The organism is Phyllobacterium sp. A18/5-2 (genome assembly GCF_025452215.1).
In the GTDB taxonomy this organism is placed as follows: domain Bacteria; phylum Pseudomonadota; class Alphaproteobacteria; order Rhizobiales; family Rhizobiaceae; genus Phyllobacterium; species Phyllobacterium sophorae.
This window is the reverse complement of the sequence record NZ_CP104966.1, coordinates 3,117,678-3,233,020: the sequence shown is the minus strand read 5'-3', so window position 1 is coordinate 3,233,020 and position 115,343 is coordinate 3,117,678. Positions and strand designations below refer to the sequence as shown.

Sequence of the window (115,343 nt, the reverse complement as noted above, 5' to 3'; positions counted from 1 at the left end):
ATGGCCATGGTCCTGTTCAGAACGATCGTCCGCTCCTCGAATTGGCCTGCCGCGCGATCGCCTTCAAGCCGTAGAGCATCCAACGGCAAGAGATTGATTTCGCCGAGAAACTCGGCAACGAAACGGCTTTCGGGGCGCTCGTAGACGTCCTGCGGCTTGCCCACCTGCAACAGTTCGCCATGGTTGAAGATGGCGACGCGCGAGGAAAGGGCAAGCGCTTCGGACTGGTCGTGGGTAACGAAGACGAAGGTCGTTCCGGTCTCTTCATGCAGCCGCTTGACTTCCTGCTGCATCATTTCACGCAGGTTCTTGTCCAGTGCAGAGAAAGGCTCGTCGAGCAGCAGAACCGAGGGTTCGAAGACGAGGGCGCGGGCCAGGGCCACCCGCTGCTGCTGGCCACCGGAGAGCTTGGCCGGAAGCTTCGTCTCATGGCCGGTGAGGCCGACGCGCTGCACCATCTCACCGACCTTGCGCTTGATATCGGCTGAGGAGCGCCCCCGGACTTTCAACGGAAAGGCGATGTTCTGTTCGACCGTCAGATGCGGAAAGAGCGCATAACCCTGAAACACCATGCCGTAGGAGCGATCTTCGGCAGGCACATTGGTGATATCCTTGCCGTCCATCATCAGTCGCCCAGTGGTCGGCGCGGTGAAGCCGGCAAGGATCATCAAGAAGGTCGTCTTGCCCGATCCGGATGGTCCAAGGAGGGTCAAAAATTCGCCGCGACCGATGTCGAGCGAGAGATTCCTCAGCGCATGAAAAGCGCCAAATGTCTTGCCAATCGATACAGCCTTGATCTCGGCGGCTTTCGCATCGCCCAGTTGAATGCTTTGAGGCATTGATTGACCTCTTTCCCCTTATTTTGACAGGAGCCTAGGCACAATCTGCGGTTCCGACAATTGAATTATATTACCGCGATACGTGAATGAAATTCACGCCAACCTTCTTCCTGGCTCATGGCGCGGACTTCAGGCATTGCGGGTCTGCGAAAGGCGCGATTTCAACCATTCCGTGAAAGCAAGCTGGGCCGCATTGTCAATCCTGGCATAATCCGTCACCAGAAAATAGGATTTTGGCGACTTGATGCTGAGGTCGAACGGCCGGATGAGTTGACCGGCCCTCATGGCTTTGCGGCAGGTGAGTTCGTCCCCCATGGCGATGCCCTGGGCGGTGATAGCGGCGGAATAGACGAGATTCATGTCGGAGAACACAATGCCCCGCTCCGAATCCGGATTATCGACGTTGGCCAGTGCCAACCAGCGGGTCCAATCCTCGAAATCGCCAAGGTGCAACAATGGCGCGCGCAAGATATCTTTCGGTTCGGCGATACCGCCCAGATTGTTTAGGAGCACCGGGCTGCAGAGTGGCGTGAATTCCACCTCGCACAGCAGTTCGACCGAACGGTTGGGCCAATTGCCATCACCAAAAGCGATAAAGAGATCGACGCTTGCATCCGTGACGTCGTCGAGTTTGCGCGGGGTTATGATGCGTAGTGCCACTTCCGGATATTTCTCCTGAAACTCAGCGATATGGGTGCACAACCAGAGAGATGCGAACCCTGCGGTGCAGCTTACGCACAATGATCCGCCGGTACCTGCAGGGTTTTGCCGGCCGCCAGCATCGTCAATGACAATCAGCGCCTTGCGAACATCGTTGGCATATTTGCGCCCGCGCGGCGTCAGCGTGATACCCTTGCCATCCCGCTGCAGGAGTTCAAAGCCGAGGTCCCTCTCGAGCAGGCGCAATTGATGGCTGACAGCGCTGCGGGTCAGATGCAACTCTTCGGCTGCCCGCCAGACGCTGCCATGTCTGGCAAAACTTTCCAGAGCACGCAGCGCCTGAGTGGATGGTATGCGCATATTTGTGTCCTTGGGGATGAAGAGGTGAATAGAATTTGCACGTTTTGAAAAAACATATCACTTTTTGTCCCGCCTTCCAGATGATTATCTCCCGGCAGCGGGAGGCGGAATGTGGTTACGGCAACAGCAACATCGGCACTGAATTTTGTTGACGATCACAAAGCCGATCTGTCGACCTGGACCCGAACGATTTTCGATTTCGGTGAAACCGCATGGCGCGAATATCAGTCGGCTGATTGGTATGTGACCCGGCTGCGTCAAGAGGGGTTTGACGTCGAGGCCGGCTCCGGCGGCATGCCGACTGCCTTCTGCGCGCACTGGACCAACAAGGCCGGCACCAACGGCAAGGCACCGACAATTGGTATGTATGCCGAATATGACGCGGTGCCGGGCAACTGTCAGGACGCATCCACGGTCAAGCGGCCACGACCCGGCCTGAACGAACATGCGGGCGGCCACACCGATCCGCATTCCGGTCTCGGCATTTCCAGTCTCGGCGGTTTGCTAGCAACAAAGGCGGCGATGGAAAAACATGGCATCACCGGAACTTTGAGATTTACGGGTGAGCCTGCGGAAAAGGTCCGTGGCTCAAAGCCGATTCATGCCGCCAAGGGCTATTATGACGGGTTGGATGGCATGATCTCCTTCCACCCGTTCTATATGCTTCCGCTATGCAACACGGTGCGCTGGGATACGCATTGCGGTGCTGCTTATTCGATGGTCTATCGCTTCATCTGCGACCAGCCGGAGCGCTGGGGCATCAGTGATGGTGCCCCGATCCCTCAATCGCATTCCGCGGTGCGGGCGCCTGGCGCCAATGACGCACTGATGATGATGTATATGGCCTCGAAGGCGCTGCGCGATTCCATGCTGCCACATCAGGGCGGCTGGTCGATCAGCGAAGCGATCCTGACGGCGGGGCAGGCGACGGCTGACAATCTTCCGGCAGGCCTGGCTGAAATCCAATACATGATGCGCGTACCGACCATTGCCATGGCCGAGCAGATCACAGCAGTGCTTGATCGTAATGCGGATCATGCGGCCGCGATGACGGGATGCCGAGTCGAGCGGCATTGGGTTTGCAAGTCCCGGCCGGGCCTTGCCAATCATGCGATGGCCGGGATCACCTGGGATGCGCTCAATATTGTCGGCGCGCCGCGCTGGAACGAGGCGGCAAAGGCCATAGCACGTGAGATTCAGGTGAATACCGGGGTGGAAGCGATGGATGAGCCGTTCATCGATGCATGTGAATCGCTGATTTCGCCTCAGGAAGCCGAGACGATCCTGCGCCACGATTTGCCGCCATCGCAGATCAACTCCACATCCGACGATTACACGGACATGACCTGGCATGCGCCGACGGTCCGCTTTTACGTAGCGCGCCCGGCATTGAAGGCGCCGAAGGGATTTTCCTATCCGGGCTGGGTGATGAATGCGCTCGGCGGCATTTCCGAAACCATCGAACCAATGGTGATTTGCGCGTCGAAGACAGTGGCGCTGACGGCACTGCGCCTGCTTGAGGACGAAGGCGCGCGGAGACGAGCAAAAGGCGAATTTATCGAGCGCACCGGTGGCGGCGTTGGCGGTTCAAAATGGATCGCACCGCTTTGCGATTATGAGCCCCCGGTCCATTTCCGCTGGCCGGAATATGTAACAACCGCGCGCGGACGCGAGTGGTGGATACCCACTGGCGGCGTGCAATGAGGAGACAGTCCATGACACGTCACGAAAAGGGCTTCGCGGCCGATGCGTTCACGCTGAAGCGGCGCAATCCGAATGGCGGCACCAAGCCTCTCAATGGCTGGGGTTTCCGTAATGAAACCGATCCACTGACCGATGTGCTTCTTGGTTCGCCCGCCTTCCTCAGGCATTTGGCGACGAGCTCCCTGTCTCGCAAGCACCTGCGCGAGGCGCCATGCAACATTCAGGCTGCGCAGGCACAGCACAAGGAACTTGTTGCTGCGTATGAGCATTTCGGCGTCAAGATTCATTGGCACGATCCGGAACCCGAATTGCCGATGCAGGTCTATTCGCGCGATTCCAGCATAATGACGCCCTATGGCGCGATCATCACCGCCATGGCCAACTGGTGGCGGCGCGGCGAGAACTATGCAGCCATCCGTACTTACGAGCGACTGGGCATCCCGATTTATGACATGGTCACCGCCGGAACATTCGAGGGCGGCGATTTCAACGTCATCGAGGAGGGCTGCGTGTTGATCGGTTGCGGCGGCGCGCGCACACAGGAGGAGGGCGCCCGTCAGATAGAGGAATGGTTCCGCAAGGAAGGCTGGGAAACGCGGCTTGCCTTCATCGACGAATATTATGTCCATATCGATTTGATGGTGGTGCCGATCGCGCCGAAACTGACTGCGGTCTGTCTCGCTTGCACGGAGCCCGCTATCGTTGACTGGCTGAAAGGAAAAGGTCACGAAATCATCGATGTGCCATTCCAGGATACTATGAATCTTGGCTGCAATTTCATGTCGCTTGGCAACGACCGGATCATCGCGCCGACGTCGAGCAAGACTTTGATTGAAAAGTTGAGGGCGAGGGGGTTCGAGGTAGCGGCGGTTGATATGAGCGAGATCTCCAAGACCGGCGGCGGCATTCATTGCATGGCGCAGGCGCTCTTGCGCTCACCTGATTGAAGTTACGACTGACAGGTGTCGTCAGTTGCAATTCGCTAGTAAATAATTTCTACTTCGACGGGAAACATTGGAATATTCATCTGCGAACTTGCCATCTGAGATTGCTAGCATGCGAATTCGACAACGAAACCAGTAGGATCGAATTAAATCCTACAGTAGCTTGCAGGGAAAATCATGATCTTGAAAAGTGTCGCCTCAATCGGGCTGGGCGTGTTGGTGGCTTTGACGGCGGCAACGACCGGCTTCGCCCAGACGGTGAAGATTGGCAGCAAAAACTTTACCGAGCAGTTTGTAGTCGCCGAAATTTACGCTCAGGCGCTTGAGAAGGCCGGAATTACGGTTGAGCGCCGGCTTAATCTCGGTGCGACGCTGATTGCCCATTCTGCGCTGACCAATGGCGAAATCGATCTTTACCCGGAGTATACGGGGACGGCACTTGCCGCTGTCGTCAAGGGCGATTTGTCGGGCTCGGCAGAGAAAATCTACAAGGACGTCAAGGATTACTACGAGAAGAACCTGCAACTGACGCTGCTCGAGCCGACACAGATCAACAATGGCTATGCGATTATCACGCTTCCGGAAACAGCCGAAAAATACAAGCTGAAGACCCTGACGGATCTTGGTCCAGCGTCGAAGGAACTTTCGTTCGGTGCGGAAGGCGGCTTTGGCGAGCGCAAGGACGGGCTGCCGGGCTTGAAGAAAACTTATGGTATCGAGTTCAAGGATTTCCGCATCTTCGCCAAGCTCGGCATCCGCTACAGCGCACTAACGAGCAAGGACATCGATGTGTCCTACGGATTTAGTACCGATTGGCAGATTGCCGACAGCAACCTGGTCGTGCTTGACGATGACAAGCATCTGTTCCCGCCTTACTACCTCGTCCCGGTTGTTCGCCAGGATGCTCTGGCCAAGAACCCGAAGATTGCGGAAGTCCTCAACAAGATCAGCCCGCTTCTCAACAATGAAAACATGCGCGCGCTCAATGCCGCCGTGGAGCGGGACAAGAAGGAACCGAAGGAAGTTGCCGAAGAGTTCCTGAAGGAAAAGGGCATTTGATCGGATTGCGGCGGAGCTAGCCGGTTTCGCCAATGATTTGAACGCGGAGCGGCGGAGATGGTCTCATCTCCGCTGTTTCGTTGCTGATTTGACCATGCAGGCAGGGCGGCACTCTTGAACTGGGCTCCAAAAACATTCCGGAAATTCTCACCGCGACCTGGCAGCATCTGGTCCTTTCGGTATCATCGGTGCTGATCGGGCTGATAATTGCGCTGATACTCGGGATCATCTGCGCACGCCGGCCAAAGGTCTACGCCGTCGTACTGACGATCACCGGCATCATCTTTGTCATACCGAGCCTTGCGCTGTTCGCGCTGCTGATTCCGTGGCTTGGCCTTGGGACAAAACCGGCGCTTGTCGGGCTATCCTCCTACTGTCTGCTGATCCTGTTGCGCAATGTCGTGACCGGCCTGCGCGGTGTTCCGGCGGATGTGCTCGATGCGGCCGACGGCATGGGCTACAGTGGCTGGCAACGACTGCTCCGTATCGAGCTGCCCCTGGCACTGCCGCTCATTGTCTCGGGCATTCGCATCGCGCTCGTCACCGTCATCGGCATCGCCACTGTTGCAGCTTTCATCGATGGGGGCGGATTGGGCACGATCATACTCATGGGGATCGACCAGAGCTACACGGAGAAAATCCTGGTCGGCGGAATTCTAACGGCACTCATGGCGACGTTCTTCGATGTGCTTCTAAGCCAGGCCGAAAAACTACTGGTCCGGGGGCGGTGACGAAATGTTGAGCACTGCATTCGTCTGGATTATCAACCACCAGCCGGAGTTTTATCAGGCACTCGCCCGGCATCTGGTGATGTCGGGCGTTTCACTGGCCTTTGCGCTGGCTATTGGGCTGCCGCTGGCGATCCTGATTATCAATCGCGGGGGTCTTGCTTTTGCGGTAATCAACACGATCAACGCCTTGCGCACGATACCAAGTCTCGCGATCCTCGCAATCATGATGCCGCTGCTCGGCATCGGGCTGTGGCCATCCATCGTTGCGCTGACCATTCTCGCTCTGCCGCCGATCCTGCTCAATGCGTTCGTCGGCCTGCGGGATGTCGATCCCGACGCGGTGGAAGCCGCGATTGGGATGGGCATGAGCCGTGGCCAGGTCCTGCGCAAGATCCGTATCCCGCTGGCGGCGCCGGCGATGTTTGCTGGAGCGCGTACCGCAGCTGTGCAAGTGCTGGCCGGTGCGACGCTGGCACCATTCATCGGCGGTGGCGGGCTTGGCGATTTCATTGCCGTGGGCATCAGCATGATGGATATGTCCCGCTTGCTCGTTGGCGCCATTCCGATTGCCTTGTTGGCGCTAGGGACCGAATTCATTCTCGGCCTTGCCGAAAAGTTCTTTTTTGCAGAAAGATCGACCGCATGATCACGATGGAACATGTCACCAAACGTTACGTAGAGGGCGGCGTTGCCTCAGTTGATGATCTGTCGCTGGTGGTGCCCGAGGGTACGACCACTGCGCTGATCGGCCCGTCCGGCTGCGGCAAGACCACCACGATGCGGATGATTAACCGACTGATCGACCCTACTGACGGCAAGATCGTCGTCAATGGTGAAGACGTCACCAAGGTTGATCCGGTGAACCTGCGCCGCCATATCGGCTATGTGATCCAGCAGGTCGGGTTGTTTCCGCACATGACCATTGCCCAGAACATTGCCGCCGTTCCCAAACTGTTGGGCTGGGCGGAGGCGAAAATCAAAAGCCGAACGGAAGAGCTCTTGCATCTTGTCGCGCTCGATCCGCGGGAAATGCTCACACGGTATCCGCGGCAGCTTTCAGGCGGCCAGCGCCAGCGCATCGGCGTCGCGCGCGCGTTGGCAGCGGATCCGCCGGTGCTGCTTATGGATGAGCCTTTCGGCGCTATCGATCCGATTGCGCGGACACGACTGCAGGACGAGTTTCGCCAGATCCTGCAGCGTGTCCGCAAAACCGTTGTGCTTGTCACCCACGATCTGGACGAAGCCATTCGGCTTGGTGATCGCATCGCTATCATGAAAAACGGGAAGATCGTCCAATATGATACGCCTGATACGGTGCTGTCGCATCCTGCCGACGCGTTTGTCGAAAATTTCGTCGGCATCGATCGCGCGATCAAACGGCTCAGCCTCTTTACCGTGAATGATGCGATGAGCGGCAGTACGCCGCGCGAAGGCGCCAGCAAAGTTGCTCCGACGAGTAGTTTGCGCGATGCACTGGCGTTGATGGTTGCCGCCAACAGTGACGTTCTCGCCGTAGTGGACGAGAGGGGCGCCATAAAGGGGCAACTGACGCGGGATGCCATCTTCTCAGTTTGATTTATGCTCACTTTGGAGGAGTCAAGAAATGTCTGTCGCCTATCGTTCCTCGGAAATACCTGCTGTTTTGATTGAACCGACCAGCCGGCGTGTTCGCCTGAAGCTCGGGGATCAATTCATCGCCGACTCGACTGAAGCCGTAGTCATCTACGAAAATGGCGTGCGCCCAACGTATTACTTGCCGAAGACTGATTTTGTTGGCGGCACACTGACAGCCACGGAAAAAACCGAACCGGCGCCACTGTTCGGTACGAAGGCATTTTGGTCGCTGCAGTCGCGGGGCGTATCGTTGCCCGACAAGGCATGGAGCTATGACGGAGCGAAGCTTGGACTTCCGGAACTAGCCGACTATGTGACAGTCGATTGGCGCTCTGTGCGCTGGTTCGAGGAGGATCACGAAATCTTCGGGCACCCGCGCAGTGCCTATCATCGCATAGATACCATACCGAGTTCACGTCTTGTCGAGGTTGTCGTCGACGGAAAGCCGGTAGCGCGTACCAGGCGGGCGATCTTCCTGTTCGAAACCGGAATGATTGCCCGTTATTATTTTCCAGTCGATGATCTGGTTGCGGGGACGCTCGTACCAAGCGATTACACGACATACTGTCCCTACAAGGGTCCGGCAGCCTACTATCATTTCGAACTCGGCGGCCAACGCCATGAGAACATCGTCTGGTACTATTCCGAGCCCTTTCCGGAAAGCGCCGAGATCAAGGGGCTGATCTCGTTCTATAACGAGAAAATCAATGAAATCCGTATCAGCAATGGCGAGGCATAATGCACATCGGCATTTCCATCACGCCGTTCGGCCATCATCCCGCCGCATGGCGAGAGAACGGGTCACCGGATACGATGGACTTCAAGCACCTGGCGGCGCAGGTCAAGAAAGCCGAGGACGGAGCGCTCGATTTCGCCTTTTTTGCGGACCGGCTGGGCCGACGGCCAATCGATGATCTGTCTCCGCAGGCAGTGCCTTTCGAACCGACGACTCTGGTCGCGGCGCTTGCCACCGTCGCGCGCAAAATCGGCCTTATCGCGACTGCTGCAACCAGCCAGCACGAGCCGTACAATCTCGCTCGTCGCTTTGCTTCGCTTGATACGATCAGCAAAGGCAGAGCAGGCTGGAATCTGGTGATCTCGCCGGAAACAGTCGCGCGCGAAGAGGAATATATCGACGTTGTCAGCGGGCTCTGGGACAGCTGGGAAGATGACGCCTTCGTATATGACAAGGCGTCGGGGCGATTTTTCGTACCTGGGAAGATGCACGTACTTAATCACGCGGGTGCGCATTTCAAAGTGCGCGGTCCGCTCAACGTCAATCGTTCGCCGCAGGGCAAACCGCTCATCTCGCAACTGCTAACCGGGGATACGCTGGATATCGCAGCGCGGTCGGCGGAATTGATTTTTATCGGCGCGCGATCGCCGGATGAGGCGAGGGCACTCGTGGCGGACATAACGCAGCGACTGGGGAGACATGCGCGCATGCGATCCGATGTCAGAATCCTCGCAAACGTGGTTCCGTATATCGCAGGGACCGCGGGCGAGGCACGGGAAATCCGTGACAGGCTCGATGCGTTGCCCGCCGCTGGGGAAAAGCCCGCCGGGCTTGAAGTCTTTGGCTCGCCCATTGGAACAGCGGATCGACTGCAGGACTGGTCTGAGACGTTCGGGATTGACGGGTTCATGATCCTGCCACCGCTTGTTACGGAAAGTACCCATGCGTTTATCGACGGCGTTATTCCGGAGCTCAGCAAGCGTGGTATGTTTCGCAATGCTTATATGGGAAGCACGTTGCGCGAGCACCTTGGTCTTCGGAGGCCGCCGCATCCGGCGAGCCGTTCAGCGGGAGCTGTCGCGATGAGCCGAGCGAACTCTCGACAGATGAAACTCGGTGCGTTTCTGATGGCCGGCGGGCACCATATCGGAGCCTGGCGTCATCCGGACGCCGTTGCCGAAGCTGGCGTCGATATCGATCATTTCATTGGGCTGGCGCAGATGGCGGAGGCTGCCAAGTTAGACATGATTTTTGTCGAGGACGCTGCGGCAATCCGCGAGCGCAATGTCAACATTGCCAGCCAGGCCGCGCGCTCGACGGGTTTTGAACCGCTCAGCCTTCTGGCGGCACTTGCGGTCAACACTTCGCATATCGGATTGGTCGCTACCGCCTCCACAACCTATAACGACCCTTATGGGCTGGCGCGAACATTCGCCTCAATCGATCAGTTGAGCGGCGGGCGTGCAGGCTGGAATCTGGTGACGTCAGCGAGCGAACTCGAGGCGGAAAATTTTGTCTCGAGCGGCCTGCGACCGCATGCACAACGCTATGAGCGCGCGGAGGAATTTGCGGCAGCAGCAACCGCGGTTTGGGACAGTGTCGATGCGGGCGCTTATGTGGTCGACGGGAATGTCTACGTCGATCCCGGCAAGCTTCACCCGGTTGACCATCGAGGCACACATTTCACTGCCGCAGGGCTTCTCGACAGTCCACGCTCACAGCAGGGGCGCCCGGTGATGGTGCAGGCCGGCGCATCGGATGCTGGAAAAAATCTCGCGGCGCGTACTGCCGATGTCGTTTTCACCGCGGCACAGACACTTGAGGAGGGGCAGGAATACTACGCTGATCTCAAGGCGCGCATGCCTTCCTTCGACCGCGAGCCTGATGATCTCAAAATCCTGCCCGGTGTATCACCCATTGTCGGGCGCACCGAGAGCGAGGCGCGGGCAAAATATGATGCCTTGCAGGAACTCATACCCGACGAGGTCGGTGTTGCGCTGCTTGCCAGCTATCTCAGTGTCAAGGATCTGTCGCAGTATCCGCTGGAAGGACCTTTGCCGGAGATGCCGCAGACTGATGGTATCCAAAGCCGGCAACAATTGATTATCGATATGGGGCGGCGCGAGAACCTGTCGATCCGGCAATTGGCCAGGCATTTCGCTGGAGCACGCGGACACTGGCAGCTGATCGGAACCCCGGCGCAGATTGCCGACGAACTCGAAGAGCGCTTCTACGCCAAGGCGGCCGATGGCTTTAATATCATGGGGGCGCTTTTTCCGGCAGGGCTAGAGGATTTCATAATCCTGGTCATTCCTGAACTGCGCCGCCGCGGTCTCTTTCGCGAAGAATACGAAGGGCGCACACTGCGCGAAAATCTCGGAACCCGAATACCCGCGCGCGGCGCTTGAGCAGAAAGAACAGCATGCAACCCATTTACATTGATTATCTGAATGCCCTGGATATCGACGCCCTTGCGCTGACCGATGCAGAAATTCTGGCCGCGATTGAAATCTCGCTTGCGGCGCAGGGCAATGGCGAGACGGTGATCGAACCTCGGGTTCATCTTGAGCCGGATGCATCTTTTCACGGGCATTTCAATGTGTTGCGTGGATATGTTGCACCTCTGAATTTGGCAGGCGTGAAAGTCGTCGGCGATTTCGTCGACAACTACAAACTGAACTATCCGTCGGAATTCGGTGTACTCAACCTGTTTGACCCGCGCACCGGCGCTCCCCGTGCCATTCTTGACGCGACCGTTATCACCGACATGCGAACAGGCGCGATTACCGCGCTTGGTGCGAAATATCTGGCGCGCAAGAGCTCGAAAATTCTGGGTCATATCGGCGCGCGCGGCACGGCCTACTGGAATGTGCGGCTGCTCGATCATCTCTACGATTTCGATGAGATCTCGCGTGCATTCGCGCCGTCCTGAAAGTCGCGATGCTTTTGCGGAAAAGCTGTCGAACGATCTGGGCAAGGAGATCGTGGTCACCGATAATTGGCGCTCCTGTGTCGAGGGGGCTGATATCGTCGTCGAGGCTTCGCGCCTGCCAGAGCCGCAGCCGATGCTGAAGACAGAATGGATCAAGCCCGGAGCGTTTGTCGTGCCTTACGGAACGATGAGCGCAGTGGAATTGTCGCTGACCGACATCATGGACAAGCTGGTGGTCGATGACTGGGGCCAGTGCAAGAGCGGCAAGTTCGGCTCGCTTCGTGCACATGTCGAGGCCGGCAAGCTATCCGAGCAAACCCTGCACGCCGAACTCGGCCAGATCGTTGCGGGGCAAAAGACCGGACGCGAGAATGACGTCGAGACCATCCTTTTTTGGCACCGCGGCCTTTCGCTGAGCGATATTGCGCTTGGCCATGCCATGCTGGAAAAGGCCAAGGCTACCAATATCGGTCAGAGGTTGCGTTTCGCATGAACGCGATCGTTTTCAAAGGCTCGGGCACGACAGCTCATGATATTGCGGCAATCGCCCGGAAGGACGCAGCCGTCGCAATCGGGGCCCATGTTCATGACCGATTGGTGCGTGCGCGTGCGATGCTCGATCAAGCTGCCGCCATGGGTCAACAGATATATGGCCTGAATACCGGGCTCGGGGCCAACCTCAAGACGCCAGTAACCGAGGGTATCAACACGTTTCAGCAACAGCTGGTGCGCGGGCGAGGCATGGGCGTTGGCCCGTCATTGCCGCGCGATGAAACCCGCGCCGTCATGGCGGCGCGACTTTCAATGCTCGCTGTTGGTGGTTCCGGTATATCGCCTTCTGTTTTCAACGACTTGCTTGCTCTTTTGAACAAACATGTTCATCCGGTCTTGCCGTCGATTGGCTCTATTGGAGCAGGCGATCTCGTGCTTCTTTCAGCAATTGCCAGAAGCCTGATCGGCGAGGGCAATGCGGAGTATCAGGGGCAAGTCTATCCGTCTGGACAAGCTCTGGAATTGTCCGGACTTGCGCGATCCGCGCTTGGCCCCAAAGATGGATTGTCTCTGCTCAATGCCTCTGCCGTCTCGGTTGGCTGCGGCGCGTTGGTTGTCGTGGATACAGCGTCCCTTCTTGATTTTCAGCGTCAGGCTGCGGCCTTGAGTTTTGAGGCACTTGGCGGCAATCCACTTGTTCTCGCGCCCGCCATCCAACGCGCCCGGCAGGCTGCCGGGCAGGCCGAAGAGGCGGAAAAACTTCTGGCTCTGCTTGAAGGTTCCTCGCTTTTCGGAGCCCAGGCGGCCATCCAGGATCCGCTGAGCCTGCGTTGCGTTGCCTCTATCCAAGGCGCGCTTGCCCAGGCAGTGAAATCCGCGACAGAGGCAGTCGAGATTGAACTCAACGCGGCCGCGGACAATCCACTGGTGATCGTCGATGAAGGCCGCGTGTTGTCGACAGGTAATTTTCACACTCCGTCCTTGGCTCTGGCTTTCGAGACCCTGGGCCTCGCTATCGCGCAGGCAGCGCTGGCAAGTGCCGCACGGTTCATTCAGCTGACGGGATCAGGACGCAACGGCCTACCGCGCTATCTTACGCCTCTTGGCGGCGCCTCGGCCGGATTTGTGCCGCTGCAGAAGACGGTGGCGGCGCTCGCCGGCCGGATACGGCACCAGGCAAACCCGGTGCTGCTGGACTTCCTGCCGGTCTCCGAAGGTGTCGAAGATCACGCGACGCAGACGCCGCTTGCCGTGGCGAAGTGCGCAGAAATTATTGGTTTGTGGAGCCACGTCATTGCATGCGAGATGCTGGCTGCTGCGCAGGGGATTGATTTCAAACCCGGCCATCGATGCGGTGATGGCACGTCGGAAGTCTATGGTTTTGTGCGTGCAACAGCTTCGCGGCTCAAGGACGACAGAGCGCTCGGGGATGACGTTTCCGCTCTTGCAAACCTTATGTTGCCGCGCGCATGATCAATCACACCAATCGTTACGCTTTCAGGAATTGTGGAAATGCCGGAACTGAAGATCAGAACTCGCTCTGTTGGCGCAAGGGCCGTGCTTAAGGGCAGGGATTTACCGGTCGTCACATCCGAAACGGGCGGCGAAATCAACATCGTCACTTCCGTGTCGCAACCGGGTTTCAACCCGCTCGACCTGCTCTATGCCTCATTGTCGGCCTGTATCGTGCTTAGCGCGCGGATTGCGGCCAGCCGCTTGGGCGTGGCAGATAAACTTGAGGAAGTGCGGGTACATGTGACGGGCGAAAAAGCCCATGACGAGCCCTCACGCGTTGCCCGTTTTGAAATCAATATCGAAATCGATGGCGATCTGGATCCAGCAACGCGGCACCACATCGTTGAGATTGCCGAGGAAATCTGCACCGTCAGCAATACGCTGCGCGGGAATGCGGAATTTGTCACCAAGCTGGCTGACTGATCAGTCCAGCTCAGCTGCCTCCCGCCTTCTTGTAGGAATTGAGTTCGGGGTCGAGTTCGACGTCGACAACATTGGTGAATATGGTGGTGGCTGCCATAATGCCGGCGAATGCCACAAGGTTGACGAGGGTAGCCTCGTCATAACGTGCCTCGAGCTGCTGCCAGAGAGCATCGGACACGGCGTTGGAATCAACAATAATGGCTCTGCCGAACTCCATCAGCAATGCTTCGTTCACGTCGGGAGTGATGGTTTCCGGTTGGAATCCTGAATCGATCAGGGCGCGGCGGAAGAAGGTCGAGGGCACGAGCGCATGGTTCGCCTCGGATATGGCGAGGGAAAAAAGCCAAATAGCCCGATCCGGGATCGCGGGACGCAGCAGATCACGCAGCGTGAACCACTCGGCATAGATCCGGTGCGCGACCGGGGAGTGAAGCATTATACGCTTCATGTTTGTCATTCGACCGCGCCGCCTCAGTTCTTCATCGTGTTCGGCTCTAATTTCGGGCGAGGCCTCACTGTAGACAATCTGCGATATGCGACTCATTGGGTCCCTGCGAGCGATGTATTTCGCGCACTATAGGCGTTGTTAAGGGGCTATCAACCTATCAGTGGCACTTATAGGGTTGGTGCCACCTCAATGATGGGCGTCGGGGTTGCACCAGCCTTCTGATCCGTTTATCGATACATCTGATGTAAAATTCCTGGGGACGGCCTGTCTGGCCGGTGGTTTGCATTGTCAAAAGCCAAAGCTTTTCGAGTTGTGGGGGTTGTTGCCATGGGCGCCTTGATGGCTGCCTGCGCTTCGCCCAAGGCAAAAGTCGCCAAACGAACCCATGGCAAGGAATATTTCGCTGAATCAGAATACGGCGTGAAAGCAAGTCCGCGGGTTGTCAGTGATCTCAGGAACATCCCCCGCGGCGGCGGCCGCAACCAAATCGGGCGGCCTTATCAAGTAGCCGGAAAATGGTACTACCCCAAAGAAGAGCCGGGTTATATCCGCAAGGGCAGGGCATCGTGGTACGGCTCCGCTTTCCATGGCCGTCTGACCGCCAATGGTGAGATTTACGATACGACCCGCTTGACTGCCGCACATCCGACAATGCCGCTGCCGAGCTATGCGCGCGTGACCAATCTCTCCAATGGAAGTTCGGTGATCGTGCGCGTCAACGATCGCGGACCCTACCACAGTGACCGTGTGATCGATCTTTCGCAAAAGGCGGCGACCGTGCTCGATTATCAGCATACCGGTACGGCCGATGTGAAGGTTGAATATGTGGGCCGGGCGCCACTCGAAGGTAGCGACGATTCCTTCCTGATGGCCTCCTATCGTGGCCCGGGTGCCGCAGATCCATGGGGTCAGCCCGCATCTGGCGTCATGATCGCCATGAATGGCGCAACCCCGACACAGCGCGCACGGGTTGCGATTCCTGGAATGCAGCCACAGCAGTCCGCCGGCATCCAGGTTGCCAGTCTCGACGGCCAACCGGTATCGTTGAGCGACCAGGCGGCGCGCCTCGCCACACCGGCGCCACAGCCGGCCATGGTACCCACCGGCAATAGTGCACTGAGCTTTGATGCCGACATCGTTCCGGTTCTGCCCTTGATTGGTCCCTATATCGACGACAAGCCGACCATTCTGCTCGGTTCGCTCAAGGGTGGTAAACCAGCGGTATCTCCCTTCATCAGTTCCTATGCGAGCGAGCGGGTCGCAGACGCCAACAGCACATTACAGGCCACTACCGAGCTTCTGTCGCCGGAGACGGTTTCCACTGCATGGAAAGCCATGAACAAATTGCCGGGCGGCGTTGCACCGACGGCCGAATATGTCGATGTCGGCCTCTTTGCCGACAAGGCCGAGGCTGGCCGTGTGATGAGGGTGCTTTCGCGTCTGGGTAGAGTGGAATTGTCTGAGGTCGCCAGCCCGGATGGGCCTCGCATTGCTCTGGTAGCCCGGGCAAACACGGCAAAGAATACCGACGCGCTGCTTCTGGCTGCGTGGAACGCCGGAGCCGGCGATGCATTTGTCGTTCGCGATGACGGCAACTGATCTCCATTTATCAAAATGCCTTCCGACCCGGCCATTCCGTATCGCTGCCCTTGGCGTCGCAATAGTGCTTGCATCTATTGCCGTAGCAGGTGCGCAAGATGCGCTGTTCGACACCAAGGCAAAGCAAGCCCTGATGATCGAGGATCAGACAGGCACGATCCTTTATGCAAAATCGCCCGATACCCTGATCGAACCCGCGGCGCTTGCCAAGCTGATGACCATGGAAGTCGTGTTTCATGAGCTCAAGTCCGGCAAGATCACGCTCGCGACGCAATATACTGTCAGCGAAAATGCCTGGCGTACCGGCGGCGCGCCATCGGGTGGCTCCACCATGTTCGCCAAGCTCAAATCGTCGATCAGTGTCGGCGATCTGATCCAGGGTGTTATCGTGCAATCTGCCAATGATGGCTGCATAATCCTTGCGGAAGGCCTTGCCGGGTCGGAACCAAAATTTGCCGAAATGATGAACGCAAGGGCAAAAGAAATCGGCCTGAAGAATTCGACCTTTGTCAATTCGACCGGATTGCCCGACCCGCAGCAACGCGTTTCATTGACCGACCTCGTGGCCCTGGCGCGGCATATCTACAAGGAATATCCGGCATACTACCGCACCTATGCGCAAGACAGTTTTACCTGGAACAACATCTTCCAGCGCAACCGCAATCCGCTGTTGCGGCTCGATATCGGCGCGGATGGCATGGGCACCGGTTACACCGAGCAGTCAGGCTATGGCATCGTCGGAGCGGCGACAAGGAACGGCAGGCGCTATATCGTTGCGCTGAGCGGCCTCGCCAGCGACAAGGAACGGGCCGAGGAAGCCAGGCGGATCTTCGAGTGGGCGTATCAAGCATTCGAGGAGATCGATATCTTCGCCGAAGGTGAAGCGATCGGAGAAGCGAGCGTATTTGGCGGCGTCAAATCAGGCGTTCCGCTCAAGGCACATGAAAAGGTCAGCCTTCTCGTGCCTGTTGCCAATCGAGATCGTCTTAAGGCGCATATCATCTATCAAGGCCCTCTTGTTGCTCCGCTGAAGGCCGATGAGCAGGTCGGTACCCTGCGCATCTGGATCGGAGACGTCCTGGCACAGGAGACACCAGTCTTCACGGCGGAAGCGGTCGAGACCGGCGATCTGAAGAAGCGCTCGTTCGACGCTGTCTTCGAATTGGCCACGGGCTGGGTCCGGCAACTCAAGTTCTAAGTATTACTGCCTCGACCTTTTCAAACGTGGACGCTAGAACCATCTCAAATAGACTGAGACTCTGCATCGAAAGACGGCGACGAGCGTGCAAGGACTATTCATCACATTTGAAGGCGGCGAAGGCGCGGGTAAATCGACACAGATTGCGCGCCTGGCCGAATATCTGCGCGGGCAGGGCGATGATGTGCTGGTGACGCGTGAGCCGGGCGGTTCGCCCGGCGCCGAAGCTGTGCGCCACGTCATCCTGAGCGGTGCTGCCGAACCTTTCGGTCCTGCCATGGAGGCCCTGTTGTTTGCGGCAGCACGCAATGACCATGTCGAACAGGTACTCCGGCAGGCCGTGAAATCTGGCCGTATGGTGCTTTGCGACCGCTATATCGATTCAAGCCGGGTTTATCAGGGCGTTACAGGCGACCTTGACCCGGGCTTGATGCGTGCCATCGAACAGGCAGCCATTAACGGCCTCATGCCTGATCTGACAATCATCCTCGATCTGCCAGCTGAGGTCGGTCTACAGCGCGCCAACGCCCGGCGCGGAGCGGAAGCGGCTGACCGTTTTGAAAAGGAAACCATCGATCTGCATCGCAAGCGGCGCGATTCTTATCTTGCGATTGCAGCCGAGGAACCGGACCGGTGCAAGGTCGTCGCTGCAGACCGGCCCGCCGGCGAGATTGCCAAGGAGATTGCGACGGTTGTTGACCAATTGAAGGCAAACCGTGGGATTAAAACGAAGCGGACCGTCGAGGTGGCAAAATGAGCGATGCGGTTCTCGACGTACCGGCAACCCACGATGCGATCGACGGCGTACCTGCGCCTTCCGCCAATCCGGTATTGTTCGGTCATGCCGGGATAAGATCGTTCCTTGCGCAAGCGTATCAGTCGGGTCACATGCACCACGCCCTCCTGCTGGAAGGGCCGCAGGGCGTTGGCAAGGCGACCCTGGCGTTTCATATGACCGGGCACATGCTGAGGTATCCGGCAGAACGTGAAGCGCCATTGGAGCTTGCCGAGCCGGATTATGGCATAGCGCCTTACCGGCAGATTGCCAGCGGAACACATCTGGCTGTGTTGCACATCAGCCGGCCGGTCGATGCGAAGACTGGCAAGTTCAAAACCGCCATCACTGTCGATGAAGTACGCCGCGTCACGCATTTCCTCAATCGCACATCGCATGATGGATCATGGCGCATTGTTATTGTCGATCCCGCTGATGACATGAATCGCAATGCGGCCAATGCTTTACTGAAGACTCTTGAAGAACCGCCGCATCGAACGCTGTTCATCTTGATTTCCCATTCCTCGGGCAGGCTGCTGCCCACGATCCGTTCTCGTTGCCAATCGATCCGTTTCGAGCCGCTGGACAAGAAGGATTTGCTTGCAGCATTGTTGGCCATCAATCTCGATGCCCAACAGATGGCCGACGTGGATTCCCTAGTCGCCCATGCCGAGGGCAGTGTGCGCAAGGCAGCCTTGCTGCTGGCGTTCGGCGGGCTTGAGATTTCCGGAACGGTCGATGCCATCCTCGGCAAATCCACCTTCGACGTCCCAAAAGCGCATGCGCTTGCGACAGCCCTTTCAGGCCGCGACGCCGAAATCCAGTATGACCTTTTCCTTGAAGACCTGTTGGCGCGCATTGCCGGGAAAGCGCGACTCGGCGCGGAGCAGGGCGATGTAGTGCTGGCCAACCGCTGGTCCGGCCTTTGGAGTGACATGCAGAATGAGGCGAGGGACGCTGCTGCCTTCAATCTCGATCGCAAGCAGACAGTCCTCATTTTTCTGGGACGAATGCATCGCGCCCTGTCAGGTGCTCGATAGAGCTTGCCGGTATGGCAATCGGGCTGGACATGGGTTATGTCAGGCCACCCAAGATGCCGCAACAAAGACAAATCAGGTCACGCATGAGCCGCGAAACATTTTACATCACAACTGCCATTTCCTACCCGAACGGAAGCCCGCACATCGGCCATGCTTATGAGTTGATCGCGACGGACGCGATTGCGCGGTTCAACCGCCATGACGGTAAGGATGTCCTTTTCCTGAGCGGAACGGACGAGCACGGCATCAAGATGTTGCAGACAGCGAGAAAGGAGGGCATTTCACCGCGGGAGCTTGCGGACAGAAATGCCAAACTTTTCCGTGACATGGGGCATCTGTTGAACGCGTCATATGATGATTTCATTCGCACGACGGAAGAGAGGCATTACAAGGCTTCCCAAGCGATATGGCAGAAAATGGTCGAAGCAGGCGACATCTACAAGGGTGGCTATGCCGGCTGGTACTCCGTGCGCGACGAAGCCTATTACCAGGAAGAAGAGACGGAACTGCGGGCCGACAATGTGCGCTACGGCCCGCAAGGAACGCCTGTGGAATGGCTCGAGGAAGAGAGCTATTTCTTCCGTCTGTCGGCCTATCAGGATCGCTTGCTGAAACTCTACGCCGATAATCCGGGGTTTATCGGTCCGGACGAGCGCCGCAATGAGGTAGTCTCCTTCGTCAAATCCGGTCTCAAGGATCTTTCGGTCTCGCGGACGACATTTGACTGGGGCATTCCAGTTCCCGGTGACGAAAAGCATGTCATGTATGTCTGGGTCGACGCGCTGACCAACTACATTACCGCAGCGGGCTATCCGGACGAAAAAGGCGGAGCGCTGGCGCTATTGGCCCGCCGACGTCCACATAATCGGCAAGGACATCATTCGTTTCCATGCGGTCTACTGGCCCGCGTTCCTGCTGTCTGCAGGCATCGAATTGCCAAAGCGCGTCTATGGCCATGGTTTCGTGTTCAACCGCGGCGAGAAAATGTCGAAATCAGTCGGCAATGTCATCGATCCGGTCTCGCTGGTCGAACACTATGGCCTCGATCAGCTGCGCTATTTCCTGTTGCGAGAAATACCGTTCGGCCAAGATGGCAATTACAGCCATGAATCCATTGTCAACCGCACCAACGCAGACCTCGCCAATGATCTCGGCAATCTGGCGCAACGTTCGCTGTCGATGATCGCCAAGAATTGCGGGGCCAAGGTCCCGCAGCCGGGCGCATTGATTGATGTGGACAAGGCAATCCTGGATCAGGCAACGGCGGCACTGGAGACGGCACGCGGGGCCGTTGGCACGCAAGCCCTGCACCTGGCGCTTGCGGCGATTTTTGGCGTTGTGGCCGAGGCCAATCGCTATTTCGCTTCACAGGAGCCCTGGGCGCTGAAAAAGACCGATCCAGCGCGCATGGACACGGTCCTCTATGTGACCGCGGAGGTCATCCGGCGTATCGGAATACTTTGCCAGCCCTTCATTCCGGGTTCGGCGGCGAAACTGCTAGATATCCTGGCCATTCCGGCGGACAGGCGGAACTTCTCTGATCTTGTGGGTGGTGAACTTGTGCCCGGAGCCGATCTGCCGGCCCCGCAAGCGATTTTCCCGCGTTACGTCGAAGCTGACAGAGAAGCCTAACATACGATGCTTGTCGACAGCCATTGCCATCTGGATTTTGCTGATTTTGCCGAGGAACGGGACGCCATCGTTCAGCGGGCGCTGGATCACGATATCAGGCGGATGGTGACGATTTGCACGCGCGTCCGGCGATTTGGCGATATCATCAAGATCGCCGAGCAGTACGAGAGCGTCTATGCTTCGGTTGGAACGCACCCGAACAACGCGCATGAAGAGCTGGATATAGCGGCCGACGATCTGATCCGGCTTTCGGAGCACCCGAAGGTGGTGGCGATCGGCGAAGCCGGGCTCGACTATCACTATGATTATGCGCCGCCGGAAGCCCAGATGCAGGGATTCCGCACGCATATCGCCGCGTCACGCGCCACGCAGCTGCCACTGGTCATTCATGCACGCAGCGCCGATGAGGACATGATTTCGACGTTGAGGGAAGAAACAGGGAAGGGCGCGTTCCCTTTTATTCTGCACTGTTTTTCCTCGGGTGCGGAACTGGCGCGGGTCGGGGTCGCACTTGGCGGCTATGTCTCCTTTTCCGGCATTCTGACCTTCAAGAATTCACCCGAAATCCGTGAAATTGCCCGCAACGTGCCGCGTGACCGGCTCCTGGTCGAAACTGATGCGCCTTATCTCGCGCCAGCGCCGCACCGTGGCAAACGCAATGAGCCGAGCTTCGTCCTTCATACGGCGGCGGTGCTGGCAGAGACGATTGGTGTCAGCGAAGACGAGATCGGCAAAATAACGACCGACAACGTTTCCCGCCTGTTCACCAAAATACCAAGGCCAGCAGATGCCTGACCGCTTGCGCTTCACCATTCTTGGCTGTGGCTCGTCTCCAGGCGTGCCGCGTATCAATGGTGACTGGGGCAAATGCGATCCAGCCAACCCGAAGAACCGCAGACGCCGTGCCTCCATGCTGGTCGAGCGCATCGCCGAGACCGGCGATGTAACGACTGTCATCATCGACACAGGGCCGGATTTCCGCTCCCAGATGATCGATTTCGGCGCGGGAAAGCTCGATGCCGTCATATATACGCACGCCCATGCCGACCATATTCACGGCCTTGACGACCTTCGAACCTTTGTCATCGACCGCCGGGATCTTGTTGATATCTACGCGGACGTAACAACCCAAAAGCGCTTGTACGAAGGTTTTGCCTATTGCTTCAAGACCCCGGAAGGTTCGAGTTACCCACCAATTTTGCGGCCGCATGAGATCGTCCATCACGAACCTTTCCAAATCAACGGGTCGGGTGGTGCCATTCGCTTCTTGCCACTGCCACAGGTGCATGGCGATATCCTCTCCCTGGGCTTCCGTATTGCCGATGTCGCTTATTGTTCCGACGTCAGCGCTTTCCCCGACACGACAGCTGCGCAGTTGTTCGACCTTGACACATTGATTATCGACGCGTTGCAATACAGGCCCCATCCGAGCCATTTTTCCCTTGAAGAATCAATGGATTGGATCAATAAGCTCAAGCCACGTCGAGCAATCCTGACGCATATGCACGTGCCATTGGATTATGAAACCGTGCTGCGTGACACGCCAGACAATGTCGAACCGGCCTTTGACGGGCTGTCATTCGAGGTTGAACTATGAGCAAAAGCGTCGAACGTGTTCGCCGGGCAGCCCATGCTGCCGGACTCGACATCGAAATCCGCCAGATGGCCGATTCAACCCATACGGCCGAAGACGCGGCAATCCAGTGCGGCGTTACCGTCGCGCAAATCGTTAAATCGCTGATCTTTCAAGGCGCTGATACCGATGAGCTCTATCTGTTTCTGGTGTCCGGTCCACGCAAACTGGATCTCGACAAAGCGTCCAGGTTAACGGGCGAGAAATTGCATCGTGCCGATCCAAAACACGTCCGCAAGCAAACCGGCTTTGCCATTGGCGGCGTCTCACCATTGGGACATCTCATCGACATCAAGGCTTATGCTGATGAAAGCCTGATGCAGTTTGATGTTGTCTGGGCAGCAGCAGGTGGCACTAACTTCGTTTTTCCAAGTGAGCCTATGGTTCTGGTAGAAGCTGCGAAGGCGCAAATTGCGGATATTACCGGCTGATTGGCCTGTTCAGCCATATGAAATGGTTCCATAATCTATCTTATGCGATTTTTGTATGGATGTTGTGGACAAGTCTGCAGCCGCTTCCCTCCATCATATTCGCCACTGCTGACCTGGCCTAGTATTCGCTCATGAAACCCTCACGCGACATTACCCGTCTACTTGATATCATGACCGCACTCCGGACCCCGGTTACCGGCTGTCCGTGGGACCTGGAGCAGGATTTCAAATCCATCGCGCCGTACACGCTCGAGGAAGCGTTTGAGGTTATTGATGCGATCGAGCGTAACGATATCGATGATCTGCGCGAAGAACTTGGCGATCTGTTGTTGCAGGTCGTATTTCACGCGCGCATGGCCGAGGAGCTCAAGGCTTTCGATTTCGGCGATGTGGTACAGGCCATCACCCATAAGATGATCCGCCGGCATCCCCACGTCTTTGGCGAGCAAGCCGCACGCGGCGCTGGCATGGCCAAGGGCATGTGGGACAAGATCAAGGCAGAGGAAAAAGCTGAACGCCGTGAGCGCCGGGCGGCACTCAATCTCGGCCTGGCTGAAGCAGATGGCTTCCTCGATGATATACCGCACGGCTTTCCCGCTTTGATGCGCGCCTTGAAGCTGCAGCAGAAAGCAGCGAAAGTCGGTTTCGACTGGTCGGAGGCCGGACCGATCCTCGACAAGATCGAGGAGGAAATCGGAGAGTTGAAAGAAGCAATCGCCAGCGGCAATCAGCAAGACACTGAAGAAGAATATGGCGATCTGCTATTCGCCCTGGTCAATCTCGGCAGGCATCTGAAGCTCGAACCGGAAAGCGCCCTGCGCGGCACGAACGAGAAGTTCCGCAAACGCTTTCACTATATCGAGCGCAAATTGGCCGAACAGGAACAATCGCTGGATGCGGCAACGCTCGACGAAATGGAAGCTTTATGGCAGGAAGCCAAGAAAACGAAATAGAGGCCGTCGAAATAGGTGGCTTACCTATTGCTTTTGCTCACTATTTTCTCATCGAGCATTGCTTGCGAACTGACTGTCATGTCCATGGACAGCGTTATCGAACCATCGTCGAGGTCTTTGCGCTTTACGTTGCTCGAATGCTGATAGATCCAATCCATCAGGCGCATTTGATTATGCTGCAGCGTGATCTTGACCTTCGTCAGCTTGCCGGCAATCCGGTCTTCAATCTCCTTGAGGAGGGCGTCGATGCCCTCGCCCGTCATGGCTGAAACCGGAAGGGGATGTTCGTCGCCAGTGGCGGCCGCGCTAAGGCGCTGCGCCGCCTCGCGGCCGGCAGCATCGAGCAAGTCAATCTTGTTCCAGACTTCGATAATGCGTTTCGCATCGCCGCGTTCAATCCCGAGGCTGTTCATGATCGCGTGTACGTCTTCGGCCTGTGCGGCGGTATCGGGGTCGGAAATATCGCGTACATGCAGGATGAGATCGGCCTCGACGACCTCTTCCAGCGTTGCCCGGAACGCGGCGACCAAATGCGTTGGCAGATTGGAAATGAAACCAACCGTATCGGAAAGGATGATCGTTTCGCCGTGTTCAAGCTTGATGCGCCGCAAGGTTGGGTCCAGCGCCGCGAAGAGCATATCTTCGGCAACGACCCCTGCTCCGGTCAAACGGTTGAAGAGCGTGGATTTACCGGCATTCGTGTAGCCGACGAGTGCGACGACCGGATGCGGCACTTTCTTGCGCTTGGCTCTGTGCAGCGTACGTGTTCGCACCACCGTTTCGAGTTCGCGTTTGATGCGCAGTATCTTTTCCTGCAAAGCGCGCCTGTCTGCCTCGATCTGGGTTTCACCGGGACCGCCAAGGAAGCCGCCACCGCCACGCTGGCGTTCCAGGTGGGTCCAACTGCGGACCAGACGGCCCTTCTGATAGGTCAGATGCGCCAGTTCGACCTGGAGAGCACCCTCCTTCGTCTGGGCGCGCCGTCCGAATATTTCAAGAATGAGCCCGGTCCTGTCGAGAACCTTCGCATTCCATTCCTTTTCAAGATTGCGCTGCTGCACCGGCGTCAGCGAATGATCGACGATCACCAATTCTGCGTGCGAAGCCTCAATAATCTCGGCAATGGATCTCGACTTTGCCTGTCCCCAGCAATGTTGCGGGCCGCGGCGCGGAGACCTGTACGATGTCCGAATGAACGATATCGAGGTCGATGGCTCGTGCAAGACCCTCGGCCTCTTCAAGCCTGGCTTCGTCACTGCGCTGGAACTCATGCTGGTATTTGGGGCGGTTATTTTCGTCGGTCTTGCCGCCGTCATTGAAGCGTTGCGGCAAGATCGGCACGATGACAAGAGCGCGCGTCGGTTCCCTGGCGGTTTCGCCATTTTCGGCAATTGCGCCAGTTTTTTGTGCGTTACGCCTCGGTTCTCTTGTCAAATTTTGTCTCAGTCGCTCTCTTCAACTTCGAACATCTGCACGGGTTGGCTCGGCATGATGGTCGAAATAGCATGTTTATAGACGAGCTGTGAATGGCCGTCACGGCGCAAAAGCACACAGAAATTGTCGAAAGACGTGACAATTCCGGTCAATTTCACACCATTAATGAGGAAAATTGTCAGAGAAATCTTCTGTTTTCTGACTGAATTCAGAAAAAGGTCCTGAAGATTCTGCGATCGTTCAGCCATTGTTTTTGTCCTTTTATGCGATCAGCAAACGTGTCTCATACAAAATTCTGCGGCGGAAGCAAATCTTCTCTGCTCCAGCAGGAGGTGAAAAATACCGCTCTGTTAGTCCCCTCACTCTCCGGTTAACAGGATGGCGTTTTTTCCGCAATGTCAAAAAACGCTTCTCGCAAGGAAAGTGTAGTTGTTCCAGGGTGGCCATTTGCTACCGATTCGCCGTCAATCGCAACGATTGGCATTACGACCGTGGTCGCTGCCGTCATGAAAACCTCTTTCGCTTGTCTGGCCTCGTCCACTGAAAATCCCCGTTCCTCGATCTTCAATCCCAAATTTTTTGCCACGTCGAAAATAGTCGTGCGTGTGATGCCGCGCAAGATTCCGCTCTCCGCGGGTCTTGTGACAAGAACACCGTCCTTGGTGACAATCCACGCATTGGTGGCCGCACCTTCCTTGACCGTGCCGTCGGGATCGATAAACCAGGCTTCCTGCGCCCCCTCCTCCTTCGCTTGCTGGCGGGCAAGCACATTAGGCAAGAGACCGATCGACTTGATGTCGACGCGTTCCCACCGGTTTTCCGGCACGGTAATCACTTTAATGCCTGTTGCCGCCCTGGCCGCCGAAGCAGCCGGGTCGGTACGCTTCGCAGTGATGACGATGGATGGGGGCGTGTCCGCCGATGGAAAGATGTGATCGCGTTTGGCGACGCCGCGAGTAACCTGAAGGTAGACCAGACCGTTGCGTACCCTATTCCTGCGCACGACTTCCCGGATCACCGCTTGCAGGGCCTTGCGCTCCATCGGCCAGGCGATTCTCAATTCGGAAAGCGAACGGCCGAGACGATCGAGATGGCGCGTCATGTCCATGATATTACCGCGGGCGATCTCGCAAACCTCATAGACGCCATCTGCGAACTGATAGCCGCGATCTTCGATGTGGATGCCGGCTTCGGAGTGCGGGACGTACCGGCCGTTTACATAGGCGATGCGGGACATTGCCTTCACTCCTACTCGAACGTTCCGAAAACGATGCGCATCGGCGATTGAAGCGCAATGCGCTTGCCAGAGTCCTCAAGCGTTCCGGTCTCGATATCGCGTTTGAAGATGGCAATGCCGCCGCCCTTCTGATTGGCGACCAGCATGAACCTGCCAGATGGGTCAATGGTAAAATTGCGCGGGCCCAGGCCCTGGGAGGACGTCCAGCCCATCAATGAAATCGCTCCGGTCTCTGCAATCGCGTAACTGACGATACTGTTGTGGCCGCGATTGGAGCCATAGAGAAAGCGGCCATCAGCACTGACGGCAATCTCTGCACAGGTATTTGTGCCCGTGAAACCATCCGGCAGGGTTGGCAGTGTCTGGGAGATCGTTAACGCGGCGGTTGCCGAATTGTAAAGCAAAACTGAAACGGTGCTGTTCAACTCATTGATGACATAGGCAATTTTTCCGTTTGGATGGAATATCATATGGCGCGGGCCGGCACCATCGGGCAATTGAGTAAACGGCGTTGCGGCAAGAGCAAGACTTTCGCCCTTGGCCGGCTGTTTATAGGCCATGATCCGGTCGAGACCGAGATCGCAGACGAAAACATAGCGATTGTCGGGGCTCACAACGGCGCAATGACCGTGTTGGCGCCTCTCTGTTGGCAGGATGGCGTTCTTGCCTTCATGAGCTGCAGTGGCGAAAGCTGGATCAAGTCCGCCATCAGAACGGATGGCAAATGCGGCGACCGCGTTACCCGGACGTGCACCCAATTCCGCTACGGTGTAGTTGGATGCAAATATCAACGTGCCAGTCTGGTCGAAACCGAGATGGCACGTGGTATTGCCCAAGGTCGGCTGCATGTTGATGTAGGACAATGTCCCGGTCGCAGGATCGATGTCGAAGGCAACCGCCAGATTTTCATTCCATGCAGGAATTTCAACGGCGGCGTAGAGACGCCGACGCTTCTCGTCAATCGCGAGATACCCCGGATTGTCGATTGGGAGATATTCACTTGCGAGCGTCAGATCGCCAGTCTGATCATTAAAATGAAAGACGCTGATGCCCTTTCCCTCACCGGGCAAGGCGTTGCGATTCTGGTTGCCGACAAAAGCGAATGTTTTTGACATGGGTGATCTCATGAATTCGGAGCTGTGAGATGGAGAGTCTCTCCATCGTGGGGAATGATGAGTCTATGCTTAGCGATCTTGAGTGTGTTCGCATAGGTCTGGAGATCGTTGCGTGTGACCGTCGCATGGTCCAGCGCCTCCATATGCGTTGCGATGATTTTTGTTTTCTCCGGAGCAATGCGGCAAACCTCGACGGTCTGTTCGGCGTCCATGACGATCAGGATGTCATCCCATTTGGCGCCGCAGGAATGGGTGACGATGATATCCGGACTTACGGCTTCGATTGTCTGCGTTACCGGAGGATAAAGTATCGTGTCCCCGGCCCAATAGATTGAGGGTTCGCCATCGGCTTCGATCGTGAAGCCCATGACCTGCCCCATCTTGTCAAGGACAGCTCCTGAACCGTGGTTGCCTTCACGGCGTTTCAGTCGGATGCCGTTGACCGTCAGTTCATCGATCAGCGGGCTCACACCGGTGAATCCAAACGATCTGATTTTCTCCTCATCCCCCGGCTGGCAAATGAGCGGCAGGTGCTTGGGAACAAGGTCCTGCGCAACTTTATCGAAATGATCCGCATGGAGATGGGAAACGATCACGATCTCGACACCGGCAAGAATGTCGCCGGTAGCAACCGGCAGTTCCGTCATGGGATTGGGCGACCGGCCCGTAAAGGACGGCCGGCTGTGCTTTGGTCCAAAATCCGGGTCGATCAGGATCATAGATCCTGCATAGTCGAGTTTCAGCGTTGCATTGCGAAGGAGTTGCAATTTCATAGTCGGATCTCGCTATTGATCAGAAAAATTCGAGGCTGACGCGGAACATCTGTTCCACCTGCTTGACGGTTTCGGACGTGGCGAAAAGTACCACACGATCCTTCGGCTTAATACGCACATTGCCGTCCGGTTTGATAACTTCGCCGCTGCGGTAGATCGCTCCAATTCGCAATCCGGGAGGTAAATCGAGGTCGCGCAGTGACGCACCGACCATTGGTGACGTCTCCAATGCCTCAGCTTCAATAATCTCCGCCCTGCCCTTCTGCACACTGTGAACGGCGCGAATGCGTCCACGGCGCACATGCTGGAGCACGCGCGAAATTGTCACGGCGCGTGGACTGATATGCGCGTCTATGCCGAGCGACTTGCTCAAATCCAGATAGTCCGGATTGTTGATGAGCACGAGGTTGGCCTGGCAACCGAGACGCTTGGCCATAACTGCGGCGAGCAGGTTGACCTGATCGTCATTGGTTAATGCCACCAACAGGTCCGCATCTTGAATTTCGGCCTCGATCAGCAGCTTTTGGTCGAGTGCGCTGCCGTGCAACACCAGAGAATTGCGAAGCTCGTCCGCGATCACGTTGGCGCGCTTGAGACTTGACTCGATGACCTTGACTTTGGTTCTTGGCTGCCTTGCCTCGATTGTCTGTGCAACGTAGAAGCCAATATTGCCGCCCCCAGCGATAATGATGCGCTTTGCCTCCGGCTCCTCATGGCCAAAGAGTGCAAGAGTGCGCTGAACCTGCAGTTTGGTCGTGGCGACATAGGCAATATCGCCTGCCCTCATCTGGTTGCTGGAACCGGGTATAAGCAATTCGTCGTTGCGAACGATTGCCATGACTGTAGCCGGCAGGTCTGGAAATAGTTCAGTCAGCTGAAGCAGTGGCGTGTTGATCAATGGACAATCGTCCAGGCATTCCACCCCAAGTACGACGATCTCATCATTGGCGAAGCGCACCACGTCGCTGGCACCTGGAAGGGCTATGCGGCGCAACACCATTTCACCAACTTCAAGCTCTGGCGAAATGATGACGTCGATCGGCATGTGATCTCGCGAGAACAAATCCTGATAGTGCGAATGCAGGTAGGCTTGAGCGCGGATGCGGGCAATCTTGGTAGGAACGTTGAACAATGCGTGTGCAACTTCGCAGGCAACGATGTTGACCTCATCATACAGTGTGGCGGCGATGATCATGTCGGCTTGATCGGCGCCTGCCGCCGCCAGCACATCCGGATGGGCCCCGTGGCCGACGAAGCCGCGTACGTCCAGTGTATCGCGCACAGCCTGGATGAGTTCCGGCGATGTATCTATCACGGAAATATCGTTATCTTCCGCGGCGAGACGCTCCGCTATGCCGTAGCCGACCTGTCCTGCGCCGCAGATGATCACCCGCATATTGTAATTATACCCCGAGGGATTTCAGCTTCCGGTGTAGTGCTGAACGTTCCATACCAACGAATTCGGCGGTACGCGAGATGTTTCCGCCGAAACGATTGATCTGGGCAATCAGATACTCCTTCTCGAAGCGTTCACGCGCCTCACGCAATGGCAACGCCATGATGTGCTGATCGGATTCCGTGGGCGCTTTCGGCAACGTATCGCCAATTTCCGCAGGCAGGAGATCAGCCGTAATCACAGCCTCGGGATCATCGCCGCGAGCCAGAATGATCAGCCGTTCGATATTGTTGCGCAATTGACGGATATTACCCGGCCATGAATGTGATTGCAGCACCGCCATGGCATCGGGACCGATCTTGCGCGGTTTGATGCCTGCCTGGTCAGCGATCTGGCCCATGAAAAACTCGACAAGGGCGGGGATATCATCACGGCGATCCGCCAATGGCGGTACAATCACCGGAACGACCGCGAGGCGGTGGAACAAATCTTCGCGGAATCGGCCTTCGGCAATCATTGCTTCAAGGTTTTGGGCTGTGGAGGAGATGATACGGACGTCCACCTTCACGCGTTTGGTGCCACCCACCCGTTCAAACTGCTGATCCACCAACACACGCAAGATCTTGTTTTGCGTCTCCCGCGGCATATCAGCAATTTCGTTGAGGTAAAGAATGCCGCCATGGGCCTCTTCCAGCGCACCGACCTTGCGCTCGCCGCCATCCGACTCCGTACCGAACAGCTCGACTTCCATGCGTTCAGGCGTGATCGTCGCGGCGTTCAAATTGACGAACGGGCCCTTGGCACGACCCGACAGCGCATGAATGGCCCGCGCGGTTAGCTCCTTGCCTGCTCCAGACGGCCCGGTAATCATGATGCGGCTGTTGGTCGGTGCCACGCGTTCAATGGTCTGGCGAAGGTGATTCATCGAAAGCGACGTCCCTAGAAGCTCGAAGCTTTCGCTGGACCGTTTGCGCAAATCAGACACTTCGCGCCGGAGTTTCGAGGTCTCCAGAGCGCGCTCGGCGATCAGAATCAACCGGTCGGCCTTGAAAGGCTTTTCAATGAAATCATAGGCGCCACGGCGGATCGCCGAAACCGCGGTTTCGATGTTGCCATGACCGGAAATCATGACAACCGGAACTTCGGGATGGCGAAGTTTGATCTCATCGAGCAGTGCCAGGCCGTCGAGACGGCTGCCCTGCATCCAGATATCGAGGAAGATCAGCCGGGGAATGCGGTCGTCGATCGCCGCAAGGGCGCTGTCTGCGTCCGATGCAACCCGAGTCTCGTAACCTTCGTCACTCAGAATTCCTGCAACAAGCTCGCGGATGTCGACTTCATCGTCGACGACAAGAATGTCAGATGCCATTTAGTTCACCTGTTTTGCCGAGTTATCGGTATTTTCGCTGACCTCTGAGGAGGTGTGTGTGGTCGGAAAAGTCATGCGGATCATTGCGCCCCGTCCTCCATAAAAGTCGTCAGGCGCATCATGCAATTCGAGGTTTCCAGCGTGGTCCTCGACAATCTTCTTGACGATAGCAAGGCCGAGACCCGTCCCTTTGTCCCGCGTTGTCATATAGGGTTCCAGCAGACGCTGCCTGTGTTCGCGCGGCAATCCCTTGCCGTTGTCGAGAATCTCTACAATGAGCGTGTCAGCATCTCGTCTGGAACGGACGAGAATATGCCCGTCGGTGTGACCCTCTTTTACAATGGAATCAACAGATTCAGCGGCATTCTTGATAACGTTTCCAAATGCCTGTCCCAATAGTCGGCTGTCAAACTGGCCGATCAACGGTGCGTCGCCGAAGTCCCGTTCAAAACGGATATCGCTTCGGCTTACTTCGACCAGAAAAGAGGCCTCCCGCAGGGCTTCACGCAAATCCACCGGTTTGATTTCCGGCTTTGGCATACGCGCGAATGATGAGAACTCGTCAACCATGCGGCCAATATCTCCGACCTGGCGAATTATGGTATCCGTGCACTGTTCAAAAACTTCGCGGTCCTCGGTGATGACTTTGCCATACCGCCGGCGCAAACGTTCAGCGGATAGCTGAATGGGGGTCAACGGATTCTTGATCTCATGAGCAATGCGCCGGGCCACGTCGGCCCATGCCGACGAGCGCTGCGCTTCAACCAGATCGGTAATGTCATCCACGGTCACGACATAGGAATGCTCAATCGAATCAGCGTCTTCCAAGGTGATCTGTACATTGAAAGTGCGGGCACTGCCACGTCGTGACATGGTGACCTGCTCGCGATAGACAGACCTCCCCGTGGCGTGCGCGACCTCGAAGACAAGTCCGATTTCGGGCACAAGGGCGGTGAGGTTCTTGCCCACCACCGCTGCGGGATCGAGCGAGAGCATTGTCTCAGCGGAGCGGTTGATGATGCCAATCGCTCCATCGCCATTCACACTGATGACGCCAGCAGTCACACCCGACAGCACCGCTTCGGAAAACCGCCTCCGCTCGTCGATCTGATCCTTGGCCGCGACGAGGTCACTGCGTTGCGTGCTCAGTTGCCGAACCATGGTGTTGAAGGTTTGCGACAGTGAGCCAACGTCACCATCGGAGCGGCGGACGGGGACCGAGACATCAAGGTTGCCCGTCGCCACATTGTCCGCTGCACCAATCAGCAACCGGATGGGGCGGACAAGGCGGTCGGCGACCGCAATGCCGGTCCAGATAGCCGACAACAGCAACGTCAGGGTAAGGCCAAAATAGAGCAGCGCAAAAAGGATCTGGGTTGTAATCCCGTTACCATCGGCCTTCTGCGCCTCCTCTGCCCGCCTTTCCATTACACGGCTGGAACTGAGGATGTCGGCATCCACGGGTCTCACTGCATAGAGAAAAAGCCCTGGAATTTCTCGCAACTTGATTACCGCACTGAGCAGATTTGTTCTCTCCGGCGGGATAAGTACGGGTTTGCCATCAGCGGCCGTATCGAGCACAGACTTCGCCACGGTCGGTATCTTGATATCGGTTTTGATATCTGCCCGTACCGCGGTTTCTCCGTTCGGCCTGATAAGGGCGGCGCTGATAAGACCCCGGCCGATCGCCTGTTGTGTCACCAGCCGGGTGAAGCCGCTGCGATCGAGATTATATAGTGTTCGTTGTCCATCGAGGTCATTGACCATCTCAAGCGTCGTGCCCTGCAGGTTGCGGGCACTTTCCTGGATATATGAATTGGCGAGGTTGATGGATGAATTGACGATCGTCGTTGTCCGCATCTCGAACCATCGATCGAGACCAAGATCAAGAGTAATCGAAGCAACGATGGCGACGATCAATGCCGGAACAGCGGCAACCAGCGAAAAAAGAACAACAAGACGTACATGCAGACGCGACGCTGCCTTACCCCTACTTCGAGCTTGGGCAATGCGGAAAATCTCCCGGGCAATCAGGGCAATCAACGCTATGATCAAGACCGCATTGATGCTTGTCAGCAGCAGGGTAATCCGGCTATCGGGGACGATTGGCGTCATCCCAGTCAGGATGAAAAAAGTGACGCCGGTGGTCAGCAATGCCAGAACAACGGTTGCAATACCTATCCGCGAATAAAACCTCTGGTTGCTGCCGCCACCAGCGCCAGACCCTGAAGTCCCAAACAGATTGACCGAGTTTGATAAGAGCATCGCTTGTGTGATTCCAGCCACGTGGCACTCATGCAACACATTGTGGCGGAAATGCAACGTTTTGTCGTTGCGCTAGGCGAATGTTCAACAATTTAGATGGGCCGTGGCGACCGCCACAGAATTCTTTCGGCGTGAGTGAGAAGGGTTCGCCTAAACCGGCAATCGGTGTAGTCTATGCGCGAAATCACAGGCAATGCCGATGTGTTGAATTAGGGATCATTTGCAAGCCTTGGATTATCATTTGTCAGTATCGTCTGGAGGAAGCGATTATGCCTTATGTTGACGGTTTCGTGCTCGCAGTGCCCAAGAACAAGATTGATGCCTATAAGGAGCTGGCGCGCAAAGCTGGGGATGTTTGGAAAGAGTATGGTGCGCTATCGTACGTTGAATGTATTGGTGATGACGTACCCTACGGTGAACTAACTTCCTTCCCGCGCGCCGTCCAGGCCAAGGACGATGAGATCGTGATATTCTCATGGATCACTTATGAATCGCGTGAGCAGCGCGATGCGATAAATGCAAAGGTCATGGAAGATCCGCGCCTGAAGGGTGGCGTGTCGGACATGCCCTTCGACGGCAAACGCATGATCTACGGCGGCTTCAACGCATTCCTGGAACTGTAGGGTCAGCAATTCCGGCAAACATAGCAACCATAAGAAATCACTCCGGCCACGGAGCGATTTCTTCCCGGCCGTCCATGTGATGCGAATAACATTTCCACACGCCCCTTGAAAAAGCGGAGCGGCGGCGTATTTGCGCAGGACGACAAACAGCGGTCGGAGCGCCTAGTCAGGTTGCTATTTCAGAAACCCGCCAAATGCTTTAGTGGAGCCTTCTATGTCACTTTCCATGCACAAAATTTCAGTCCCGGCGTTTATCCGCGGCTTTTCGGTTCTCTCAACATTGATTGATAAGGCAGAGGCGTTCACAGCGGAGAAAAAGATCAGTCCCGCGGTTCTATTCAGCGCCCGCCTTGCGCCGGATATGCTGCCGTTTTCCGGTCAGATTCAGCGCGCCAGCGACACGTCGAAAGCGACGATCGGGCGTCTCACGACGATCGAAGTGCCCAAATTTCCCGATGAGGAGGCAAGTTTTTCCGAACTGCGGCAACGTATTGCCAACACTGTCGCATTTCTTGAAAGTGTTGAACAATCGGCCCTCGACGGCAGCGATACCAAGGAGGTTACGCTGAGTGCCGGCCAGCTAAAAGTGACTTTGAGCGGTGAAGAATATGTTCTGAAATTCGCTCTGCCGAACTTCTATTTCCACGTGACAACGGCTCAAAATATCTTGCGTCACAATGGCATTCAGGTCGGTAAGCTCGACTACATCGGTTCGCTTGGCTAACCTATAACCGCAGTGCGACCGCGGTCGACGACCAACCGCGGTCAATTTGCCGATCGTTACCGGGCTAAGCAACCAGATGTTCAATCTGATCCGCAGACAGCTCGTTCTTTCTCCCCATTTCATTCCAACGCTTCAGCATCGTGCGGTACTTTTCCAACTGCAGCTCCGGCCGATTGTCGGCGCGGTTGGAAATATCCTGCGGAAACTTGAGGATGTTGCTGAGAAAGTCAGCATAAGCGAAGTGCTTGTTAGGCTGGCTCGGGCCAAAGCCGACGAACTGTGTGTTACGGGTGCTGTTGCTGCTTGACCCGGGACTGCTGGAAGCTTTGATCGCCCGGAATAATGCAAGGATGTCATCCATTTCCTGCGCAGCCGCTTTGCTTAGCGTGGTCGCCGAAATCCCAAGGTCCTCGTAGAGACTCTCGAAACCCTTCTCTACGACTTCCTGGTGCCGCTCGTATAGGTCGGTCTTGTCAGGATCAAGTTTCTTCAAGATTTCGTATTGGTTAAACAATACTAAACGTTCCGCAAAGCTAAACACTGTTCACCTCCGTATGATATGGTTGCGACAGACGCCATGTCTCTTGCAATAATTCACGGGATTTCTGGTGTTACTTTACACACATTCGTCTTAAGAAGATTGTATTGCGCTTGTTACAATTTTACCTTTTGCAAACAGCGAAATAGCAGGCTCCGAGAAATGGTTGCTTGCGGTTCCTCCAATTATCGCTCGCTTTTGGTGCTCTTGTAGATATTGACACCCAGCTCGCGGATTTTCTTTCGAAGCGTGTTGCGATTAAGCCCCAGCAGTTCGGCGGCCTTGATCTGATTGCCGTGCGTTGCCGTCAGGCATGAAAGGATCAACGGATATTCAACCTCCTCAAGCACACGCTGATAGAGGCCGGCCGGTGGGAGCTCCTCCCCATAGGACAGGAAGTAGCGCTGCATGTTCAGTTCGACAGATTGAGCAATCGTCACATCTTCATTGGTCATCGAGCTTGATGATGGCTCGTTTGGTCGCAGGTCGGCTTTCAGTTCAGCTTCGATCACCTCAGCGTTGATTTCTTCTTGCGGATAAAGCGCAGCCAACCGACGGACAAGATTTTCCAGCTCGCGCACATTGCCGGCCCATGGATAGCGGCGCATGAGATCGAGGCCGTCGGCAGTGATGCGCTTTTCAGGCAGGCCATCCTTTGCCGCCATCTTGAAGAAGTGCCGGACGAGATCCGGAATATCCTCGCCGCGCTCACGCAGCGGCGGCAGACGCAGTGGCACCACATTCAGGCGGTAATAGAGATCTTCGCGAAACAGCCCCTGATTGATCAGTGTACGCAAATCCTTGTTCGTCGCAGCAACGATGCGAACATCGGTCTTGATTGGCGTACGGCCTCCAACGGTCATGTATTCGCCCTGCTGCAGCACGCGCAGCAGCCGGGTCTGTGCCTCCATCGGCATATCACCGATTTCATCGAGGAACAGCGTTCCACCGTCCGCCTGTTCAAAGCGTCCGCTCGAACGGTTCTGCGCGCCGGTGAAGGCACCCCGTTCATGGCCGAACAATTCGGATTCGATCAGATCGCGCGGGATTGCGGCCATGTTGATGGCGACGAACGGGCCTTTGCGCCGGCGCCCGTATTCATGCAGCGCCCGCGCCACGAGTTCCTTGCCGGTACCGGATTCGCCGGAGATCATCACCGTGAGGTCCGTCTGCATCATGCGGGCAAGAACACGATAGATGTCTTGCATTGCCGGTGAACGTCCAACGAGTGGCATGGTGTCCGGCTGTTCGTCAGCGGCCCACTTTTCCGGCTTCTTCTTGGGTTCCGATAGTGCGCGACCGACAATACTGACGAGTTCCGTCAGGTCGAATGGCTTCGGAAGATACTCATAGGCCCCTGCTTCCGATGCACGGATGGCGGTCATGAAGGTATTTTGCGCACTCATGACAATCACTGGAAGGTCGGGGCGGGATTTCTTGATGCGTGGCAAAAGATCAAAGGCGTTTTCATCGGGCATCACCACATCGGTGATCACCAGATCGCCATCTCCGGCCGATATCCAACGCCAAAGGGTGGCTGCATTCGAAGTAATCCGCACGTCATAGCCAGCACGGGAAAGCGCCTGATTAAGAACTGTTCTGATTGCCGCGTCGTCATCCGCGACGAGTATGCTGCCCAAACTCATGATCAGGATCCTGCTTTCTTGGAATATGGATTTTCGTCTGCATGAGCATCATCAAGCGGACCACTCTGCCAGGCAGGCATGAGAATTCTGAATGTCGTCTTGCGCGGTACTGAATCGCATTCGATGACGCCGCCGTGGTCTCCGACAATCTTGGCAACGAGCGCAAGACCAAGCCCTGAACCATTTGGCTTGGTCGTCACGAAGGGATCAAACAGATGCGGCATGATATCGGGCGACACGCCAGCGCCCGTATCCTGGACAGTAAACTCCAGCGGCAGCGAGACGCGATTGCGCATGCCCGGAATCGAAAGGCGGATGCCCGGGCGGAACGCGGTCGATAGCGTGATTTCACCTGGCTCATTTGAGCCGATGGACTCGGCGGCATTCTTTACCAGATTGAGGAAGATCTGCACCAGCTGGTCACGATTTGCGAAGACATATGGCAGCGACGGGTCATAATCCTCATGAAATTTGATATGACTCGCAAAGCCGTTCTTGGCGATTGCTTTGACGTGGTCGAGCACCACGTGGATATTTACCGCTTCGCGTTCGATCGGTCGTTCGTCGGAAAAGACTTCCATCCGATCCACGAGCGAAACAATCCGATCCGTTTCATCGGTAATCAGCCGCGTCAGGGCCCGGTCGTCGTCATTCAAGCCGGTTTCGAGCAACTGCGCGGCGCCACGAATGCCGGATAACGGGTTCTTGATTTCATGCGCCAACATGGAAGCAAGACCTGTGACGGAACGCGCGGCACCGCGATGCGTCATCTGCCGGTCCAGCTTTTCAGCCATGGACCGTTCCTTGAAAAGAATGACAATCGATCCGGGAGATCTCGTTGACCGGAGTTACATAGAGATCAACGATCCGGTCCTGACCGAGCCGCGGCGACGAAACATCGACGCGGTATTCGTTGACTGGAGACGGGTTTTCACGCACCTGCTTCACGAGCGCCAGCAACGGGCTGCCGAATGGCAGCAGCATGTCGAGTGTATTTCGGCTCAAAATGCTGGCGCTCGACCGGAAAAAAGCCTCGGCATCGGCGTTGGCATAGGAGATATACCCTGCATCATCAAGCATGATGACGGGATGCCGTATAGAATTCAGGACAATGCCTGCCAACCGGTCTTCCAGTATGGGATTGTCTGGAGCTGTCATTACGCTACCTTCCTGATGTCATCGGCATGCGCTCTGGATAGCGCAGCGTGGAGACGCCTTGCCACCTGACGCGGATTGATTTCGGTCATGATCGAACCGCGCTCGGCAGGGCCGATATCGACACCATGCATTTCCAGATACCAGCCGAGGTGCTTGCGGGCATGACGAATTCCAGTGGACTCGCCATAATGCGCGAGCATCGCTTCGTAGTGCGCGACCGCATAGTCGGCGATCACGCCGTTGGTTCCCTCCCCGATGCCGCGGGCGATCGTTCCTGGCAGCCAAGGCTGGCCATAGGAGCCACGCCCGACCATCACTGCATCGGCGCCCGACGCCTCGAGAATCGAAATTGCATCCTCCCGGTCCAACACGTCGCCGTTTGCAACAAGCGGTATGGAGATTGCGTTCTTGACAGCGCGAATGGCATTCCAATCGGCCTTGCCCTCGTAAAACTGGCACCGTGTCCGGCCGTGAACCGTGACCATCCGTGCACCCGCCTGCTCCGCCCGGGCGGCAAGTTCCGGCGCGTTGATTGTGGCATCATCCCAGCCAAGCCGCATTTTCAGCGTCACCGGGACCTTTACGGCCCCAATTGTCGCCTCGATCAGCGTCAGCGCGTGATCGAGATCGCGCATCAGCGCCGAGCCTGACAGGCCACCAGTGACCTTCTTGGCGGGGCAACCCATGTTGATATCGATGATATGCGCGCCTTCGCCTTCGGAAATGCGCGCGGCTTCCGCCATCCAACGGGCTTCGCGTCCGGCAATTTGCACGACATGAGTGCCGAGCCCATTGCCTTTCAGGCGCAACAGATTTCCACGTTCACGCGTACAGAGTTCGGCGCTCGCAACCATTTCAGAGACGACCATGCCGGCACCTGCCTGCCAAGCCAATTGCCGGAATGGCAGGTCGGAAACGCCCGACATCGGCGCCAGAAATACCCGGTTGCGCAACAGCACACCGCCTACTTCCAATGGTTGGTCAAGTTCTATCACGCTCGATCTGCCTGTTTCGTATGCAATTTTACAATAGCCTATCCTTTAGACAGGATCGTGCCTCTTCGCAAGGCAGAGAGCGTCGTTGATTGACCAGATTTCGACCTCCGGCTGTCTTAAACCTCTGGTCTTTCGGCTTGGCAAAGGGTAACGCAGTTCGATGTGACGGAGAGAATTGTGCCGGGTAAGACTAGTGACAAACAAATGCGGGTAGCCGCCGTCATTGTGGCGGCCGGACGTGGAGAACGCGCGGGCCAAAGCGTTGAAGGACCAAAGCAATATCGCAAGATCGGTGGGGAAGCCGTTCTGGCGCATACGCTCCGCGCATTTCTTGATTGTCCGCTGATAGATCATGTCGTTGTCGTCATCCACAAGGAAGACGAGGCATTGTTTGTCCAAGCTGCCGAAGGCTGCTTATCCAGCGTTATTTCTGTAACGGGTGGCCCTACTCGCCAGGAATCGACCCGCCTGGGACTTTTGGCGCTCAAGGAAATCGCGCCGGACCACGTGTTGATTCACGATGGGGTCCGCCCCTTTATTTCGGCTGACCTTCTGGAACGGGTTATTTTCAATCTTACGCCGCATATTGGCGTCCTGCCCGTGCTTGCTGTTTCGGATACTCTAAAAGCGGCGGGCCATGATGCGATGGTTAGCGCCACCGTCCCGCGCGCCGGGCTCTATGCTGCACAGACGCCCCAGGCATTTCCATTTGTGCCGATCCTTGCTGCGCATGATGCCGCGTTCGCCGCAGGCCGCTCCGATTTCACCGACGATTCAGCTATCGCAGAATGGCATGGCCTGCCGGTCCGGATCGTCGAAGGATCGGCCGACAACACGAAACTGACCTGGGCAAAGGATATCGATATGGCCGATGATCGTCTGTCACAGAAGCTTTCCGCCTACCCGGATGTGCGAACCGGAAACGGCTATGACGTGCATGCATTCGAACCGGGCAAGGGCGTGATGCTTGCCGGTGTCTTCATCGAACATGATTGCAAGCTGGCCGGACATTCCGATGCTGACGTCGCGCTGCATGCATTGACCGATGCCCTGCTGGCGACGCGCGGCGCTGGCGACATCGGCACACATTTTCCGCCATCCGACCCGCAATGGAAAGGTGCCGCGTCGCATATATTCGTTGAACATGCGGTGAAGATCGTCAAGGAAGCTGGCGGGCGGATCGCCAATGCCGATATCACGCTGATCTGCGAAGCGCCAAGAGTTGGGCCGCACCGCGAAGCGATGACGGCGGCGCTGTCGAAGATGCTGGGTATTTCCCCCGACCGCATTTCCATCAAGGCAACAACGAACGAAAAACTCGGCTTTATTGGACGCAAGGAAGGCATCGCGGCGATCGCAACGGCTTCCGTAATCTATCCGGGAGGCCTGCCGGAATGAGTGGTCTTATTGCAGAAACCAAGGCAATAGCTGTGCTTGAGGCTTGCCGGCACAAAGGTATTCTGCTCGCTACGGCGGAGTCCTGCACCGGAGGTTTGATTGCAGCTTCCCTGACAGATATTGGCGGCTCGTCCGACGTCGTTGATCGCGGTTTCGTCACCTATTCCAACGATGCCAAGCACGAAATGCTCGGTGTCCCGCCAGAATTGATTGCAGCACACGGCGCAGTATCGCAGGAGGTTGCGCTTGCCATGGCTGCAGGCGCCCTCGCCCATTCGCGCGCCAGCGTCGCTGTCTCTGCCACCGGTATCGCAGGGCCCGGCGGTGGCACGGAAACAAAACCCGTCGGGCTCGTCTGGTTTGGGCTGGCGCTCAAGGGAAAGCCCCCAGTAGCGATATGCCATATCTTCGACGACCACGGCCGCGCTTCGATCCGCAATGCCGCGGTCAATGCGGCACTGGATATGATTCTGAAAGCGTTGTCAGATGATCAGGAACGTTGAATGCGAAGTGCCATGCCAATCGATTCAGGCGAGACAGGCTCGAAACCAAACTTCGCGTAAAGATATCTTGCAGGGCCGTCGGCAATCAGGCTGACATAAGCACCATCTGGCGCTTCCGCCTGTACAAAATCAACCAGACTCGCAACAACGATCTTTCCAAGTCCCTTGCCTTGATGGGCGGGATCAACGGCGATATCGACAATCTGGTAGAAACAGCCATCATCCCCGACAATTCGCCCCATCGCTACCGTTTCCGCGTGATAGATAATCGTTGCGGCGAAGATCGTGTTGGGTAGGCCTTTTTCCGCGGCATGCTGGCTTTTTGGGCTCAATCCGGAAACTTCACGCAAACGTCGATAGTCTTCGACGGAAGGTGTTCCGATGTGAAGCAGATAATCTGGATTCTCGTGTTTCATCGCCAGGTCGTCCTTCAGGCCGGTGATTTCTCGCCCTTGCCATAGATTGTGTCGGCGCGTTTTTCAAATGCCTCGGTGAACTTTCGAAAAGCGATATCAAACATCGAACCCATAAGAAATCCGAGGGTTCGGCTCTTGAACTCATAGTCGATGTAGAATTTCACCGTGGAATGATCCGGATTGACATCTGGTACAAATTGCCAGCGGTTATCGAGGTAGCGGAATGGTCCATCGATATACTTGGTCAAAATGACTTTTTCTTCCGGCTTCAGCAGCACCTGGCTGGTGAATGTCTCGCGGATCAGTTTGTAGCCCACGGTCATGTCGGCAACCAATAGGGTCTTTCCGTGGCTTTCCTTACGGGATCGGACCTTCAGGCTCTCACACATCGGCAGGAATTGCGGATAGCTTTCGACGTCTGCGACCAGATCGAACATCTGCTCGGCCCGGTGCACCACAGGACGGCTCGTTTCAAATTTCGGCATTGGTCAGGCGCGGCCAGCGTGCAGCGCCTCGCGTGCCGCCTTCAACTTAGCGAAATCCTCGCCGGCATGATGTGACGAACGCGTCAACGGGCTCGAAGCGACAACGAGGAAGCCCTTCGTCTTGGCAATCGTCGCGTAGGACTTAAACTCGTCGGGCGTCACATAATTGAGGACTGGATGGTGTTTGCGCGTCGGCTGCAAGTACTGGCCGATGGTCATGAAATCCACGTCTGCCGACCGCAAATCGTCCATCAGTTGCAGAACTTCGTTTCGCTCTTCGCCAAGCCCGACCATAATGCCCGACTTCGTAAAAATCGTCGGATCGATCTCCTTTACGCGCTGTAACAGGCGAATGGAATGGAAGTAGCGTGCACCCGGACGAACCTTCAGGTAGTTGGACGGAACGGTCTCAAGATTGTGATTGAAAACGTCGGGGCGAGCAGCCACAACAATTTCCAACGCGCCTTCCTTGCGCAGGAAGTCGGGCGTCAGGATCTCAATGGTTGTTCCGGGCGAAATCCGGCGGATCGCGTGGATAACATCGGCAAAATGCTGCGCGCCGCCATCGCCAAGATCGTCACGATCGACTGAGGTGATGACCACATGCGACAGGCCCATCTTCTTTACAGCCTTGCCAACGTTTTCGGGCTCGTTGGGATCAAGTGCTGTGGGCAGACCAGTAGCAACATTGCAGAATGCACAAGCGCGCGTGCAAATCTCGCCCATAATCATGAATGTCGCGTGCTTCTTGTCCCAGCACTCGCCAATATTGGGGCAGCCGGCCTCTTCACAGACGGTAACGAGATTGTGAGACCGCACGATTTCGCGTGTCTCCGAATACCCTTTTGACACGGGCGCCTTGACGCAGAATCCAGTCCGGCTTTTTCAGAATCTCCAGATCGGGTCGGTGTGCTTTCTCCGGATGACGGAGGCGGCGCTTTTGATCGATCGTGTCGAGTACCGTTACCATAACTAAACTATCCTAGCTTGCAGCTCTGGACTTGCCAAAGATCCAAAGAATGAGGATTGCGCCCGCCGTCGCAACAATCAGATTTCCAAGAAATCCGTAGAAATTAAAATTCAGCAGATCAGCTAGCGTACCACCGACAAAAGAGCCAGCAATGCCGACGATAATGTTGGTGAGGAGGCCATGGTCACGCTTCATTGCTTTCTCTGCGATATAGCCGGCAATAAAGCCAACGAGCAGCATTCCAAAGAAACCGACGCCTGGCATACCCATGATGCCGACTGACTGATCCATCATTTTCTCCCCTCGCTAGCGCCCTGATGCAATCGCTATGGCGCGCAGCACCAGAGCCCATATAGCACCGAAAAGAAAACCACCCAACCCGCAGGCAACAGTCACAATCCAGACACCGGTCCAACCAACGATCGCAATTCCATTGACGGATATGGTGTTACCCGAAAGCAGACTCAAGGCGGAAGGCACGAACCCGACCAAGAGGCCGACGATTGTCGACCATTTGAGGATTAGCCAGGAAAGGCTGATCCAGGGTCTGCTATCCTTGATGGTGAACAATGAGTCTGCGTTCCTTTCGGGATCAGGCGTTCAGCACGCGGCCATAAGCATCCAGCACACTTTCCTTCATCATTTCCGACAAGGTGGGGTGCGGGAAGACCGTATGCATGAGTTCTTCTTCAGTGGTTTCGAGGTTCATGGCCACGACAAACCCCTGAATAAGTTCGGTGACTTCGGCTCCAACCATATGCGCACCGATCAGCTGGCCAGTCTTCTTGTCGAAGATTGTCTTGACAAGACCCTGATCTTCACCGAGCGCGATCGCCTTGCCATTCGCTGCGCACTGGAAACGACCGACGCGGATTTCACGGCCATTTTCCTTAGCCTTTGCTTCTGTAAGTCCGACCGAAGCAACCTGCGGATGGCAATAGGTGCAGCCTGGGATCTTGTCCTTTTCCATCGGATGGACGCCCGGCAGGTTGGCGATCTTCTCGACGCAGATAACGCCTTCATGCTCGGCCTTGTGCGCCAGCATGGGTGGGCCAGCGACATCGCCGATCGCGTAGATACCCGGCACGTTGGTTTTTCCGTAACCATCGATGACGATGCATCCGCGATCAGTCTTTACCCCCAGCACCTCAAGTCCGAGATTCTCGATGTTACCCTGAACGCCAACCGCGGAAATCAGCCGGTCGGCGGTGATCTTCTCGACCTTACCGTCTTTGGTCTCGATATGAGCAGTAATCGAATTGGCGGCTTTCTCGACTTTTGTCACCTTGGCATCGGTGATGATCTTCATACCCTGCTTTTCGAATTGCTTGCGGGCGATCGCAGATATTTCAGCGTCTTCAACCGGCATGACGGTCGGCAGCAACTCGACAACCGTTACTTCGGCACCCATTGTGCGGTAGAACGAGGCAAATTCAATGCCGATCGCCCCCGATCCCATCACAACCAGGGATTTTGGCATTTCCGGCGGCACCATGGCCTCGAAATAAGTCCAGATGAGCTTGCCATCCGGCTCAATGCCGGGCAGAGCACGCGGTCGGGCACCGGTCGCAACGATAATATGCTTAGCCGAATAAGTACCCTCACCCAACGCATTCTTGGGCAGTGGATTTTGCGGCTCCATGGGCTTCTTTGACGTCTTGGCGACAATGATCTCGCCTGGCTTGGACAGTTTGGCCTCACCCCAGATCACATCGACCTTGTTCTTCTTCATCAGGAAGCCAATGCCGGCATTGAGACGGGCGGACACGCCACGCGAACGTTGCACGACAGCTTTGACATCGGCAGAGATCTTGCCTTCGATGGTCAGCCCATAATCCTTCGCGTGCTGGCCATAATGGAGTATTTCCGCAGAGCGCAACAGCGCTTTCGTCGGAATGCAGCCCCAATTGAGGCAAATGCCGCCAAGGTGTTCGCGCTCGACTATCGCTGTCTTGAACCCAAGTTGGGCGGAGCGAATGGCGGTAACGTAGCCACCAGGGCCCGAACCAATGATGATCACGTCGTAATTATTGGCCAAGACCTGGGTCCTCCTAATTAAAGATCAAGTATGTCTCGAACGATGGGTGCAATCGCTTTGCCGATTGCCCGTGTATTTTCTGCATCAAGATGTACGCCATCAATGGATGACGTTGTAGCGACGGCACCCGCGTCAAAAAACGCGCATCCCGCAAGCAAAGCTGCATTGTTATAGAAGCCGGCTAATAAGTGGGACTGTTCAATGCCGCCTTCAAAAATCAACTTGAATTCTTCGCCACCATCCCCGCCCAGAGGTGGTGGCGACATGATCAGTACTGCCGGTGCCTTGGCGCCGAACTGATAAGGCACCGTGCGAACGATTTCGATCAACCGTTGCATACCCCGCTTGGAACCAAAAGCATTGCCGCAGAGCACATGTTTCATGTCGTTGGTGCCAAGCATGATAATGACCAGGTCAAGCGGGAAATGCGTGCCAAGTGCCGTCGTCAGCGTCTTGGCCGCATTGCGTTCAAATCCTGACAAATGATCGTCATAGGCAGTCGTTCGACCATTCAGACCGTCGGCGATGACATGAACGCCGTCACCGAGCTCCGCTTGAAGCACCTGCGGCCAACGATCCCTGAATGCATGGCGACCCGATCCATCAGGGATATAACCCCAAGTCAGCGAGTCGCCATAACAAAGGACGGTTTTCATGTCGCTTCTTAGACCAGCATGCCCATCGGGTTTTCGATATGCCGTTTGAAGGCCTGTGCGAGTTCTGCGCCCAGCGCACCATCAACCGCACGGTGATCTGTCGAAAGCGTCACGGACATGACGGTCGCAACCTTGATTTCACCCTTCTTGACGACTGCCCGCTCCTCTCCCGCACCGACCGCAAGGATCGTTGCATGTGGCGGGTTGATGATCGCAGCGAAGTCCTTGACGCCGAACATGCCGAGATTGGAGACCGCCGTGGTGCCGCCCTGATATTCCTCGGGCTTCAACTTGCGATCACGGGCGCGCTTGGCAAGGTCCTTCATTTCATTGGAAATGGTGGAAAGTGTCTTCTGCTCGGCTTTGCGGATGATCGGCGTGATAAGTCCACCTGGAATCGACACGGCTACACCCACATCGGAATGTTTGTGCTTGACCATATTGGCATCTGTCCAGGAAACGTTCGCTTCCGGAACATCGCGTAACGCCAGCGCCATGGCTTTGATGATCATATCGTTGACGGAAAGTTTATAGGCTGGAACGTCGCCCTTTTCGGTCTTGCGCATCGGTGAGGCGGCGTTGATCTGTGCCCTCAATTCCAGCAATGCATCAAGCTCGCAATCAAGCGTCAGATAGAAATGCGGAACAGTCGATTTGGCCTCGAGCAAGCGCTTTGCGATAGTCTTGCGCATGCCATCGTGCGGCACGAGTTCGTACGAGCCATCCTCGAACAGCTTCAGCACGGCGTCATCGGACATGGGTTTTGGTGCCGAAGGTGTGGCCGCTGGAGCAGAGGCGGCTGCAGCCGGTGCTGCTTTAGCGCCACCGCCGGCAATCGCGGCTTCAACGTCCTTCTTGATGACGCGGCCATGCGGCCCAGAACCTGCAACAGCGGCAAGATCAATTCCAGCATCCTTGGCGATACGACGCGCCAAAGGTGAAGAGAACGGGCGATCGCCCGCCTTGGCGGGTGCAGAAGATGCTACCGGTGCCGGAGTTGTTTCTGACTTTGGCGTTTCAGGCTTTGGTGCAGCGGGAGCGGCATCGGCCTTCGCTTCTTCCTTTGGTGCTGCGGCTTTGGCCGGAGCCGCATCGGCGCCGCCCTTGGCAGCGGCTGCCGCATCTTCGCCCTCGCCCGCCAGAATAGCGATCAGTGCGTTGACCTTGACACCTTCGGTACCCGCGGGGACCACGATTTTGGCAACGGTACCTTCATCGACCGCTTCGACCTCCATCGTTGCCTTGTCGGTTTCGATCTCGGCGATGACATCGCCGGGCCCAACCTTATCGCCTTCCTTGACGAGCCATTTGGCAAGATTGCCTTCTTCCATCGTGGGAGAAAGCGCCGGCATGGTGATATTAATCGGCATATCGGTTTCCTCCCTTACGCTGTGTAGGTCACAGCTTTGACAGCGTCTACAATTTCCTTGACGTTTGGCAGAGCGAGCTTTTCGAGATCTCGCTGCGTAAGGCATCGGCACGTCCTTGCCCGCAACTGTCAGGACAGGCGCATCGAGATAGTCGAAGGCTTGTTGCATGACGCGTGTGGCGATTTCAGTACCGACTGACGATTGCGGATAACCTTCCTCGATCGTGACGCAGCGGCCGGTCTTCTTCACCGATTCAATCACGGTTGGAATATCCATCGGGCGGATCGTGCGCAAATCGATGATTTCCGCATCGATGCCGAGCTTGGCGAGTTCCTCGGCGGCTTTAACCGTGTAATTCATGCCAATGCCGAATGATACGAGCGTGACGTCTGTGCCGGTCTTGTGAATGCGGGCTTTGCCGATAGGCAGCACGAAATCGTCAAGCTTCGGCACATCGAATGAATGGCCGTAGAGGATTTCGTTTTCGAGGAAGATAACCGGGTTCGGATCCCGGATGGCTGCCTTGAGCAGGCCTTTCGCGTCCGCAGCCGTATAGGGCATGACGACCTTCAGGCCAGGAATGTGGCTGTACCAGGCGGCGTAACATTGGGAATGCTGCGCTGCGACACGCGATGCCGCACCGCTAGGTCCGCGGAAAACCATCGGAGCCCCCATCTGACCACCGGACATGTAGAGTGTCTTGGCGGCAGAGTTGAGAATTTGGTCGATTGCCTGCATGGCGAAGTTGAAAGTCATGAACTCGACGATGGGCCGCAACCCCGTCATCGCCGCACCAACACCAACGCCGGCAAAACCGTGTTCGGTAATCGGCGTGTCAACGACCCGCCGCGGGCCGAATTCATCAAGCAAACCTTGCGTGATCTTGTAGGCGCCCTGGTATTCGGCGACTTCTTCACCCATGATGAAGACATCGGGATCGCGGCGCATTTCTTCCGCCATGGCGTCGCGCAGGGCTTCACGGACCGTGGTCGAAACCATTTCAGTGCCGGCCGGAATATCGGGATCCGCAGCGACTTCGGTCTTCGGCGCGGCAGGAACGGAACCAGCAGACTTCTCAGGCGCAGCTTCCTGCTTCGGCGTTTCTTCGACCTTGGCAGGCGCTTCGGCAGCTTTCGGCGCGCTAACAGCATCGGCGCTTTCGCCTTCGCCAAGCAGAACGGCAATGATGGTGTTTACCTTTACCCCGTCCGTGCCTTCGGCAACAAGAATTTTGCCGATTGTGCCTTCATCGACAGCTTCGACTTCCATTGTTGCCTTGTCGGTTTCGATTTCCGCGAGAATGTCACCCGAAGTGACCTTATCGCCCTCCTTTTTCAGCCATTTCGACAGTTTGCCCTCTTCCATAGTCGGCGAGAGCGCTGGCATTAGAATATCTACAGGCATTTGGTACGCCTCCCTTAGAGCAGAATGTCGGTGTAAAGCTCGGATGCATCCGGCTCCGGATCGGACTGGGCAAAATCAGCAGCATCAGCCACGATATCGCGAACGTCCTTATCGATCTTCTTCAGGTCGTCCTCAGTGGACCAACCCTTCTCGATCAACCGGTTCTTCACCTGCTCAATGGGATCATGATCGGAGCGCATCTTCTGCACTTCGTCCTTCGAACGGTACTTGGCCGGATCCGACATGGAATGGCCGCGATACCGGTATGTCTGCATTTCGAGGATCATCGGCCCCTTGCCTGAGCGTGCCCAAGCCGCAGCTTCGTCGCCGGCTGCGTTGACAGCGCGCACATCCATGCCGTCGACCTGGATGCCGGGAATGTTGAACGAAATCCCGCGCTTGGAAAAATCGGTCTCGGCAGATGCACGGGATACCGAGGTACCCATGGCATAGCGGTTGTTCTCGATAATGTAGATGACTGGCAGCTTCCACAGGGAAGCCATATTGAAGCTTTCGTAGACCTGGCCCTGGTTGGCAGCACCGTCGCCGAAATAGGCCAGCGACACATTACCATTGTCACGGTAGCGGTTGGCGAAAGCGAGGCCAGTTCCAAGCGATACCTGCGCACCGACAATGCCATGACCGCCGTAGAAATGCTTCTCCTTGGAGAACATGTGCATCGAGCCGCCCTTGCCCTTGGAAAGGCCGCCCCGGCGACCGGTCAGTTCGGCCATGACGCCGCGCGGGCTCATACCGCAGGCCAGCATGTGACCGTGATCACGGTAGCCGGTGATAACCTGGTCACCTTCCTTCAACGACATCTGCATGCCGGTGACGACGGCTTCCTGACCGATGTAGAGATGGCAGAAACCACCGATGAAGCCCATACCATAGAGCTGACCGGCCTTTTCTTCAAAACGGCGTATCAGCAACATCTGCCGGTATGCTTCGAGCTCTTGCTCTTTCGTGAACTGGATTGGTTTTGGTGCTTTAGCAGCAGAGGTCTGCGCAGATCGCGCAGGGCTTTTTTTTGCCCTCGTGGCCATATCTCACTCCCTGTGACTTGGTCGCACGAGAATAGCAGCAGGGACGGAACTTACAATATGCAGAATCGAATAAGTGCTATGCAAATAAGATGTTCAAAATACAAAGGAAAAACGCCATTAACCAGAATTCAGTTAATAGCAAGATCACCGGAGCCACGCATTATCGTGACTTCGTCCGGACGGGAAACATTCAATGCTTTACGAGCCTGTTCGTCCAGCATGTCCTTCTCAATTGTGCCATCATGCATAAGTTGCACCTGCCGTTCAAGCTCCGTGCGTGATGCCGTGACAGCATCGAGTTGAGCCTGAAGCAATTTCGTCTGCTCCTGCAGTTTGATGGTTGAATAGAGGCCATACTCGCCGTGATAGGCGTGGAAACCAAAATATGCGAAGAACAGGGTTGCCATCAGCGGAACGATCAACCGCCCACGTTTGGTTTTTCGTCTCTGTTTTGTCCACATGGCAGATGACCCGGAAGCTTCGTGAATCAGGTCACGATGGCCTGATTTGTTACCCGTCAATAAGACTATGTTTTGCTTAACAGGGGATTACCGCCGCCCCACACAAAACAAAATGGCGGGCACAGGGGCCCGCCATTCATCTTTGAGAAGCGCTCTGGATCAAGCGTTACGGAAAATTCCGCGTCCGGCATAGCGAGCCTGAGGTCCAAGCTCTTCCTCAATGCGGATGAGCTGGTTGTACTTCGCGACCCGGTCAGAACGAGCCAGCGAGCCGGTCTTGATCTGACCGCAATTGGTGGCAACAGCAAGATCAGCAATCGTTGAATCTTCTGTTTCGCCCGAACGATGCGACATCACGGCGGTGTATGCGGCGCGATGCGCGGTATCCACGGCGTCAAACGTTTCAGAGAGAGTCCCGATCTGATTGACCTTGACCAGAATCGAATTGGCGACCCCCATCTTGATACCATCACGCAAACGGGCCGAGTTGGTGACGAACAGATCGTCACCTACGAGCTGGCATTTATTTCCGACGAGTTCAGTCAGATATTTCCAGCCATCCCAGTCATCTTCGGCCATGCCGTCTTCGATCGTAATGATTGGATAGTCACCGACCAGCTTGGCAAGGTATTTTGCCTGCGTCTTCGGATCACGCGACTTTTTCTCGCCCTCGTAGACGTAGTTGCCGTCCTTGAAAAATTCAGTCGAGGCGCAATCAAGGCCGATGGCGATTTCTTCGCCGGGCTTGAAGCCCGCCTTTTCGATCGACTCGACAATAAAATCCAATGCAGCCTGGGCGGTCTTTAGGTTGGGCGCAAATCCACCCTCGTCGCCGACATTGGTGTTGTGACCGGCATCCTTCAGACGTTTCTTCAGCGTATGGAAAACTTCGGAACCATAACGAACCGCTTCGGCGATTGACGATGCGCCAACCGGCAGAATCATGAACTCCTGGAAATCGATCGGATTGTCGGCATGCGCACCGCCGTTGATGATGTTCATCATCGGCACGGGCAGCACGTGGGCGCTTGGGCCACCAAGGTAGCGATAAAGCGGCAAGCCAGAAGCCTCAGCAGCCGCCTTTGCAACGGCGAGAGAGACGCCGAGGATGGCATTGGCTCCAAGACGGCTCTTGTTGGGTGTGCCATCAAGGTCGATCATCGTCTGGTCGATGTGAATCTGATTCTCGGCTTCCATGCCGCCAATGGCATCGAACAATTCGCCGTTGACCGCATCGACAGCCTTCTGGACGCCCTTTCCGAGATAACGCGGCCCACCATCACGAAGTTCGACTGCTTCATGCGCACCTGTGGATGCGCCCGAGGGAACCGCTGCACGGCCCTGGGAGCCATCTTCGAGAATGACATCGACCTCAACAGTCGGATTCCCACGACTATCCAGAATTTCACGGCCAATAATATCGACAATCGCAGTCATGGGGCATTTCCCTTTCAATTAGCATTGTGCAGCTAGCATCGCGTAGCGTTGGGCTGGCCACTGAATAGCGAATGAAGATGACAAGGAAAATCCCCACAAAGACGAATTATGGATCAAAACAGAAAAAAGGCCGTCAGAGACGGCCTTGCTGCAATCAGTAGTGAGTTTGGGCCGGCGTATCGACCTTGTAATACGAAAATGACATGTCGCGAACCTGACGGCCGTCATTCTCCGTCAATTCGGTGATACCGTGCGCGGGAGCCTGTTCCAGCTGGTCGCGTGTAAACGGTACAACGTAACCGCCGGTGCTTTCATCGTAATCGAGCAGTTTCCATGGAATAGCGTGATATTTCTCGCCGATGCCTAGGAAGCCGCCGAAGCCGACAACTGCAAACATGATGTTGTCCGCGGTCTTGTCCAGCATCACATCCTCGATCTCACCTATCTTATCTCCGGCGTTATTGTAGACACTGGTACCAATGACGCGGGAAGCCCGGATGGCTGTCGTATGTCCTGAATTGGTTGGCATATTGCTCACTCCTTTTCTGGTTTAGAGACAAGGGTAATGAGCAAGGCAGGGTCAGAGTTGCATAAAAACTTAATTTTATGTGGAAGAACGATTGTACCGGATTTTCACACGGCTTTGGCGATCCGGTCGAATTCCAGGAGCCTTTCCAGTAGACGTGGCATCTGGTCGAGCGGGACCATATTGGGACCGTCAGATGGTGCATTGTCCGGATCTTGATGGGTTTCGATGAAGAGGCCGGCAACGCCGACGGCCACTGCCGCGCGGGACAGGGTTTCCACGAACTCGCGTTGGCCGCCCGTTGAGCCGCCCTGCCCGCCGGGCTGCTGGACCGAATGGGTTGCGTCAAAGATGACCGGTGCACCAATGCTCGCCATGATGGGCAAAGAGCGCATATCGGAGACGAGCGTATTGTAGCCGAAGGATGCGCCGCGTTCGGTCACCATGACATTCGGATTGCCACTTTCCGTAACTTTCGCCACTACGTTTTTCATGTCCCATGGAGCGAGAAACTGCCCCTTCTTGATATTGACGATCTTGCCAGTCTTGGCAGCGGCGATCAGCAAGTCAGTCTGGCGGCAAAGGAAAGCCGGGATTTGCAGCACATCGACCACTTCACCAAGAATGGCGCATTGTTCTTCTGTGTGTACGTCAGTCAGGGTCGGCAGGCCGAGTTCCTTGCGGATATCAGCGAAGACGGGCAAAGAGTTTTCCAACCCGAAACCGCGCTTCCCCGTCAATGAAGTGCGATTGGCCTTGTCAAAACTGGACTTGTAAACGAGACCGAAACCGAGCTTGCCGGTCAGTTCCTTCAGCGCACCCGCCATATCAAACGCGTGCTGACGACTTTCCATTTGGCATGGACCGGCAATCAGCGACAATCGTCCGGTGTTGGAGAATGCAACATTGCCGGCGGAAACGGTGGAATTCAGGGACATTACAGGGCCTCAAATGCGATGGCGGCGCCCTGCCCCGGTGCCTTGTGCACAATCAGACGGGAGCCACGCTTTTCGAAGGGAATATTGTTCTTGGCCAGCAAGGATTCAACGCTAGCGAGATCACGAACTGCAAGCACCAAGGCCTGCAAGCGCAAACCGCGCTCATTTTCTGAACTTTCGATGTTGAAAAATGAGCGCAAGCCCTGCGGCGTCAGCACCGTGACATTGGCATTGGCGGCGCGCAAGTCCATACCAAAGGAATGGGCGTTGACATCGCGCTGGTTGATGACTTCCTGCAGCAGATATTGGAAATCCGTTGGATTGACTTCGGAAAGGACTATCTCGCGCAGAGCAACGGCACCATTCTCGTGTGCGTGAAATGCTGTGCGGTCGACTTTCGGCGTATTGACCCGCTGACAGGTAAAGAAAAACGCATCAGGTGCGCGCAGATCGGCAGCGAAAGCCAAACGAAAACCCGCAATATCTTCCTTGCCGTCGGGAGTTCTGAAAGCCCGGAAGAAATTCAATACCTGGCCGGCAGATATGCCAGCTTGCACGAAAGCATTGTGGTTCGCCTCGGCGTCCTTCGTACCCATCACAAGGGCCGAGAAACCTTCATTGCCGTTGCGGAACCGAAAGGCCTGATCCCGCGCAACAAAGACATTGCCGTTTCTCGCCTCGACCTCGCAGGTTTCCCGCTGGCCCACCGCCAACAATTCCAGAAAACTGTCGTCACCGAAGTAGACGCAAATGTTCTCCGTACCGAAGGGATGTTTCCCAACCGGAGCAACGAGAAAACCGAGCTGTTTCAGTCGTGCTCTTGCGACATCTAGGTCTGCTGTCGGCAGGACCAGATGATCGACGGGATGCGCTGTACGGGGTGAAGAAGCGTTCATGGTCAAAGGGTGTGCCTCAATGCGCCGTGCAATTCAAGTCACACCCGTTGATCAAACCAGTCTGCTTTGCGCCATTGCTGCGTTGATGAACGAAGCAAATAGCGGATGTGGCTCGAACGGCCGTGATTTCAACTCGGGATGATACTGAACGCCGATGAACCAGGGATGGTCGGGATACTCGATGGTTTCCGGCAAAACGCCATCCGGCGACATGCCAGAAAACACGAGACCGCAGTCTTCCAGACGATCCTTGTAGTCGATGTTGACTTCGTAGCGATGGCGATGGCGTTCCGAGATATCGGTCGTTCCGTAGATATCAGCGATACGCGTCCCGGATTTGAGAAGAGCCTCATAAGCGCCAAGACGCATGGTTCCACCGAGGTCGCCCGATTGTGCGCGCTTCTCCAGCATGTTTCCCTTGAGCCATTCCGTCATCAAACCGACAACGGGTTCGCTCGTCGGACCGAACTCGCTTCGAGGATGCCTTGTCAACGCCGGCAAGTGATCGCGCCGCTTCAAGCACGGCCATTTGCATGCCAAAGCAGATGCCGAAATACGGAACCTTCTTCTCTCGTGCGAATTTGGCAGCCAGAATCTTCCCCTCCGAACCGCGCTCGCCAAAGCCGCCCGGCACGAGAATTCCGTGCACCTTCTGCAGATAAGGCGCAGGATCCTCCTGTTCGAAGATTTCCGATTCGATCCAGTCAAGGTTGACTTTCACCTTGTTGGCCATGCCGCCATGGTGAAGGGCTTCTATCAGCGATTTGTAGGCGTCCTTGAGACCGGTATATTTGCCGACGATCGCAATCGTGACCTCACCTTCCGGATTGTGGATGCGTTGGCTGACCTCGTCCCAGCGCTCCATGCGTGGCTTGGGCGCGGGATCGATGCCGAACGCGGCAAGCACTTCCAGATCGAGGCCCTCCTTGTGGTAGGCCATGGGCACGTCATAGATTGTGTCGACGTCGAGCGCCTGAATGACCGCCGACGCGCGCACATTGCAGAAAAGCGAAAGCTTGCGCCGCTCGGATTCCGGAATCTCGCGATCGGCACGTATGAGCAGTATATCGGGCGCAATGCCGATCGAGCGGAGTTCCTTGACGGAATGCTGCGTTGGCTTGGTCTTGAGCTCGCCAGCCGCCGGGATGTAAGGCATCAGCGTCAAGTGAATATAAACGGCGCTGCCGCGCGGCAAATCATTGCCGAGCTGGCGAATTGCCTCCAGAAACGGCATGGCTTCAATATCGCCGACCGTGCCACCGATTTCACAAAGAACGAAATCATACTCCTCATTACCTTCGACAATGAAGTTCTTGATCTCGTCCGTGACGTGCGGAATCACCTGAACAGTCGCGCCGAGATAATCTCCCCTGCGTTCCTTTTCGATGATATTCCGGTAGATACGTCCGGTCGTAATATTGTCCTGCTTGTTGGCAGGACGTCCTGTAAAGCGCTCATAGTGACCAAGATCAAGGTCAGTTTCAGCGCCATCGTCGGTCACAAAGACCTCGCCGTGCTGATACGGCGACATCGTGCCAGGATCGACGTTGAGATAGGGGTCGAGCTTGCGGATCCGCACGCGGTATCCACGAGCCTGCAGGAGTGCCGCCAAAGCGGCTGCAGCGATGCCTTTTCCGAGGGAAGAAACCACGCCGCCAGTGATGAAAACATATCGGGCCATGGGCTTATCTCGTTAGTCCTTTGCGAGTGATTTGGCCACAAAAAAATCGGCGTCAGCGCCGTTTTTCCCGTCCCAAATATTTTCAGTTCAAACAAAACGGCCAGACGCGAGGTCTGGCCGTTCGGATCAGTTCAACGATAAATCTTACAGAACAACCACTTCCGTGCCGACGCTGACACGATTATACAGATCGATCACATGATCATTGACCATGCGGAAACAGCCGTTCGATGCAGAACTTCCGATGGTCCATGGCTGGATCGTGCCGTGAATGCGCACATACGTATCCTTGTTTCCTTGCGACAGGTAGAGGGCGCGCGCACCGAGAGGATTACCCGGACCACCGTCCATGCCGTTTTCGTATTTGGCATAGTGTGCAGGCTCGCGTTCGATCATTTCCTTGGTCGGGATCCAGCGCGGCCATTCGCGTTTGGTCTGGATTTTCGCAGTTCCCTTGAATTCCAGCCCTTCCTTGCCGACTGCAATGCCGTAGCGGCGTGCACTGAAAGGCGATTCAACGAGATAGAGGAACTTTGCTTTCGGGTCGATAACGATCGTCCCCGGCTTGTAACCAGAGAATGCCACGTCCTGAGGCATATATTTCGGATCTATCCCGTACTTCGTTTTGGCTTTGCCAGGCTTCGCCGGCTTGCGTACCTCTGCCACTTCAATAGGCTTGACTTCAGCATCCGGTTTTGCAGCAGCCGGCTCGGACGCGTTACCGCCAAATGGGTTCATGATTTTTTTGAGGATCGGTTCTGCCGATGCCGGGCCGGATAGCGCCAGGACTGACATTCCTACAAGCAGAGAGCGACGTGACAGCATAGTTTAAATTTCCCGCATAGAGTGCACAACGCCCTCACGGCGTTTGCCCGGCCCCCAAGGCCAACCTGATATCGCGTTATCTGAAGACCAAATTCTTCTCAATGCAAATCGCTGTGAAGGACAAACCCCAATGATCCTTCGTTGTAAAAGGTTGCGGATACGCAACACATTCACCGCATTCTGTATAGTCGCAAACGGCTCTATTGTGAATTTGGAACCGGATTTGCTGGCGCAGGTGTAACCGGAGCCGTCGGCGCAGGTAGGGTTGATTCGGGCGCCGCAGGCGCGGCAGCGCCGGGTGCAACCGACCCAGAAGCCGGCGGAGCAGCAGGCGTATCAGACGGCGGGGTCGCACTATTCGAGGAGGGACCACCAAGCTGGTTCAGAATGCCGCCACTTGCTGGAGGCTGCTGACCTGCGGGCTGATTGCCCGTGGTTGTCGGAATCCGGTTGAGAATATCGGTTGGGCTCTCGCCATAGCGAGCCATAATGCCGAGGGCCAGAGAGGTAATAAAAAATCCCGTTGCAAGAATGGCAGTCGCACGCGTCAACACATTGGCTGCGCCGCGGGCCGTCATGAAGCCAGAGCCGCCGCCAATTCCGAGACCGCCACCTTCAGAGCGCTGCATAAGCACGACGCCAACGAGAGCAAGTACAATCAGAAGATGAATGACGATTACGACGGTTTGCATGGGATATTTTCTGCTTTCTAGGTGTCGGACGCGGCTCTTTACACCGGATTGGTCAATAAACCAAGCCCGTCAGACCACAGTTTTCTTGTCGCAATTGCGGTTCTCTGCCCGTTAAAGCGAATGGTACGCCTCACAGATGGCAAGGAAGTCGACTGCTTTCAAGCTGGCGCCTCCGACGAGCGCACCATCGACGTTCTCGATCCCCAGGAGTTCGATTGCATTGGCCGGCTTGACCGACCCGCCATAAAGGATCCGCATCTTCGCGCCGTCGGCGCCGAAACGGCCGGTGAGCGCCGCGCGGATTGAAGCATGCACTTCTCTTACGTCGTCTGAAGTAGGCGTCAATCCGGTTCCAATGGCCCAAACCGGTTCATAGGCAACTATGGTATTATTCGCATTCGCACCGTCGGGGATCGATCCAGCAAGCTGTTCGGCAATAATATCGAGTGTGGAACCTGCCTTACGCTGTGCCTCTGTTTCACCAATACAGATGATCGCGACGAGGCCTGCACCCCAGCCCGCCCTTGCCTTGGCACGGACCACGTCGTTCGTTTCGGCATGATCTGTCCGGCGCTCGGAATGACCAACTATCACATGCGAGGCGCCGGCATCTTTCAACATATCCCCAGAGATGTCGCCGGTATGGGCGCCGGACTTCTTGGTATGGCAATCCTGTCCGCCAATGCTCAGGGCCTCACCCTCAACGGATTGGGCCGCCCTGAAAACAAGGGTTGCGGGGACGCAAATGAGTGCATCGATTTTCTCACCGATGGCGGAATTGGGCCGGTTGACGATTATACGCAACTCATCGAGTGACTCTCCAGTGCCATTCATTTTCCAGTTACCGGCGACGAGCGGACGAACATCAGGGGTCATTGGGCGTTCCTTAGATATCGGTTTTGGTGACTTTCTCAGTCATTTGATTGCCTGACTAGCAAATTCACTTGATAAAGCAATCGACACAAGCGTTGCATGACGCTATTCCCCTATGCATTCAATTAAGCCTCTTGACTGATACGGTGACTTTTAATGCTCGACTCTCTCCGCAACGTTGCACAGACCTGGGTAGTCAAAGTGCTCATGGGCCTTCTCGTGATCAGCTTTGCCGGATGGGGTGTCTCCCATACCATACTTGGTGCCATTGGCGGTAATGCCGCCATACGCGCCGGCCATTCAGAAGTTTCCCCGGTAGATTATCGCTTGGCCTATGATCGCCAGCTTGCGGCTCTTTCGCAACGTTTCGGGCAGCGACTGACCCGTGAACAGGCGGATGCCATCGGGATTGGTCATCAGGTACAGGCGCAGCTGGTCGCAGGTGTCGTTCTGGACGAACAGGCCCGAACCATGTCGCTCGGACTTTCGAAGGACCGCCTGGCACAACTGGCGGCGGAAGATCCAGCCTTCCAAGGATCCGACGGCCGGTTCAATCCTGCGCAATTTGACGCTGTATTGCGCAACGCCGGTATGACCGCGCAAAGCTATCTCGACAATCGGGCGCAGGTGGCGCGCCGTCAGCAGATCGTTGAAGCTGTTGCTGAAGGTATCAAAGTGCCGGACATTCTCCTGAAAGCCGTTGCCTTGTACAAGGGCGAGTCGCGAACGGTGGATTATGTCGCGATGCCCAAGGACTTCGTAAAGGATGTTGCTGATCCCAGCGATACGGAACTGAAGACATATTTCGAAGCTAACAAGGAAGCCTACGGCGCTCCGCAATACCGCAAGGTCAGCTATGTCAAACTTGAACCCAAGGATATTGCCAACCCGGCGACTGTGACCCCGGAAGAAATCAAGGCGGAATACGACAAGAACATTGCGCGCTATTCAACCCCCGAAACACGAACTGTCGAACAGTTGACTTTTGCAACCGATGATGCGGCAAAGGCCGCTCACGACAAGATCGTGGCGGGAACGAGCTTCGATGACATCGTCAAGGCTGAAGGCAAGACCATGGATGATGTTCGTCTGGGGACGTTTCCAAAGACCGGCCTGCCCGATCAATCTATCGCAGATGCCATTTTCGGTATTAATGCCAACGGCGTCAGCGATGTTCTGAAGGGCTCGTTTGGCCCCGTCATCGTTCGTGTGACCGCAATAGCGCCAGAGGTGGTGAAACCACTATCCGAGGTAGAAAACGACATTCGCGAAACCATCGCGCTGACGCAGGCGGCTTCGTCAATCGCCGATGTTCATGACGCTTATGAAAATGCCCGTGCCGATGGCGCCAGCATGGCGGAAGCCGCACAGAAGCAAAACCTCAAGATGGTAACGATTGACGCTGTTGATCAAGCCGGGCGCGGTCCCGATGAAAAGGAAATACATAACCTTCCCTTCGACGAAAACCAGCTTGCCGCTGTTTTTCAGGCCGACGTTGGTTTCGACAACGAACCTTTCAACCTCGGAACGAACAGCTACCTTTGGTACGACGTCGACAGTGTAACGCCTGCACGCGAACGGCCGCTCGATGAGGTGAAGTCGCGTGTGATCGAAAACTGGAAGAAGGCTGAAATTGAAAAGCGTCTCAATGAAAAGGCCGAAGAGGTACGCAAGCGTGTTGCTGGCGGTACGTCGCTGGATGACATTGCAGCTGAGTTCAAGTTCACCAAGGATACGAAGCGCGGCATTACCCGGGAGAGCAAAGACGCCGATCTGGGTGAAGGCGGCGTTGCGTCGGTTTTCGACGGACCCGAAGGTGTCGTCGGTGTGACAGAATCAGCATCCGACGGTTCGAAACTGATTTTCAAGGTTGCCGAATCGATCGAACCGGCCAACGTCGGGCCGGAGTCACTGACAACCGCGGAACGGGAAGCTTTCTCATCCCGCCTCGCGGATGACCTGCTGGACCAGCTGGTGGCGCAACTGCAGACGGTTTACCCAGTGACGATCAATCAGACCGTCATTAACCAGGCACTTGCCCGTTAGGTCGAGAGACAGAGAATGGCTGAATTAAAGCGTTTCATCGGCATTGCGGCAGCGGGAAAAGCGCTTTCGCGCGAAGAAGCCGTCGAGGCTTTCGACATCATGATGTCGGGACAGGCGACGCCGGCTCAAATTGGCGCGTTATTGATGGCATTGCGCGTGCGCGGTGAAAATATCGACGAGATTGCCGGCGCGGTCTCCTCCATGCGCTCCAAGATGCTGAAGGTCACTGCACCTTCCAACGCCATCGATATTGTTGGAACCGGCGGGGATCAATCGGGCTCCTACAACGTCTCCACATGCGCTGCGTTTGTGGTGGCAGGCGCTGGCGTCCCTGTTGCAAAGCATGGCAACCGCGCCCTGTCCTCACGTTCGGGCGCTGCCGACACCCTTGCGGCACTCGGTATCAATATTGAAATCGGTCCTGAGCTGATTGCGGCCTGTATTGAACGGGCAGGCATCGGCTTCATGTTCGCACCGATGCATCACCCGGCGATGAAACATGTGGGCCCGGCACGCGTCGAACTCGGCACACGCACGATATTCAACTTGCTTGGCCCCCTCACCAATCCGGCAGGGGTGAAACGCCAGCTTGTCGGTGTTTTTGCCCCGGAATGGGTCGAACCAGTTGCGCATGTCCTGAAGAACCTCGGTTCCGAGGCCGTTTGGGTCGTTCATGGCGACGGACTGGATGAGATCACCACGGCCGGCATTACCAAGGTTGCGGCGCTGGAGAATGGTACGATCTCGCACATTCGAGATTGATCCGGAGTCGTTTGGTCTCCGGCGGGTGGATCCACTCGACCTGAAGGGCGGTACCGCGGATGAGAACGCTGTTTCGCTGCTGTCGGTCCTTGATGGTGCGCATGGCGCCTATCGTGACATTACCCTGTTCAATGCCGGCGCCGGACTTCTCATTGCCGGTGTCGCATCCGATCTTAAAACGGGGATCGATATGGCTGCCCATTCGATCGACAGCGGTGCGGCCAGAAATGTGCTAAAGAAACTCGTCCACGTGTCGAATAGCGGGGCTGGCTGAGAATGGTTGATATCCTTCGCAAGATTGAAGCCTACAAGCGCGACGAGATCGCGGCTGCCAAGGCACGCATATCCGTGGACGAGTTGAAGGCGCAAGCGAGAGATCAGGAGTCTCCGCGTGGTTTTTTGAACGCCTTGCAGAAGAAGCGCGCTCAGGGACAATTTGCGCTTATTGCGGAGATCAAAAAGGCGAGCCCGTCGAAAGGCTTGATACGACCCGACTTCGACCCGCCCGCCCTGGCGAAAGCCTATGAGCTCGGCGGAGCCGCCTGCCTTTCAGTCCTGACCGATGCCCCATCATTTCAAGGCGCGCCCGAATTCCTGAAGGCCGCACGCGCGGCGACCAGTCTCCCTGCCCTCCGCAAGGATTTCCTGTTTGACACCTATCAGGTTTATGAGGCACGCAGCTGGGGCGCTGATTGTATTCTCATCATCATGGCAAGCGTAACAGACGATGTCGCCGCGTCGCTCCAGGATACGGCAATGTCGCTCGGCATGGACGTGCTTGTTGAAGTGCATGACGAGGCGGAACTGCACCGCGCGTTAAGGCTTTCATCGCCGCTGCTGGGCATTAACAATCGCAATCTGCGCACTTTTGAAGTCGATCTGGCGGTATCGGAACGGCTTGCACAAATAGTGCCGCAGAGCAAGTTTCTGGTCAGCGAAAGCGGCGTCTTCACGCATGCGGATTGCCAGCGCCTCACCAAGTCCAACATTGGGACCTTTCTCGTTGGGGAAAGCTTGATGCGGCAGGATGATGTGGCTGCTGCAACAAAGGCGCTCCTGTCAGGTATAGCAGAAAAAGAGACAAGCGCGGCATGACCGGGAGGCTTACCCATCTCGACGAAACGGGCGCCGCCCACATGGTGGATGTTGGCGGCAAAGCTGAAACGGAACGGGTAGCAGTCGCCGCAGGCTCCGTGAAAATGCAATCGCAAACGCTCGAGCTCATTAAATCGGGCAATGCTGCCAAGGGCGACGTCATAGGAACAGCGCGGATTGCCGGCATCATGGCGGCAAAAAGGACTCATGAGCTGATACCCCTCTGCCACCCGCTGCTGTTGAGCAAAATCGCGGTCGATATTGAAGCCGACGAAGGATTGCCGGGCCTGCACGTCGTTGCATCGGTGAGGTTAACCGGCAAGACCGGTGTCGAGATGGAGGCGCTGACAGCCGTTTCTGTCGCATGCCTGACGATCTACGACATGGCAAAAGCTGCCGATAAGGGCATGATTATTCAGAACATTCGGCTTTTACGAAAGACAGGCGGCAAATCAGGCAATTGGTCAGCCGACGCGACTGGCGGGAAATGATATGTCTGGACTCCTTCCCGTCGATGAAGCCCTGAGGCGAATTCTCGCTGGTGCTTCAAAGCTCGAAACCGAGGCCGCTTTCCTGGGTGAAGCCGGTGGCCGCGTTCTCGCCGCGGACTTGCACGCCAAGCGACAGCAACCGCCTTTTGCCGCTTCAGCCATGGATGGTTATGCGCTTCGGGCCGCTGATGTGGCAAATGTGCCTGCCACTTTGAAACTGATTGGCCAATCTGCAGCCGGGCATGCGTTTTTAGGTGTGGTAAGCGCCGGCGAGACCGTCCGCATTTTCACAGGTGCACCGGTTCCAAAAGGCGCCGACAGTGTTGTAATTCAGGAGAATGCGGTTGCGCGAGATCAGACTGTCGAAATCGTAGAGACAATTGCCTTGGGCAGAAATATCCGCAAGGCTGGTTTGGATTTCAGTCAAGGTGATGTGCTGCTGCAGGCGGGGCGGGTTCTCGATCCGGCGGCTCTCTCTCTTGCCGCATCTGCCGATCATCCCACGGTTCAAGTCGTGCGCCGCCCTCGCGTGGCCATTCTTGCGACGGGCGATGAGCTGGTCAGCCCAGGCGAACCCTGCCGGCCAGACCAGATCATTGCTTCGAATAGCTTTGGTCTGGCCGAAATCGTCCGTCAGGCAGGCGGCGTCGCAATCGACCTTGGAATAGCCGAGGACCGCATGGAGGCCTTGGACAAGGCACTCGATCGGGCCATCGCTGCCAAGGCGGATATTCTTGTTACGCTTGGCGGCGCTTCGGTGGGTGATCACGACCTCGTCCAGCCCGCACTGGCCGCGCGGGGCATGGAACTTGATTTCTGGAAGATCGCCCTTCGTCCTGGCAAGCCATTGATGTTCGGACACTTGGATAGGATGAAGATCCTTGGTTTGCCCGGCAATCCGGTCTCCAGCCTGATCTGCGCCCATGTTTTTTTGACACCGCTGATCCATGCCCTAACCGGGCGATCCCATGAACCAAATCTCCGAGTCGCCAAACTTGGAAGCGACATGGCAATGAATGATCAGCGACAAGACTACGTTCGCGCTCGCGTTGTGATCGGCGCCGACGGTCAACTTACCGCGACGCCATTTGCTCTCCAGGATTCATCGATGCTGAAATTCCTTGCGGACGCCAACGGTCTGATTATCCGCCAGCCCCATGCTTCTGCGGTTAAAGCCGGAACGGATTGCACTGTGCTGATGCTGCGGTAGGCAGTTTACGCGCTGATAGTCGCCCCACTGCATTCCTATTTGCTCGAAATGCAGTCAGTTCATCCGATGTACACCACATATTAAGCCTTGTAGAACACAACTGGAACAGATAGTGTTTGTTCTGGTTTTGTTTTTTCGATTCCACCTTGAAGGATCGCCGATGCTCACGCGTAAACAACACGAACTTCTGCTCTTTATTCATGAGCGCCTGAAGGAGACCGGCATCCCGCCATCATTCGACGAGATGAAGGATGCATTGGATCTTGCATCCAAATCGGGTATCCATAGGTTGATAACCGCATTGGAAGAACGCGGATTCATTCGCCGGCTTGCAAACCGCGCAAGAGCGCTGGAAGTTCTTCGCCTGCCCGACTCAATTGCCCCAGGCCTCAACGCACAAAGGAAGTTTTCGCCGAGTGTCATTGAGGGCAGCCTCGGCCGCAACGCCCCTCCTCAGCGACCTCAGGCACGCGCGTCTGATGAGACAAACGCCTCCACCATCGTCAGTATACCGGTCATGGGCCGCATCGCTGCCGGTGTACCGATTTCAGCAATCCAGAACCAGACTCACATGATTGGCCTGCCGCCTGACATGATCGGCAACGGTGAACATTATGCCCTGGAGGTCAAAGGTGACTCGATGATCGAAGCTGGAATCTTCGACGGTGACACGGTTGTGATCAAGCGCAGCGATACGGCGAGATCCGGGAGAGATCGTTGTCGCGCTGGTTGACGACGAGGAAGCAACGCTCAAACGCTTCCGGCGCAAGGGTGCCTCAATTGCACTTGAGGCCGCAGATCCCGCTTATGAGACCCGCATTTTCGGACCCGATCGCGTTCGTGTGCAGGGAAAATTGGTTGGCCTGATCCGGCGCTACTAAGCAGCCGATCTGCTGTCTGCTCACTTCAGTCGGCATTTGCCTTTGTGGCGCGACCGGGAGAAGTGTATTCCGCGAGATTTCTCGCGGCGCGTGAGTATGTCCTGTAGAAGTTCCACGGGCGAGCCGGCGGCCCCACGGCGTAGGTAACATCTGCGGTCCGAATGCGCGGAATGTCTCCGGTATTTGCCTCTGCAACGTTCTGTTGAGTTAAGTCACCGCTTATATTGACTTTGGTGCCAATCTGTTTGCGTTGAGCGGTGTGCAAAGCGATTTCCGCCGTTCCACTCAATGCGAGATCTCGCTGAGTAATCACCAACACATTCTTATCGCTGCACGCTGCCTCCCCAGTTGCAAAGGCCAGGATGGCGATATCCCCTTCCGAACAAGCTGCCAACTTCTGTCCAGGATCGTCGGTATAGGCAACAACCATGCCGCCCTGCTCGCGTGCGATACAAAGCTTTCCTTTACATTCAAACTGTGTTTCTTCAGGTCGCGTGCCGGCATTGAACGGCTTAACGAGTCCGCTTGTCCCGTATCCCTGTTGCCAGTTATTGAGAGTAAATGCACTTCCGGACGGCCGATTAATCGCCAGTCTATTGTCCGGCGTTCGCAGCGCAACCAGTTTTCCTCCTTCTGCAATGATGATGTCGGGTTCCTGTGCACGCGCCATGAATATGGCAGCTGCTAGCAACACGGGCATGCCGCACAGACGCAGTCGCGTTGACAGGACAAATATCATCGCCAATCCGATGCTCACAAGAAGCAGAGTTGCCGGGGGCATCATGCCAAGATTGCCACTTGGAGAGTGTGAGGCAACAGCCTTGGCGATGGCGATCACAGCTTCGATACCATGCCCCATGACAGTGAACGGCAACCAATCGAGATCGAACGGCATGGCAAGCAAACCAAGCACGGCGAACGGCATCACGAACACTGAGATGACTGGAAGGGCAAGAGCGTTACCGATCAGCCCGAATGGCGCGGTATTGTTGAAATGATAGGCCGCGAAGATGGAACTGGCTGTGCCGGCGACGAGCGATGTCATGGCAATCGCACTGATATGGTTCACCGCTTTCATCACGATCGCCAACCACAGATAGTTATGAATTTTTTTGGCGTTGGTCTTTGCCGCGCCGTTTTGACCACCAGCCGTAGAAGCAGATTAAGGCGGCAGTTGCAGAATAAGACATCTGGAAACTTGGCCCGAGAATTTCATGCGGCGAGATCGCAATGGTTATGAGTGCCGCAATGGCCAGATTACGCATCGAGATCGCCGCCCGATCGACGGTTATGGCCAAAAGCATGACACCCAGCATGACAAAGCTGCGTTGGGCAGCGATGTCGGATCCTGAAAGCAGCAAATAGAAAGCAGATCCGATCAATGCGATCACAGCGGCGAACTTTTTAACCGGATAACGTGCCGAGAATCCCGGAAACAGTGCCAAGACAGCGCGCAACGACCCGATGATCGTTGCCGCAACGAGCGCCATGTGAAAGCCGGAAATCGACAGGATGTGCGACAGCCCGCTCAATCGCATGGCGTTGTTGGTATCATCGCTGATACCATCACGTTGGCCAGTGATCAGCGATGCCGCGATGTCTCCCGGCTCACCTTTAATGTTGCGCAAAATTCGCTGGGTGAGCTGGGCCTAATATTGGCAATCGTCATCAATAGGGCCGCAGTTGGTCCGGAATCCGCTGATACGCTTACCATTTCGGCCTTTCCGAGCAGAAATCCATTTGCGCCGATGCCGCGATAAAAGTTGTAAAATGCGAAATCATAATTGCCTGGGCGCATGGGCCCCGATTGCGGGCGCAGACGGACGAGACCGGCGAGACCGTCTCCTATCTTGAGGGCGCGCGGCAGCGCCCTGGCGGATATCACAATGCGATCGGGTCCGTAGTGCAGTTCTGGTCGCGTTGTTGACATCACATCCATGGTGAGACGCCACCCTCCCGTGGCATCCTTCGTCAATGCTGTGACCCGCCCCACAATACGCGTCGTGACTTCCGACCCAAGCATGCGCGTGTTGACCCGGACTGTTTCCAGCTTCGCAAACAGCATGCCGGCAACAACTGCGATTGCCAGAAGCAGGACGAGCCTGATCATGGGCCGCGCGGCCGCCCATGCGCGACAACCGATGATGACGGTCAGACCGGACAATATGGCGCTGAGTTGGGGTTCAGCGGGCAAGCTGAAATAGAAAATAGCACCGGTTCCGGCGAAGACGGGTAAGAGCATGAACAGTGTGCCACGGCTGATTTCGTCGCTGAACGCCGTCGGGACCGCTAGTAGCGTGGCTCGAACCTGCGATCGTGCTGACCGTGCGCGTTCGCGTAGCGTGACGGCGGAGCGATCCTCATTGCTGATGCCACGTTCGTCGCTAACCGTTTGAGTCGCAATCTCTTTACCGGCTTTTCCAGGGAGGAAGAAGAGCCGTTCACTCGTCCTCGTTTTGGTACCAGGACCTTCCATTTGTCTCGCAGTTCTGCCAACACCCTTGCACACCAGCGTTGCTATGCTACATGAACGCCAGATCAATTCGATTGGACGTTCGACTAATGGCCGAACATCCCTGGAGTATCCATGTCATCCTCTGTCGTTACCCGTTTCGCCCCTTCCCCAACCGGTTTCCTGCATATTGGCGGAGCAAGGACCGCCTTGTTCAACTGGCTGTATGCAAAGCATACCGGTGGTAAAATGCTGCTTCGTATCGAGGACACGGATCGCGAACGCTCGTCGGAAGCCGCAGTCACGGCCATTCTTGATGGGTTGAAATGGCTGGGATTGGACTGGGACGGCGATGCCGTGTCGCAATATGAGCGCGCCCCGCGTCATCGCGAAGTGGCGGAGGAACTCGTTGCCAAGGGCAAGGCCTATTATTGCTATGCTTCGCAGGCTGAACTCGAGGAAATGCGCGAGAAGGCCCGCGCCGAGGGGCGTCCGCCTCGTTATGACGGCCGCTGGCGCGATCGCGACCCCAGGGAGGCCCCGGCTGGCGTCAAGCCGGTTATCCGTATCAAGGCACCGCAGGAGGGCGAAACCCTCGTACGTGATCAGGTTCAGGGCGATGTGCGGTTCCCCAACAAGGACCTCGACGATTTCATCATCCTGCGTTCCGATGGCAACCCGACCTATATGCATGCGGTCGTCGTCGATGATCACGATATGGGCGTCACCCACATCATCCGCGGTGATGACCATCTGACCAATGCGGCACGCCAGACGGTGATCTACAATGCCATGGATTGGGACGTACCTGTCATGGGACATATACCCCTCATTCACGGCGCAGACGGCGCCAAGCTCTCGAAGCGCCATGGCGCGCTCGGTGTCGAAGCCTATCGTGCCATGGGTTACTTGCCGGCGGCGCTGCGCAATTACCTCGTCCGCCTCGGCTGGAGCCACGGTGACGATGAAATCATGTCAGATGAGCAGATGATCCAGTGGTTCGAAATCTCCGATATAAATCGCGGTGCCTCGCGTTTCGACTTTCAGAAACTCGAGGCAATCAATGGCCATTATATGCGTTTCTCCGACAATGCCGATCTGGTAAAAGCCATGATTGACATTCTTCCGGATATCGAAGGCGGCAACGATATTCTGGCCAGATTGAACGACCGGTCGAAGGCGCAGTTATTGACGGCTATGCCGGGCCTGAAGGAGCGGGCAAAGACACTTGTCGAGCTCGCAGACAGCGCCAAGTACCTATTTGCGCAGCGCCCGCTTTCACTCGATGAAAAAGCATCCGGTCTGCTCAATGAGGAGGGATTGGGTGTGCTTTCGGGTGTGATTCCTGTGCTATCTGCCGTCCATGAATGGACCGCCGAAGCACTTGATGCTGCGGTGCGGGTGCATGCCGAAAGTACTGGTCTGAAGCTTGGTAAGATCGCACAACCATTGCGTGCCGCTCTAACCGGAAGAGCAACGTCTCCGGGTGTTTTTGACGTCCTGGCGGTGCTTGGAAGAGAAGAATCTTTGGGGCGCATCGAGGACCAGATAAAAGGTTAAAGGTATGCAGATTTGAGTGCATTTTTGCATTGCAACATCGTACCTTTCGAGTACGGTGTCGTGCCTGACAAGATCACGGTCAGAACCTCGCTTGAGGTAAATGCTTTTGCGCTGGTAAAGCGCAAGTCGAAGCAAGAAAGGAACGGCAATGTCTGAAAACAGCGTCAACATCGATCTGAATGGTCACCAGTTCTCGTTACCCATTAAAAAGGGGACCATCGGACCGGATGTCGTGGACATTGGGACACTCTACAAGAACACGGGCGCATTCACGTACGATCCGGGTTTCACATCCACGGCGTCCTGTGAGTCGCAGATCACCTATATCGATGGTGATGAAGGCATTTTGCTGCACCGCGGTTATCCAATCGAACAATTGGCCGAACATGGCGATTTTCTTGAAGCCTGCTATCTCTTGCTCTACGGCGATCTGCCGACAAAGAGCCAGAAGGCGGATTTTGACTTCCGCGTAACGCGCCACACCATGGTGCATGAGCAAATGTCGCGGTTTTTCACCGGTTTCCGCCGCGATGCGCATCCAATGGCGGTCATGGTTGGTTGTGTCGGCGCCCTTTCGGCCTTCTACCACGACTCAACGGACATTTCCGACCCGCATCAGCGCATGGTCGCTTCGATCCGAATGATCGCGAAAATTCCCACACTCGCCGCGATGGCCTATAAATACCACATCGGTCAGCCGTTCGTTTATCCGCGCAACAATCTCGATTTTGCGACGAACTTCCTGCACATGTGCTTTGCAGTTCCGTGTGAGGAATATGTTCCGAACCCTGTGCTTGCACGCGCAATGGACCGGATCTTCATTCTGCACGCGGATCACGAGCAGAACGCTTCCACGTCCACGGTTCGCCTTGCCGGTTCCTCTGGCGCTAATCCATTTGCTTGTATCGCTGCAGGCATCGCCTGCCTTTGGGGCCCTGCCCACGGCGGAGCAAATGAAGCGGCTCTCACCATGCTCGGCGAAATCGGCACCGTTGACCGCATTCCGGAATACATTGCCCGCGCCAAGGACAAGAACGATCCGTTCCGCCTGATGGGCTTCGGTCACCGCGTTTACAAGAACTACGACCCTCGCGCCAAGATCATGCAGCAGACCACCCGTGAAGTGCTTGCCGAACTCGGCATCAAGGATGATCCGCTGCTTGACGTTGCGATGGAACTTGAGCGCATTGCACTAACCGATGAATATTTCATCGAAAAGAAACTGTACCCGAATGTCGATTTCTATTCGGGTATCACCCTCAAGGCACTCGGTTTCCCGACCACGATGTTCACCGTGCTGTTTGCCGTAGCCCGCACAGTTGGCTGGATTGCACAGTGGAAGGAAATGATCGAGGACCCGCATCAGAAGATCGGCCGTCCGCGTCAGCTTTATACAGGCGCCACGCAGCGCGATTATGTGAACGTCGAAGATCGCAAGTGATCGCCGTCCCAAACCACAAAACAGGCGCCCACAGGGCGCCTTTTTTGTTGGTAGATCAACGCCGCTTCGATTGCACCAGCTCAAGCACTTTTTCTGCTGCGATTGCACCAGCCGGCCGCTCGGTCTGCATCACCCTGGCAATTTTATCGAAGCTTTCAAGCTGTGCACTGCGTCGATGGCCTGGAACGAACAGTTGCTCGATCTGCCGGGCGAGCGACCCGGCGCGCACGAATATGTTGAAATATTCTGGAACGACCGGTTCATCAGCAATGATGTTGGGAAGCGCAGCACTCCAGATCGTAATGCGCGGTGCCAAGAAGGTCCGGGCCAGCCAATCTGGCTTGTAGGATAGGACTGTGGGAATGCGGGCAAGAGCCAACTCCAGCGATACAGTTCCGGAGGCCGCGAGCGCAGCATCCGCTTCGGCAAAAGCATGCAGTCGTTCCGCTTCGCCGACAACAATACGAGGCTGCACTTTCCAGCCGGCGGTCAATTGTCTGACAAGCGGTTCAACCTTTGGCAATGTTGGCAAGGTGACATTGAACCGGTTACCACGGCTTGCAAGAAGATCGATCGTCTCGCCGAATGGCTCAGCAAGGCTAGTGATTTCCGATTGGCGTGACCCAGGCAAAACCACGAGGTTTTTGACTTCGCGATTGCCCAAGCTGGCATCGCGAGCGCGGTTTATCTTCGCTGCCTCGAGAAGTGGTGCGTGCGAAACAAGCCTGTGCCCGACATAGGTGGCGGATGGCCCGTCCAGATCTTTCAGCGCTTGCACTTCGAAGGGCAGTATCGCCAGCACATGGTCGATATAGGCGCGCATGGCCTTGGCACGTTCCGGCCTCCATGCCCATACGGAGGGGCTGATATAGTTGATGATCGGGATCGAAGGGTCGGCCACCCTCACCTTGCGGGCCACACGGTGCGTGAAATCCGGGCTATCGATTATCACCAGACAATCAGGCTTTGCCGCGACGATGGCACTGGAGAGCTCTGAAATACGGCGAATGAGGCGGGGCAGTTTGCGAACGACAGCGCTCAAACCGACGAGAGCGATTTCATGCTGGTCGAACGGACTATCGAGCCCGAGCGCCGCAAGATGCTCGCCTCCCAGGCCCGTGAGAGTGACATCACCCGCATATTGCCGTCGAAGTGATTGAACCAGATCTGCGCCGAGCAGATCTCCTGACTCTTCGCCGGTGACAATCGCAAGCCGCAATGGCATTTTAGCAGCCATTTGATGCCTCTTGCTCAAACGTCTCGATAAACAGCCCCGCCTCGTTAGCTGCGGCAACGGTTTCTGCGTAGCCGAGGATCAACGTACGGTCAGATCTCGATGGCAATACCTTTCAACCCCGCGGCAACGGCGTTCTCAACTGTGCTGACGCCTATAGCAGGCAAGTCGGCACGTACCTCCTGTTGTGGCTTGGCGCATTTCACAAGGACCCCGCCCTTGCGATTGATGCGTTTGGTCGACCGCAATTCCGCCACACGCTGCAGCATCGCGTCAGTGCCTTCAACGCCTTCCAGCGCCACAACGCGCCCACCCACTGCAATCGCCGCTTGACCAATGTCGAGGGAACCGATCATGACAGCGGCTTCTCGTGCGGCCCGCATATTTGCGACACTGTCCGGATCGGCGCGTTTGCGCGTTATGGTGCCAGGCGCGGGCGCAAGAATATCAGGAACAACCTCGTGTGCACCCAGCACCCGGAAACCATAGGATCTCGATTGTTGAGATTACCGCGCGCAAGAGTCCGTCATCTCCAAGTCGAAAAGCGCGCAGGAAGCGGTAAAGCGCGACCAGATTGCCATTACCGGGCCTAAGTGCTGCACGGAATTCTGGCCGATGACGAATACCGCCGGCCAGCACAACATTCGAAATGCCTTCTGCCTTCAGTATTTTGACAAGACCGCCAAGCTCCACGATGGAAATCTCGGCATGTTCGCCCGCATAGAGCGCTGGCTCAGCTTCACCCTTGATCGCAACGATTAGCGGATTGCCACCCTTTTGCCGCAAGCTTTCGGCGACAGCCACGGGTAGTAGTCCATTGCCTGCGACAATTGCCGTGCGGCCCGCAATGGCAGGATGCGGATCTGTTACCTTGGCTGGCTTAGCTCTTGTCGTCACTGTCACTGATCTCGATGGCTGAATCGAGTGGCGGCGTGCAATATGCCCGCTTTGTATCAGTGGTAATAAACCCGATCAGATCCGCCACCGCCGCGGATTCTACGTACGAAATACGAACATCTTCCGCTCGAACCTTAATCGGCTTTGTGCGATCGAACAGCATGCGAACAGCGTGGCGGAGATTGTGGATTTCCGGCCGCGCCATGCCCGAACGTTTCATGCCTACGATGTTCAGGCCACCAAGATAGGCATGATTTCCGATGGCCATGCCATACGGAATGAGATCGTGCGCAAGGGCAGCAAGTCCACCGATAAAGGCATGATGGCCAACCCGCGTAAACTGGTGAATGGCTGCTCCACCGCCGATGATAACATTATTGCCGACGGTGACATGGCCGCCAATCATCACATTGTTAGAGAAGGTGACGTTATCTCCAATCACGCAATCATGAGCCACATGCGCATAAGCAAGGAACATGCAATTGTCACCAACCGTTGTTTCGCCCCGGCTGCCATCAGTGCCGCGATGCATGGTGACGCCCTCGCGGATCATGCAATTCTTGCCAATGACCAGGGTCGTATGACCACCCTTGTGCTTGGTGTTCTGTGGATCACCGCCGAGGACGGCATTCGGATAGACCTTCGAGCCGCTGCCAAGAGTGGTCGGGCCCATGATAACCACGTGGCTGATCAGAACAACATCGTCACCAATGACGGCTTCCGAACCCACATGGCAAAACGGGCCGATGCTGACTCCATTCCCGATTTTCGCGCCCTGTTCGACAATGGACGTTGGGTGAACGCTGGTAACGGACATCAGGCCCCAGTCTCATCTTCATCGGGAAAGCTAACCATTGCAGCGACTTCGGCTTCTGCGACTTTGACGCCATCAACTTCGGCAATACAGCCATATTTATGAATGTTGCCGCGTTGCTTCAGTTTCGTCACCCGCAGTTTGAGCTGATCGCCCGGCACGACAGGCTTTCTGAACTTGGCATTATCGATGGTCATGAAAAAAACTTTGCCCGGCTTGCCGCTGCCATTGTGGAAGAGAACGATCGCGCCAGCTGTCTGCGCCATCGCCTCGATGATCAGCACGCCCGGCATGATCGGCAGTTCCGGGAAATGACCGGCGAAATGCGGCTCATTGATCGAAACATTCTTGATGCCTGTCGCTGAGACATCGCGATCAATATCCACGATACGGTCGATCAGAAGGAAAGGATAACGATGTGGCAGATCTCGCCAGAATTTTCTGGATATCCGCGACGCCAAGGGTGTCGGCTTGCACATTGTCACTCATCTGTACTGCTCTCCTTCTTGGTTCGGGTCATCGCGCGCACGCTCGCGATCTCACGGAACCATTGCTTGAATGGCTGCGCAGGCGCACCGGCCCATCTTTCACCATCCGGAATATCGTTCATTACGCCACTCGCCGCCGCGATTTCGACGCGTGATCCGATGTTGACATGATCCTTGATGCCGACACTTCCTCCAAGCATCGTCATATCACCCAGAACAACGCTGCCCGAAATGCCACACTGAGCAGCAATAACGCAATGCCGGCCAATCCTTACATTGTGGGCAATTTGCACAAGATTGTCGATTTTCGTGCCTTCGCCGATGATAGTATCGGCCAAGGCACCGCGATCGACTGTGGTGTTGGCGCCGATTTCGACGTTGTCCTGAATAATCACGCGACCAAGTTGGGGCATCTTATCCAACCCGGCCTTGCCAGGCACATAACCAAAACCGTCCTGGCCAATCCGCACACCTGGATGCAACAGCACGCGATTGCCGAGGAACGCATATTGTATCGACGAGTTGGGCGCCACGTAGCAATCGCGGCCAATCTTGCAGCCATTGCCGATGACAACATTGGCTGCAATTACAGTGCCCGATCCAATGGACACATTGCTTCCGATGATCGCGCCTGGCTCAATCGTTACGCCATCTTCGATCTCGGCCGATGCGTGCACAATTGCGTGGTTTGAGATGCCGGTCTGACCACTCCACAAATGCGCATTGACCGCATTGGGATAGAGTGCACGGCCGATGGCAGCAAAATCCTGCTGCGGGTGCCTGGTGATGATGATAGCTACACTTTTCGGGATGTTCGACTTGACCTCATCGGTACAAAGAACACCAGCCGCCTTTAAGCTGCCAAGGTCCTGCGCGTGTTTCTTGCCTTCAATAAAGACAAGCGCATCGGGACCCGCGTCCGAGAGTGAGGCTAATCGCACTACTGGCCGATTTGCCAGGGAACTGTCCACAAGGACGCCATTGGTCAGATCGGCGATCTGACCAATAGTCACATTAAGCAGTGGCTCATAGAAGATCGGATCGGCCATCGACTAACTTTCTCCCCCGGGGAAACTTGCTCCCCCCGGGAGGTCAGCAATCTATCAGAATTTGCTCGATATACCGAAGTTGAAATTCTGGACCTGGTCACCGTCTTCTTTCACGACTGGCTGAGCATAGTCGAAGCGCAGGGGTCCGAACGGTGATGCCCACATGATACTTGCGCCGACCGACATGCGCCACTCCATATCTGTGTTGGACGCTTCCGGTAGATCGTTTCCAAACAGGCTCGCGGCGTCCGCAAAAAATGCCCCGCGAATGCCAAGACTTTCAGGAATTACAGGCATCGGGAATTGCGCTTCTGTCGAGGCACTGAAGTAGGTCGTACCGCCGAGGAAGCTTCCCTTGCTATCTTCAACGCTAAGATCGCGAGGACCGATACCGGCATACCTGAAGCCGCGGATCATTTCCGTATTGTTCTTGAACAAGTCAAATACGCGCAGATCTTCGTCGCCGAAACCGGTGATATGACCAGCACCAACGCCGATCAAACCAACAATGTCCATCTCTTCGGACAATGTCTTGTAATACTGGCCCTTGAAGGTCGTCTTCAAGAAGTTGGCATCACCGCCGATACCAGCATATTCCTGGAAAAACTTGCCAAAGAGACCATCGTGCGGGTTCTTTGTGTCATCGATCGTATTGTAGGTCAGACCCCAACTGACCGATGACTTGATCCACGGGCTCTCCTCGGCAGCATCAATATACGCTTGTGAGATTTCGGCAGGATCCGGTTCGCCATTCGGAAGCTTTGCTTCGTCATCGATGTCATACTCTTCCTGCGTGAGGTTGTATGCGATGCTTGCAGTCAACGCTTCGGTGATTGGCAGCCCGAAACGAATCGTTCCACCTGTCAAATCAGTCTCGTATTTGTCGCTAACACCTGACTGACGCTTGTAAATGTCGAAGCCGGCGGAGATACGCTGACCAAGGAAATAAGGCTCGGTGAACGAGAGCGAGTAGGAACGGTTGTTATCGAGGCCACCACCCGCCGCAAGGCGCACATATTGACCACGGCCAAGGAAGTTGCGCTCGGTAATCGACCCTTCAACGGTTGGTCCCGGAGTTTCGCCGCCGGTCGTATAACCACCGCCGATCGAGAATTCACCAGTCGACTTCTCGATAACGTCCACGACGAGGACGACCTGGTCCGGCTGAGAACCCGGCGCAGTTGAAATATTGACGGTCTGGAAGAAATCCAGCCGTTCGAGGCGGCGCTTGGCACGCTGGATCAACACCTGATTGAAGGCGTCACCCTCGCTCACATCGAATTCACGGCGGATAACGAAATCACGGGTCTTTTCGTTACCGCGAATTTCAATTCGCTCAACATAGGCGCGTGGCCCCTGATCAATCGCATAGACGACCGAAATAGTATGATTCTCGAAATTGCGGTCGCCGCGCGGCTCTACCTTCGCAAAAGCATAGCCTTGACCGGCAACTTTCTCAGAAACCTTGATAATTGAATCTTCGACTTCCTTGGCGCTGTAGGTCGCGCCTTCCCTGGTCTCGACAAGACCATTCAGCTGGGAAGTATCAACACCCTCAACAGAGCTTTCGATCTGAACGCCGCCGAACGTATACTTTTCACCCTCTTCAACGGTGATGGTGATCGTATAATCGTTTGTTGCGGGATCGAGATCAGCAGTCGACGACACGACCCTGAAATCCGCATAGCCCCTGTTGTAGTAGAACCGACGCAGCGCCTCTTCATCAGCGCGCAAGCGATCTTCGCTGTAGACGTCGTTACGGGTCAGCCAGGAAAGAGGATTGGAACGCTTGGTCGAAATAACATCACTCAATCGGCGATTGCCGAAGGCCTGATTTCCGACGAAATTAATCTTGGCAATCTTGGTGCGGTCGCCTTCATTGATATCGAAGACGACGTTAACGCGCCCCTCGCCCAGATCCATGGTGCGACCGGTCACTGTTGCATCGCTGCGACCGATATTGCCGTAAGCCGCACGGACGGCCTCAACATCGGAATCAAGCGTGGCTTGATCAAAAGCAGCGCGCGGCTTCAACTGCACGGCGTTCTGAAGCGCGGGATCCTTGATCTTCTTATTGCCCTGGAAGATCACCTGATTGACAACCTGGTGCTCAGAAACCTGAACGATCAACGTACCGCCGGACTGGCTGATGCGCACATCACCAAACAGGCCGGTGTTGAACAAGCGTTTGGTGGCTGCATCGATATCCGCATTGGAAAAGGGCTTTCCTGGCGTAATCCCGAGGTTGTCGCGGACCGTCTGGGCATCCACGCGTGTGTTACCACGCACTTCAATGCGGCTTACTGTTGCTGCCTGCGCTGCTGTCACCCCTGCTACCGTTGTTACGATTGCACCGGAACTCACAAGAGCCGCTGATATGGCGAGCGCCGACGCTGCACCAACGAATTTTGAACTTGCCGCCATAGGCCTTCTGAACCTTCGTTTCTCGTTGTCCCCGGGCGAGATCCCGGACTAAGCATTACTCGCACACCGTCATAGCCGGTTTTTACATACACGCAAGGCTTACGGTTAAAAACTGTTTACTTCACACGAAAGCGTGGCATCCCTGCCACGCCATTCAAAGCTTATAGTAAACAGATCATATCGCTTTGCCAGCCCACGCCTCTAATTTTCACTAATGTTTAATATTCTCGCTACCGCGTACGTCCGCCCGATTGAGCATGCATCGAACGCGGTAACATTTTGAATCAGTGCAGATTTCTGCCCGAAGAACCGGTTCCGGCTTGGAACTGAGCGCTAGCAGGCGAAGAGGTCGTTGAATACGACAAATCCCATGAAGCCCAACACCAGCAGGAACCCGAAACGGAAGAAGATCTCCTGCACCGCAGGTTTGACAGGTCTGCCGATGACAGCTTCCGCCGCATAGAAAATGAGATGGCCGCCATCAAGCGGCGGTAACGGGAAAAGATTGAGCAAACCAATGCCGATGGACAGCATTGCAGTCAGTTGAATCAACCAATCGATCCCCTGACTTGCCGCCTGGCCTGCCATCGTCGCAATCTTGACCGGACCACCCAATTGGCATTTGTCTTCGCGACCCGCGAAAAACCGGCCGAAAAACTGCCCCGTGCGGGCGATAATAAATCCGCTTTCACGTACGGCTTGAACAACTGATTCGACAGGGCCGTATTCAATGCGGCGAAAATTTCCGAGTTCTTGATTGTTCACAACACCGATGACGGCGATCTTTACCGTGTTGCCCAGCGGATCTTTTTGTTCGATGAGCTCGGGAGTTGCGGACAGCTTGATTTCCTGTCCGTTGCGCTGAACGACGAAATTCAGCGAATCGCCGGCTCTCGAAGAAACGATACGCTGGACATCAGAGAACGTTTCAACCTTGTCGCCATCGACACTGACAAAGCGATCACCTGGCTGGAATCCGGCGACCGCCGCTGGCCCGCCGGGTCGAACTTCAGCCACCATCGGATCAGCGACCATTTTGCCGTAGAGAGCAAAAAACACTGAGAAAATAGCTATTGTCAGAAGTATGTTGAACGCTGGTCCTGCAAAGACCGTTGCTGCGCGTTTCCAGACAGGTTGCGTATGGAAGGCAACCGCACGCTCTTCCGCACTCATAGCCTCGGTTGGCGAAGATGTGGAACTTGTCACACCCTCGTCGCCGGCGAATTTCACGTACCCCCCGAGCGGGATCGCCGAAAGCTTCCAGCGCGTGCCCCTCCGGTCGTTAAACCCGATGAGCTCCGGACCAAATCCGACCGAAAACGCTTTAACCCCGATTCCGCACCAGCGACCCACCAGGTAGTGTCCCATCTCATGGACAAAAACCACGACGGTCAGAACGATAAGAAATGGCAAAACCGTGCCGATCAACACGCTTTGCGAACCGAACAGGGTGTGCAGCATATCCGTCAAATTATCCTCCGGGCCTAACACCATCGAACGACCCATAGGGGCCCCGGAAGCTCAGCCGTCTAGAAAAGAATGTCGTAGGGCGCTTCTGGTGTCATCAGAATGGCTCCGATGACGTATAGCAATGCCGCAGCAGCTACAAGCCCGTCGACCCGGTCCATCACGCCACCGTGACCAGGAATAAGTTGGCTTGAGTCTTTTACGTGAAATTTCCGTTTAACCCAGGATCTCGCCGAGATCACCAACCTGCGCGATGACTGACAGCAAAAGTGCGACAAGCGGAATGGGTACGCCACCGGCCGGGGTAATGAATGCCGCACAAGCCACCCCGGCTGCTACACCTGCGGCCGCGCCGCCGATTGCTCCAGACCAAGTCTTGTTGGGCGAAAAGCGCGGCGCGAGTTTCGGCCCGCCAAGTGCGCGCCCATTGAAGTAGGCAAATATGTCGGTGGCCCATACGACCGCGAAGAGAAAGAGAATCGCGGCGAAGCCATCCCCGTATCTCCGCGCAACAGCGTTAGCGCGATGGATGGGAAGCCGGAATAAATCAGACCGAACGCTGGCCAGTAGCCGGATTCACGTCCGCCCAGCCCTGCCACCAGAGCGGCGCCGGCGAACAGAATGCCGATCATCAGAAGTATGTGTTGCGTGAAGAGGAGCACGGCCAAAACAACGATGAGGCACGACCAGGACAACCCGCGGGTCAAGGGCGTTGAACGGGCGGTGGTGATCAGCTGCCACTCATAGAACACACTGACGCCTATGGCCGACGCCAGCAGCCCAAAGGCGAAGCCCCCAATCCACGTGAGGGCGACAGCTACGGCAATGAGAACAATCGCGCTGAGAATGCGTGTCTGCAGATTGGAAAGACCGCTTCCAGGTTGGATCACAGAGCAATATCCTGCGCTGTCACTCCGCCGAACCGACGCTCACGCAACTGAAATGTCTCGATCGCCTCGGCCAAATGCGATGGCCGGAAATCGGGCCAATAGCATGGCAGGAACATGAATTCCGAATATGCGGCTTGCCAAAGAAGAAAATTGGAAAGGCGCATTTCGCCGCTTGTGCGGATTATCATGTCCGGATCCGGAATATCGGCCGTATCAAGTCGCGAGGTGATTGCCTCAGGGGTGATATTCTCGGGTGCGATAGTGCCTGACGTTACGTCGGCCATCAAACGCTGTACCGCCCGGGTGATCTCGTTGCGTGAGCCGTAGTTGAAGGCAATGACCAGGGTGAGACCAGTATTCGTCCTCGTCAGCGTCTCGGCTTCGTTCAGAAGACCGCGAATGTCTTTTGCCAGCCCTTCACGCTCACCGATAATCCGAACGCGGACATTTTCCCGATGCAGGTCCGCCAGGTCGCGCCGGATAAACAGCTTCAGCAGCCCCATCAGATCCGAAACCTCTGAGCGCGGCCGCGACCAGTTCTCGGATGAAAATGCGAAGAGGGTTAGAAACGGGATACCCATTTTGCCCGCCGCCCGAATTGTCTCGCGCAGGGATTCAACGCCGGCCTTGTGACCGGCGGTACGCGGCAGTCCCCGCGCCTTTGCCCAACGGCCATTTCCATCCATGATGATGGCAATGTGGCGCGGAATGGACATGGAATTCAACCTCCAGTGATATGGGACGGGCCAGTATCTGGCTTTAGACCTGCATGATTTCCGCTTCTTTGACGGCAACAACTTTGTCCATTTCAGCGATGGTGTCGTCGGTCAGTTTCTGGACTTTGTCAGACAGGATACGGTTATCGTCCTGGCTTATGTCGCCATCCTTCTCGAGCTTCTTCAACTCATCCATGCCGTCGCGGCGAACATGGCGTGCTGCCACTTTTGCATGTTCAACGTACTGATGCGCGATCTTTACCAGTTCCTTGCGGCGTTGCTCGTTTAGCTCCGGCAATGGGATGCGCAAATTATTGCCATCCGTAATCGGATTGAGACCCAGACCGGATTCCCGAATTGCGCGCTCTACTTTGCCAACCATGGACTTGTCCCAGACCGAGACTGCAAGCATGCGCGATTCCGGCACGGTGATATTAGCGACCTGATTGAGCGGCATTTGCGAACCATAGGCTTCAACCGTAATCGGCTCCAGCAGGCTTGCGGACGCGCGGCCGGTGCGCAATCCATTAAGTTCGTGCCTCAGAGCCTGTATGGCGCCGTCCATGCGGCGCTTCAGATCGTTCAGGTCGAGTGCGTCACTCATACTCAATGCTCCTATATTCAAGGCGGGTTGACTGGCAAGGATAGATCAGCTGTCAGAAACGACTGTCGCGCGTCCTTTACCCTGCAAAACTTCCGCAAACCCACCTTTTTCGTGGATCGAATAGACGATTATTGGGATATTGTTCTCACGTGCAAGAGCAACTGCTGTTGTATCCATCACGGCGAGCCCGCGATCAAGCACATCTTTATGGGTCAGGTGATCAAACCGCACCGCATTGGGGTCTTTCTTCGGATCGGCGGAATAAATTCCGTCTACCTGGGTGCCTTTGAAAAGCGCGTCAGCACCGATTTCCGCTGCGCGTAGCGCCGCTGCCGAGTCCGTGGTGAAGAATGGGTTCCCGGTACCACCAGCAAAAATCACGACCTTACCAATGTCCATGTAAGCGGTTGCCTGACGTTGCGAGAAAGTTTCACATAGTTCAGGCATGGCAACGGCCGACAGAACCACGGTGTCGATGCCAATTTTCACCAGCGACGTGCGCAGAGCAAGAGAATTGATCACCGTCGCAAGCATGCCCATGTGATCGCCCGTCACCCGGTCACCACCCTTGGACGCCACGGCAACTCCACGGAAGATATTACCACCGCCGATGACGACGCCCACCTGGACGCCGAGCGCACGTGCTTCGGCAATATCACTGGCGATACGATCGGCAACCGCTACGTCAATACCGAAACCCTGATCGCCCATGAGAGCTTCGCCGGAGGCCTTAAGCAGAACGCGTTTATAGACAGCCGTACCAGCCATGGGACCTTCCTCAGAGTCGTTTCAAATTCCGGATACACGAAGGGCATCGCGTTGTCACGCGATGCCCTTTGATTTCAGTCGTATAAGATTACTTCTTCACAGCCGCAGCAACTTCGGCGGCAAAGTCACTTTCTTCCCGCTCGATCCCCTCGCCCAGAGCAAAACGAACAAAAGCAGTGATCTTGGCCGGTGCGCCGATCGTCTTTTCTGCTTCCTTGAGCGCAGCTTCCACTGTCAAGTCAGGATTGATGACGAATGCCTGTGAGAGAAGCACCACCTCTTCATAGAACTTGCGCATGCGGCCATCGACCATCTTCTCGATGATGTTTTCTGGCTTACCGGACTGACGTGCCTGATCGGCAAAGATCGACTTTTCACGCTCAACCGCGACCGGGTCAACTTCGGCCGAAGTCAATGCGAGTGGGTTCGTCGCAGCAACATGCATCGCCACCTGACGGCCGAACGCCTGTGCGGCGTCCGCGTTACCCGTCGTTTCGATTGCAACCAGCACGCCGAGCTTCCCCAGACCATCGGAAACGCCGTTGTGGATGTAAGTCGCAACAACTCCCTGGCCCACAGTCAAAGCAGCCGAGCGGCGGAATGATAGGTTCTCACCAATCGTACCAACGGCGTCCTTGATAGTGTCAACAACGGACTTGCCTGAAGAAGGATAGATCGCAGCGGCAACAGCCGAAGTGGAACCATCGGTGGTCAATGCTACGTTGGCGACATTGCGAACGATATCCTGGAACGCGTCGTTGCGGGCAACGAAATCGGTTTCCGAATTGACTTCAACCACAACGGATTTTGTGCCATTGGAAGCAACACCGACAAGTCCTTCAGCAGCCGTACGGCCAGCCTTCTTGTCAGCCTTGGAGATACCCTTCTTGCGCAGCCAATCGACAGCAGCTTCCATGTCGCCATTGGTTTCTGTGAGGGCTGCCTTGCAGTCCATCATGCCAGCGCCGCTAATTTCGCGAAGTTCTTTTACCTGTGATGCAGAAATGCTCATTGTGTCGCCTCTTCTCAAAGCGAAGGCATACTGGGGAAACCAGCATGCCAACTTTGCGGCGCGTCATGCGCCAATCATTGTGTTTTTAATCACCCGATAAGACGGGTGTATGAAGCCTCAAGCAGAGGCTTCACCTTCCTGTGCAGGAGCCTCTGCCGGGGCTTCGAGTGCCGGCTCGGCAGGAGCTTCTTCCTGGGCACCGACATCGACGCCGAGCGAGCCCTGCTGACGCAGAATGCCATCCAGCGCTGCCTTGGCAACGAGATCGCAATAAAGCGAAATGGCACGGGACGCGTCGTCATTGCCCGGGATCGGGAAATCGATCTGGTCAGGATCGCAATTGCTGTCGATAACGGCCACAACCGGAATACCAAGACGCTTGGCTTCCTGAATTGCGATCGCTTCCTTATTGGTGTCGATGATGAAGATGAGATCCGGAATCGAACCCATGTTCTTGATGCCGCCAAGGGCACGGTTGAGCTTCTCGCGTTCGCGATCGAGGTTCAAACGTTCCTTCTTCGTGAAGCCCTGTGCTTCGCCGGAAAGAAGCTCGTCCAGCTTGCGCAGACGCTGAATGGAATTCGAAATCGTCTTCCAGTTGGTCATCATGCCGCCGAGCCAGCGCGCATTGACGTAGTACTGGGCCGAGCGGGTTGCAGCATCGGCAATGATGTCAGAAGCCTGACGCTTGGTTCCAACGAACAGAACGCGGCCGCCCCGGGCAACGGTGTCCGAAACCTTCTTCAACGCAGTGTGAAGCAGGGGAACGGTCTGGGCAAGATCGAGAATGTGAATGTTGTTGCGGTCACCATAAATGTACGGTGCCATTTTCGGGTTCCAGCGATGTGTCTGGTGGCCGAAGTGAACGCCAGCTTCAAGGAGCTGACGCATGCTGAAATCAGGCAATGCCATCTCTTATTTTCCTTTTCCGGTTTAACCTCCACGGAGAAGAGGCGGGAAACCCGCCACCGGAGGCCATATCGGATTTCTCCCGATATCAACCCAAACCCCGTGTGTGGAATGCTGCGGCTGTTAACGGATAATCATGACAAACGCAAGTGCACAGGCGATAAAAGGCAGTCTTCGCGCGCCTGGCCCTTGGGTACACACCTATTTCTTACATTTGGGCATGTCGAACAGCTGCAAGTTGACGAGCTTTCCGGTCATCGAGAAATCGCCATAGTCCATTTTCAAATCGCGGGTAACACCGTTACGATACATCTTGAAATTGATCCGGTAACTCGGAAGCCCTTCGGACTTCTCGCTTTCATCGAAATAGGCAATCGAGACCGGCCAGGTGCTCTCCTTTGCCAGTGGGCCCATATTCCTAATTTCTTCGTCTGAATCGGAAACCGCAGATTTGCCGATAACAACCGTCGTCGCCATTATTTTATCGGCATCTTCCGAACCATCGAACAATTTCGTCTGATAGAAGACTTCGCCGGCGAGAGCTTTCTCGATCAATTGCTGCATGTGCCGCGTCGGGAATTGAGACAACTCAAGGTTTTCCTTGGTTGCTTCGGGTTTCGTCAATGAAATTTCCGTCTTGTCATTTAACAATGCGGCATCGCCACGAACTTCCTTGGTCAGGCTCTGATCAACGAATGTCTTGTTGACGAAGCGGAACTTCCCGCCGTCGCCCGATCTCGAATGTCGTCGTTTGCTGATCTGTTACTCGCTGGGGTTGCTCTTCCATGTCAACGCGGGTCACGAAGCGGAAATTCGTCGTATATCCTTCGCAATCAGATCCGTTAAATTCATAGACCATCCGGCCCGTCAGGCCCGTGATACCGCTGCTATCCTGTGCGTTGTCCAGCTTTAGATCATAGATTGCGCGGTGCGGAACAAGCTGTCGCCGTTCCAGCGGCGTGTGCCATATTTGAACCAGTCAGACCCAAGGCACCGAGACTGAAAACGAGGGCAGGTAAAACGCGCATAGACAGGATTCTCCAATATTCGAATGCGCATATTAAAAAAACTCTTGGCGGAAGCGAGGCAAAAATCGCAACTTCTTTCACAATCGCTTGCGATTCCGAAACATAAGGAAAATGATCCCATGAGCAGCTCCATAGAAACCCGTCTCCAGGAACTCGGCATTACGCTTCCCGTTGCAGCTGCGCCGGCCGCGAACTACGTCCCATTCACCCGGACCGGGTCACTGCTCCTGACATCCGGACAATTGCCGCTGGCCGACGGAAAACTCGTCCACAACGGGCTCCTGGGCGCTGAACTCAACGTTGCACAGGGTAAGGAAGCGGCAAAAGCCTGTGCGATCAATATACTGGCGCAGGCAAAGGCAGCACTGGGGGACCTCGAGAAAATCACGCGTATCGTAAAAATTACCGTGTTTGTCGCATCGACACCGGATTTTACCGAACAGCATCTGGTTGCCAACGGCGCTTCGGATCTACTTGTTGCCGTCTTGGGGGATGCGGGCCGTCACGCGCGCTCTGCAGTCGGCTCCGCCGCCCTGCCCCTCAATGCGCCGGTTGAAATCGAAGCGATCATCGAGGTTCGTTGAATATGGCCAAGATTGACTGGTTAAAGAAAGTTCCGATCGCGCATCGCGGTTTGCATGATCTCAACAGGGCACGCTGGGAAAACACGCTCTCGGCTTTCGAAGCCGCCGCCAGTGCTGGCTTTGCAATTGAATGCGACGTGCATCTCTCAGCCGACGGCAAAGCGGTTGTGTTTCACGACGGCACTTTGGACCGCGTCACTGGCACCCAGGGGAATATTGATGCGTTGACGGCGGAACAGGCTGGCAGGTTGCGCGTCGGTGGAACGAATGATCATGTCCCGACGCTGGCCGAATCCCTTGAACTCATCGCCGGCCGCGTCCCGATTGTTGTCGAGCTGAAAGGCATTCCCGGCCGGGACGACGGGCTAGTCAGCGCTGTTGCCAATGATCTCAAAGAGTACGCCGGTTTAGCTGCCATCATGTCCTTTGACCATCATTTGATCCGGCTTTTTGGCAAGGACGCGCCCGGCATACCAGCAGGCTTGACGGCCGAGGGCCTGCTCGATCGGGAGCTTGAGGCGCATTTCTCGATGCTCGCCCACAATATCGATTTTGTCTCCTACAATGTGCATCATCTCGAAAACCGTTTTGTCGAATTTGTGCGTGCGAGGCTCGGACTGCCTGTCATCTCGTGGACCGTGAGAAATCTGGCCGACAAGACAGCAAGCGATGCTCTTGTCGATCAGATTACCTTTGAGGGCTTTGATCCGCGGAACGCCTAATGCCTGAGACCCTGCCAAGCTGCCTCTTGTATCGCCGGGCGGAATGCCTAGCTTAAACACAAGGCAGCGAGGCTGATCTTCATCCTGCCGACACAGCCAGGAAGTCAATTTCAAACATGGAAAATCTTCATCGCGGCGATTTCACCTTGCGTGTTTGCGACGGCATTGGTGCATTCACTCAAGAGGAATGGGCGGGCCTCTCCGGGGCGTCTCGCGACGCCGCCGATTACAACCCCTTCCTGTCGCACGCCTTTTTGTCGTCGCTTGAAGACTCTGGCTGTGTCGCTCGCAATGCCGGCTGGCTCCCGCAATTTCTGCGGCTTGAAGATGACAGTGGCACTTTGATTGGAGCTATACCGTGCTATCTGAAAAGTCACAGTCAGGGCGAATATGTCTTCGACCATGGCTGGGCTGATGCATACGAGCGCGCTGGCGGGCGCTACTACCCGAAATTGCAGGCCAGCATTCCCTTCACTCCCGCTACCGGGCCCCGCCTGCTGGTGGACCGGAACTGGAACTCCGGCGCCGTCCGTGTTGCACTTGCCAATGGATTGCGGCAATTGACCGATCAAACCGGAGTCTCGTCGGCACACTCAACCTTTGTAAATGAAGACGACCTACCGGCCTTCACCGGGTCAGGATTTCTCCACCGCATTGATCAGCAGTTTCATTTCTTCAATGAGGGATATGGAAGCTACGACGATTTTCTTGAGACGCTCGCTTCACGCAAACGCAAGGCACTCCGACGTGAGCGGCGGGAAGCGGTTGCTGATGACATCAGCATCGACCGGCTGACGGGCAGTCAAATCACTCAACGGATCTGGGACGACTTCTTTACCTTCTATATGGATACGGGTAGCCGTAAATGGGGCCGGCCATATCTCAACCGCAAGTTTTACGCTTTGATCGGTGAACGTATGCCTGACGACATCATGCTGGTAATGGCGCGGCGTGGCGGGCGCTACATCGCAGGAGCAATCAACTTTATTGGTTCCGACCGGCTCTTCGGCAGACACTGGGGGTGTATCGAGGATCACCGCTTTCTGCATTTCGAGGTCTGCTATCATCAGGCGATCGATTTCGCCATCGAGCGAAAACTGCATATTGTCGAGGCCGGGGCCCAGGGCGAACACAAGTTGGCCCGAGGCTATCTGCCGGTTACAACCCATTCGGTCCACTATATCGCCCATGAGGGCCTGCGGCGCGCGATCAATGACTTTCTGATCCACGAGCGCCGCGACGTGGCGCTGATGAGTGATGTACTGGGCGAACACACTCCATTCAGGAAGTCGGATCACTAGCCGGTCATTTAAGATGGCGATCTTGACTGCCAAGCCCGCTGTGACGAACATTGTATTCATTTCCGGAAAGCCACAGGTGCCATATGAGCCAGCCCTACGACGACAACAATGTATTCGCGAAGATTCTGCGCGGAGAGATCCCTCGCACAAGCTCTATGAGGACGCGGATACTTTTGCATTCATGGATGTCATGCCACAAGGAAAAGGTCATTGCCTTGCAATAACCAAAACTCCATTCCGCAACATCCTCGATGTCGCGCCAGACAGCCTCGCGGCCGTGATTGCCACGACCCAGAAGCTCGCGCGCGCAGTCAAGACGGCTTTCGACGCCGATGGGGTTACAGTTATGCAATATAACGAGCCCGCTGCCGGACAGACGGTTTTCCACCTGCATTTTCACATTATTCCGCGTTTTGACGGTGTCGCACTCAAGCCCCATACCGGACAGATGGAAGATCAAGGCGTGCTTGCCGCCAATGCCGAAAAAATCAGGCAGGTCCTACTCAAAACCTGAACTACGGCACCCGAACTGTGGCTTCCTGTTCCAGGCGTGAAGTGGAAACAGGTAACATTCTGGTCGCCATGAGAGCTAAGCCAAAAACAATAAATCCGGCAAAAACATCAACTAGATGGTGCCCGCCATGCACAAGAATGGCGGGCAGCATCAGGATGTTGACGATGAGAAACAGTGGAAAAACGCGCTTTGTTTGAGCCATGAACCAAACCGCCATACATGCCATTACTGTGTGAAACGACGGAAACGCGATCAACCCGAGTGCATCCTTCGGCGAAAGAAACGACGGGCCATCCAGGGCAAGACGATTGAGTTCGGTCCCATATGCCGCGCCGACGACAAATGAACGAGCAACCTCTGCAGGGAGAATTTCGAAGGCCGAGGGACCCGAGCTTGGGAAGACAGCCCAGAACGCAATGGCCATTAAAGCTCCGAAAACGCCGGTTAATAGAAACTGGTGCAGACGCTCCCGTTGGCCCAAAAACCCGAGAATGATAAGAATGACAATGAGTTGCGGCAATGAACTCATATAGATGAAGCGCAGGAGGCTTGCGAGCCACGGCAGGGACGCCACGTAGACAACCGCCTCCGGCCACGAATAGTGAAGCATGGCGTCTAATTTGATCAAAAACGGATCAATCCGGCGATCGCCAACGGGCAAAAGCAGATAGTTGAAGATCGAGCAGGAGATTGTGAAGAGAATGAACAGCCCGGACGCTGTTGTCGCCAGCGCAATTTTTTCTTCCAGACGCATTGTGCGGTAGAGCTGGCCAATCGCAATGGCGCCAATCCCGATTGCGCACGTTACCCCATAGCCTGTCCAATCGACGCCCACCCCCTTGATCTGGATCAGGATCGCATCGAGCAAGAAGAGCACCACAATGACAGTGGCACAGATTTTTTCTGCGGGGTGGAGGATCATCGTTCAAACCCTAGTTTGGCTCGAACATACCTTGCGTCCGCTTAAAGATGCCTGAATCGGGACTACCGAAATTCACGACAGCAACAGTCCCATAATTAGTATGATTTCGGCGACGATGACACTGACAATAATGCGCCTGCCGAGATAGAGGTAGGCCGCGAAGCCCGCCGCTGCGGCGCCAACTCGCAGGAAAACTGATGATTCCGCCAAGGAGCCGCTTGGGTAGAGGATCAATTGGGCGATGACACCGGCGACAAGCGCGGTAGCGACAGCCCGCACAATAACGAGCGCCTCAGGAATCTTCGCGTACGCGGCCGCCAATCAATACACCTATGAATCGCCAGATGTCTGTTGGCAGCCAGCCCGCCAGCAGAATAAACAGGTAGGGCCACCACCAATCGGTCAGGCTGGCCCAGGTCATCGTCCCTCGCTCTTTTTCGGGAGCCACCGCACATACCCCATGGTGACTGCCCCTCCGGCAAGGCCGGTCAACAGCAAATCATAGGCAGGTGCAAAAAGATGGATCAGTGGAAAGAGAAGCAACCCTGAGATCATGGCAACATGGATCGAGTGATCACGCGCCGAACCCCAGAGCGAAGCCAGAAAGTACATTGGCGTGAGAAAAAACAGTGCAGCAAAGACGATGGGCGGGAAATCGGCGGAAAGAAAATACACAATTGCCACAACGAGCGTATTTGTGATCGTCAACGTCATGCCTAAACCGGCAAAATAGCTCGTACGCATGTTGCGCGGAACATGTTGCAGGCGTTCCATGCCGATCACCCATGCCGTCACGGCAATAAAATGCGAAAGAAACAGCAGTGTGAGTTTTCGTGTTCTTGATCCGCGCATTTCTGGCACAAAGGCCGCAACCATCGGCATTAGACGTATCGAAGACAGAGCCACGGCAATTGCCGCACCAAGCAAGGAATAGCCGCCCGAAATCGCGCCAATCAACACGATATTGGCAGGCAGAGCCCAGATCGCGGCGACCATGAAGGTTGCCTGAAAGAGCGACACGCCGTTTTCACTGGCAAACCCGGCAAACCCTACATGTGCCGTCATGAGGATTAAGGCCGGAACGCTGAAGACCAGTGATGCACCCGACAAGAACCACGAAAAACCTGTCCTCGGGTCTTCGACTTCCGCCTGGTGAGAGGGCAATTCAGAATCGGTCATGCATCCAGCGATAAACATAAGAATTGATGCCAGCAAGAAAAAGGCCGCCCAAATGGCGGCCTTTTGTGACTATTTCTTGCGCGGCACTTTGGGCACGGAAGCCTTGCGCGATGGCTGCGCTACCGTTCCGCTTATCGCAAATCCGGCTCCCGCCTTTTCGAGGGCCGGCTTCTTTGGCGCTGGCTTTTTTCTCACGACCGGCTTTTTGTCGACCGGAATTTCCTTTTTCGGCTTCACCACCACTTCGTCGGCAATGTAGTCCAGAACGAGGCCCTGCGATCCATCCGGCTTAGGCGCAACCGATACACGCACGGTCCCGCCCTTCTTCAGCTTGCCGAACAGCACCTCATCGGCCAACGGCTTCTTGATATGCTCCTGAATAACGCGAGCCAGCGGACGAGCGCCCATCCGGTCGTCATAACCCTTTTCAGCCAACCATGCGATCGCATCCTGCTGCAGGTCGAACGTCACGCCGCGATCGGCAAGCTGTGCCTCCAGCTGGATAACGAATTTCTGCACCACCTGATGGATAACCGGAACCGGCAGTGCGCCGAAGGGAATGATCGCGTCGAGCCGGTTGCGGAATTCGGGTGTGAACAACCGGTTGATCGCCTCCATGTCATCGCCTTCACGCCTGGACGAGCCGAAACCGATTGCAGCCCTTGCCATGTCCGAAGCACCGGCATTGGTTGTCATGATCAGTATGACATTGCGGAAGTCGATCTGCTTGCCGTTGTGATCCGTCAGCTTGCCATGATCCATGACCTGCAGAAGGATGTTGAACAGGTCCGGATGTGCCTTCTCGATTTCATCCAGCAGCAATACGCAATGCGGATGCTGATCGACGCCATCGGTCAACAAACCGCCCTGATCGAATCCGACGTAGCCAGGAGGCGCACCAAGCAAACGCGAAACCGTATGGCGTTCCATATATTCCGACATGTCGAAACGCAGGAGTTCCACGCCGAGCGACAAAGCCAGTTGCTTGGCGACTTCTGTCTTTCCGACACCGGTCGGACCGGAGAACAGATAGGAACCGATCGGCTTTTCCGGTTCCCGCAAGCCAGCCCGCGCCAGCTTTATCGATGAAGACAGTGCTTCGATGGCAAGATCCTGACCGTAGACGACGCGCTTCAGTTCTGCCTCGAGATTGGACAGCACCGCTTCGTCATCTTTCGACACACTCTTGGGCGGAATGCGGGCCATCGTCGCGATCGTCGCCTCGATTTCCTTCACCCCGATTGACTTCTTGCGTTTCGACTCCGGCAGCAACATCTGGCTGGCACCGGTCTCGTCGATCACATCGATTGCCTTATCGGGCAATTTGCGATCATTGATGTAACGGGCCGATAGCTCCACCGCCGATTTAATCGCTTCCACCGTGTATTTGACCTTGTGGAAGTCTTCGAAATACGGCCGCAGTCCTTTCATGATCTCAATTGCATCCGGGATCGACGGTTCATTGACATCGATCTTCTGGAAGCGGCGTACAAGCGCCCTGTCCTTTTCAAAGAACTGCCGGAACTCTTTGTAAGTTGTTGATCCAATGCACCGAATTGCCCCTGAAGAAAGAGCAGGCTTCAGGAGGTTCGATGCGTCCATCGCGCCGCCGGACGTGGCGCCTGCGCCGATGATCGTGTGAATCTCGTCAATGAACAGGATTGCACCGGGAAACTCCTCGAGCTCCTTGATGACCTGCTTCAGTCTTTCCTCGAAGTCACCGCGATAGCGGGTTCCGGCAAGTAACGTACCCATGTCCAGCGAGAATACCGTGGCGTCGCTGAGAACATTCGGAACCTTGCCCTCGACAATGCGCTTTGCAAGACCTTCAGCGATGGCAGTTTTGCCGACGCCCGGATCGCCAACATAAAGCGGATTGTTCTTCGAACGGCGACAAAGGATCTGGATCGTGCGGTTAATCTCCTGATCGCGACCGATCAATGGATCGATTTTTCCTGCCTTGGCCCGATCATTGAGATTATTGCAATAGGCTGTGAGCGCGTCCTGTTTCTTCTTGGTGCCCTCTTCAGCCTCCGGAGCGTGGCCCTCCTCATTATTGCTCTCGGTACCAAGCGGTGTGCGCGGCTCGGATGCACCGGGGCGTTTCGAGATGCCATGCGAAATATAATTGACCGCATCGTAACGGGTCATCTGCTGTTCCTGGAGAAAGAAAGCCGCATGGCTCTCCCGCTCGGCAAAAATAGCCACGAGGACGTTAGCCCCGGTTACCTCTTCGCGGTTGGATGACTGAACATGAATTACCGCACGCTGAATGACCCGCTGGAATGCTGCGGTAGGTTTCGAATCCTCATCATAGCCTGTAACGAGGTTATCCAGTTCATGATCGACATAATCGGTCACGGTGCGGGTCAATTGCGCGAGATCCACATTGCAGGCGCGCATGACACTGCTTGCGTCCTGATCATCGATCAATGCAAGAAGCAAATGCTCAAGCGTTGCATATTCGTGATGATGCTCGTTCGCAATTGTCAGCGCCTGATGGAGGGCCCGCTCCAGACTAGGTGAGAAAGATGGCATGAAACCTCACTTTTTCTCCATCACGCATTGCAGCGGATGTTGGTTTTGCCGCGCATAGTCCATGACTTGTGTCATCTTGGACTCCGCGACCTCATAGGTAAAGACACCACATTCTCCGACCCCATGATTATGCACATGAAGCATGATGCGTGTAGCATCTTCTCTGTTCTTCTGGAAAAACCGCTCCAGAACGTGAATGACGAATTCCATAGGTGTGTAATCGTCATTGAGAAGCAACACGCGATAAAGGCTCGGCTTTTTGAGTTTGGGTTTGGTCCGGGTTATCACGGCCGTACCCCGGCCGGGCCCGTTGCCGCTCCCCTTGTCCTCGTCTTGCATGATGGGTGACAACCGCTTCATCTCATCCGATACCCGCATCCTGATCGTTATGTCGCTCACTGCATTCTATGTAGGTCGCTACGGGCTAATTTTAAGCCCTCTCATAAAGCTTGCAATATCAAGTTGCAGTTGCACAGTCAGAATTGACGTCCCGGAACAAAAAAAGTCCGGTTGCGCGGGCAACCGGACTTTTAAATGCGCTCATAGAAACGTTGCGCTTACTTCGCAACCTTCGCTACGACGGCTTCATAGGGCTTGTATGCCTCTTTTGCCAAGTCGGCATAGAGCTCGCCAAACTTGGTTGCCTGAGCGATAAAGTTTTCATAAGCCTTCTTGGAAAACACGCTGTGGGTTTCGAATGCCTGTTCGGGCGACTTCGTGGAAGCAAGCTTCTCGATCAACGCGGTACCCTCCTCAAAAGACTTCTTGGAGTAGTCTGCCGCTTCGTTTGCGATGGTCTGCAGCCCTTGCGAAAGAGCTGAAACGCTCTTCATCGCGCTGTTGACGAATTCCTTGCTGGAATCATTCAGGGTTTCGAATGGAGTTGCCATGGTGGATCCTTCCACGTGTTTAATTTTCTGGTGGGGCTGATGTAGTGTGCACTGCACAAAATGTCAAATTTATTGTGCACTGCAATATTTTCATAAAAATTAATCCAATAGCCACGGAAAACGTGAACGGCCCGGTTACCATAAACAGTTTGGTAACGCTGATACGGATAAAGTCCAGAAATTCGCTCTGGTGCTTCAGATCGTCAATTCAGTTCCCTACACGCATATCGAGCAGGTGTTGATTGTGCTTTACCCGGCCCGCCAAAGTTACACGTTAATCAAGAAAATGGCTCACGCATTCGTTGCTTTGGCGATGGTCTCGGGAATAAGCCTCTCCGCTACTGCCGAGGCAGTGGCCGAGACAAGGGCTGCCGCCATTGTGGTCGATGCCAATACCGGCAAGACGCTCTATTCGTCTAATGCAGACGCACAGCGCTTTCCTGCATCGCTGACGAAAATGATGACGCTGTATATGCTGTTTGATGCAATGGCGGCGGGTAAGGTTTCCAAGTCCACACCCATTCCAGTTTCCGCATACGCAGCAAGCCAGCCGCCGACGAAGATCGGATTTCGCCCGGGGCAATCCATCAGCGCGGAGGCTGCAATCCTCTCGCTGATTACCAAATCGGCGAACGACTCAGCAACCGCGATTGCCGAATATCTTGGCGGATCGGAACAGCGGTTCGCGGTCATGATGACCAACAAGGCCCGGCAGCTTGGAATGCGCAACACCCAGTTCCGCAATGCCAATGGGTTGCCAGACCCGCAGCAGCGGTCCTCAGCGCGCGACCTGGCGATGCTCGGCATCGCACTTCGCGAGCATTTTCCGCAGTATTATGACTATTTCTCGACCCGCAGTTTCAGCTATCGCGGTCGCCGTATTGTTGGTCACAATCGCCTCCTCGGCAAGGTGCGCGGCGTTGACGGCATCAAGACAGGTTATACTCGCGCCTCGGGCTTCAACCTGGTGAGTTCAGTTAGTGTGGACGGCAAGAAACTTGTTGCAGTCGTGATGGGCGGAACAAGCGGTGGCTCGCGCGACGCGCAAATGGCGAGGCTGATCGAACAATATCTCCCGGCGGCGTCACGTCGCGATGGCGGCAATCTCATTGCCTCGCGTAAGAATAGCAAGGTCAACGTAGCAGCGCTCGAACTGCCAGAGAGTGCAGACATTCCTGTTCCAGTTCAACGCGAGCGGGTTGTGGCTCAACCTGCAGATGTAATTACGGCTTATGCAGAACCCGCTCCGGCACCCTCGCCGGTTGCGCAAGTTCTCGCCGTTCCTGCACCCTCGCCCAAGGAAGCTGAAGGCGACACAGCGGATGTCGATCCCGTAACAACCGCATCCGCTTCAGCCGGTGGCTGGATGGTGCAAATTGCCTCTGTCGGCAGCTCTGAAGAAGCCAAGGCGATGCTCGCCAAGGCCGCTGCGCAGACAGGTGATCCAATCGCCGCGCTGTCGCCTTATACGGAAAAATTTCAGAAAGGATCGACTACTTACCACCGCGCGCGTTTTGCCGGAATCTCGTCTGCCAAAGCCGCCAACGACGCATGCACTGCACTGAAGCGCCAGAAATTCAACTGCTTTGCGATTGCGCCGCAATCGTAAGACACGATCAGAAAGACCCCGATTGTATAGCGTAAAGGGTTTTGCGAATGTCCAGTATAACCGATATGCATGGCCCAACGGGCCACATGAACAGAGAAACAAAGCCGCTATTCGGTGGTATGCAAGTATTGCAGCAGGCTGCTTTGCGCCTGGCTGATTTGCGCCACGGCAATGCAGCTTTCAAGACTATGGATATTGTGAATGTACTGCTTTGCCAGGCCGCAAGGACACGGCGTGCTGCCATGCCGCCGGCCCGGCTGCGCATACGCTCCGAAAGCCGCAACGGCGTTTCGGCGGTGAGACTGCGAATTTCCTGATTGCTGCCCCTAAAGCAGGCCCAAGGATGCGAGTTCGTTGCGCAGTTCTGGCGGTAGTTTTGCTCGCCCCGCCTTGCCCTGCCCTTCATCGATCGGAGCATCGTCGCTTGTCAGGTAGCGCCATCCCTGAAATGCCCGACGCGGCTGCCACTCTGTTGGAATGATCCGCGGCTCGAGCACCAGATGGCACCGCGAAATCCCTTCATCGTCAGTAAAGGTCCTGATATCGGTCAATCGCTGCCGGCATTGGATGTTGCCCTTGATGACCCAATACAACGATCCGCCATCAAGTAGTTCCTCAACGCGCTTCGGTACCATGCGCGTCGTATGAAACTGTTCGGCCGACAGGCCGGCCCTTCTACGCTCTTCAAGGCGAAAATCGATCCATGCCGCCAAATCTTCAATTGCGGTGCAGCCGACACAGAGTTTTACCAGATTGAGAGCCATTCCAAAGCATTTACGCTTTCGGGTTGAGACGTCAACCATAACCCGCGACTTCTCCACAAAGCCATTGGGAGCGGCACTCCGCCGCCGCTCCTGACGGCAGCCTTTCAGCCAGTTAACTTGTCGTGGCCGGGAGTGCTGTTTCCCCCAAGTGGCGTTTGGTCACCACCGAATGGAATTCCGGCGCGACAATCGGCACTTCAACGCCATTCTTGTCATAAAGCTTCCCGTTGAGGAAATAGTCTCCGTCATGTAGCAAGGCAACGTCTTGATACCGCAGGGTACGCTCCGTGCCGGCAACAAAAACCGACTGTTGATCGGAGTTGCCTGCAGTCAGGTGGTTGAACACCAGGTTGAGCGCAATTGCCATAATGGCCGCCGAGCTGATGCCGGAATGGAAGATCGTCGCAAACCACGTGGGGAACTGATCGTAGAAGCTGGGTGATGCGATCGGTATCATGCCGAACCCGATAGAGGTTGCTACGATAATCAGGTTCATGTTGTTTCGGTAGTCCACCTTCGACAACGTCCGTATGCCGCTCGCAGCGACCGTGCCAAACAGAACAATACCAGCACCACCCAAAACAGCGCTCGGGACCGCGGCAACGATCCTGCCCATGACTGGCAACAGACCCAGCGTCACCAGAACTAGACCGCCAGTTGCCACCACATACCGGCTCTTTATCCCCGTTACAGCAACCAGGCCGACATTCTGGGCAAATGCACTTTGGGTGAAGGAGCCGAAGATTGGTGCAATCAGACTTGAAAGCATATCCGCGCGCAAACCATCGCCGAGCCGGCGCGAGTCCACCTTGGTTTCGATGATTTCACCCACCGCTAAAATATCCGCTGACGTTTCCACCAAGGTCACCATGATCACGATGAACATTGAGACAATTGCTGCGATTTGAAACGAGGGATAGCCAAAATGAAATAATGACGGCAGCGCCAGAAATGCCCCTTCACCCACCTTCGAGAAATCTGTCATCCCAAGGCAAAGGGCAAGGACTGTTCCGATTATCATCGCCAAGAGAATTGAGAGCCTCGAAACAGTCGCGCTCCCGACCTTGCTCAGCAAGAGCACGATGACAAGAGTCGTAGCAGCCAGGCCGATATTAGCCATGCTGCCAAAGCCGGGTGCATTGCTGTTTCCACCCATGGCCCAGCGGGCAGCAACCGGCATCAAGGTCAAGCCGATCGTGGTGATCACGATTCCTGTGACCAGTGGTGGAAAAAATCTCGTGATCCGGGAAAATACCGGAGTAATCAGCAGCCCTATGAGCGAGGCAGCCATAACGGCTCCCAGCACCGACTCCATCCCTCCGTTCCCGGAAATAGCCACCATCGTCGCCACTCCGGAGAATGAAACGCCTTGAACCAGCGGCAATTGACAGCCAAAGAAGGGCAAACCGATCGTTTGCAGGATTGTGGCCAAGCCGCCAGCAAAAAGAGACGCGGTGATCAACAAGCCGATTTCGCTCGATGACAAGCCCGCAGCCTGACCGAGGATGAGCGGAACTGCTATGATCCCCCCATACATCGTCAACACGTGTTGCAGTCCATAAGCCAGGTTGGCTCCGATGCCTAGATTTTCGTCTTCCGGTCGCTGTTGTAACGATTTCGCAATTGAGTTTGATGCCAAGGTAGTGTCCTCCCAATACCTTTATGCAGCCCAACCAGATTTTGCTGATCAGGCGGGAGGAAACTATGGCAGCTTTTTGGGCGCTGACTGTATTTGATTTATTGAAACTGTTTCCGGCAGGACGCAGGTATTGGCCGGCATACGGGAATATTTTTCAGCATTCCACCACGTTCACAGCCAAACCCCCAAGACTGGTCTCTTTGTAGCGTTCGTTCATATCCACACCGGTCTGGCGCATCGTTTCAATACAGGCATCCAGCGGAACGAAATGCGTGCCGTCGCCTTTGACCGCCAGCGATGCTGCCGTAACGGCCTTCACTGCCCCGAGCGCATTGCGTTCGATACACGGCACCTGGACCAGTCCAGCGACCGGGTCGCAGGTCATGCCGAGGTGATGTTCGAGCGCGATTTCGGCGGCATTCTCGATCTGCTCTGGGGTTCCACCAAGTACCGCTGCAAGGCCCGCGGCAGCCATGGCCGAGGCGGAGCCTACTTCGCCCTGACAGCCGACCTCTGCCCCGGATATCGACGCGTTATGCTTGATCACGCCGCCGATTGCGGCGGACGTCAGCAGGAAGTCGCGAATGCCATTCTCGTCGGCATCGTCGTGGAAATGCAAGTAATAGCGTAGAACCGCGGGGACAACGCCGGCGGCGCCGTTGGTCGGTGCAGTCACAACCCGTCCACCCGCCGCATTCTCTTCATTGACCGCCATCGCGTAGACCGACAGCCAGTCATTGGCGAGCAGCGGGTTGACGCGATTCTGGCGCCATTCCTCCTGCAGGCGGTCGTGCAGGTAACGGGCGCGTCGCTTGACCTTGAGTCCGCCGGGCATAATGCCTTCCTGTTCCAAACCGCGATCGATACACGAACGCATGGCCGACCATATGCGGTCCAAACCCGCGTTCAGTTCGTCACGACTCATGAAGACTTCTTCATTTTGCCGCTTCATCTCGGCGATCGACAAGCCGCTATCCTTGGCCATGCGCATCATCTGAGCGGCATTGATAAAGGGAAATGGAACTGGAACTTCCGCTTTGGGCGCCGTGCGCGTTTTTGCCGACTCGAGCTCTTCCTCCGTCACGACAAACCCGCCGCCAATCGAATAGAAGATACGGCGCAGCAGCAGCCGGTCGTCGACATCATAGGCTTCAAATGCCATACCGTTCGCATGCCCCGGCAAAGGCGTACGCCGATCCATGATAAGGTCTGTTGCGGGGTCGAACCGATAGGAGGGGTGGCCTGCAGGCGAGATGCGCTTATTCTGCTTGACCGTCTCGAGTAATGCATCCATCTCGTTTGGATCGACGGTCGCGGGCAACAGTCCGCAGAGGCCGAGAATGACGGCACGGTCCGTCGCATGACCGATGCCAGTGAAGGCGAGTGAGCCATGCAAATGAACGCGTAACCTATCGACCTTGACGCCGGTCGGCCTCGGCCATTGGCCGTTCTTGAGTTCTTCGAGGAACTGGCCGCCAGCAGTCATTGGCCCCATGGTGTGGGAACTTGAAGGACCAATGCCGATTTTATACAGATCAAAAACCGACAGAAACATCCGGCTACCTTACTCGAGTGAAATCGATCGCAATCATAATGGCTGGTTGCCGGCAATTGCCGCAGCCCGCCACCGACCTTGGCTTGCGTTTCTACGACATAGGCCGGTAAAGCAAAAGCCAAAAGAATTGCGCATAAAAACCCTGCTCACTTCCAAACGGATTGACGGCTTACGACATTTGCGAACCGGGCGAATTGACGTACATTCGCCATCAACAGTTGCGCATCATTGAGAGAAGAAATGGAAGCTGCCCCAACTACATCCTATTGGCTCGATGTCCTGGCTCTGGTCTATTTCTTCATCGTCTGGGCACTCTACTCTCATACCACAGCCAACGGCTTCGCCGGCAGAAAATCGCTGACTTACGAAATGAACCAGGCAAGGCACCAGTGGATGGCGACGATGTCGACGCGCGAACTACGCATGATCGACACCAGCATTATGATCGGTTTGCAGCAAGGCACCGGCTTTTTTGCATCGACATCGATTCTGGCCATTGGCGGCTGCTTCGGACTGCTCAACTCGTCGGGCCGTGTTCTCACCTTGTTTCATGATCTGCCGTTGTTGGGCGAGACGACCCAACAATTGTTTGAAACGAAGATTCTCGGACTACTCGTGCTTTTTGCCTATGCCTTCTTCAAATTCGCCTGGTCCTACCGGCTCTTCAATTATTGCTCGATACTGATCGGCGGCGTGCCTATGGCGCGTGACAAAGGGCCGGACGACCCAATCGTCATTGCCAGCATCAATCGCGCTGCGGGAATCAATATTCAGGCTGGCCAGCATTTCAACAGCGGCCTGCGCGGTATTTTCTTTTCCATCGGCTATCTCGGCTGGTTTCTGCACCCTTTGGTCTTCATGATCACGACGACACTGGTTGCTATCGTTCTCTTACGCCGGCAGTTCTTTTCAACTGCACGCGATGTGCTGATGCGAAACGGTGTAACTTCCGATTACAGTCCTCGAGGCAAATAGCGCCACACAAAGATCGCCGTGAAGACCATCAGGCCGGCGAGCGCAATGAAGATCGCACCAAGCTGGAAAAACGTCAGAATGAATGAATAGAAGAAAGCGGGCAATATCTCGGAAAAATCGAGATATGTTCGGTAGACGGCTGTCATCTGCGCCCGTTCGTGCGGGTGGACCGCGCGTATGAACGTCGTAGATCCGAGTGTATCGAGCGCGACACAGAAAAACGCCCCGGCAAGAAGCATTATCGCCGCCAACATCGGGAAGCTTTCGCCAGCGAGCCCTGCTCCAATCAAAGCCACCGCGAGCAATACGAAGACGCCGGATATCGTGCGGGTCAGACCTTTGGCCATGCCAACCTTCCCCCAAAGAATGGAGCCGAGCAGGAAGAGATTACCAAGTGAAACCAGAAGCCCGCCAGCGAGGGTTCCCTGCCCCGTCGCCACCATCAAAATGGGACCGTAGACGAAGAAAGTACTCCAATAGCAGGAACGCGAAAACGCAATCAGCCAAGCCAGCCGGAGCCGCGGCTGCACAACGAAGCGGCGCACATTGGCTATCGGATTGGCTGGACGGCTTGGCCCCTTCTGCAACGCCGGATTGTCGCTGAGTCGGAAATACCAGAACAGCGTCAGCAACAGCAGCGAAAATCCGATCGACAGAAGGAACGGCGCGACCATTCCAACCCGTGTGTAGAGGAGAACGCCGAGAAACGGCCCGCCGGTCCACGCGAGGGTAGCCGTTGCCATCCGCACGGACTCAGCGCGGACCAGCTCGCCCTTCTTGATGTGATCCATGATGTAGAGGCTGAGTGTAATCGATAGAGTTCCGGCGCCAAACGTACGCAGAAACAGCCCTGCCGCCTGCCCAGGCAACGTGTCGAGCGCAAATGCGCAGCAACCCAGCATCAGCGCTGTCGCACCGGCAGTATAGACCCATCTACGCGGGATGCGCACGATCAACAGCGGAATCGACAACGTTGAGATCAATCCGAGAAGAGACATACACGTATAGAGAATGCTGACCCCGCGCTCGCTCTGCATCAAATCGTATGTCTGGATCGGAACGACACTGGTAATGATCGCCCGGGCCATCGATTCAATGCCGAAAAGGATTGCGAACACCCGCGCAGTGGGACGCTTGGCTGTGGTAATCCAAATGGGGTGGCGGACCTGATTGATCACTGAGATGACTTTGGGGGCACTGATTCTGAACGGCGCCAAGAGTTTCGGACGCGAGCTTGTGGATAGCAGTCAATCAAGCGACATAATATGTCCGTTTCATAGAAACCGTTGAAATATGTGCGGAAAGTGTTCCGTTGCTTTTAGGGGAAAGACCATGGATTTTGCCTGCCATGTCGCCTAGCTTGCCGCAAAAGCCGTAGCGACCGGGATTCTGCCACATGCGCCAAGCCGAGACCTTAAATCCACCCGCGAAAGCGCGCCTCGGCAAGCTCGACGCGTTGCGCGGTATCGCCCTCATCGCAATGGCGACATACCACACGGCTTGGGATTTCGAGTTTTTCGGATATTTGGAGCCCGGGACCACCGGGCAAGGCGTCTGGAAACTCTACGCTCGCATCATTGCCTCTACGTTTCTTGCGTTGGTTGGCTTCAGCATTGTCCTGGCGCATGGCCGGCAGATACGCTGGCGGGCTTTTGGCATCCGCCTTGCTCAAATCATCGTTGCGGCGCTGGCGATCACACTCGTCACCGCGTACATCACGCCTGACAATTTCGTGTTTTTTGGCATTCTGCATCAGATCGCTGCGGCGAGTGTGCTCGGGCTGCTGTTCCTAAGATTACCGGCATTGATCGTTGCTATCGCTGCTGCAGCGGTCATTGCCGCTCCGCACTATCTGATCTCCTCCTTCTTCGATCCGCCAATCTTCTGGTGGCTTGGATTGTCGGAAATACTCATCCGATCAAATGATTATGTGCCGATCTTCCCATGGTTCGGCGCCGTTTTGGCCGGCATGACGGTCGCCAAAATCATGCAGCACTTCAACGCTTTGAAGCTGCTTGCCGGTAATGTAGCACCGGCTTGGCTCGACCGATTGCTGCGCTTCATCGGTCAGCACAGCCTCGCGTTTTACCTTATCCATCAACCAATTCTCATCAGCTGCGTATTTCTGATTTCGCAGCTGTTTCCGCCTGCGGTTGCAACGCCGCAGGAGGTTTTTGGAAAGGCCTGCATTCAGAGCTGCCAAAATGACAACGACAAGGTGTTTTGCCAGAAGTTCTGCAATTGCGTGATTGGCCAGACCGAGACTCAGGGCATTTTCGACGATGTTTTCGCTGGTCGGCGCGATCAGAGCGATCCGCAAATGCAGGAAATCGCTGGCATTTGTACGCAGCAAAACTTGCCGCAATAGGGCTCAGGTATTGACGCCAAGCTCTGCCAGACGTTCGATACAGGCTTCTTCGACTTGGTCGAGCTCCGTCAAGGTTTCTTCGATATCACGCCGCTTCTGACGCAAATCCGCGCGCTTCTCTTCGACGCGTTTCATCAAGAGATGCAGTTGGCCCATTTCACCCGGCGGTTCGTTATACATCTGGACGATCTCGTGTATTTCCGCAATGGAGAAACCGAGACGCTTGCCGCGCAGGATCTGCTTGAGCAGATGACGATCTGAAGGCCGGAACAGACGGGTCCGGCCGCGACGAACCGGATGGATCAGGCCCTCGTCTTCATAGAGATCTCAACGTGCGCGTCGATACTCCAAACTCTCGCGTCAGTTCGGTAATGGAATAATATTCGCGCATGACAGACACTGCTCTACATTCCCACATTGTATCGATTGGATGTTTTGGTCACGCAATTACGTAAAAGTCAATTGCACGATTGTGTCTGGTTGCGAACTTTAGTCCATACCCAGCAATAAGCTATTGTTACTTAAAGCCAAACCACCATGTGGCGAGGCCAAGAAACGAGGAAAAACCAACCACATCGGTGACAGTAGTTACAAATACGGCAGATGCGATGGCGGGATCTGCACCAAAACGATGCAGCAATAGCGGAATCAATATTCCGCCTAGCGCCGCTGCAAGCATATTGATAATCATCGCCGCCGCGATGATTCCCCCGAGATTAACATTTGCAAACCACATGCCGGCGACCAGACCGATCATGATCGCAAAGATAACGCCGTTGATAAGGCCCACGAAGGCTTCACGGCGGATAATACGACCAGCGTTGTAAATATCCATGTCCCGCGTCGCCAAGGCTCGCACGGTCACAGTCATCGTCTGGGTACCGGCATTGCCGCCCATGGACGCCACGATCGGCATCAAAACGGCCAAGGCAACCATCTGCTGGATTGTGGCATCGAACAGTCCAATCACTGATGCGGACAAGAAGGCCGTAAAGAGATTTATCACTAGCCAGGGCGTGCGTGACCGGGAAGTCGATAACACGGAGTCGGAGAGTTCTTCGTCACCGACGCCACCAAGGCGCATGATGTCCTCTTCGGCTTCTTCCTGAATGACGTCAACGATGTTTTCAATGGTCAGGACACCAACAAGCCGTTCGTTCTCATCGACCACCGCGGCTGACAAAAGGTCATACTGTTCGAAGATTTGTGCAGCTTCTTCCTGGTCCATCGTAGCGGGGATCGCATGACGTGTCTCATGCATGATCTCCTCGATCTTGGTATCGCGACGTGTGCGCAGGATGCGGTCGAGGTCGATAGCGCCCAACAGGCGGAACATCGGGTCGATAACAAAAATCTGCGAGAACGACTCCGGCAGATCATCATTGTCGCGCATGTAGTCGATGGTTTGCCCGACAGTCCAGAACGGCGGAACAGCGACGAACTCCGTCTGCATGCGGCGGCCGGCGGTTTCTTCCGGGTAGCCAAGAGAGCGCCGCAGTCGCACGCGCTCCGTGAAGGGCAGTTGTGCCAGAATTTCGTCACGATCTTCCTGATCGAGATCCTCGAGAATATAGACCGCATCATCAGAGTCGAGGTCCTGAACGGCCTCGGCGATCTGCTGATTTGGCATCGCATCGACGATTTCAAGACGAACGGCTTCGTCCACTTCGGTGAGTGATGCAAAATCAAACTCATCACCGAGAAGTTCGACAAGCGCCGAACGCTGATCGGAATGCAGCGCTTCCAGCACGTGGCCAAGTTCCGACTGGTGCAGCTTGCCGACATGTGATCGAAGAAACAGAACGTCCCGATCCGCAATAGCGGCACCGACCCGCGCTAGAAAGGACGTCTTGACCGCACCATCCTCACCATAGATGTCGGCATCCTCCTCGTCCGGGGCGGATTCTGGTAGGGTCTCTGTATCATCCATTGTGTCCGCACCCGCCTTCCCGACAAATGTTGCGCATTGTCAGTTAGAGCAAAGGACGTCGAAATGGAACCGGCGACATCCCTTGCTTTCATTTTTTGGCAGTTCAGGCGGCGCTATCTTCCCAACCGCTGATAGCCTTTACTTCAAGGAAGTCTTCGAGGCCCCAATGTCCGCCCTCGCGCCCGATTCCGGACTGTTTATAGCCGCCAAACGGAGCATCGGCAGCGTGAGAAGCACCGTTGATGCGCACCATGCCTGCGCGAAGTTGTTTCGATACGCGCTTGATCTCGCTCCCGGTCGCCTGACTGGATATAGGCGGCGAGCCCGTAAGGTGTATCGTTGGCGATCTCGACGGCTTCTTCCTCCGTATCAAACGGAATCATGGCAAGGACAGGACCGAATATTTCTTCTCGGGCGATAGTCATTTCATTGTTGACATCCGCGAACACTGTCGGACGGACATAATAGCCGCGATTGAAGCCCTCGGGACGTCCGGTGCCGCCGGCGACGAGCCGGGCACCTTCCTTGATGCCCTGTTCGATCAAGCCTTGCACCTTGTTGAACTGCATTTCCGAGACCAGCGGCCCCATGTGATCGCCATCCTGCGATGGATCGCCCACTTTGGTCGCCTTCGCGGTTGCGGCGGCGATTTCAGTGGCCTTATCATAGACAGAACGCTCTACAAGCATTCGCGTCGGGGCGTTGCACGACTGGCCGGTGTTGTTGAATACATGCGAGACGCCGCGCTTGATTGCAGCTTCCAGATCCGCATCCGCGAACACAATGTTCGGCGACTTGCCACCAAGTTCGAGCGAAACGCGCTTGACTGTTTCGGCTGCGGCTTTGGTGACGGCAACGCCTGCGCGGGTCGAGCCCGTGAACGACATCATGTCAATGCCGGGGTGTCGCGACATTGCCTCGCCGACCGTTGGACCATCGCCATTGATCAGATTGAAGACGCCCGCAGGAAGGCCCGAGGCATCGATCATTTCGGCAAAGATGACGGAAGAAATTGGAGCAATTTCCGAAGGTTTGAGGATAACGGTGCAACCCGCGGCGATCGCCGGTACAACTTTCAGAACGACCTGGTTCATCGGCCAGTTCCATGGCGTGATCAAGCCGCAGACACCGATCGGCTCGTAGGCGATGCGGACTGTCTTGTTGTGCGTATCAAGCGGACGTTCGAATTCGAAATTCTTCAGTGCCCGGATGAATGCCTTTATATGGCCAGTTCCCGAAGCCGCCTGTTCGTCCAGAGCCATCGTGATCGGTGCCCCCATCTCGGATGATATGGCCGTGGCCATGTCGGCGAGACGCGATTCATAGACGACGAGCAGCCGCTCGAGCCATGCCAGCCGCTCTTCCCGGCGCGTAATGCTCCATGTGGCAAAAGCCTTGCGCGCGGCAGAGACAGCCTTGTCGACATCGGCGGCAGAACCAAGCGAAATTACCGCAAAAGCCTGCTCGTCAGCCGGATTGATGACGTCGAGCTCTTTGGCCACCGCTGGAGCTATCCACTTACCGTTAATATAGAAATCGGTCTTGCGAAGCATGGTCAGTCTCCTGCTTGTTACTTTATGGAATGTCCGTTGATTGAGCGCCGGATGATATCCGGTGTCAGCAGTGTGTGTAGCGGATGTCTTAAGGTCCGGCCAATAGGATTACCGAACAAAGAGGCGAAAATAGCGGCAGCTGGTCACGACAATTTTTGCTTGCGATTGAATTGGCGGGCGAGACGCAGGAAATTGCCGAGCATCGCATGACCATACTCCGTCAGCACCGATTCTGGATGAAACTGCACCCCATAGGTTGGATGCCTCACATGGGTCAGGCCCATAACCTCCCCAATGTCGGATTGTGCAGTTACTTTCAAATCGCCGTCATCCTTGATGGATCTCGACAATCAGCGAGTGATATCGCCCTGCCCGGAATGGACTGGGCAGACCCTTGAAGACTCCGCTTCCATCGTGATTGATCGCCGAAGAACGGCCGTGCATCGGCTCCTGTGCGCGAACAACCTCGCCGCCAAAGACCTCTCCGATGCACTGATGTCCAAGGCAGATGCCAAGCATGGGGATCTTCCCGCTCAACCCTTCGATGATGTTCATTGACTGGCCGGCCTCATGCGGCCCGCAAGGGCCTGGCGAGAGCACTATCGCTTCCGGCGCCAATCGTTGGACCTCGGCAGCAGAGATCGCGTCATTGCGGACGACCTGGGTTTCGACGCCGAGTTCAGCAAAGTAGCGGGCGACGGTGAAAACGAAGGAGTCGTAATTGTCGATGATCAGGATCATGGCCCGTTCCCCTGATCGAAGACGGCAAAGATGCGAGCCGCCTTGTCGAGCGTTTCCTGATATTCCGCCGCGGGATCTGACAAGGCGGTGATGCCGCCGCCCGCCTGAAATACCGCTTTTCCGCCTTGAAAAAGCACCGTGCGGATACCGATATTGCCATCGAAATTGCCGTTGAACCCAATGAAGCCGATGGAACCGCAGTAGACGCCGCGTGCTTCACGCTCGATTTCGGTGATGATTTCCATTGCCCGAAGTTTTGGTGCGCCGGTGATCGATCCGCCCGGAAAGGCCGCCCTAATCAAATCCGCCAGGCAATTGCCTTCCGCCAGCCGCCCGGTAACGACAGAAACCAGATGATGGACGCTCGCATAGGTTTCGAGCCCGCAAAGCACGGGTGTCAATACAGAGTGCGGACGACAGACGCGGGAAAGATCGTTGCGCATCAAATCGACGATCATCAGATTTTCCGCGCGATCCTTCTCTGATTTGAGAAGGATATCGGCTAAACGCTTGTCTTCGTTCGGGTCTTGCGATCTGGGCATCGTGCCTTTGATCGGACGTGTCTCGACTTGATCGCCCTTCACCGAAATAAACCGTTCCGGCGAGCTCGAAGCAACGATGATGTCTCCATGATCAAGATAAGCTGCAAAAGTCGCGGCGTTTTGCTTTCGCAACGCCTTGTAGAAGCGCCACGGCGCGAAGTTTTTCGGCAAGTCAGCTATGAAACGCTGGGCGATATTGGCCTGAAAGATGTCGCCGTCGAGGATGTATTCCACGACTTTGGCAACGGCCTGCATGTAATCATCGCGCTCAAAGTTGGACCGCCACGAAGCTCTTGGAATCCTCAAATCATGTTGCGGTTCAGGGGCCATCTGTCCCGAATCCCGCTGGATCGCTCCCAGGAATAATTCGGACCGCTCGATGCGTCGCGCTACCCGCGCCGCCTCGCTCTCTTCCGGCAACCCGGAAGATATCAGCCAGACCCGTCTGGATTGATGATCAAAGGCCAGCACAACATCGTAGAAATACCAGGTCGCGTCCGGCATTGAACCTTGGATAGGAACATCCGGCTGCGGCAGACGCTCCAGCAGGCGGCCGAACTCGTACGAAAAATAGCCGATAGCCCCGCCTTGGAATGGCGGCAGTTCCGGCTGGTCGTCCAGACGATAAACATCCAGATAATACGAGAGAGCCTCCAAGGGCCGCATGTCGATCGCGACGCCGTTCCAGCCTGCAACGCCGTTCTGCACCATCAGTTTGCCAAAAGGATCCGCCGCCACATAGGAATAACGCGCGAGGTTCTCGTGACGCATGGCGCTGTCAAGAAAGCTTAGCCCCCCGAGCGGCCGCAATCGCTCGGCCGCATCGACGGGCTCCAGCCATGGAATCTCACGAACGTGCAAGCGCCAACCTCCCTTTCAGCCGCTGAGATTATCCGCTCTTGCGGGTTGATAGAAGGATACTTGTCTCGGTCGAGGTGATTCCGTCAATATGACGGATATCGCGCAGCGTGCGGTCAAAAGCTTCCAATGTCTCCACCTCGATCTCAGCGACGATGTCCCAACGCCCGTTCGTCGTGTGCATGGCGCGGATTTCCGGAAAGCCCTGCAGCCGCCGGATAACTTTTTCTGCGCCCTGTCCGGCAACTTCGATCATGGCAATTGCCCGCACACCGTATACGCCGGCTCCAGCTTTCAACGTGACTGTGAAGCCCTGTATCGTTCCATCCGTGGTCAGCTTGTCGATACGCGTTCTTACCGTTGCGCGAGAAATGCCGAGAATTGTCGCCATGGAAGAAACCGGCAAACGGCAATCATCCCGCAGCAAAGACAGCAATTTACGGTCTACATCATCCATTGTCTTTCAATCTGATAAATCCAATTGGGCAAAGTGCGCATATATATGCGCATTTCTATCAGGATGCTGTCTTTTTGTCACCGCCTCGAAGTGCCAGTATCGCGGTGAAACATGATATTATTTTTCCATATCCTGGACCATTCAAACGCGAAAGTGGCGGTTGTTGATGAACATGCAAGGCAATTTCGAAGACGCTCACAAGCAGAAGCTTACCATCATCGGTGCGCCGATCGAGGAAGGTGCGGGCCGGCTCGGCGCACTGATGGGGCCCGCAGCCCTGCGCACAGCGGGCCTGGTCCGCACGCTCGAAGAGCTTGGTCACCCGGTGGAGGATCGCGGCGATCTGCGCTTGCCGGAGGTATTGCCAATTGTTCCGCCGGTCGCGGGCCTTGCGCATCATATCGAGAAAATTGCCGCCTGGTCGCGCATGCTAAGCGCTGAGACGTATGAGGCAATGAAGCACGGCAGCTTCCCGGTCATTCTTGGCGGCGACCATAGCCTGTCCATGGGCTCGGTCAGCGGCGTTGCCCGCTATTGCGAGGAACACAACCGTGAATTGTTCGTGCTCTGGCTGGATGCTCATTCCGATTTCAACACACCGTCGACCTCGCCATCCGGAAACATGCATGGCATGTCGGCGGCGCTCCTGTGCCGTGAACCCGGCCTGGAAGGTGTCATGGGCGATGAGCCCCACGGATTCGTCAAGCCGGAAAACCTCCACCTCTTTGGTATTCGCTCCATCGACTCGACCGAGCGCGTACTTTTGCGCGAACGGGGCATTGATGTCATCGACATGCGCAAGATCGATGAGTTTGGCATCGCGAAATTGATGCGTGGCATCATCGAGCGAGTGCAAAGGGCCAATGGCATTCTGCATGTGAGCTTCGACGTCGATTTTATCGATCCCTCGCTTGCACCTGGCGTCGGAACCACCGTTCCAGGCGGCGCGACCTATCGCGAAGCACATCTCGTGATGGAAATGCTGCACGATTCCGGCGTGGTCGGTTCGCTCGACGTGGTCGAACTCAACCCATTTCTGGATGAGCGCGGCAAGAGCGCCTTGCTGCTCGTTGATCTTGTCGCGAGTATTTTCGGTCGGCGGATTTTCGACAAACCCAATCTTTCAGACCAGAGCGCAGCCGCTCTGAACGCATGAATTCGGCAATAGGAGGATATTTTGCTGCACACAGCCGCTGACCTGATCTCAACAGAATCCCGCCTTGGGGCGCACAACTACAAGCCGCTTGACGTGGTACTGGAGCGCGGCGAAGGCGTGTATGTCTGGGATATCGACGGCAATCGTTATCTGGATTGCCTGTCCGCCTATTCGGCCGTCAATCAGGGCCACTGTCACCCGAAAATTCTGAAAGCAATGACCGAGCAGGCTGGCAAGCTGACGCTGACCTCCCGCGCTTTCCGCAATGACCAGCTGGCTTTATTCTATGAGGAACTCGCGGCGCTTACCGGCTCGCACAAGATCCTGCCGATGAACAGCGGCGCCGAAGCGGTTGAGACCGCGATCAAGGCTGTGCGCAAATGGGGCTACGAGGTTAAGGGCGTGCCGGAAAACGCTGCCGAGATTATCGTGTGTTCGAACAATTTCCATGGCCGTACGATGGGCATCGTCGGTTTCAGCACCGATCCTACGGCACGCGAAAATTTCGGTCCGTTTGCTCCAGGCTTCAAGATCGTTCCGTTCGGCGATATTGATGCCTTTGCCAAGGCACTGACGCCCAACACAGTCGGTTTTCTGGTAGAACCGATTCAGGGTGAAGCCGGCGTGATCATTCCGCCCAAGGGCTATTTCAGCAAAGTGCGCGAGCTGTGCACCGAAAACAACGTTACGCTCATTCTGGACGAGATCCAGACCGGCCTCGGCCGTACCGGTGCGCTGTTGGCGGAAGAGCATGAGGGCATCGAGGCTGATGTGACGCTCATCGGCAAGGCGCTTTCCGGCGGCTTCTATCCAGTGTCGGCAGTGCTTTCCAACAGCGACGTTCTTGGCGTGCTCAAGCCGGGGCAGCATGGCAGCACCTTCGGCGGCAACCCACTGGCCTGCGCTATTGCACGTGCGGCGCTACGTGTGCTCACCGAAGAAAACATGATCGAAAACTCCCGCATCGAAGGCGAATATTTCCTTCAGCAGCTGAAGGGTATACGCAGCAATATCGTGCGGGACGTACGCGGACGCGGGCTGATGCTGGCGGTGGAGCTGCATCCGGAGGCCGGCGGTGCCAACCGGTTCTGCAACGAGTTGAAAGAACGCGGCATTCTCGCCAAGGACACCCATGGCGACACGATCCGCATCGCTCCGCCGCTGGTGATCAAGCGCGACCAGATCGACTGGGCTCTGGAGCAGTTCGAGACGGTCCTGACAAGCATGAACTGAGTTGAAGGGCTGGCCGGGTCAATCCCGGCCAGTCTCACATCCGTACACGTTCAGCCTTTGGATCGTACATCGGCTTTAAAGAAGCCTCGGCCTTCACCCGCACCCCGGCGATCTCGATCTCGTAATTTGAAGCCAGAATCTGTTCCGGATTTTCTTCCTTGCTCGGAACGTAACCCAGGCCGATAGCGCCGCCGAGATGGTGGCCATAATTGCCCGAGGTGATTGTTCCCACAATCTCTCCATCACGGACAATGGCCTCATTGTGGAAAAGCAGTGGCTCTGGATCACTTAGACGAAACTGCACGAGCCTGCGATCGAGCCCGGCTGCCTTCTTTCTCAGCACGGCATCGCGGCCAATGAAATCACCCTTATCGACTTTCACTGCAAACCCAAGCCCTGCCTCCAGCACATGATCCTCGTCGGTGATGTCGTGGCCGAAGTGGCGGAACGCCTTTTCAATGCGGCACGAATCCAGCGTGTGCAGACCGCAAAGCTTGAGGCCCAGCTCTTGTCCCGCCTCCTCGATGGCCTCGAATACATGCGCCGTCTGATCCGTGGAGACATACAGCTCCCAACCGAGTTCGCCGACATAGGTCACGCGGTGCGCGCGTGCGAGGCCCATACCGATCTCGATCTCGCGCGCGGTCCCGAACGGATTGGCTTCGTTCGAGAAATCATTTGGACTGATCTTCTGGATCAGTTCGCGAGATTTGGGTCCCATCAGACACAGCACCGATTCCGCCGGGGTTACATCGGTAATCACCACGAATTCGTCCTTGAGGTGCTTGCGCATCCAGGCCAGGTCACGCTGCAGGGTCGCACCGGGGACAACGACAAAGAAAGTTGTTTCCGACAGGCGTGTAATCGTCAGGTCGCTTTCGATCCCCCCGCGATTATTGAGCATCTGGGTGTAAACGATGCGGCCAGGCTCGACGTCGAGCTGGTTAGCGCAAAGCTTCTGCAGGAACAGTAAAGCATCACGACCCTCGACGCGGATCTTGCCGAACGAAGTCATGTCGAACAGGCCGACTCCATTGCGCACGGCAAGATGCTCTTCGCGCTGATTGTCGAACCAGTTCTGCCGTTTCCAGGAATAGCGGTATTCGCGCTCCTGACCGTCCTTGGCAAACCAGTTTGCGCGCTCCCATCCGGCGACTTCACCGAAGACCGCGCCACGCTGCTTAAGATGTTCATGAATGGGTGAGCGGCGGATATTTCGGGATGTCGCCATCTGCCGGTAGGGGAAATGATCGGCATAGAGCAGGCCCAGTGTCTCAGAGACACGTTCCTTCAGATAACGCCTGTTCTTCTGGAATGGCTGCGCGCGGCGGATATCCACCTCCCACAGGTCGAACGGCGCCTCGCCATCGTGAATCCATTGAGCGAGTGCCATCCCCGCACCGCCGGACGAGACAATACCGATCGAATTATAGCCCGCAGCGACCCAATAGCCGCCAAGTTCCGACGCTTCTCCGAGATAATAGCGGTCATCGGGGGTGAAGCTTTCCGGACCGTTGAAGAATGTATGGATCCCGGCTGTACCGAGCATAGGCATGCGGTTGACGCCCATTTCGAGAATGGGTTCAAAATGCTCGAAATCCTCCTGGAGCTGGTCGAAACAGAAATCTTCGGAAATGCCGTTCATGCCCCAAGGCTTGGCGACCGGCTCAAAGGCGCCCAGCATCATCTTGCCGGCATCCTCCTTGTAATAGGCGCATTCATCCGGAACGCGCAGCACGGGCAAGCGCCCAAGCCCCTCGATGGCCTCGGTAACAAGATAGAAATGCTCGCAGGCATGCAGCGGCACGGTGACACCCGACGTTCCCGCCAGATCGCGTGCCCACATGCCGGCGCAGTTGATCACCACGTCGGTCTCGATCGTGCCCTGTTCTTCGCCTTGCACCCAGGTCACGCCGGTTACGCGGCCGTTCTTTTTGAGAACGCCGGTGACTTTGACGTTCTCGACAATTTTGGCGCCGCGCTGGCGTGCGCCCTTGGCAAGAGCCATGGCGATATTGGCCGGGTCGCACTGTCCGTCGAGCGGCAGATGCACCGCGCCCACCACATCTTCAATGTTAAGATGCGGATACATCTCCTTGACTTCATTTGGAGATATTTCACGAACATCGACATCGAAGGCACGCGCCAGCGAAGCCTGCCGGTAAATCTCGTGCTTGCGTTCCTCGGTCAGAGCCACGGTGATCGAGCCCACCTGGCGCATACCGGTGGAGACCCCGGTTTCCGCCTCCAGCTTGACATAGAGGTCGGCGGAATATTTCGCCAGCCGTGTCATGTTCTGCGAGGCGCGCAGCTGGCCGATGAGCCCTGCAGCGTGCCACGTGGTGCCGGAGGTCAACTGCTTGCGCTCCAGCAAAACGACATCGGTCCAGCCGAGCTTGGCGAGATGATAGGCAACAGAACAGCCGGAAATGCCGCCGCCGATGATGACGGCGCGCGCTTTGGTGGGTAGCGAACTCATGCGCGTATTCTTTCGTTCTTGGGATCCCAAAGCGGCTGGTCAGGATGGACGGTCGCTTTGTAGCGCTCGCCGAAGATTTCCACCTCGACTTCCGTCCCGGGTTCGGTGAGTTCGGTCTTCAGCATGCCAAGCGCGATCGATTTGTCGATCCGGTGCCCCCAGCCCCCGGAAGTAGTTTCACCAACAATAGTGCCATTGTGCCAAAGCGTGGACATATAAGGCGCGTCACAGTCTCCGGCATCCACAGTCAGCGTGACGAAGCGTTTCTTCACGCCCTGCTGCTTTTCACGTTCCAGAGCGGCCTTGCCGATGAATTCCGGCTTTTCCCACTTGATGAAACGTTCAAGTCCGCTTTGCAGCGGAGTGTAGTCAGTGGAAAGGTCGCCTTTCCAGGCGCGATAGCCCTTTTCGAGGCGCAGGGAATCCAGTGCGAACATGCCGAAGGGCTTGATCCCGTATTTCTGTCCTGCTTCCCATATCGCATCGAAGATCGCGGCGGTGTCGGCAACTTTCGTATGCACCTCCCAGCCAAGCTCACCGGCAAAGGAAACGCGCACCAACTGGCAATACCGCCCGGCGATCTGCGTCGTCTGGTGCGAAAGCCAGGTTTTCTCGAGATCCGCATCGCAGATATCTCGGAACAGATCACGGGCCCTCGGCCCGGTAACGATCTGGCAAGAGAAATCTTCCGTGACGTTGGCGATGCTGATTGAACTGCCGTTCGGCAAATGATTGAGCAGCCAGTCGCGATCATGCCATTCGGCAACACCGGCGGTGATCAGGAAGAACACATTCTCATCGATCGCCATAATGGACATTTCTGTGACGACCCGGCCCTTGTCGTCGGAGAAATAGCCAAGGCCGATCCGTCCAGGCTTCGGCACGATACCGGTGACCAGCGTCGACAGCCATTCGCGAGCGCCCTCGCCGCTGACTTTGAAGCGCGAGAAACCGGGCAGATCGAGAATGCCAACAGCGTCGCGCACGGCATGGCACTCTTCGCGGATACGCTGCTGCCACGGACCATCACGAAGGAACGTTTGCGTTGATTCCTCCGAAACATCGTCGCCCGGCTGCGCATACCAGTTTGCGCGTTCCCAGCCATTATAGGCACCGAACTGCGCACCCAGCCTGGCAATCCGATCATGGATAGGTGAAACCTTCTTGTTGCGGCCCGCCGGCCACGTATGGCGCGGAAAATGAATGGCATATTCGTGCCCGTACACCTCCACACCCTTGGCAACGCAATATTCAGTATCGGTAAAGGCGGTGAAACGGCGCGGATCGCACGACCACATATCCCATTCCGTCGCGCCTTCCGTGACCCATTCGGCCAGAACCTTGCCTGCTCCGCCAGCCTGCGCGATGCCGAAGGTAAAGACACAGGCTTCGAATGCATTGGGTACGCCGGGCATCGGACCGATCAGCGGATTGCCATCCGGCGCGTAGGGGATTGGACCATTGATCACCTTCGACAGGCCCGCGGTACCGAGAATTGGTACACGGGCAATGGCATCATTGAGGTACCAGTCGAGGCGCTCAAGATCATCGGGGAACAGCTGAAACGAGAAATCATCCGGCATTGGATCATCGGCAGTCGCCCAATGCGCACGGCAATTGCGTTCATATGGCCCGAGATTCATGCCGTTCTTTTCCTGCCGCAGGTAATAGGACGAATCGACGTCGCGCAGCAACGGCAGCTTGTGGCCGTTTTCGCGAGACCAGGCAGCGATTTCGGGGATTTCGTCGAACAGCAGATATTGATGGCTCATCACCATCATCGGCACATCGCGGCCGAACAGCTTGCCGATCTCCTGCGCCCGATAACCCGCCGCATTGACCACATATTCGCAGCGAATCTCGCCCTGCGGCGTAGCAATCACCCACTCATCGTTCTCGCGGCGCGCCCCGGTGACCGGACAGAAGCGGATGATCTTCGCTCCCATGTCGCGGGCACCCTTGGCCAGAGCCTGCGTCAGCTGTGCAGGGTCGATATCGCCATCATTGGGATCGTAGAGGGCGCCCTCAAGCTCATGCGTTGCAATGAACGGATAGCGCCCGTTGATCTCATCGACCCCCAGCACATCGATATCCATGCCCTGATAGCGGCCCATGCTCTTCACGCGCTGGAATTCGCGCATCCGCTCCTTGGTATGCGCCAGCCGTAGCGAGCCGGTGACATGGTAGTTCATGGGATAATCGACCTCGGCAGCCAGCCCGCGATAGAGCTCGGCTGAATAGCGCTGCATGTTCATCACCGACCAGGAGGCCGAAAATGTCGGCACATTGCCCGCTGCATGCCAGGTTGAACCCGATGTCAGCTCGTTCTTTTCAAGCAGCACGCAATCGGTCCAGCCTGCCTTGGCAAGATGGTAAAGCGAGGAGACGCCGACCGCTCCGCCACCGATAATGACGACGCGCGCCGAAGTTGGAAAATCAGACATACAAAGTCTCCCGTGGTCTCATGCTGTAATGAGGACCGGCCCGATCAGGCCCGCCCGATTTCATCGAGGTACCACTGGATGTACCGCAATTCGTTATACTCCATCGGCGCAATCGGCCCCGGCACAAAGTAGTGCGAGCGAACCCCGCGCGCCGTGTGTTCGATGATCGTCTTGTCTTCCGCAGTCGTCACCTTCCACAGCCAGGTCAGCTTTTCGAGGTCGTAATCCTTGCCCTCTTCCGCATCGCCGCGCACCAGCCAGATCAATTCCATCTCGCAGCTATCGACGGTCTTTGGAATGAAGCGGTAGATCATGCCGTGGTCCGGATAGCAGACGAGGAAACTCGTGCCGCCCAGGTGAATGGAGGTGACGCCGCCATCGAACTCCGAAAACCGCCCCATCAAGGGCCCGACCGGCGAACCATCCTCGCTGCCACTGGAGACGCCATCATACAGTGCATAGCGGAATGTGTGGATTGCCTCCTGGCCATGTGCGGAATTCTGCCAGTTATCGCCGGTGGCAATATCAATACCAAGAGCGCAGGTG

The 115,343-nt window shown here is 56.0% G+C and carries 95 protein-coding genes and 19 pseudogenes (2 of these 114 cut by a window edge); 43 read left to right on the top strand and 71 right to left on the bottom strand.

The window, feature by feature from the left end; all coding sequences use genetic code 11:
* Both N8E89_RS16075 and N8E89_RS16070 read right to left on the bottom strand, forming a co-directional pair.
* Window positions 1-839: the 5' portion of an ABC transporter ATP-binding protein gene (locus tag N8E89_RS16075; RefSeq protein WP_106665231.1), read on the bottom strand. Its footprint begins 268 nt before the window's first position; only the first 839 of its 1,107 coding nucleotides appear in the window; the start codon lies at window positions 837-839; its stop codon lies off the left edge, out of view.
* A 129-nt stretch (window positions 840-968) separates the two neighbouring features.
* The gene (locus tag N8E89_RS16070) at window positions 969-1,859 is read right to left on the bottom strand and encodes a LysR substrate-binding domain-containing protein (protein WP_106665230.1); all 891 of its coding nucleotides are present in this window, start codon (window positions 1,857-1,859) and stop codon (window positions 969-971) included.
* 111 nt (window positions 1,860-1,970) lie between these two features.
* Here N8E89_RS16070 and N8E89_RS16065 point away from each other — a divergent pair, with 111 nt between their 5' ends.
* The 12 genes and pseudogenes from N8E89_RS16065 to N8E89_RS16010 all read left to right on the top strand — a co-directional run bounded on the left by N8E89_RS16065 (window position 1,971) and on the right by N8E89_RS16010 (window position 14,009).
* Complete coding sequence (locus N8E89_RS16065; RefSeq protein ID WP_106665229.1) at window positions 1,971-3,563, top strand: zinc-binding metallopeptidase family protein; 1,593 nt, start codon at window positions 1,971-1,973, stop codon at window positions 3,561-3,563.
* Window positions 3,564-3,574: 11 nt separating this feature from the next.
* Window positions 3,575-4,510: a dimethylarginine dimethylaminohydrolase family protein gene (locus tag N8E89_RS16060; RefSeq protein WP_106665228.1), complete on the top strand. Its 936-nt coding sequence runs from the start codon at window positions 3,575-3,577 to the stop codon at window positions 4,508-4,510.
* Window positions 4,511-4,684: 174 nt separating this feature from the next.
* Window positions 4,685-5,566 carry a glycine betaine ABC transporter substrate-binding protein gene (locus N8E89_RS16055; protein ID WP_106665227.1) on the top strand — a complete coding sequence of 294 codons (882 nt, stop codon included), beginning with the start codon at window positions 4,685-4,687 and terminating at the stop codon, window positions 5,564-5,566.
* A gap of 188 nt (window positions 5,567-5,754) precedes the next feature.
* Window positions 5,755-6,297 carry an ABC transporter permease gene (locus N8E89_RS16050; protein ID WP_410010317.1) on the top strand — a complete coding sequence of 181 codons (543 nt, stop codon included), beginning with the start codon at window positions 5,755-5,757 and terminating at the stop codon, window positions 6,295-6,297.
* A gap of 4 nt (window positions 6,298-6,301) precedes the next feature.
* Complete coding sequence (locus tag N8E89_RS16045) at window positions 6,302-6,943, top strand: ABC transporter permease (RefSeq protein WP_106665225.1); 642 nt, start codon at window positions 6,302-6,304, stop codon at window positions 6,941-6,943.
* Complete coding sequence (locus tag N8E89_RS16040) at window positions 6,940-7,872, top strand: ABC transporter ATP-binding protein (protein WP_106665224.1); 933 nt, start codon at window positions 6,940-6,942, stop codon at window positions 7,870-7,872. Before N8E89_RS16045 ends, N8E89_RS16040 begins: the two co-directional genes overlap by 4 nt.
* A 28-nt stretch (window positions 7,873-7,900) precedes the next feature.
* Window positions 7,901-8,650 carry a DUF427 domain-containing protein gene (locus N8E89_RS16035; protein WP_162707087.1) on the top strand — a complete coding sequence of 250 codons (750 nt, stop codon included), beginning with the start codon at window positions 7,901-7,903 and terminating at the stop codon, window positions 8,648-8,650.
* Window positions 8,650-9,372 (top strand): annotated as a pseudogene (locus N8E89_RS16030) (LLM class flavin-dependent oxidoreductase); the annotation flags it as partial. The gene N8E89_RS16035 and the pseudogene N8E89_RS16030, both read left to right, overlap by 1 nt.
* A 357-nt stretch (window positions 9,373-9,729) precedes the next feature.
* A complete protein-coding gene (locus tag N8E89_RS16025) occupies window positions 9,730-11,055 on the top strand; it encodes an LLM class flavin-dependent oxidoreductase (protein ID WP_106665221.1) in 1,326 nt (441 codons plus the stop codon).
* 14 nt (window positions 11,056-11,069) lie between these two features.
* Window positions 11,070-12,072, top strand: a pseudogene (locus N8E89_RS16020) (ornithine cyclodeaminase family protein).
* A complete protein-coding gene (hutH, locus tag N8E89_RS16015) occupies window positions 12,069-13,544 on the top strand; it encodes an HAL/PAL/TAL family ammonia-lyase (protein ID WP_106665219.1) in 1,476 nt (491 codons plus the stop codon). Before N8E89_RS16020 ends, hutH begins: the two are co-directional and overlap by 4 nt.
* A 39-nt stretch (window positions 13,545-13,583) precedes the next feature.
* Complete coding sequence (locus tag N8E89_RS16010; RefSeq protein ID WP_106665218.1) at window positions 13,584-14,009, top strand: OsmC family protein; 426 nt, start codon at window positions 13,584-13,586, stop codon at window positions 14,007-14,009.
* Between the two features lie 10 nt (window positions 14,010-14,019).
* Here the strand turns inward: N8E89_RS16010 and N8E89_RS16005 are convergent, their stop codons facing one another.
* Entirely contained in the window at window positions 14,020-14,553 is a 534-nt protein-coding gene (locus N8E89_RS16005) for a carboxymuconolactone decarboxylase family protein (protein WP_106665217.1), read from the bottom strand.
* Window positions 14,554-14,796: 243 nt separating this feature from the next.
* Between N8E89_RS16005 and N8E89_RS29010 the strand changes: the two genes are divergently transcribed.
* The 9 genes and pseudogenes from N8E89_RS29010 (at window position 14,797) to mazG (ending at window position 23,718) form a co-directional block, all read left to right on the top strand.
* The gene (locus tag N8E89_RS29010) at window positions 14,797-16,056 is read left to right on the top strand and encodes a septal ring lytic transglycosylase RlpA family protein (RefSeq protein WP_410010383.1); all 1,260 of its coding nucleotides are present in this window, start codon (window positions 14,797-14,799) and stop codon (window positions 16,054-16,056) included.
* Window positions 16,025-17,254, top strand: coding sequence for a D-alanyl-D-alanine carboxypeptidase family protein (locus tag N8E89_RS15995; protein WP_210203775.1), 1,230 nt, complete (start codon window positions 16,025-16,027; stop codon window positions 17,252-17,254). The genes N8E89_RS29010 and N8E89_RS15995 overlap by 32 nt, the downstream gene beginning before the upstream one ends.
* 85 nt (window positions 17,255-17,339) lie before the next feature.
* Entirely contained in the window at window positions 17,340-18,011 is a 672-nt protein-coding gene (gene tmk / locus N8E89_RS15990) for a dTMP kinase (RefSeq protein WP_106665215.1), read from the top strand.
* Window positions 18,008-19,069 (top strand): DNA polymerase III subunit delta', encoded by a 1,062-nt coding sequence (locus tag N8E89_RS15985; RefSeq protein ID WP_106665214.1) that lies wholly within the window; start codon window positions 18,008-18,010, stop codon window positions 19,067-19,069. Before tmk ends, N8E89_RS15985 begins: the two co-directional genes overlap by 4 nt.
* An 83-nt stretch (window positions 19,070-19,152) precedes the next feature.
* A pseudogene (gene metG / locus N8E89_RS15980) lies at window positions 19,153-20,701 on the top strand (methionine--tRNA ligase).
* Between the two features lie 6 nt (window positions 20,702-20,707).
* Window positions 20,708-21,496, top strand: coding sequence for a TatD family hydrolase (locus N8E89_RS15975; protein ID WP_106665212.1), 789 nt, complete (start codon window positions 20,708-20,710; stop codon window positions 21,494-21,496).
* A complete protein-coding gene (locus N8E89_RS15970) occupies window positions 21,489-22,298 on the top strand; it encodes an MBL fold metallo-hydrolase (protein WP_106665211.1) in 810 nt (269 codons plus the stop codon). Before N8E89_RS15975 ends, N8E89_RS15970 begins: the two co-directional genes overlap by 8 nt.
* Window positions 22,295-22,765: a YbaK/EbsC family protein gene (locus N8E89_RS15965; RefSeq protein ID WP_106665210.1), complete on the top strand. Its 471-nt coding sequence runs from the start codon at window positions 22,295-22,297 to the stop codon at window positions 22,763-22,765. Before N8E89_RS15970 ends, N8E89_RS15965 begins: the two co-directional genes overlap by 4 nt.
* A gap of 131 nt (window positions 22,766-22,896) precedes the next feature.
* Window positions 22,897-23,718 (top strand): nucleoside triphosphate pyrophosphohydrolase, encoded by an 822-nt coding sequence (gene mazG, locus N8E89_RS15960; RefSeq protein ID WP_262260489.1) that lies wholly within the window; start codon window positions 22,897-22,899, stop codon window positions 23,716-23,718.
* 20 nt (window positions 23,719-23,738) lie between these two features.
* Here mazG and hflX read toward each other — a convergent pair.
* The 8 genes and pseudogenes from hflX to N8E89_RS15920 all read right to left on the bottom strand — a co-directional run bounded on the left by hflX (window position 23,739) and on the right by N8E89_RS15920 (window position 33,307).
* Window positions 23,739-25,110: pseudogene (gene hflX, locus N8E89_RS15955) on the bottom strand (GTPase HflX).
* A 50-nt stretch (window positions 25,111-25,160) separates the two neighbouring features.
* On the bottom strand, window positions 25,161-25,400 hold the full coding sequence (gene hfq / locus N8E89_RS15950) for an RNA chaperone Hfq (RefSeq protein ID WP_008129219.1): 240 nt from the start codon (window positions 25,398-25,400) through the stop codon (window positions 25,161-25,163).
* Window positions 25,401-25,522: 122 nt separating this feature from the next.
* The gene (locus N8E89_RS15945) at window positions 25,523-26,389 is read right to left on the bottom strand and encodes a D-amino-acid transaminase (protein ID WP_106665207.1); all 867 of its coding nucleotides are present in this window, start codon (window positions 26,387-26,389) and stop codon (window positions 25,523-25,525) included.
* Window positions 26,390-26,400: 11 nt separating this feature from the next.
* Window positions 26,401-27,504 carry a lactonase family protein gene (locus N8E89_RS15940; RefSeq protein WP_262260487.1) on the bottom strand — a complete coding sequence of 368 codons (1,104 nt, stop codon included), beginning with the start codon at window positions 27,502-27,504 and terminating at the stop codon, window positions 26,401-26,403.
* Between the two features lie 8 nt (window positions 27,505-27,512).
* Complete coding sequence (locus N8E89_RS15935; RefSeq protein WP_262260486.1) at window positions 27,513-28,277, bottom strand: MBL fold metallo-hydrolase; 765 nt, start codon at window positions 28,275-28,277, stop codon at window positions 27,513-27,515.
* Window positions 28,278-28,296: 19 nt separating this feature from the next.
* Window positions 28,297-29,673, bottom strand: a complete 1,377-nt coding sequence (gene trkA, locus N8E89_RS15930) for a Trk system potassium transporter TrkA (protein WP_262260485.1) — start codon at window positions 29,671-29,673, stop codon at window positions 28,297-28,299.
* Between the two features lie 7 nt (window positions 29,674-29,680).
* Window positions 29,681-31,042: a nitrogen assimilation response regulator NtrX gene (locus N8E89_RS15925; RefSeq protein WP_106665203.1), complete on the bottom strand. Its 1,362-nt coding sequence runs from the start codon at window positions 31,040-31,042 to the stop codon at window positions 29,681-29,683.
* The gene (locus tag N8E89_RS15920) at window positions 31,043-33,307 is read right to left on the bottom strand and encodes a sensor histidine kinase NtrY-like (protein WP_262260484.1); all 2,265 of its coding nucleotides are present in this window, start codon (window positions 33,305-33,307) and stop codon (window positions 31,043-31,045) included. It abuts the gene before it with no gap.
* Window positions 33,308-33,576: 269 nt separating this feature from the next.
* Between N8E89_RS15920 and N8E89_RS15915 the strand changes: the two genes are divergently transcribed.
* Both N8E89_RS15915 and N8E89_RS15910 read left to right on the top strand, forming a co-directional pair.
* The gene (locus N8E89_RS15915; protein ID WP_113172988.1) at window positions 33,577-33,930 is read left to right on the top strand and encodes a DUF1428 domain-containing protein; all 354 of its coding nucleotides are present in this window, start codon (window positions 33,577-33,579) and stop codon (window positions 33,928-33,930) included.
* 214 nt (window positions 33,931-34,144) lie between these two features.
* Complete coding sequence (locus N8E89_RS15910) at window positions 34,145-34,654, top strand: DUF1993 domain-containing protein (protein ID WP_262260482.1); 510 nt, start codon at window positions 34,145-34,147, stop codon at window positions 34,652-34,654.
* Window positions 34,655-34,718: 64 nt separating this feature from the next.
* Here the strand turns inward: N8E89_RS15910 and N8E89_RS15905 are convergent, their stop codons facing one another.
* The 4 genes and pseudogenes from N8E89_RS15905 to dusB all read right to left on the bottom strand — a co-directional run bounded on the left by N8E89_RS15905 (window position 34,719) and on the right by dusB (window position 38,991).
* A complete protein-coding gene (locus N8E89_RS15905) occupies window positions 34,719-35,195 on the bottom strand; it encodes a YfbU family protein (protein WP_106665199.1) in 477 nt (158 codons plus the stop codon).
* A 182-nt stretch (window positions 35,196-35,377) separates the two neighbouring features.
* Window positions 35,378-36,838 carry a nitrogen regulation protein NR(I) gene (gene ntrC / locus N8E89_RS15900; RefSeq protein WP_106665198.1) on the bottom strand — a complete coding sequence of 487 codons (1,461 nt, stop codon included), beginning with the start codon at window positions 36,836-36,838 and terminating at the stop codon, window positions 35,378-35,380.
* A gap of 2 nt (window positions 36,839-36,840) precedes the next feature.
* Window positions 36,841-37,996 (bottom strand): annotated as a pseudogene (locus tag N8E89_RS15895) (two-component system sensor histidine kinase NtrB).
* On the bottom strand, window positions 37,996-38,991 hold the full coding sequence (gene dusB, locus N8E89_RS15890) for a tRNA dihydrouridine synthase DusB (RefSeq protein WP_262260481.1): 996 nt from the start codon (window positions 38,989-38,991) through the stop codon (window positions 37,996-37,998). The pseudogene N8E89_RS15895 and the gene dusB overlap by 1 nt, the downstream one beginning before the upstream one ends.
* Before the next feature lie 204 nt (window positions 38,992-39,195).
* Here dusB and N8E89_RS15885 point away from each other — a divergent pair, with 204 nt between their 5' ends.
* Window positions 39,196-40,389, top strand: a complete 1,194-nt coding sequence (locus N8E89_RS15885; protein ID WP_106665195.1) for a bifunctional 2-C-methyl-D-erythritol 4-phosphate cytidylyltransferase/2-C-methyl-D-erythritol 2,4-cyclodiphosphate synthase — start codon at window positions 39,196-39,198, stop codon at window positions 40,387-40,389.
* The gene (locus N8E89_RS15880) at window positions 40,386-40,892 is read left to right on the top strand and encodes a CinA family protein (RefSeq protein WP_113172984.1); all 507 of its coding nucleotides are present in this window, start codon (window positions 40,386-40,388) and stop codon (window positions 40,890-40,892) included. The genes N8E89_RS15885 and N8E89_RS15880 overlap by 4 nt, the downstream gene beginning before the upstream one ends.
* On the opposite strand, the gene N8E89_RS15875 is transcribed toward N8E89_RS15880, so the two are convergent.
* The 19 genes and pseudogenes from N8E89_RS15875 to tpiA all read right to left on the bottom strand — a co-directional run bounded on the left by N8E89_RS15875 (window position 40,880) and on the right by tpiA (window position 57,609).
* Window positions 40,880-41,308, bottom strand: coding sequence for a GNAT family N-acetyltransferase (locus N8E89_RS15875; RefSeq protein WP_106665193.1), 429 nt, complete (start codon window positions 41,306-41,308; stop codon window positions 40,880-40,882). The two genes, N8E89_RS15880 and N8E89_RS15875, sit on opposite strands and share 13 nt — an antisense overlap.
* 14 nt (window positions 41,309-41,322) lie before the next feature.
* Window positions 41,323-41,793: a type II toxin-antitoxin system RatA family toxin gene (locus N8E89_RS15870; protein ID WP_106665192.1), complete on the bottom strand. Its 471-nt coding sequence runs from the start codon at window positions 41,791-41,793 to the stop codon at window positions 41,323-41,325.
* A gap of 3 nt (window positions 41,794-41,796) precedes the next feature.
* Window positions 41,797-42,763: pseudogene (lipA, locus tag N8E89_RS15865) on the bottom strand (lipoyl synthase).
* Between the two features lie 12 nt (window positions 42,764-42,775).
* Window positions 42,776-43,054, bottom strand: coding sequence for a GlsB/YeaQ/YmgE family stress response membrane protein (locus N8E89_RS15860; protein WP_106665190.1), 279 nt, complete (start codon window positions 43,052-43,054; stop codon window positions 42,776-42,778).
* 15 nt (window positions 43,055-43,069) lie between these two features.
* Window positions 43,070-43,267, bottom strand: a complete 198-nt coding sequence (locus tag N8E89_RS15855; protein WP_106665268.1) for a hypothetical protein — start codon at window positions 43,265-43,267, stop codon at window positions 43,070-43,072.
* A gap of 88 nt (window positions 43,268-43,355) precedes the next feature.
* Window positions 43,356-44,801 (bottom strand): dihydrolipoyl dehydrogenase, encoded by a 1,446-nt coding sequence (gene lpdA / locus N8E89_RS15850; protein WP_262260479.1) that lies wholly within the window; start codon window positions 44,799-44,801, stop codon window positions 43,356-43,358.
* A 17-nt stretch (window positions 44,802-44,818) separates the two neighbouring features.
* Window positions 44,819-45,457: an SGNH/GDSL hydrolase family protein gene (locus N8E89_RS15845; RefSeq protein ID WP_262260477.1), complete on the bottom strand. Its 639-nt coding sequence runs from the start codon at window positions 45,455-45,457 to the stop codon at window positions 44,819-44,821.
* A gap of 8 nt (window positions 45,458-45,465) precedes the next feature.
* Window positions 45,466-46,758, bottom strand: a pseudogene (locus N8E89_RS15840) (pyruvate dehydrogenase complex dihydrolipoamide acetyltransferase); the annotation flags it as partial.
* An 83-nt stretch (window positions 46,759-46,841) separates the two neighbouring features.
* Window positions 46,842-48,231 (bottom strand): annotated as a pseudogene (locus tag N8E89_RS15835) (pyruvate dehydrogenase complex E1 component subunit beta).
* Window positions 48,232-48,245: 14 nt separating this feature from the next.
* On the bottom strand, window positions 48,246-49,277 hold the full coding sequence (pdhA, locus tag N8E89_RS15830) for a pyruvate dehydrogenase (acetyl-transferring) E1 component subunit alpha (RefSeq protein WP_106665185.1): 1,032 nt from the start codon (window positions 49,275-49,277) through the stop codon (window positions 48,246-48,248).
* A 128-nt stretch (window positions 49,278-49,405) separates the two neighbouring features.
* Complete coding sequence (locus N8E89_RS15825; RefSeq protein WP_106665267.1) at window positions 49,406-49,738, bottom strand: FtsB family cell division protein; 333 nt, start codon at window positions 49,736-49,738, stop codon at window positions 49,406-49,408.
* Between the two features lie 159 nt (window positions 49,739-49,897).
* Window positions 49,898-51,175 carry a phosphopyruvate hydratase gene (eno, locus tag N8E89_RS15820; protein ID WP_106665184.1) on the bottom strand — a complete coding sequence of 426 codons (1,278 nt, stop codon included), beginning with the start codon at window positions 51,173-51,175 and terminating at the stop codon, window positions 49,898-49,900.
* Between the two features lie 154 nt (window positions 51,176-51,329).
* Window positions 51,330-51,704 (bottom strand): PRC-barrel domain-containing protein, encoded by a 375-nt coding sequence (locus N8E89_RS15815; protein WP_106665183.1) that lies wholly within the window; start codon window positions 51,702-51,704, stop codon window positions 51,330-51,332.
* Window positions 51,705-51,808: 104 nt separating this feature from the next.
* Window positions 51,809-52,639, bottom strand: a complete 831-nt coding sequence (gene kdsA, locus N8E89_RS15810; RefSeq protein ID WP_262260474.1) for a 3-deoxy-8-phosphooctulonate synthase — start codon at window positions 52,637-52,639, stop codon at window positions 51,809-51,811.
* A complete protein-coding gene (locus N8E89_RS15805; RefSeq protein ID WP_262260473.1) occupies window positions 52,639-53,535 on the bottom strand; it encodes a VOC family protein in 897 nt (298 codons plus the stop codon). The genes kdsA and N8E89_RS15805 overlap by 1 nt, the downstream gene beginning before the upstream one ends.
* Before the next feature lie 51 nt (window positions 53,536-53,586).
* Window positions 53,587-55,216: pseudogene (locus N8E89_RS15800) on the bottom strand (CTP synthase).
* A 144-nt stretch (window positions 55,217-55,360) separates the two neighbouring features.
* Complete coding sequence (locus N8E89_RS15795) at window positions 55,361-56,041, bottom strand: L,D-transpeptidase (protein WP_106665179.1); 681 nt, start codon at window positions 56,039-56,041, stop codon at window positions 55,361-55,363.
* Between the two features lie 200 nt (window positions 56,042-56,241).
* Window positions 56,242-56,733: a preprotein translocase subunit SecG gene (secG, locus tag N8E89_RS15790; protein WP_106665178.1), complete on the bottom strand. Its 492-nt coding sequence runs from the start codon at window positions 56,731-56,733 to the stop codon at window positions 56,242-56,244.
* 111 nt (window positions 56,734-56,844) lie between these two features.
* Window positions 56,845-57,609, bottom strand: coding sequence for a triose-phosphate isomerase (gene tpiA / locus N8E89_RS15785; RefSeq protein ID WP_262260472.1), 765 nt, complete (start codon window positions 57,607-57,609; stop codon window positions 56,845-56,847).
* Between the two features lie 153 nt (window positions 57,610-57,762).
* Between tpiA and N8E89_RS15780 the strand changes: the two genes are divergently transcribed.
* The 6 genes and pseudogenes from N8E89_RS15780 (at window position 57,763) to lexA (ending at window position 64,091) form a co-directional block, all read left to right on the top strand.
* The gene (locus tag N8E89_RS15780; protein ID WP_262260471.1) at window positions 57,763-59,652 is read left to right on the top strand and encodes a peptidyl-prolyl cis-trans isomerase; all 1,890 of its coding nucleotides are present in this window, start codon (window positions 57,763-57,765) and stop codon (window positions 59,650-59,652) included.
* 15 nt (window positions 59,653-59,667) lie between these two features.
* Window positions 59,668-60,688, top strand: a pseudogene (gene trpD / locus N8E89_RS15775) (anthranilate phosphoribosyltransferase).
* A gap of 2 nt (window positions 60,689-60,690) precedes the next feature.
* Window positions 60,691-61,509: an indole-3-glycerol phosphate synthase TrpC gene (gene trpC, locus N8E89_RS15770; RefSeq protein WP_106665174.1), complete on the top strand. Its 819-nt coding sequence runs from the start codon at window positions 60,691-60,693 to the stop codon at window positions 61,507-61,509.
* Window positions 61,506-62,000, top strand: a complete 495-nt coding sequence (gene moaC / locus N8E89_RS15765; RefSeq protein ID WP_262260469.1) for a cyclic pyranopterin monophosphate synthase MoaC — start codon at window positions 61,506-61,508, stop codon at window positions 61,998-62,000. The genes trpC and moaC overlap by 4 nt, the downstream gene beginning before the upstream one ends.
* Window position 62,001: 1 nt before the next feature.
* Entirely contained in the window at window positions 62,002-63,210 is a 1,209-nt protein-coding gene (gene glp, locus N8E89_RS15760; protein ID WP_262260468.1) for a molybdopterin molybdotransferase MoeA, read from the top strand.
* A 160-nt stretch (window positions 63,211-63,370) separates the two neighbouring features.
* Window positions 63,371-64,091, top strand: a pseudogene (gene lexA, locus N8E89_RS15755) (transcriptional repressor LexA).
* A 25-nt stretch (window positions 64,092-64,116) separates the two neighbouring features.
* On the opposite strand, the gene N8E89_RS15750 reads toward lexA, so the two are convergent.
* The 3 genes from N8E89_RS15750 to N8E89_RS15740 are packed head-to-tail and all read right to left on the bottom strand — an operon-like array spanning window position 64,117 to window position 66,567.
* On the bottom strand, window positions 64,117-65,169 hold the full coding sequence (locus N8E89_RS15750) for a ComEC/Rec2 family competence protein (RefSeq protein WP_262260467.1): 1,053 nt from the start codon (window positions 65,167-65,169) through the stop codon (window positions 64,117-64,119).
* A gap of 22 nt (window positions 65,170-65,191) precedes the next feature.
* Complete coding sequence (locus N8E89_RS15745) at window positions 65,192-65,719, bottom strand: ComEC/Rec2 family competence protein (protein WP_262260466.1); 528 nt, start codon at window positions 65,717-65,719, stop codon at window positions 65,192-65,194.
* Window positions 65,674-66,567 (bottom strand): DUF4131 domain-containing protein, encoded by an 894-nt coding sequence (locus tag N8E89_RS15740; protein WP_262260465.1) that lies wholly within the window; start codon window positions 66,565-66,567, stop codon window positions 65,674-65,676. The genes N8E89_RS15745 and N8E89_RS15740 overlap by 46 nt, the downstream gene beginning before the upstream one ends.
* A 111-nt stretch (window positions 66,568-66,678) precedes the next feature.
* Between N8E89_RS15740 and gltX the strand changes: the two genes are divergently transcribed.
* Window positions 66,679-68,103 (top strand): glutamate--tRNA ligase, encoded by a 1,425-nt coding sequence (gene gltX / locus N8E89_RS15735; RefSeq protein WP_262260464.1) that lies wholly within the window; start codon window positions 66,679-66,681, stop codon window positions 68,101-68,103.
* A 148-nt stretch (window positions 68,104-68,251) separates the two neighbouring features.
* Window positions 68,252-69,544 (top strand): citrate synthase, encoded by a 1,293-nt coding sequence (gene gltA, locus N8E89_RS15730; RefSeq protein ID WP_106665168.1) that lies wholly within the window; start codon window positions 68,252-68,254, stop codon window positions 69,542-69,544.
* A 55-nt stretch (window positions 69,545-69,599) separates the two neighbouring features.
* Here the strand turns inward: gltA and lpxB are convergent, their stop codons facing one another.
* From lpxB to N8E89_RS29000, 15 genes and pseudogenes are all read right to left on the bottom strand, one after another.
* Entirely contained in the window at window positions 69,600-70,781 is a 1,182-nt protein-coding gene (gene lpxB / locus N8E89_RS15725; RefSeq protein ID WP_113172970.1) for a lipid-A-disaccharide synthase, read from the bottom strand.
* Window positions 70,771-71,675: pseudogene (locus tag N8E89_RS15720) on the bottom strand (LpxI family protein). Before N8E89_RS15720 ends, lpxB begins: the two are co-directional and overlap by 11 nt.
* Entirely contained in the window at window positions 71,659-72,492 is an 834-nt protein-coding gene (gene lpxA / locus N8E89_RS15715; RefSeq protein WP_262260462.1) for an acyl-ACP--UDP-N-acetylglucosamine O-acyltransferase, read from the bottom strand. The pseudogene N8E89_RS15720 and the gene lpxA overlap by 17 nt, the downstream one beginning before the upstream one ends.
* Window positions 72,492-72,978: pseudogene (fabZ, locus tag N8E89_RS15710) on the bottom strand (3-hydroxyacyl-ACP dehydratase FabZ). The gene lpxA and the pseudogene fabZ overlap by 1 nt, the downstream one beginning before the upstream one ends.
* Complete coding sequence (lpxD, locus tag N8E89_RS15705; RefSeq protein ID WP_262260461.1) at window positions 72,971-74,026, bottom strand: UDP-3-O-(3-hydroxymyristoyl)glucosamine N-acyltransferase; 1,056 nt, start codon at window positions 74,024-74,026, stop codon at window positions 72,971-72,973. Before lpxD ends, fabZ begins: the two are co-directional and overlap by 8 nt.
* Window positions 74,027-74,080: 54 nt before the next feature.
* Window positions 74,081-76,450 carry an outer membrane protein assembly factor BamA gene (gene bamA, locus N8E89_RS15700; RefSeq protein ID WP_106665162.1) on the bottom strand — a complete coding sequence of 790 codons (2,370 nt, stop codon included), beginning with the start codon at window positions 76,448-76,450 and terminating at the stop codon, window positions 74,081-74,083.
* A gap of 333 nt (window positions 76,451-76,783) precedes the next feature.
* Window positions 76,784-77,911, bottom strand: coding sequence for an RIP metalloprotease RseP (gene rseP, locus N8E89_RS15695; RefSeq protein WP_262261929.1), 1,128 nt, complete (start codon window positions 77,909-77,911; stop codon window positions 76,784-76,786).
* Between the two features lie 68 nt (window positions 77,912-77,979).
* Window positions 77,980-78,807 (bottom strand): annotated as a pseudogene (locus N8E89_RS15690) (phosphatidate cytidylyltransferase).
* A complete protein-coding gene (locus tag N8E89_RS15685; RefSeq protein ID WP_106665159.1) occupies window positions 78,804-79,523 on the bottom strand; it encodes an isoprenyl transferase in 720 nt (239 codons plus the stop codon). Before N8E89_RS15685 ends, N8E89_RS15690 begins: the two are co-directional and overlap by 4 nt.
* Before the next feature lie 43 nt (window positions 79,524-79,566).
* Complete coding sequence (gene frr / locus N8E89_RS15680) at window positions 79,567-80,127, bottom strand: ribosome recycling factor (RefSeq protein WP_106665158.1); 561 nt, start codon at window positions 80,125-80,127, stop codon at window positions 79,567-79,569.
* A 45-nt stretch (window positions 80,128-80,172) separates the two neighbouring features.
* Window positions 80,173-80,895, bottom strand: a complete 723-nt coding sequence (gene pyrH / locus N8E89_RS15675) for a UMP kinase (protein ID WP_262260458.1) — start codon at window positions 80,893-80,895, stop codon at window positions 80,173-80,175.
* Between the two features lie 88 nt (window positions 80,896-80,983).
* Complete coding sequence (gene tsf, locus N8E89_RS15670) at window positions 80,984-81,907, bottom strand: translation elongation factor Ts (RefSeq protein WP_106665156.1); 924 nt, start codon at window positions 81,905-81,907, stop codon at window positions 80,984-80,986.
* Window positions 81,908-82,024: 117 nt separating this feature from the next.
* Window positions 82,025-82,819 (bottom strand): 30S ribosomal protein S2, encoded by a 795-nt coding sequence (rpsB, locus tag N8E89_RS15665; protein ID WP_106665155.1) that lies wholly within the window; start codon window positions 82,817-82,819, stop codon window positions 82,025-82,027.
* 198 nt (window positions 82,820-83,017) lie between these two features.
* Entirely contained in the window at window positions 83,018-83,497 is a 480-nt protein-coding gene (locus tag N8E89_RS29005) for an EipB family protein (RefSeq protein WP_315975690.1), read from the bottom strand.
* Between the two features lie 7 nt (window positions 83,498-83,504).
* Window positions 83,505-83,723 carry an EipB family protein gene (locus N8E89_RS29000; RefSeq protein WP_315975689.1) on the bottom strand — a complete coding sequence of 73 codons (219 nt, stop codon included), beginning with the start codon at window positions 83,721-83,723 and terminating at the stop codon, window positions 83,505-83,507.
* A gap of 240 nt (window positions 83,724-83,963) precedes the next feature.
* Between N8E89_RS29000 and N8E89_RS15655 the strand changes: the two genes are divergently transcribed.
* From N8E89_RS15655 to N8E89_RS15640, 4 genes and pseudogenes are all read left to right on the top strand, one after another.
* Window positions 83,964-84,428 (top strand): RidA family protein, encoded by a 465-nt coding sequence (locus N8E89_RS15655; protein WP_106665153.1) that lies wholly within the window; start codon window positions 83,964-83,966, stop codon window positions 84,426-84,428.
* Between the two features lie 2 nt (window positions 84,429-84,430).
* Window positions 84,431-85,150: a glycerophosphodiester phosphodiesterase gene (locus N8E89_RS15650; RefSeq protein ID WP_262260457.1), complete on the top strand. Its 720-nt coding sequence runs from the start codon at window positions 84,431-84,433 to the stop codon at window positions 85,148-85,150.
* 116 nt (window positions 85,151-85,266) lie between these two features.
* Complete coding sequence (locus N8E89_RS15645) at window positions 85,267-86,451, top strand: GNAT family N-acetyltransferase (RefSeq protein WP_262260456.1); 1,185 nt, start codon at window positions 85,267-85,269, stop codon at window positions 86,449-86,451.
* An 83-nt stretch (window positions 86,452-86,534) separates the two neighbouring features.
* A pseudogene (locus N8E89_RS15640) lies at window positions 86,535-86,965 on the top strand (HIT family protein).
* 1 nt (window position 86,966) lies between these two features.
* Here the strand turns inward: N8E89_RS15640 and N8E89_RS15635 are convergent.
* The 6 genes and pseudogenes from N8E89_RS15635 to N8E89_RS15610 form a co-directional block, all read right to left on the bottom strand.
* Window positions 86,967-87,842: a phosphatase PAP2 family protein gene (locus N8E89_RS15635; RefSeq protein ID WP_262261928.1), complete on the bottom strand. Its 876-nt coding sequence runs from the start codon at window positions 87,840-87,842 to the stop codon at window positions 86,967-86,969.
* Window positions 87,843-87,959: 117 nt separating this feature from the next.
* A pseudogene (locus tag N8E89_RS15630) lies at window positions 87,960-88,308 on the bottom strand (AzlD domain-containing protein).
* A complete protein-coding gene (locus N8E89_RS15625; protein ID WP_113173009.1) occupies window positions 88,305-89,066 on the bottom strand; it encodes an AzlC family ABC transporter permease in 762 nt (253 codons plus the stop codon). Before N8E89_RS15625 ends, N8E89_RS15630 begins: the two are co-directional and overlap by 4 nt.
* Before the next feature lie 69 nt (window positions 89,067-89,135).
* On the bottom strand, window positions 89,136-91,604 hold the full coding sequence (clpA, locus tag N8E89_RS15620; protein ID WP_113172958.1) for an ATP-dependent Clp protease ATP-binding subunit ClpA: 2,469 nt from the start codon (window positions 91,602-91,604) through the stop codon (window positions 89,136-89,138).
* 6 nt (window positions 91,605-91,610) lie between these two features.
* Window positions 91,611-91,964, bottom strand: a complete 354-nt coding sequence (gene clpS, locus N8E89_RS15615; RefSeq protein WP_106665264.1) for an ATP-dependent Clp protease adapter ClpS — start codon at window positions 91,962-91,964, stop codon at window positions 91,611-91,613.
* 197 nt (window positions 91,965-92,161) lie between these two features.
* The gene (locus N8E89_RS15610; RefSeq protein ID WP_106665146.1) at window positions 92,162-92,494 is read right to left on the bottom strand and encodes a phasin family protein; all 333 of its coding nucleotides are present in this window, start codon (window positions 92,492-92,494) and stop codon (window positions 92,162-92,164) included.
* A 286-nt stretch (window positions 92,495-92,780) separates the two neighbouring features.
* Between N8E89_RS15610 and N8E89_RS15605 the strand changes: the two genes are divergently transcribed.
* Window positions 92,781-94,103, top strand: coding sequence for an SPOR domain-containing protein (locus N8E89_RS15605; RefSeq protein WP_410010382.1), 1,323 nt, complete (start codon window positions 92,781-92,783; stop codon window positions 94,101-94,103).
* 47 nt (window positions 94,104-94,150) lie between these two features.
* Window positions 94,151-94,420 (top strand): hypothetical protein, encoded by a 270-nt coding sequence (locus N8E89_RS15600; RefSeq protein WP_106665145.1) that lies wholly within the window; start codon window positions 94,151-94,153, stop codon window positions 94,418-94,420.
* A 9-nt stretch (window positions 94,421-94,429) separates the two neighbouring features.
* Here N8E89_RS15600 and N8E89_RS15595 read toward each other — a convergent pair whose 3' ends face one another.
* The 3 genes from N8E89_RS15595 to N8E89_RS15585 form a co-directional block, all read right to left on the bottom strand.
* Entirely contained in the window at window positions 94,430-94,867 is a 438-nt protein-coding gene (locus tag N8E89_RS15595; RefSeq protein ID WP_106665262.1) for a DUF1489 family protein, read from the bottom strand.
* Between the two features lie 112 nt (window positions 94,868-94,979).
* Window positions 94,980-96,506: a nucleobase:cation symporter-2 family protein gene (locus N8E89_RS15590; protein WP_262260454.1), complete on the bottom strand. Its 1,527-nt coding sequence runs from the start codon at window positions 96,504-96,506 to the stop codon at window positions 94,980-94,982.
* 154 nt (window positions 96,507-96,660) lie between these two features.
* Complete coding sequence (locus tag N8E89_RS15585) at window positions 96,661-98,061, bottom strand: L-serine ammonia-lyase (RefSeq protein WP_112759825.1); 1,401 nt, start codon at window positions 98,059-98,061, stop codon at window positions 96,661-96,663.
* 240 nt (window positions 98,062-98,301) lie between these two features.
* Between N8E89_RS15585 and N8E89_RS15580 the strand changes: the two genes are divergently transcribed.
* Complete coding sequence (locus N8E89_RS15580; protein WP_106665142.1) at window positions 98,302-99,036, top strand: DUF599 domain-containing protein; 735 nt, start codon at window positions 98,302-98,304, stop codon at window positions 99,034-99,036.
* Here the strand turns inward: N8E89_RS15580 and N8E89_RS15575 are convergent.
* Window positions 99,015-100,214, bottom strand: a complete 1,200-nt coding sequence (locus tag N8E89_RS15575) for an MFS transporter (protein ID WP_262260452.1) — start codon at window positions 100,212-100,214, stop codon at window positions 99,015-99,017. The genes N8E89_RS15580 and N8E89_RS15575 overlap by 22 nt on opposite strands.
* A gap of 218 nt (window positions 100,215-100,432) precedes the next feature.
* Here N8E89_RS15575 and N8E89_RS15570 point away from each other — a divergent pair, with 218 nt between their 5' ends.
* Window positions 100,433-101,404 (top strand): heparan-alpha-glucosaminide N-acetyltransferase, encoded by a 972-nt coding sequence (locus N8E89_RS15570; protein ID WP_262260451.1) that lies wholly within the window; start codon window positions 100,433-100,435, stop codon window positions 101,402-101,404.
* A gap of 3 nt (window positions 101,405-101,407) precedes the next feature.
* Here the strand turns inward: N8E89_RS15570 and N8E89_RS15565 are convergent.
* The 6 genes and pseudogenes from N8E89_RS15565 to N8E89_RS15540 all read right to left on the bottom strand — a co-directional run bounded on the left by N8E89_RS15565 (window position 101,408) and on the right by N8E89_RS15540 (window position 107,485).
* Window positions 101,408-101,795: pseudogene (locus N8E89_RS15565) on the bottom strand (MerR family transcriptional regulator).
* A 126-nt stretch (window positions 101,796-101,921) separates the two neighbouring features.
* The gene (gene mgtE / locus N8E89_RS15560; RefSeq protein WP_106665140.1) at window positions 101,922-103,334 is read right to left on the bottom strand and encodes a magnesium transporter; all 1,413 of its coding nucleotides are present in this window, start codon (window positions 103,332-103,334) and stop codon (window positions 101,922-101,924) included.
* A gap of 103 nt (window positions 103,335-103,437) precedes the next feature.
* A pseudogene (locus N8E89_RS15555) lies at window positions 103,438-104,887 on the bottom strand (aldehyde dehydrogenase family protein).
* A gap of 143 nt (window positions 104,888-105,030) precedes the next feature.
* A pseudogene (locus N8E89_RS15550) lies at window positions 105,031-105,628 on the bottom strand (anthranilate synthase component II).
* Window positions 105,625-107,031, bottom strand: coding sequence for an aminodeoxychorismate synthase component I (gene pabB, locus N8E89_RS15545; RefSeq protein WP_262260450.1), 1,407 nt, complete (start codon window positions 107,029-107,031; stop codon window positions 105,625-105,627). The pseudogene N8E89_RS15550 and the gene pabB overlap by 4 nt, the downstream one beginning before the upstream one ends.
* A 28-nt stretch (window positions 107,032-107,059) precedes the next feature.
* Entirely contained in the window at window positions 107,060-107,485 is a 426-nt protein-coding gene (locus tag N8E89_RS15540; protein ID WP_112759830.1) for an Lrp/AsnC family transcriptional regulator, read from the bottom strand.
* A gap of 166 nt (window positions 107,486-107,651) precedes the next feature.
* On the opposite strand from N8E89_RS15540, the gene rocF reads away from it, so the two are divergent.
* Together rocF and rocD are read left to right on the top strand one after the other, a co-directional pair.
* Window positions 107,652-108,641, top strand: coding sequence for an arginase (gene rocF, locus N8E89_RS15535; protein ID WP_262260449.1), 990 nt, complete (start codon window positions 107,652-107,654; stop codon window positions 108,639-108,641).
* Window positions 108,642-108,665: 24 nt separating this feature from the next.
* On the top strand, window positions 108,666-109,874 hold the full coding sequence (gene rocD / locus N8E89_RS15530) for an ornithine--oxo-acid transaminase (RefSeq protein ID WP_106665260.1): 1,209 nt from the start codon (window positions 108,666-108,668) through the stop codon (window positions 109,872-109,874).
* A 34-nt stretch (window positions 109,875-109,908) separates the two neighbouring features.
* Here rocD and N8E89_RS15525 read toward each other — a convergent pair whose 3' ends face one another.
* The 3 genes in view from N8E89_RS15525 to N8E89_RS15515 are tightly spaced (at most 44 nt apart) and all read right to left on the bottom strand, a layout consistent with a single transcriptional unit that may run on beyond the window.
* Window positions 109,909-112,353, bottom strand: coding sequence for a GcvT family protein (locus N8E89_RS15525; RefSeq protein ID WP_262260448.1), 2,445 nt, complete (start codon window positions 112,351-112,353; stop codon window positions 109,909-109,911).
* Complete coding sequence (locus N8E89_RS15520) at window positions 112,350-114,797, bottom strand: GcvT family protein (protein ID WP_262260447.1); 2,448 nt, start codon at window positions 114,795-114,797, stop codon at window positions 112,350-112,352. The genes N8E89_RS15525 and N8E89_RS15520 overlap by 4 nt, the downstream gene beginning before the upstream one ends.
* A gap of 44 nt (window positions 114,798-114,841) precedes the next feature.
* On the bottom strand, window positions 114,842-115,343 hold the 3' portion of the coding sequence (locus N8E89_RS15515; RefSeq protein WP_262260446.1) for an aromatic ring-hydroxylating oxygenase subunit alpha. 731 nt of this gene lie beyond the right edge of the window; only the last 502 of its 1,233 coding nucleotides appear in the window; its start codon lies off the right edge, out of view; it ends in the stop codon at window positions 114,842-114,844.

What these genes read in the sequence shown, in the direction of transcription:
- N8E89_RS16070 (WP_106665230.1), bottom strand. Translation starts at nt 1,859, where the DNA reads ATGCGCATACCATCCACTCAGGCGCTGCGTGCTCTGGAAAGTTTTGCC.
- N8E89_RS16060 (WP_106665228.1), top strand. Translation starts at nt 3,575, where the DNA reads ATGACACGTCACGAAAAGGGCTTCGCGGCCGATGCGTTCACGCTGAAG.
- N8E89_RS16055 (WP_106665227.1), top strand. Translation starts at nt 4,685, where the DNA reads ATGATCTTGAAAAGTGTCGCCTCAATCGGGCTGGGCGTGTTGGTGGCT.
- N8E89_RS16045 (WP_106665225.1), top strand. Translation starts at nt 6,302, where the DNA reads ATGTTGAGCACTGCATTCGTCTGGATTATCAACCACCAGCCGGAGTTT.
- N8E89_RS16040 (WP_106665224.1), top strand. Translation starts at nt 6,940, where the DNA reads ATGATCACGATGGAACATGTCACCAAACGTTACGTAGAGGGCGGCGTT.
- N8E89_RS16035 (WP_162707087.1), top strand. Translation starts at nt 7,901, where the DNA reads ATGTCTGTCGCCTATCGTTCCTCGGAAATACCTGCTGTTTTGATTGAA.
- N8E89_RS16025 (WP_106665221.1), top strand. Translation starts at nt 9,730, where the DNA reads ATGAGCCGAGCGAACTCTCGACAGATGAAACTCGGTGCGTTTCTGATG.
- hutH (WP_106665219.1), top strand. Translation starts at nt 12,069, where the DNA reads ATGAACGCGATCGTTTTCAAAGGCTCGGGCACGACAGCTCATGATATT.
- N8E89_RS16010 (WP_106665218.1), top strand. Translation starts at nt 13,584, where the DNA reads ATGCCGGAACTGAAGATCAGAACTCGCTCTGTTGGCGCAAGGGCCGTG.
- N8E89_RS16005 (WP_106665217.1), bottom strand. Translation starts at nt 14,553, where the DNA reads ATGAGTCGCATATCGCAGATTGTCTACAGTGAGGCCTCGCCCGAAATT.
- N8E89_RS29010 (WP_410010383.1), top strand. Translation starts at nt 14,797, where the DNA reads ATGGCTGCCTGCGCTTCGCCCAAGGCAAAAGTCGCCAAACGAACCCAT.
- N8E89_RS15995 (WP_210203775.1), top strand. Translation starts at nt 16,025, where the DNA reads ATGCATTTGTCGTTCGCGATGACGGCAACTGATCTCCATTTATCAAAA.
- N8E89_RS15985 (WP_106665214.1), top strand. Translation starts at nt 18,008, where the DNA reads ATGAGCGATGCGGTTCTCGACGTACCGGCAACCCACGATGCGATCGAC.
- N8E89_RS15975 (WP_106665212.1), top strand. Translation starts at nt 20,708, where the DNA reads ATGCTTGTCGACAGCCATTGCCATCTGGATTTTGCTGATTTTGCCGAG.
- N8E89_RS15970 (WP_106665211.1), top strand. Translation starts at nt 21,489, where the DNA reads ATGCCTGACCGCTTGCGCTTCACCATTCTTGGCTGTGGCTCGTCTCCA.
- N8E89_RS15965 (WP_106665210.1), top strand. Translation starts at nt 22,295, where the DNA reads ATGAGCAAAAGCGTCGAACGTGTTCGCCGGGCAGCCCATGCTGCCGGA.
- mazG (WP_262260489.1), top strand. Translation starts at nt 22,897, where the DNA reads ATGAAACCCTCACGCGACATTACCCGTCTACTTGATATCATGACCGCA.
- hfq (WP_008129219.1), bottom strand. Translation starts at nt 25,400, where the DNA reads ATGGCTGAACGATCGCAGAATCTTCAGGACCTTTTTCTGAATTCAGTC.
- N8E89_RS15945 (WP_106665207.1), bottom strand. Translation starts at nt 26,389, where the DNA reads ATGTCCCGCATCGCCTATGTAAACGGCCGGTACGTCCCGCACTCCGAA.
- N8E89_RS15940 (WP_262260487.1), bottom strand. Translation starts at nt 27,504, where the DNA reads ATGTCAAAAACATTCGCTTTTGTCGGCAACCAGAATCGCAACGCCTTG.
- N8E89_RS15935 (WP_262260486.1), bottom strand. Translation starts at nt 28,277, where the DNA reads ATGAAATTGCAACTCCTTCGCAATGCAACGCTGAAACTCGACTATGCA.
- trkA (WP_262260485.1), bottom strand. Translation starts at nt 29,673, where the DNA reads ATGCGGGTGATCATCTGCGGCGCAGGACAGGTCGGCTACGGCATAGCG.
- N8E89_RS15925 (WP_106665203.1), bottom strand. Translation starts at nt 31,042, where the DNA reads ATGGCATCTGACATTCTTGTCGTCGACGATGAAGTCGACATCCGCGAG.
- N8E89_RS15920 (WP_262260484.1), bottom strand. Translation starts at nt 33,307, where the DNA reads ATGCTCTTATCAAACTCGGTCAATCTGTTTGGGACTTCAGGGTCTGGC.
- N8E89_RS15915 (WP_113172988.1), top strand. Translation starts at nt 33,577, where the DNA reads ATGCCTTATGTTGACGGTTTCGTGCTCGCAGTGCCCAAGAACAAGATT.
- N8E89_RS15910 (WP_262260482.1), top strand. Translation starts at nt 34,145, where the DNA reads ATGTCACTTTCCATGCACAAAATTTCAGTCCCGGCGTTTATCCGCGGC.
- ntrC (WP_106665198.1), bottom strand. Translation starts at nt 36,838, where the DNA reads ATGAGTTTGGGCAGCATACTCGTCGCGGATGACGACGCGGCAATCAGA.
- N8E89_RS15885 (WP_106665195.1), top strand. Translation starts at nt 39,196, where the DNA reads ATGCGGGTAGCCGCCGTCATTGTGGCGGCCGGACGTGGAGAACGCGCG.
- N8E89_RS15880 (WP_113172984.1), top strand. Translation starts at nt 40,386, where the DNA reads ATGAGTGGTCTTATTGCAGAAACCAAGGCAATAGCTGTGCTTGAGGCT.
- N8E89_RS15875 (WP_106665193.1), bottom strand. Translation starts at nt 41,308, where the DNA reads ATGAAACACGAGAATCCAGATTATCTGCTTCACATCGGAACACCTTCC.
- N8E89_RS15870 (WP_106665192.1), bottom strand. Translation starts at nt 41,793, where the DNA reads ATGCCGAAATTTGAAACGAGCCGTCCTGTGGTGCACCGGGCCGAGCAG.
- N8E89_RS15860 (WP_106665190.1), bottom strand. Translation starts at nt 43,054, where the DNA reads ATGGATCAGTCAGTCGGCATCATGGGTATGCCAGGCGTCGGTTTCTTT.
- N8E89_RS15845 (WP_262260477.1), bottom strand. Translation starts at nt 45,457, where the DNA reads ATGAAAACCGTCCTTTGTTATGGCGACTCGCTGACTTGGGGTTATATC.
- pdhA (WP_106665185.1), bottom strand. Translation starts at nt 49,277, where the DNA reads ATGGCCACGAGGGCAAAAAAAAGCCCTGCGCGATCTGCGCAGACCTCT.
- N8E89_RS15825 (WP_106665267.1), bottom strand. Translation starts at nt 49,738, where the DNA reads ATGTGGACAAAACAGAGACGAAAAACCAAACGTGGGCGGTTGATCGTT.
- eno (WP_106665184.1), bottom strand. Translation starts at nt 51,175, where the DNA reads ATGACTGCGATTGTCGATATTATTGGCCGTGAAATTCTGGATAGTCGT.
- N8E89_RS15815 (WP_106665183.1), bottom strand. Translation starts at nt 51,704, where the DNA reads ATGCCAACCAATTCAGGACATACGACAGCCATCCGGGCTTCCCGCGTC.
- kdsA (WP_262260474.1), bottom strand. Translation starts at nt 52,639, where the DNA reads ATGTCCCTGAATTCCACCGTTTCCGCCGGCAATGTTGCATTCTCCAAC.
- N8E89_RS15805 (WP_262260473.1), bottom strand. Translation starts at nt 53,535, where the DNA reads ATGAACGCTTCTTCACCCCGTACAGCGCATCCCGTCGATCATCTGGTC.
- N8E89_RS15795 (WP_106665179.1), bottom strand. Translation starts at nt 56,041, where the DNA reads ATGCTGTCACGTCGCTCTCTGCTTGTAGGAATGTCAGTCCTGGCGCTA.
- secG (WP_106665178.1), bottom strand. Translation starts at nt 56,733, where the DNA reads ATGCAAACCGTCGTAATCGTCATTCATCTTCTGATTGTACTTGCTCTC.
- tpiA (WP_262260472.1), bottom strand. Translation starts at nt 57,609, where the DNA reads ATGACCCCTGATGTTCGTCCGCTCGTCGCCGGTAACTGGAAAATGAAT.
- N8E89_RS15780 (WP_262260471.1), top strand. Translation starts at nt 57,763, where the DNA reads ATGCTCGACTCTCTCCGCAACGTTGCACAGACCTGGGTAGTCAAAGTG.
- trpC (WP_106665174.1), top strand. Translation starts at nt 60,691, where the DNA reads ATGGTTGATATCCTTCGCAAGATTGAAGCCTACAAGCGCGACGAGATC.
- moaC (WP_262260469.1), top strand. Translation starts at nt 61,506, where the DNA reads ATGACCGGGAGGCTTACCCATCTCGACGAAACGGGCGCCGCCCACATG.
- glp (WP_262260468.1), top strand. Translation starts at nt 62,002, where the DNA reads ATGTCTGGACTCCTTCCCGTCGATGAAGCCCTGAGGCGAATTCTCGCT.
- N8E89_RS15750 (WP_262260467.1), bottom strand. Translation starts at nt 65,169, where the DNA reads ATGAAAGCGGTGAACCATATCAGTGCGATTGCCATGACATCGCTCGTC.
- N8E89_RS15740 (WP_262260465.1), bottom strand. Translation starts at nt 66,567, where the DNA reads ATGGAAGGTCCTGGTACCAAAACGAGGACGAGTGAACGGCTCTTCTTC.
- gltX (WP_262260464.1), top strand. Translation starts at nt 66,679, where the DNA reads ATGTCATCCTCTGTCGTTACCCGTTTCGCCCCTTCCCCAACCGGTTTC.
- gltA (WP_106665168.1), top strand. Translation starts at nt 68,252, where the DNA reads ATGTCTGAAAACAGCGTCAACATCGATCTGAATGGTCACCAGTTCTCG.
- lpxB (WP_113172970.1), bottom strand. Translation starts at nt 70,781, where the DNA reads ATGGCTGCTAAAATGCCATTGCGGCTTGCGATTGTCACCGGCGAAGAG.
- lpxA (WP_262260462.1), bottom strand. Translation starts at nt 72,492, where the DNA reads ATGTCCGTTACCAGCGTTCACCCAACGTCCATTGTCGAACAGGGCGCG.
- lpxD (WP_262260461.1), bottom strand. Translation starts at nt 74,026, where the DNA reads ATGGCCGATCCGATCTTCTATGAGCCACTGCTTAATGTGACTATTGGT.
- bamA (WP_106665162.1), bottom strand. Translation starts at nt 76,450, where the DNA reads ATGGCGGCAAGTTCAAAATTCGTTGGTGCAGCGTCGGCGCTCGCCATA.
- rseP (WP_262261929.1), bottom strand. Translation starts at nt 77,911, where the DNA reads ATGCTGCACACCCTGTTCGGTTCGCAAAGCGTGTTGATCGGCACGGTT.
- N8E89_RS15685 (WP_106665159.1), bottom strand. Translation starts at nt 79,523, where the DNA reads ATGTCCATTCCGCGCCACATTGCCATCATCATGGATGGAAATGGCCGT.
- frr (WP_106665158.1), bottom strand. Translation starts at nt 80,127, where the DNA reads ATGAGTGACGCACTCGACCTGAACGATCTGAAGCGCCGCATGGACGGC.
- pyrH (WP_262260458.1), bottom strand. Translation starts at nt 80,895, where the DNA reads ATGGCTGGTACGGCTGTCTATAAACGCGTTCTGCTTAAGGCCTCCGGC.
- tsf (WP_106665156.1), bottom strand. Translation starts at nt 81,907, where the DNA reads ATGAGCATTTCTGCATCACAGGTAAAAGAACTTCGCGAAATTAGCGGC.
- rpsB (WP_106665155.1), bottom strand. Translation starts at nt 82,819, where the DNA reads ATGGCATTGCCTGATTTCAGCATGCGTCAGCTCCTTGAAGCTGGCGTT.
- N8E89_RS15655 (WP_106665153.1), top strand. Translation starts at nt 83,964, where the DNA reads ATGAGCAGCTCCATAGAAACCCGTCTCCAGGAACTCGGCATTACGCTT.
- N8E89_RS15650 (WP_262260457.1), top strand. Translation starts at nt 84,431, where the DNA reads ATGGCCAAGATTGACTGGTTAAAGAAAGTTCCGATCGCGCATCGCGGT.
- N8E89_RS15645 (WP_262260456.1), top strand. Translation starts at nt 85,267, where the DNA reads ATGGAAAATCTTCATCGCGGCGATTTCACCTTGCGTGTTTGCGACGGC.
- N8E89_RS15625 (WP_113173009.1), bottom strand. Translation starts at nt 89,066, where the DNA reads ATGACCGATTCTGAATTGCCCTCTCACCAGGCGGAAGTCGAAGACCCG.
- clpA (WP_113172958.1), bottom strand. Translation starts at nt 91,604, where the DNA reads ATGCCATCTTTCTCACCTAGTCTGGAGCGGGCCCTCCATCAGGCGCTG.
- clpS (WP_106665264.1), bottom strand. Translation starts at nt 91,964, where the DNA reads ATGAAGCGGTTGTCACCCATCATGCAAGACGAGGACAAGGGGAGCGGC.
- N8E89_RS15610 (WP_106665146.1), bottom strand. Translation starts at nt 92,494, where the DNA reads ATGGCAACTCCATTCGAAACCCTGAATGATTCCAGCAAGGAATTCGTC.
- N8E89_RS15605 (WP_410010382.1), top strand. Translation starts at nt 92,781, where the DNA reads ATGGCTCACGCATTCGTTGCTTTGGCGATGGTCTCGGGAATAAGCCTC.
- N8E89_RS15600 (WP_106665145.1), top strand. Translation starts at nt 94,151, where the DNA reads ATGTCCAGTATAACCGATATGCATGGCCCAACGGGCCACATGAACAGA.
- N8E89_RS15595 (WP_106665262.1), bottom strand. Translation starts at nt 94,867, where the DNA reads ATGGCTCTCAATCTGGTAAAACTCTGTGTCGGCTGCACCGCAATTGAA.
- N8E89_RS15585 (WP_112759825.1), bottom strand. Translation starts at nt 98,061, where the DNA reads ATGTTTCTGTCGGTTTTTGATCTGTATAAAATCGGCATTGGTCCTTCA.
- N8E89_RS15580 (WP_106665142.1), top strand. Translation starts at nt 98,302, where the DNA reads ATGGAAGCTGCCCCAACTACATCCTATTGGCTCGATGTCCTGGCTCTG.
- N8E89_RS15570 (WP_262260451.1), top strand. Translation starts at nt 100,433, where the DNA reads ATGCGCCAAGCCGAGACCTTAAATCCACCCGCGAAAGCGCGCCTCGGC.
- mgtE (WP_106665140.1), bottom strand. Translation starts at nt 103,334, where the DNA reads ATGGATGATACAGAGACCCTACCAGAATCCGCCCCGGACGAGGAGGAT.
- N8E89_RS15540 (WP_112759830.1), bottom strand. Translation starts at nt 107,485, where the DNA reads ATGGATGATGTAGACCGTAAATTGCTGTCTTTGCTGCGGGATGATTGC.
- rocF (WP_262260449.1), top strand. Translation starts at nt 107,652, where the DNA reads ATGAACATGCAAGGCAATTTCGAAGACGCTCACAAGCAGAAGCTTACC.
- N8E89_RS15525 (WP_262260448.1), bottom strand. Translation starts at nt 112,353, where the DNA reads ATGAGTTCGCTACCCACCAAAGCGCGCGCCGTCATCATCGGCGGCGGC.
- N8E89_RS15520 (WP_262260447.1), bottom strand. Translation starts at nt 114,797, where the DNA reads ATGTCTGATTTTCCAACTTCGGCGCGCGTCGTCATTATCGGTGGCGGA.